Genomic DNA, 115,343 nt, shown 5'->3' with positions numbered 1-115,343 from the left:
CGCTCGTGTCGATGTTTTCTTCGATCTGCGAACGAATGGTCATAACTTGTTGTGTCGACAGCAATGCCACAGTCACAAGCAATAAAATTGAGGAGGCGGTGACAACTTTATGTCTGAATTTCATACTTTCCCTCTCGAGTCTCCCGGCTGGTTTACTCTGCTTGTACCTCTTATTTATTGGGTACATTCGGCAGAAGTGAACACATTATTGTGTTTGTAATTTTGTTATCGACAGATATGTCAGAAACCTGAAGGCGATTTGTTTAATTTCTTAACAATTGCCAGATCGTGTTCAAAAGTTGTGAGATTGATCTTCTTTGTAAGACTTCGTCATTAAACTGTTAAAAACATAAGAATAGTATCATTGAGCCTTATATAAACAAGTCTGACGAGATTGTTTTTCTCATTTAAATTAATGAATTTAAAGTGATATTTATAACTTTGTGTTGAAAGTTAGATATCTTTATATTGATTCTTGTCAGGAAGGGGGAGCGAAGTTGGAACGGAAATAACAAAGGTGAACGACAAATACAAAAAAGGCCCCGACAATGCGGAGCCTTTGTTAAAAAATGCGATTTTAGAAAATCAGATGAGCAACACCGGCAATAACAGGAAGCGTAATCAACGTACGTAGAATGAAGATAACGAACAGCTCCACGATGTTTACCGGAATCTTACTGCCTAGAAGCAGTGCACCTACTTCTGACATGTAGATAAGCTGAGTTACTGACATCGCTGCAATCACGAAGCGCGTCATTTCATTATCAATTGAAGCCGCTAGGATCGCTGGAATAAACATGTCTGCAAAACCCACTACAATCGTTTGAGACGCAGCCGCTGCTTCCGGAATGTGCAGTAGTTCTAGGTAAGGGATAAATGGCTGGCCTAGGATTTCGAATACCGATGTGTATTCAGCAATAATCAATGCCATTGTACCTAGACCCATAACGACAGGAAGTACGCCAAAGACCATGTCGATTGCGTTATGTACGCCTTCTTTAAATACCGACTGTACAGAAGTCACTTGGCCAGCGCGTTTTAGCGCAAGGTCCATACCCCAAGAGAAAGTTGTGTGACCTGCAGGTACTGCGTCTGCGTCTTTCTTAGGCTCGCTGCCATCCATGTAGCGGTCTTTCTTTAGACTCAATGGCGGTAGGCGAGGAATGATGATAGCCGCGATAACACCTGCTAAACAGATTGCGCCGTAGAAAGGCAGGAATAGATGTTCTAATTGAACCTGAGCAAGAACAACCAAACTGAACGTGATAGATACTGCAGAGAAAGTTGTACCTACAACTGCGGCTTCACGCTGGGTGTAGAAGTTGTTTTCGTACTGTTTGCTTGTCAGTAGGATACCCACACTGCCGTCGCCTAACCAAGAAGCCATACAGTCGATTGCACTGCGACCTGGAAGGTTAAATACCGGACGCATCACTTTACTTAGTAGCGCACCGAATAGCTCAAGCAGACCAAAGTTGAGCAGTAGAGGAAGCAGTAGACCTGCAAAAATGAATACTGCAAACAGTGTTGGTAGAAGACCAGTCAGAACTAAACCGCCAGTATTCTCTTCCCAGATCGCTTCAGGACCCACTTGGAAGAACGTCATCAGAACCGCTGCACCACCAAATAGTCGAACGATTAACCAAAGTGGGGAAGGGTTAAATAGACCGTTTAAGAAACCATTACGTAGGATTGCTGCTGGCTTAAAAATTTTGCAAAGAACAGAAGCTAGAGCCATGAAAGCGACAATTGCCGTTACGATAGCAATTAAGGTATCGCCAAGAACTGCAGGAATGACTTTTGCCATTACCGCGACAGGAATTGTCAGGCCACCATCGTAAGAAATTGGTGCCATGAAAAGTAGAAGACCGATTAGGGATGGGATGAAGAACATCCAAAAGTTGCCCTTAGGTGCTTCAGCAGCATTGGTGTTGTTATGCATGTTTTGTCTCGTGTTACTACTAGTCAATACTCGCCATATTCCATGACATAAATATTCACTAAACATCCGTATTTAATCACAGTGTGCGGAGGTTACCCGCAAACTGCATCCATTGCAATACTATTCATTAAATACATCTAGTTATTCAGCCGTTTTTATGGTCAAACTGTACTTAACTAGAATCTTGTATATGAATTTGTTGCCTGTGTTAGAAAATTGTAGCACGTGAGCCGCTGTTAACAGACTATGATGAAGCACAGTGTGACTCGAGCAATAAAAAGCCTAGCAAATGTGATTAGGATCTCAAGGCGATCACGATGTTTTCTGTTAGTAGTACTACTCAATTTATGGATTTGAAGGATAAAACACTGGTTACGATCAGCCAGTGGCGTCTTTCAAGTAAAAGATAAATATGAAGAAAAGAATAAGAGGAGACGGTTTAAGGCAAATGCTTAAACCGCCACAATCGCATTAAGCAGTTTGTTTACGACTAATAAGGAAAAGATAACTCCAGTAAGCGATAGCAATGATGAAAGCTAAAATCGCTGGGAACGCTAATGCATAAAGCTCAAACGAATTAAACAGCATTGCTCCGGCAGTGCCACCTAACAAAAAGCCGAAGAAGATAAAGATAAACAGCTTGGCTTTACGACGGTCAAATTGGCGACCACGCAAGCTTTCACCAATCATAATGCCGAGATCGGTAATAATTCCGGTCATGTGTGTTGTTCGAACCACTGCTCCACTGAAGGTGGTGATCATAGCGTTCTGCAAGCCGCACGCAGCAGAAGCAAGATACTGACCATAAACATTGCCTTGAACTAGGAAGCCTAAGCTGAGAAGTAACAGGCTGCCTTCAATACAGAGTGCAACGCCGTAGCGACGACCGAGTTTAAGTGCACTGCTTTCGATAAAGAACCCACTAAACGCTGAACCAATCAAAAAGCTAAATACGATGAAGAGCAGGTGAATAGTGCTGTCCGCATCGGTTAATAAGCTGTTCCCTAGCTGAGTTACGGTTCCGGAAAGATGTGTTATCGCTTGATGTTGAAAGCCTAGGAGACCCACGGCATTGACGCAGCCTGCGAGAAGAGCAAGCAAAAACGCGCCATATTCCACCCAACGAGGAAGTCTGGAAATCACAATAAAACCTCACCAAATGTTAGGGGCAGATTATAGCGCTCATAGCGCGGAACGAAAGTACTTCTGCGAAAACTCGGTTGATCATTCTCAATAAAATCTCAACTTTTGTTGAATGCTTTTCTTGAATTTAGATTGTTTAGTGCCATGTTTGTTGAAAGAGATGCTTAGCTAATGTGTTCCATAGTGCAATCAAAGCTCACCCAGCCGTGCTTTCGTTGCTCATAAATAGAGACAGTAGGCTCTGGAAACTCCTTATCGTTAAATAACCCCATAGGAATCACGGCGTACTCGGGAGCATCTGATAGCTTCAAACGCATTGTCGTGCCGCATGCTGGACAGAATTCGTATTGAACTTGATGACCTGAGTCAGCAACACGAGTATAGCTAGTGACATCACCATCGAGGATGACTTGGTCTCTGTTGAAGCGGGCTTGAACGCCGAATACACTTCCCGTGCGTTTTTGGCACTCAAAGCAATGACAGACGGAAGTACGAATAGGTTCTGCGGTGCAGCGCAGTTGAACTAGACCACAGGCGCATTCACAAGAGTGGGTGATTTTTGTCATCGTTGTCCCCAATTGGTTGCTCATCAAACAGTTTAGTTTAATTTTGAAACACTTGAGTCAAATCGAACGAGTAGGCGTTGAGGTCTTCATGGGTGAATTGGTATATACTTCGAGCATAATTAAGAGAACAAAAACACAAGGAAGTCTTCATGGCTCGTAAAAGAATCTTACCCATTCCTCTCATTCTTCTTATCCCGATTGTTTTGCTTGCTGTTGTGATCATCGCTGGTATATATCGCTTCAGTCTCTCAGATGATGAGATCATGGCGAAATTCCCCCAAGTGCAGACTCAATCCAACCCAATCGTTGAAGAGGTATTGGGCATTCAGTCACGAAACCCATGGACTGTCCAAGTCCCAGAGCAAGGGGCGGTCACTTTCTTGCAAGAGTGGGACAAAGAGCATAGCTACTTAAAAGGGGATTATGATGCTGGTGCGACGAAAGGCTCTGTGCTTGTACCGACTGATTTTATTGCTAAGCGAGAGATTGGTAAGACTACATGGGTTGCCGCACCAGTGATTGTGACGACACAAGGTTCAGGGGCATTTTATTACCTGGGCTTGTTTAAGTTCGACCCCGTACCAAGTCGTGTTGTACTGATCAATAGTGTGTTTGTTGGTGATCGAATTCAAATGTCGAAACTCGAATGGAAAGACGACAAACACATATCATTGTCTTACTTAGAACACGGTGAAGATCAAGCGATGGCAGAACAACCAGAACAATTGATATCGAAGACACTCAAGCGTGTAGGTAATGACCTACATATGCAACAGTAATGATTTTTTTTGTCTTCTGTAAAAAATAAGTGTTTTCTGCGCTAGATCTCGTAATTACCTAGTGATTTCTTATGCGGGAATGCATAAGCTATGAGCCTTGTTATAAAGGAGATAGTAATTCCCGTGTCTACAAATGAAATTACAACAAGACGGTTGCCGAATCTGACAAGTCGTAAAGCGCTACTGTTGTACTCCTTGCCAGTATTAGTTGCGATTGGTGTTTCCAACTCTCTCAAAGAGTCTTCCCTTACCAAAACCATCGCTTTAAACCTGCCAGAGTCGCAGGTTGTTGAAAAAATTCTTGATGCGAAGACAGCTGTTGTTGTCACGCCACCCAATTTTGAATATCAAATCCAAGCAGGTGATAACCTGAGTACCATCTTCAGTCAATTAGGCCTCGGCTACAGTTCGCTGATGAAAGTGATGGAAACGGATTTAAACTTCCTTGCCCTTGATACGTTAAAACCTGGTAACACACTGCGTTTTTGGCGTGATGAATCGACGGGTGAACTCGATAAAATGGAGCTGCAATTCTCTATTGCAGACAAAGTGGTTTATCAACGCAATAGCGATGGTAGCTACGACTTCTCTGATATTTCCATTCCAGGTGTATGGCACCAAGAGCCTCTTGTTGGTGTTATTCAAGGTAGCTTCTCTTCTTCTGCAAATCGTTTGGGTTTAAGCTCAGCTGAAATCAGCCAAGTGGTTAACCTGCTAAAAGAGCAAGTGAACTTCGGTAAAGATTTGCGTGCAGGCGATCGTTTTGAAGTTGTGCGTCGCTCTCAAAGTATTGATGGCGTATCGACGGGTAAAAACGAAATTGAAGCGATTAAGATCTACAACCGTGGCCGTGAAGTGACGGCTTACCTTCATACTGATGGACAGTTCTACAATGCGAAAGGTGAAAGCCTACAGCGTGCCTTCCAACGATACCCTGTTAGCCGCAGCTGGCGTATTAGTTCTGGCTTTAACCCGAACCGCCTACACCCAGTAACCGGCCGCGTTGCTCCTCACAATGGTACCGACTGGGCTGTGCCTATTGGTACTCCTGTAGAAGCGACAGGTGATGGTACGGTGATCATGACACGTAAACACCCTTATGCGGGTAACTATGTGGTGATTGAGCATGGCAGTAAATATAAAACGCGCTATCTGCACTTGAGCAAAATTCTGGTTAAGAAAGGCCAGAAAGTCTCACGTGGACAGCGTATCGGTCTATCCGGTAAAACGGGTCGTGTGACTGGTCCGCACCTTCATTACGAATTGATTGAATATGGTCGTCCGGTGAACGCAATGCGCGCTAATATCCCGATGGCAAGTTCGGTTCCGAAGAAAGAGATGGCAACGTTTGTAGCGAATCGGAATGAAATGGATAAGCTACTTAAAGACAAAGAGAAAGCCGTTCTCTAATTGAATAAAAAAGACCAAACATTGTTTGGTCTTTTTTATGCGCTTTTTACTTGTTTGTCATTGATGATCGAAACCAGTTCTTCGACGCTGTGTGGTCGGGAATAGAAGTATCCTTGAATATGATGACAGCCCATCTCAATCAGCTTCTGCAATGCTCGATCGTCTTCGACCCCTTCTGCAATCAAGTCGACGTCGAGTAATTGTGCCAATTGTGCAATCAGTAAAACCACTTGCTCTGATGTGGTATTAGCGAGCATGTTGCGAACAAACGTTGCATCGATTTTAATGCTATCAATCGGGTAGTTATGGATGTAGTTTAAACTCGAATAACCCGTGCCAAAATCGTCGAGTGCGACTTTGAATCCAAGGTATCTAAGTGAGTTTAAAACCATCTGTTCTCTGCCACTTTGTGATAACAGAACCGTCTCCGTGAGCTCTATAACAAAGTCTGAAGCTTGATGATTGTATTTCTCCAATACTCTAGTTAAGTAGTTTATATAGCGATTGGAATCGACCAGCTCATAAGCAGAACAATTAACCGACAGCTTTACGGTGTAACCCAACTCTCTTTCGAGCTTTTGTTTTGCTCGGCAGGCTAGCTCAACGATGCGTTCGCCTAGTTCAATGATCAAACCGGATTGTTCAGCAGCCTCGATAAATTCGACTGGGGAGACGCTGCCATAAGTACTGCTTTTCCAACGCGCCAATATTTCAAAGTAGTCCCAACGGTCACTGGTGATATCGACAATAGGTTGAACCACAACATAGAGTTCTTCGTTTTCATCGATGCTCAAGCGTAATTGGTCTCGCAATGCTTCTATCAATTGTGTTTGACGGTGGTACAACGCGCTTAAATGCGTGTCATAGTGCTGAATTCGCGTATCACGATGCTTTTTACAGTCTTTTAGCGCCAAACTCGCGTTAAGTATCAAGTCATCGCTATTGAGCATGTGGACAGGGGCACGAGCTATACCAATGCTAACTGTGAAAGATATGCGATTGGATTTGTCGACATAGCCTGATTCTATCTTGTCCAAAATTTCCTGACATACCGCAACGGGATCTTCATCGTAAGTAATGAAGGCAAACTCATCACCTGCAACACGAAAAGCATTATTCGGAGAGGTGAGACTTTGTTGTATGGCATTGGCTGTAAACTTGATGATCTGGTCACCGATGTAATTGCCGTTAATGTCATTGATGGATTTAAAGTTATCGATGTCTAGGTAGGCAAGACTAAAAGGACGGCTAGCGAGTTGCGTTAAGGTTTCAAGTGTATCCGCTAGGCAACTTCGGTTGAGTAGGCCGGTTAAGTTGTCGTGTGAAACCTCATAACTCAGCTGGTTTAGAAGTTTGTCTGACCGTTCACTTATCCATTTTTCACGTAGGCTATGGATAATGACGTTAGAAAAAAAGCGGTGATGCTCAATGATGTTTTTTGCTTCTGATTCTCCAACCGCTCGGGTAAAGGTTGAGAGCAAAATCCCTAGCACCTCTCCAGCATGGGTTTTTAAGGGCAGTCCAATATAAGCTTGGATACCAGCATCTTGAAACATTTGGTCTTCAGGAAAGAGGCGGTAGACCTCTTCTTGATAGAAGATGATTTCACCAATGTCTTGTGCCACTTTTTCACAAGGTGTACCGGCGAGCCCGTAACTGATGTTATCAGTAATGGTTCCGTCACTCGAATGAGAAAGCGTAACCGCGCAATGCTGGAGATGCGCTATCTCAACCACACATGTACAGTGGCTTTGAAATTGCTGATGAAGATCCAGCGTTACTCTATTGAGCAGAGCGCTGCCGTTCAAATTCAGAATTTCATCAATTACTTGGATACTAATTTGTTCATGATCCATTGAAGGCTTCACCCGACGTTGTCATTAACCGTATCGTGTTTCTTTTGGTTTTGTTACACGATCATTTCTCATTTAATCGATATGCATCACGTTAACTATTGTTTACTTCGTGTGATTTTTCAAATTCTGATGGCTCAAGAAAGGTATTTTTCAACTATTGGGTTAGGAGGAATTGAATCAAGCTCTCACAAAAGTGGTAGTCTTTTTGGTTGCGATTGCGTTTCTGCATTATATGACGAGTCTGAATGCAGAGTGATTTTTGAAGGAACACTCATTTTTGAAGGAACACTCATCTCGAATGAATACAGAGATTCAATATCGAGATTAGCCTGCAGAGTTAGATCGAGTGCGTTTGTCTACAGGCATTTTGATTTTTCAGTAGATTAGCTCAATAAACTGAGCTATTCGCAGACGACCGCTACCTTCTCACTTGCGGCAGTGTTGGCTGGAACCGGGTGGTCGATCAGTCGAATCGGGGACTCATACAGTGCAGACAGTGCTTGTTCATCGAGTAACTTATCGGCGCTGCCTTCAAATGCTATCTGACCTTTCTTCAGAGCAACGATGTGTGTCGCGTAACGTAGAGCAAGGTTTAAGTCGTGCAGAATCACGACCACGCCAACGTTTTCTTTTTTATTCAGCTCTGACAGTAAACCCATCAGTTGGAATTGGTGATGAACATCCAGTGCTGATGTTGGCTCATCGAGGATCAATACGGGAGACTGCTGCGCAAGCAACATCGATACCCAAGCACGCTGGCGTTCACCGCCGGATAAATCGTCTGCTAATGCCTGTGAAAACTCGGCGACGCCCGTTCTCTCCATTGCTTGTTGGATGATGGATTGGTCTTCAGAGTTCCAACGACCTAACGCTCCCCGCCAAGGAAAGCGCCCTAAACGAACCAGCTCCGCTACCGTTAAGCCCGCAGAAGCAGGGAGCTTTTGCGGCAAATAAGCAATCTTCTTGGCTAGGTCTTTGCTTTTGAAGGCAGAAAGAGAGGTATCGTCTAACTTCACTGTGCCGTGGTCTGGGGCCATTTGCCCTGAGATCAAGTTAACCAGCGTAGATTTACCAGAACCATTGTGACCAAGAACTACGGTGAGCTCATTCGTCGGAATAGAAAGTTCGTCGATTGCGAGAATGGTTCGCTCATCACGAACGATTTTGATATTTGAAAGCTGAAACATGTCAGTCCTGTCTCCGACCAATAAAGCCGCTGATAAAAGCAAATGCTCTCTGCTGCTCTTTAATAATAGATGGTGATATTAAGCGATTTTTTTGTTTTCTGGGAGCCTTGGGCAATCGTCGCAATACTTTCCAGAGTCGCATTTGTAAACTAGACAACAGCTGACTCTTATCAGCCTAAGCATCCCTGAATTAGCATCGACCTTGAGGCTGTCTAAATGACTGTCCGGTAATTGGCATGCTTCTAACCAAAGCTTGGCTTGCTCGGTGATGTAATCATTGGTTAAGCTTGGCTCATGCTGCTGCAATTTGATCAAACTGCTTAGCAGTAGATCCGCTAACAAATGGTTGGTGAACCCTGGTCGGATACGTGTCCATTCATTTATCTGACTGCGGTAAAACTCGGTGAGTGCAAGTATGGCTGCACCAGCCTGAGGTATCAGTTCCTCGGGTGAACCGTGTTGATGGTCACCGTTAAAGAAGCGATAACCTGTGACGAACTCTTTGTACCTAAATTGACCAATATTCTTGATATCAGGTAGAGAGTGGAGGCCGTAAATAGAAACGAAAGTGACATAGATGGGCTGCCAACACACTAGATCCCAAGTTCGAGTTAACCAATAAGCTTTACCAGCTTCAGAGTGATTTTCCGCTAGACCATCGTAAACGCGTTTGATTTCGATATGACTCTTATCATTGGTCATCGCGATACTTCTGCTGCTCAGAGAACCATAGCTTCCACTTAGATAAGGTGTGACCTGCTTAGAGTAAGCGAAGATTTTCTGGTGTAGAGAAGGGGCTCTCCGACGAGTAATAATATTGTGCAACTGGGAAAGCATCTTAAACCAATGAATGAGAATTAGTTGCGTTATCATAGCTAACCTTATCGAGGATAACCATACAATATGGAGCATCTCCTCGGAGTTCTTGCACGCTAAGGGAGCTATCAATTGATTATGCATTACTCATTTTTAAGTGATAAAAGGCTCTTTAAATGATAAAAAGTATTTCTGTATCTACTATATTGTTGCCACTACCGAGATTATTAACGCGTGACTATGAACACACCTGCATTTGATCGTATCAGCCGTGTCTTGGCTTATATTCATGCGAACCTAAGCTCGGCACTATCGCTAGAAGATATTGCGAAACAGAGCTGTTGGTCTCGCTGGCAGCTGCAAAGAGTGTTTCAAGCCGAGACTGGGCTTACCGTCGCAAACTACGTCAGAGAGCTTAAGTTAAGCCAAGCGGCAGAAGAACTGTTGGATAGCAAGAAGCGAGTCATTGATATCGCTCTTGCTCTCGGGTTTAATTCAGAAATTAGCTTTAGCCGCTCGTTCAAGCAGATGTTTGGCTTAAGTCCTAGTCAATATAGAAAAGCGGGCAAAAGAACTGGGCTTCGTAAACCAATACAAGTATCGGATATGATGAGCGCAGCTGATAATGGCCCACTCAGTTTTGTCGAGGTACGCATTGATGAAAGAGAGTCATTCCTTGTTAAAGGCATCACTTCTGAAATCAGTGGTTTGTTTTCGTTGACCCAAGATTTTGCACAGAAAGTTCCTCAATTGTGGTCACGTTTAGAAGGGGAAGTAACGCTTCCAGACGCGGGTGCCTTTCAATTTATTGGCGTTGTCGATCTCACCCAGTCTTGCTTTGATGGTACCAACATTTACTACTGGGCTGGCATTGAGCTCCACGACGAGATTTCGATTCCGCAATTGCCGAGCATTATCTCTGATAAATTAGAGGTATTAACTATTCCAAAGCAAACCTACGCTGTAGTGAAACATTGCGGTCCTATTGAGAATCTTCGACATACTCTAAGCTGGTTTGTTCTTAACTGGTTGCCAAGTTCTGGTTATCGAGCCATCGATGGCTATGAGCTTGAAGTGTATCCCTTGGGTTATCGAGCTCATTCGACTGATGCGGTAATGGAATACTGGGTTCCTATTATTAAATCGTAGTCATATCCCACCTAACGCACTCTCTACAGAGCCTCTCGTTTAATAGGGCTAATTGTGCTTTTAATGAGCAACTGTTTTAGTTTTACTCAAAATAGGCCAAGTTCTTTTTGAACTTGCACCAAATTGTTAATTATCCCTTTTATAGATACATACAATGCAAATGAGATTTATTACTATTTAAGTTAAGCATTGGTACCGAGGGAATCATGACCACTCACGTTCGTTTTAAGTATTCATCATTGGCAGTCGCTTTGTTGACTGCATTTTCAGCGCAAGCTTTGGCGGAAGAAGCCGTTTCAGCGACAGATTCGAATATCGAAACTATCACTGTTTTAGGAAAAGCTTACCGTAATACCGCAACTAAGTCGGCTCTTGAGCCAGAGGAAACGCCTCAAGGTATTACCGTTATTGATGAAGAACAGTTAGAGCAACGAGGTGTTCAATCTTTGAATCAAGCCCTTCGTTATGCACCGGGTGTTGTAACCGAACAGAAGGGCGCATCAGTAACCATGTACGATACGTTCTCTATTCGTGGTTTTAGTAACAACCAAAGCTATTATGATGGTTTGGTGCTTCCATTCCTAACCGGTTGGAATCTACAACCTCAGATAGATCCTATTGCGATTCAGCAAGTTGAAGTATTTAAGGGGCCTACATCTGTGTTGTATGGAGCGATGCCACCAGGTGGTATGGTCAACATGATTGCGAAGACACCGCAAGAAGATGGGTCGACGAAAGTTGGTGTATCTACAGGTTCAAGGAACCTTATGGAAGCGTCAATTGATACTACAGGTCAATTAGGTGACAGTGACTTTTCTTATCGCTTGTTAGCACTTGCCCGTAAACAAGACAGCCAAGTAGATCACGCAGAAGAAGAGCGCTATGTGATTGCTCCTTCACTAGATTGGCAGTTGTCTGATAGAACACTTATCAACTTCAACCTTTACTATCAGAACGATCCATCGATGGGTACTAACTCTGCTATGCCATTAGAAGTGCTGAAGGCGAGTGATCCATCTGTGTCCATGGGTGACAAGAATTGGAGTACCTTTGAACGTGAAGTCTTGATGCTAGGCTATAAGATCAATCACCAAATTAACGATGATTGGACTTTCCTTCAGAATGCTCGCTATACCGATGCGTCTCTGTACCAAGAGAATACTTACCACACCGCTACTAACTTCAATCCTGCGACGGGCAGTTTAATCCGAAATGTTTACAGTACAGATGAGGATTCACAGAGCTTTGTTATCGATAACCAAGTTTCAGGTCGTGTCGAAATTGGTGGTTTAGAACACAATTTATTATTCGGTGTCGACTACCTAAAGCTAACAGGTGATTCTCTGTACAAAGAATTTACTGCGAATGCGAGTTTCTATGGGTTTGATGCTTATAATCCGAACAATGACCTTTTGGATAGAAGTCAGCTTCAAGAAAACTACCGTGAATCTCATGATATTACGACCGAACAGTTAGGTTTGTACTTCCAAGATCAAGTTCGTTATGACGCGTTGGTTTTATTAGCTGGTGGACGTTATGACATGTTTAAGGCAAGCGATGACAAAATTAGTTCTTACCCAACTTATGATGGAAAAGATGAAGCTGATCACAACCAGTTCTCGTACCGTGTAGGTGCTTTGTATGAGCTAGATAATGGTATTTCTCCTTTTGTAAGTTACGCGACGAGCTTTGAGCCAGCTGCTGGTACTGATATTAACGGCAACTCTTTAAAACCTCAGCTAGGTGAACAGATCGAGTTGGGTATTAAATACTTGTCTCCAGATATGTCACAGCAGGTTACTGCTTCTTACTTCCATATCACTAAGAAAGACTCAATTGCTGCTGATCCATCAGATCCTACATACCGTTCTAAGATTCAGCTAGGTGAGGTGCGCTCGCAAGGTATGGAGCTTGAAGGCAGATGGTTTGTTACTGAAGATTGGGATGTTAATGCGAGCTACACGTATATCGACATGGAAGTTACGGAAGATGCGAATCCAGATCTAGAAGGCACTACACCAATCTATGTACCGACACATGCCGCTAACCTATGGAGCAATTACTATGTCTATGGTGGTGCTTTATCAGGAACCCGCTTCAGTGTAGGTGCTCGTTACATGGGTGAAATGGAGATGGATGCAACGAATACTCAAGGCAAAGTGCCTTCTTACACGGTCGTCGATCTTTCAGTAGGCTATGACTTAGGTGAGGCAAGCGACACACTATCTGGTGCAACAGCTAACTTGCTAGTGAACAACTTATTCAATGAAGAGTACTACACCTGTTATGACCAATCGAACTGCTGGTTTGGTGCCGAGCAGTCAGTTGAGTTAAGCGTAAACTATGAATTCTAACTAAGTTAGCGTTCCCAATTTTAAAGCAGCCTTTTCTGGGCTGCTTTTGTCGTTTGTAGAAATCTCGAATTTAGATGAAGTAGGCAAATATATGAGCTTAAAATCAATCGCTTCCCATTTTTCTAAAGTAAAAAATTTGAATACAAAACTCGTTCTAACGATGTTAGCGAGTGCTTTATCGTTTAATGCGATGGCGGATTTCAAAGTAGAAGACAGTGAGGGGATTAAAACACTTGAAGCTCAACCTGTCAGAGTAGCAGCGCTTAACTGGGATGTCGCTGAGCAAGTGATTGAACTCGGTGTAACACCAGTAGCAGTACCTGATATTGCAGGGTATAGCGATTGGGTTGTTCAACCTGCGATTCCAGAAGGCGTGGCGGACATTGGCACTAGAACTGAGCCTAACTTTTCTGCTTTGAAGAAGCTAAACCCAGATGTAATTCTTATCGCTTCACCTCAGAAAGATCTTCAGGAGCGACTTTCAGAAATCGCGCCAGTACTTTACTACCAAACGTACAGTGAAGAGCACAGTAATGCGGCGGCGGCTATCGATAACTTCAAGAAGATAGGCCAATTGCTTGGTAAAGAAGAGCAAGCGAACAAGAAACTGGCTGCGATGGAGCAGCGTCTTGAGGTTCTTAAGGCTGAATTAGATAAAGCTTACCCGGGAGACAAGCCAAAAGTCACTTCTTTCCGTTTTGCGAGCACCACGTCAGTTTACATTTACGGTGATAACTCGATTCCGCAATACGCGCTTGAGCAGCTAGGTTTTGAAAATGCGTTGGATCTTCCGGCTAGTCAGTGGGGGATCAGTCAAAAGCGTATGACTGAACTTAAGAAGGTGAAGAACGGCATTGCACTTTACTTTGAACCTTTCCCGTATCAAGACAAGTTAGAGCGTTCTCCGGTTTGGAAGAGCATGCCTTTCGTTCGCAATGGTCAATTTAGCCCAGTAGCAGCGAGTTGGAGCTACGGCGGTGCTATGTCTATTTTGTATAACGCTGAAGCCATGGCGCAATCGTTGTTGATGCTAGCGGAGCAGTAATGAGATCCAGTGGTTTCATGATGGGGGCGGTGCTATTGCTCACCGCTCTTGTTCATTTATGGTTAGGCCAGTCAGAATTTGGTCCTGTTGGAGAGTTGTTCCAACAAGTCTCACAGATCAGTGACATCGCTACATTCAATAAAATGGTCGATGATTCATTTGAGTTGATGGCGTTAGTCTATGTTAACTTGCCTCGTTTGGTGATGGCGATTTTGGTTGGTGGAACACTCGGTACCATAGGTAGCTTGTTTCAACAATTAACGCAAAATCACATGATGTCTCCGCTTACCTTAGGTACATCGTCAGGTGCATGGCTTGGTCTGGTCATTCTAAATGTGGCCGCGCCGATGTTGGTGGCTCAGTATTCAGTTTGGTTTGCGCTGATAGGCGCGCTGCTTGCAATGGGTCTGATTGTTTCCATAGTTGGCATCAAAAACATGAGCGGCTTGCCAATTGTTTTGGCAGGTATGGCGGTAAACTTACTGCTAGGCGCATTTGCAACTGCAATTATTTTGCTCAACGACCAATATGCTCAGAACTTGTTCGTATGGGGAGCGGGTGATCTCGGGCAAAATGGTTGGGAGCAAGTGCTTTGGTTGATGCCTAAGTTACTGCCAATCTTTGCTATTTTCCTGTTGGCTCCGAGGGTTTTGACTCTTCTTTCGATTGGTACAGAAGGGGCTGCTGCGCGTGGTCTCAACATCGGTACGACTTTCTTTGTCCTAATGGTGATTGGCGTTTGGCTGGTTTCCGTGTCGATTACCTCGGTGGGTGTAATCAGCTTTATTGGTTTGATTGCTCCAAACATCGCGAGACATTTGGGCTTTTTAAAGGCGAAATCTGAGCTCATCGCTAGCTGCGTATTAGGTGCGCTATTGCTTTGTATGACCGACAGCTTGGCGATTTTCTTAGCGCAATGGTCTTTGGATATGATTCCTACAGGAACAGCAACCGCGGTGATTGGCGCTCCAGCTTTGATCATTATTGCTCGCAAGCAGATGTCGGCCCAAGATCAGCTATTTTTCTCAATGCCTAAAGGGCCAAAGTTTATTTCACCTTTGGCTTATTTCTTGTTGGGTGCAATGATTTCCGGTTTACTGGCGTTAAGTACATTGTCACAACCTTCTTCAGATATGAGTTATTTCATTATCCCAGATGCGTTTGAGTGGTCTATTCGCTGGCCTAGAATGTTAACCGCAATATTTGCTGGTGGCGGTTTGGCAGTGGCAGGTGTGATTTTACAAAGGCTCGTTTACAACCCACTTGCGAGCCCAGACATTCTTGGCGTATCGGCAGGTGCGGTGTTAGCGCTGATTTTCAGTAGCCTGTTTATGGGATACTCGATTCACTCGCTAAGCCCTTGGGTTGCGTTTTTGGGCAGTGCGATTGCACTTTGTTTGTTGCTGTTCCTTGGTAAGAAGCATCAGTTCGCTCCGTCTATCCTAATTCTGACCGGTATCTCGCTGACCGCGGTGTTAGAGGCTCTAGTGCAATTCTCTTTAACACGAGTGGGTGAGGGGAAATACACCTTATTGGCTTGGTTGGCAGGCTCTACGTATCGTGTTGAACCTGATGCAGCAATGATCATGGCTATCGTGATCACCGTTTGTATTGGCGTAGCTTTACTGTTGAGTCGTTGGGTGACATTAATTGCTACTGGTCGTCAGTTTGCAAGTGCAAGAGGGCTGAACATCAACATCGCCTATGTGGCTCTATTGTGTATCGTCGCGATTTTATGTTCGATGGTCACAACCACCATGGGGCCGGTCGCTTTTGTTGGCCTACTGGCTCCACATATTGCAGCTATGGTTGGTGCTCGCTTGGTTCGAGAGCAGATCTTATTGTCTTTCTTAATCGGTGCAGCCCTAATGTTGTTTGCTGATTGGCTAGGGCAAGTCGTGGTGTTCCCCGCTCAACTTGCTGCAGGTACGTTAGTTTCGATTATCGGAGGCAGCTACTTTATCTTTCTTTTGTTGAAATCTCGGAGTGCTTAGGATTGTATATTAGCAGATGGTTTTTGCATGATTAGACGTTGTGATTTGTTTTTAATAAGCAACGTTATAACGTCTTATCATATCACTCAAAACATTCACGACAGACCAACGCGCCCCTTGTGACTCTCCAATATCTTTGTTCTCAAAGAGTGAGTAGATTAGGCGCGCTTTTCTTCATCTAAGCGTGATTTAAGGTAGTCGAGAAACAGCTGAGTTCGGGTGTGTTGATAATCCAGTTTTGGATAGTAAGCGTAGACCGTCGCCTCATCAGCAGTGACATCGGGAAGTATCGGTATTAATGCTCCGGACTTAAGCTCTTCTTTGATCATCACATTATTGGACAGTAAAATTCCCATTCCGCGTTTAGCGCCATGGAAAAGAGCTTCAGGGTTCGTGGTCGCGAAATTTCCTGAAAGGCTAATACGCTTTCCACGGTTGGTTTTGAGCTCTCTTGTTGGCTTTTCACCCCAAATCAACATGTTATGTTGTGATAGTTCTTCAACCGTTTGTGGGGTTCCGTGTTTTTCAAGGTAACTAGGCGCTGCATAAAACTGGGCTTTGTGTTCGAACAATGGCGTTGCTTTAAAACTTAAAGAATTGAGATGTTCCAACTCCCTGCTGATGAATAAATCTAAGCTCAGTTCGGGGATTTGACCTGGTAGCGTTGTGATAAGTTGAAGTTTAATGTAGGGGTATTTTTCAAGAAAATCGTCCAGATAATGAACAAGGAACTTAGAGCCAACGGCCAGCGTTGCTCCAATCTTAAGTAAGCCTGCTGGAGATTGATTCACTGAGCGTGTTTCGTCTAGCACAGATTGCCAAGAGTCTAGCTGTACTTTGGCTCGTTCGTAGAATAGGGCGCCAGCTTCTGTTTGGCTGATGGAGCGTGTTGTTCGCTTGAGCAGTTGTACACCAATCTTATCTTCTAGCCACTGGATACGCTTACTAATGGCTGAGCTGGTGGTATTGAGCTTTCTGGCTGCCGCATTGAAGCTTCCTTCTTCTACTACACGAATATAGCTATTGACACTTTGAATCCAATCCATTTTATTCTATCCCCATAGGAAATAATTCTTTTCCATTTTGGTTTATTATCATCTTAGAGTAACAAATATACACTGTCTGTCGTGAAACTGTCATGATGTAAGGAGGGTATATTGCGTAAAACACCATTATTATTGGCGATGATGATCATCGCGACCGGTCAAGTTGGCGTCAGCATTTATCTTCCATCTTTGCCAATGATCGGACATGACCTTGAGCTTCCGCAGCATGCGATTCAAAACCTTGTCACGTTATTCCTTGTTGGCTTTGGTGTCTCTCAGCTTTTTTATGGCCCGCTATCCGACTCAATAGGGCGTAGGCCAGTATTCATTCTTGGTCAAAGCGTTTATCTCGTAGGTACGGTCATATGTATTGCGTTTGCAGACCATATTGTCGCTTTGGAAGCTGGAAGGCTATTACAAGGTTTAGGTGCGGGAAGCGCCTCTGTTCTTGGGCGCTCAGTATTACGAGACAGTTACGATGGCTCACAATTGACCAAGGCCCTTTCCTATATTTCGGTCACAGCATCAGTGATGCCGATAGTTGCGCCTTTGTTTGGTGGTTGGATCGCTTATCATTTAAGTTGGCATGCGGTGTTTGTCTTCGTATTGTTTTACTTAATCGCGATTTTTACGCTGGGCTTAATCGTTCTTCCAGAAACATTGCCTTATCCCAAGCGCCGTTTTGAACCTAAACGAGTCATATTGAATTACTTAACGCTGTTGACTAATAAACAAGTGATTGGCAGTGCGAGCTACAACTGGCTCAGTTATCTTTCTGCTCTGGTGACGTTGTCCTTATATCCATTTTTGATGCAGCAAGAGCTTGGATTAACTGCTGCAGACTATGGCTCGTTGATGATTGTCCCTTCAGCAGGGTTGTTAATGGGTAGTTTGGTGCTTAACTTAGTCAATTCGCGCTACAAAGAGCAGCAGATCCTATTGATGAGTTTTGTTGTCGTTGCTGCATCAGGAGTGATGCTACTGATTTTACCATTTACGGTTACGTCACTATTAGTTGCCTTCACTTGCTTGAGTTTTGCGCAAGGAATGTCGTTCCCGGTTTCAATCAGTTTGTTGTTATCCCCACACAAACAACAAGCAGGCGCGGTTTCTGCATTATCTGGGTCTATACAAATGTGTCTCGCAGGTTTGTTTGGCGGATATTTGGTGGAGTATTGGGTAACGAGCCAATATCAATTAGGTGTCTTCTATGTGTTGATTGCAGGGTTAAGCTGTGTTGTTTTGGCACTGAGTCAAATTCAGACGCCTACCAGTGGTTTGGCTCAACCAGAAAGCTCGCGTTGAATCTGCTTGCAAGCTTACGTGCTCCTTTCTAAAATGCGCAGCAAATTAGGCTCGCAGATGCTGACTCAAAAGCGTTGTGCGAGGAAAACGCCCGTTAATCGTTAGGTGAACCCATGCAACAAAACGAATTTGAAGCGCTATTAAAAGAAATTGGCGAAAAAGAGAACTTGCCTCAGGCTCTTGAACTACTAAAAGCATCTGAAGAAGAAGAGGTCGCTCAAGCAGCGGAATCACTAAGTGGTCAATTTGGCCTTGCGGAGGTCGATGGTGAAAAACGTATTTACCATATTACCTTCCAAGCTGACGAGTCTGGTGAAGAGAAAGAATTTGTTGAGCATGTCATGAATGAAGGCGATCACCTGATCAAATTTGCGGCTTGGTTCTTTGAAACTTTCTTTGAAATTAAACAAAAAGATACTTACAAAGCAGCAGGCAAAACGTACCAACAGCCCAAGCGTTAATCACTTTTTTGATTCGCTAGGATTAAATTTCTTGTAATTAAATTACAATTATTTTGTGATCTTTATCTTGTTTTTGGTGGTTTGTGGTGTAAAATTACAACATAAACCAGTCAATTACTTCTTAGGAGAAGGTCATGGGTTACGAACTTGGTGGCGTTTACATTGGTCAAATGATCGCAAAAGACGCGATGCACAAAGCGCTTTACGGTAAAACAAAGAAGAAGAAACCTTCAATGTTTGCTCGAGTAATGAAAAAGCTAGCGAATTAATAGGAAAAGCCCTGATTTGATATCAGGGCTTTTTGCTTTGTTAGAGATGTCGTGTTTCTGCTAGGTGATAATTATGCGCTTTGACTTGGGATCTCAACAACGTTGTTAGGCACTTTATCTAATCCCTTTTCCGCTAACCACTTTTCCAAGTTGTCTGCGCCTCCTATGTACTCTCCATCTAACCAAATTTGCGGCACCGTTACAGGTGTTTTCTCGCCAATGATGGCTTTCACTTCAGGTATCATTCGGTAAAGGGCTGCACTGTCTTTGACGACGTCATAGTATGTGTATTCTATACCCGTCTCATCCAGCAACTTTTTGGCTTTAACGCAGTAAGGACACGTCGCTTTGCCGTAGACAATATTGCCTTTAAGTTGATCGCGTTTAGTCCACTCAGCAATAACTGATTGAACAAGCACGCCTCGGTTTAGCGCTTCCCCTTGGCTGACGACTTTTCCTTCAACAACTAGGATAGGGGCGTGCCAAGCACCAAGTTTTAGTGGTTCCCACCAATGGGACAACCAATCTTTAACTTCTAGCTCTACGGAGACACCCGCTAATTCGTTTTCAAAAGTATCGGCAAGAATGTCTTTAGTTAGGGTGCATTCGCCACATGGAATATTAACCTTGAATGGTCCCCAGCTGCCTGCCCAACGATAAAGTGTCATTTTGATTGGCTGTGTCATACGATAATCCTCATTTCCTTTCCTGAAAATATAGAACTCAAAACCAAAGAAATTCTTTCAATTTACTTTCTTTTTTTTGCTTCCCAATGAGTGATGAAAGCAATTGAGCCAACGATAATCGCGGCACCCAACCATAATCGACCTGGTGGAACCCAGCTGAACACTAACCAACCGGCAAAGACATTAAGTGGTAATTTCGCGTGGTCAAAAGGTTGAACGAAAGACGCATCTGCTACGGCATAAGCTTTTACGACCGCCCATTGCGCTAAGGCGGTTAACACGCCAGCCGCAATGAGAATACCCCAAACATCCCACCCTTCTGGCATCACGAATGTTGGCACCGCAAGTATGATATTAAATGGTGTGATCAATAACAGTAGATAAACCACCATTGTTGACGGTGGATCATTGACTGATAATTTTTTCACCATCAGAGAGTAAGAAGCCCAGAAAAAAGCAGCGCCAACTGGCAACAGTGTCGCCCAGGTAAAAGAGTCAGACCAAGGCTCAAGGATGATCATTGCGCCAATAAAGCCAGTTAAGGTAGCGATCCAACGCGCTACCCCAACTTTCTCTTTAAGTATCAGACCTGAGCCTATAGTAGCAAACAAAGGCGAGGTCATTAACAACGCAATACCTTGCCAAATTGGCACTGGATACGCGAGTGCCCACAGCCATAGTTGGATCCCGATAACGGCAAGGAAAATACGTAGAGCGTGCCAACCAAAGTGGTTTGTGCGCAGTGATTGACGAATGCCTAGGGTGCGTAAATAAGGCAATATCGCAAAAAAGGCGATCGCGTATTGGAATAACGCAAAGGTCGTGGACGACACTCCAAAGTGTATACTCGCAACTTGAGCAAAACTATTAACGACGGCGAATGCTAAACCCGCGGTGAGCATCCAAGATGCACCTTGGACAGGATGATGATTCAATTGGATATTTCCGTTTTTAAAGAATGGCCAGAATCATACGTTCTATTCATAGGGTAGCCAATAAAAAAATGCCTCCCAGAGGGAGGCGACATTACCAATTTAAAGGACGTGCCTACCGAAGTAGGTACAAAGAACGAGAAGCACAAACGCTGCCATGCATTTGCTCGATTTAGTTATTGCAGCTAGTGTGCCAACTTTTAATTGGTTGATTTTAAAGGCCTAGATGAACATAGCTTGAGAAAGCCTAGAGGGAATGCACTAACTTCGGGATTAGGTGCATTAAAAGAAGGCAGGTTAGTGAGTACGATCAAAAAAGCCGACACAAGAGTGCCGGCCAAAAGACTCGCTATTAGGACAAGTTTTTATTAGAAGTCGTAACGTACGCCTAGACGTAGTGTGTCTTCACCTTCAGTTACCTTGCCTTCTCCATTCTTTTCTTCATCCAGCTGGTTCATGTAGTAAGAAAGGTAAGTACGGAAGTTGCTGTTAAGTTTGTAGTAACCAACCAGCTCAAAACCATCAACCGCGTCATATTTTGCTGCGCCATTTGGATCGTTCTCTTGGAAAGTGTATAGGCCAGCAACAGTAAACTTACTTGCTAATTTGTAGCTTGCTACAAGCTCGTAAGCGGTAAAGTCTTCAGAGTCATCAATGGCACCTTGAGAGTAAGTTCCTGCAAGGTATAAGTTTTCAAGAGAGTAGGCGATACCACCAAGAATTTGGTCTTCTGAGTTATCTTTATCTACATCGCCACCAGAGTAAGCAAGACCTAGGTCTAGGCCCATTGGTAGAGAATAAAGGCCAGAGATGCCGTATTTGTCTTGGCTGTCACCAGAGTTGGCTTGGTAAGTTGCTTGAACTTGTAGAGCATCAAATTCGCCACGGTAAGCGAATACGCTGTCTTGCTTATCAGAGGATGAATCAATAACTTGTTGAACACCTGAGAACTCAGTGATATCCGTCATATCAGAGATGATAACAGCAGCCATGTCTTGGCGACCTACCGAAAAATCACCTGCATCAGCACTTACACCAGCGTACATGTAACGGTTTTTAAACTCGCTTTTACCTGTTTTTTGTTCAGCTTCGTAAACACCAAAAGCAGATAGGCCATTACCGATATCTGTTTTACCTTTTAGATTTAGACGTGCACGAGATGCATCTTCCATAGTACCGTCAACTTCTGCACCGTCAGAACCGATGAAGTCGCCACGAAACTCCACGCGACCGCCAACTTTCAATTCAGTCCCGTCGTCTTTATACACGGTTGCTGCAAATGATGGTGCTGATACCAATGCTGTTAGAATCGCGGTAGTTAGTGCTGCCTTTTTCATTTTCTTATTACCCTAGTTGTAATCGATGAGCTTTCTTGCTCGATTTGTGTCGATGACGCTTAAGGTAAACCGCGAAAATGAAAGATAGATTTCTGTTACGTGATGATTCTATTGCATTTTTATTTCAAATGAGTGACAGGGGAGATATTGATGAAACCTTATAGAAAACAGGTTTTAGGTTTTTTTATGTTTCTGCTCCTTTAAGTGGACAGCCTAATTTTAAAAAAGTTCCTAATCATAATTTTCTTTTTGAAATGTAACAAAAATCCTCGTTAAACTCTGCGTTAATCACACAATTACAATAGCTTAGATAGTGATTTAGGCTTAAATGTAACAAAGTGTTTCTATTTTTGGGTGTTGTTTTCTTAAATTGTTGTCTGCTTATGGGTAAACGTTTGCCATTTTTCTTTTTTATTACATCTTTTCACTCTGCTCTTGGGAACTTCTGAAATACAGTGAGCAACAGTTGTTAAGCAAAAGTGACGCGACATTGGTGGAAGAGATGCCCCGGTCCACTTTTGTATAAGACTGACTTATAAACTAATGAATAAATACATGGATTTTATAATGAACAAAAAATTCCTAGCAGCAGCGATTGTTGCAGCAACATTCGGTACACAAGCAGTAGCAGTGGAACTTTACAACAACGACGGCACTACTTTCGCTATCGGTGGTCACGTATCTGTTAACCTAAACGGTTCAGAGCAAGGCGACACAGATGTAGGTACTAACTCTCCACGTATCAACTTCACAGCAACTCAAGACCTAGGCAACGGCTTCACAGCTGACGCTCGCGGTGAGTGGGCTCTTAACTACCTAGATGGCGGTGAAGAGTCATTCACTACTCGTCTTGGCTACCTAGGTCTAACTCACGACGTATACGGCCGTGCAGTTGGTGGTACTCAATGGGCACCTTACTACGATGTAGCTGGCGTTGCTGATATGCCAATCGCATTTGCGAACGACTTTATCTACGATGACCACGGTGCTCTAGGTACTGGTCGTGCGGACAAGATGCTTTCTTACCGCAACGCAATCGAGCTAGGTGAAGCTGGTGCAATCAACTTCGGTCTAGGTTGGCAAGGTGCTAAGACTGACGGTGCAGAATACGATGACCGTATGCAAGTTGCACTTTCTTACGCAATCATGGGCGCGAAAATTGGTTACACTTACAACGGTGGTGATATCCAACAAGCTAACTTTGTAGGCAAGCAATCTGCTGAATCTCACCTAGTATCTGCATCTTACGGTTCATACGGTCAAGGCCTATACGTAGCAGCAGTATACGGTTCAAACGAGAACATGAACTTCGGCACAAACGGCGCTCGCCTTGTAGACAGTGATGCGTACGAAGCGCTACTAGCATACGCTCTACCAAGCAGTCTAAACCTAAGCATCAACTACGAAATGGTTGAAGGTAAAGAGTTTAACCGCAGCAAAACTGAAACTGCACGTGAAGAGATGGCTGTTCAAGCAGAATACAACTTCACTTCTAAGTTTGTTGGTTACGCTGGTTACCAGTTCGACCTAAACGATGCTAACGATCGTAAAACAGACGACAAATGGGCACTTGGTGCTCGTTACTACCTATAATAGTAACCTGTCCTAGTTACTATAAAAGCCAGCCTCGTGCTGGCTTTTTTCATCTCTAATGTTTGATAAATGAGAGAGTTTCGCCTTGAAGGCGAGAGAGCAAAACGGGCTGAATGTCTTGTTTTTAACATTCAAGAGTGGGAACTAGTGTGGGCAACTCAATCAGTTAGATTATCATGTGCGTTTTGTTTTGCAGGGAAGAGCAATGAGCGTCATTCAGGTTGAAGAGAAGAAAGTCAAAGTTGGTAAAGTTCTGTGTGTTGGGCGTAACTATGTTGAGCATATTCAAGAGCTCAATAATGCCATGCCAGAACAAATGGTCGTGTTTAATAAACCGGCGACTTCCGTTTCAACCAAACTCACCTCATTTCATCAAGAGCCTTTGCATTACGAAGCAGAAATCTGTTTTCTGATCAAAAATGGTCAATACAATGCGGTTGGGCTTGGCCTAGATCTGACCAAACGCGGCTTACAATCGACCCTCAAAGAAAAAGGATTACCTTGGGAACGTGCTAAAGCGTTTGACGGTTCAGCAGTATTCAGTCGATTCCACTCTCTTAACGGTGTCGATATAGACGATCTCAACTTAGAGCTTTTGATTAACTGTGTTCATGTTCAAAAAGGGCACGTTAAACAGATGCTTTACCCACCAGTTAGTATTCTCGATGAGCTGAAGAGCTATACAACTCTAGAAGATGGCGATGTCGTGATGACAGGCACACCAAAGGGCGTGGGAGAAGTGCATCAAGGCGATGTCTTCCTTGGGCGTTTGAAGTGTGGAGACTTCACCTTGTTAGAGATTGAGTGGGTAGCTACTTAGTCGTGAGCTTACAACCAAATTCGAAGCAATAAGAACGCGACCATACTTACTATGGTGGTGAGCAAGACATTCTTGGTGAGGTACGCAATCGCAGCGGCTAATAGAGCAGCCAATAGAAATGGATTTTGCCATGTGACGCTCAGTTCACCCTCTGGCATAAATACAATTGGAGCCCAAATTGCGGTGAGTACTGCAGGGCTTGCGTAGCTCAACACTTTCTGAGTTCTTACGCCTAACCTAAGCGGTAACTTAGGTTCTAAGAACAGATAACGGCTGGTGAACACCAAGGCTGTCATGGCTAAGATAGACAAAAAGATCATTGGCGTTCCTCCTGTGTACTCTCAAGGTTTGGTGCTTTCGTCGTAAATTGTTCCACAAAATAGCCCGTCAACATGGCGAGAATGCTCGCGAACATCAAGCTTCCTTCTACTTGGTAGTAGTTCAGCGCCACTGAGCTAACTAATGCCACCAAGACACTGCATAACACGGGAATGCTTTTTATCGTTGGCACCACAATCGCGATAAAAGTGGCAGCAACGGCAAATTCCAATCCGAGCTCATTCAATTCAGGTATCAAACTGCCGGCAACGATGCCGGCAAGCGTTGCGAAGTTCCAGAAGAGATAAAAGCTTAACCCAGCGCCAAGGGCGTACCATCGATCAAATTGTTTATCGGATTGGTGCCCGACGATGGCAAATAGCTCGTCAGTGAGTAAGAAGCCAAGTGAAAGACGCCACTTTGCTGGCAAAGGCGAAATCTTACTGCGCATTGAAACGCTATAGAGAAAATGGCGAGAGGTAATGAAAAAAGTAGTCAGCAGCATCGTAGTCAAGCCAGCGCCTGCTTTAATCATCCCCATGGCTACAAGTTGGGCGGAGCCTGCAAACAGAATAGCGGAAAGCGCCTGACCTTCCAGAGGGTGTAAGCCAGTATCAATGGCAAATGAGCCGGCTAATAACCCCCAGGGCAACACAGCGATGCTCAATGGCATCATAGCGATGGTGCCTTGTAAAAAGAGCGAGGATTTTGAATTTTGATGAGTTGGCAAAGTAGTATCCATAACTTCAACTTAAATAGAAAAACATGCTGTTAAGGTAGACTGACCTCAGCACGCTGCCTTGTACAAAATTGCTAACAATGCTTGATGTACTGCCCAGGCGTTACGCCCATGGCTTTTTTAAAGTGACGATGCAAATGGCTTTGATCGTGAAAGCCACACTCTTGAGCAACATCAGAAGTCTTTTGTCCTAACTTGAGCAGTTTTTTCGCCATTCGGAGTCTCTGCTGAATTTGAAACGCGTGCGGCGGAAAGCCGAATTGTTTTTGAAACTCGCGCAACAAATGAAAAGGGCTTAATCCCGCCAATTTCGCAAGTTCTTCTAAAGAGACATCGGCTTGAGGGAAGTCTTCAAGAAACTCTTTGACCAGATGTACTTGCTTTTGCGCTTTGGTCGCATCTTGAAGAGAGGCTCGATGTGTACTGTGCTTGCTGGCAAGTTTGACCAACGTACCGTAGACAAGTGTCTCTCTTAGTAAGCGGTTATCGGATTTCTCTAGCGTATCGAATACCAACCGCAGTTGATTAGCGAGTTCTGGATCATAAACAACGGGTTGGGGGAAGTAGGGCTGTGCGACATTGGGTGCGCCGAGTTCTTCCCCGAGCGTTTGAAACTGCTCAGGTACGGGATACATGGCTTTGTATTCCCAACCGCCTTCTGACGCTGAGTGACCGTTATGCACCTCGTCGGCGTTGACAAGAATGATGCTGTCTTGCGGTGCAATATGATTTCCGCCAGTACGAAAGAACTGTTGCGCACCTTTTTCAATCACGCCAATGGTGTAGCCTTCATGGCTATGGCGAGAGAAATTTTGTTTTTCGTACTTTGCGTCGAGCAGCTCCAAGCCGCCCAGTTCTTGAGCAATCTTAAAAGTCGCGATTTCCTTATTCTTTTCTTTCATTTTCGTTCTGAATTGCTCAAGCGTAAATGGAGGGACAACGTCAACAGGAGTCTACCGGAACCATCCTGAGTATTTTTGTACAAAATTGCTATCAGTATTAAAAATAAATTCCAAAAAGGTTAATTGTTTTTAAAGTGAGCATTAAACCTTCTTTATTTTCTGATTTTAATATTCAATGGAGGTATTTGGTCTGGTCGTTGTTCAATCATTGGTATAAGATTCGCCGCCTGTTTTAAAAATCTAGTCCCAATCATGATCGATTTATCTGTACTCCCCGTTTATCTCACTGCTGTTGTTGCTCTCCTTTTATTACCCGGCCCAGACATGCTGCTGATTGCCAGTTCTAGTATGAGCTATGGCAAAAAAGTTGGTCTGTTTGCGAGCTTAGGCAACGCGACGTCCGGCGTGATCTTAACGCTGTTAGCGGCAATGGGCGTGTCGACCTTGATTGCAATGAGTCCAATCGCATTAAAAGTGCTCCATCTACTGGGGGGCGCGTACTTGCTCAAAATGGGCTGGGATTGTCTACGAGCGGACGTATCTGCTGCACCGGAGCTTGACCAGAAAAACAAAATGGCATCGACTTACTATCAGCGTGCCTTAATGAGCAATTTACTGAACCCCAAGGCGTTGGTGTTTTTCGTGATGTTTTTGCCACAGTTTGTATCTAGTAATATCACGGCATCTTCTGGTGAACAGATGTTGGCGCTAGGCTTAGTGCTGAATGTATTAGGCCTATTATTCAACATTTTACTGGTTGCTCTTGCTGGAACATTGGGGAAAGGTTTGGTTGAAAACGCTAAGTTCCGTATGTACCAAGGCAAGCTGATGGGATTAGTGTTTATTATTTTGGCAGTTTGGATGCTTAGTAGCTTCGCGATGTAAGAACAATCAGATTTTTATACAAAAGCCAGCACTCGCTGGCTTTTTGTTTTAGTATCACTCTGATTTCCAAGGAGTGGCAGTATGAAACTTGAATTTAAACTCAACCCAGAACAAAGCGATCTCGATTTTATCCGTGATGGCATCCGAGCGTATAACCGCATGCATTTACCGGATGGTGATGTAAATGCCATTGGCTGTTTTGCCCGTAATGACGAGGGTAAAGTGATTGGTGGACTCACGGGAGAGATATTCAATAACAACGTGTTCGTTGAATATCTTTGGGTAGATGCAGAGGCACGCACTTCGGGATTGGGAAGCAAACTGATTTCTCTACTGGAAGAACAAGCGAAATCACATGGGGTGACGCACTTGTATCTCGATACTTATAGCTTTCAAGCACTCGATTTTTACTTGAAATTGGGTTTTGAAAAAGTAGGGCAGTATTCAGGTTACCCAGCAGCAGGCATTGATAAACATTTCCTGCAAAAACAGATTGCTTGATTTGGTTTGAATTGAACAAAAAAAGAGGCGCTCGATGCGCCTCTTTTACTATTTACTATTTGCTGTTGTCACAGAGTCAATGTTTCAAACCTGAATTACAAGCTTTGTTGATGTGCTTCGATCAATGCGTTCATCTTCGCTTCCGCTGCTTGGTTAGCTTGCGCGTAATTCATCTCTGCTGGGAAGTCGCTGATCACTTCGTAATAACACTTCAACTTCGGTTCAGTACCTGAAGGGCGAACAATCACGCGTGATTTGTCTTCTAGGTGGTAAACCAATACGTCACTTGCAGGCAAGTCAATCGCTTCTGTTGGACAATCGGTCACAAATCGAAGTGATGACTTCAGATCTTCAATGACTTCAATGCGTTTACCCGCGATCTCTTTCGGTGGGTTCGCGCGAAGTTTGTCACCGATTGGTGGTGATTTAGGGTCAAGCGCAATGCTGCGTTGCGCGTTGAAGTAGAAACCGTGTTGGCGGTATAACTCTTCTAACTTATCCCACAGCGTTTTGCCTTGTGCTTTCAACTTACCTGTTAATTGAGAGAAAGCGACCAGTGCTGACAAGCCATCTTTATCCCAAACCTTGTTGCCTACCGTGTAGCCTAGTGCTTCTTCGTAAGCGAATAGGAACGGATTTGCATCTGTCTCTTGTGTCATTGCTACGTTGGTTAGCCATTTAAAGCCAGTTAACGTTTGGTAGTATTCTGCGCCATGTGCTTTCGCAATACTGCTCAATAGACGAGAAGACACAATGGTATTCCCAACAAGCGCGTTTGGTTGATCTTGCAGTAAGTAGTCACCAAACAATGAACCCACTTGGTCACCCGTTAGCATTTGGTATTCGCCATCTGGGCGTTTTACTGCCACGGCAAAGCGGTCTGCGTCAGGATCGTTCGCGCAAGCTATGTCGGCATTAACAGATTTACCCAGTGCCATCACCATGTCCATTGCACCTGCTTCTTCAGGGTTTGGGAAGTTTACGGTAGGGAACGTGCCGTCCGGTTCGCGCTGCTCTGGAACACTTGCCACTTTTTTAAAGCCAGCGTCTGCGAGCAACGTTTCTGCCATGTCCGCACCGACACCGTGCATTGCCGTGTAAACAATCGAGATGTCTGTGTTGCTGTTTGGTGTAAGCAGCGCGTTGTCGTTCATTGTCTTACGGTACGTTTGGTAGTACTCGTCTTCAAGCCAAACTAATAGACCTTTTTGCTTCGCGTCGTCGAGTGACATTAGAGGAAGCGGTTTTGTTGTCGCATCATCAATCTTGGCTGCAATACCAGAATCGTGTGGTGGAATGATTTGCGCGCCATTTTCCCAGTAGACTTTAAATCCATTGTACTCAGGTGGGTTATGGCTTGCGGTAACGACGACAGCCGCTGCTGCATTCAATTCACGCACACCAAAAGCAACAATTGGTGTTGCCGCTACTTTATAGGTTAGATAAACCTTGATACCTAAAGCAGTAAGAACGGAGGCTGTATCGTGTGCGAACTGCTTGGAATCTGGACGACCATCATAGCCAATCACGACTCCGCGAGAAGCGGCGTCTTTTACTTGTTCAATCAGGTAGTGACCGAGACCAGTTGCCGTTTCTTGAATCACTAAGCGGTTCATGCGGTTTGGACCAGCACCAACTTTACCGCGCAGACCTGCCGTACCAAATGCTAAGCGTGAGCCAAATCGATCTGTCAGTTCTTGTTCATTATTTGTATCGACTAGGTGCTGGAGCTCTTCGCGGGTTTTAGGGTCAGGGTCTCGTGCTAGCCACTGAGTAATTTGTGTTGTCATATTCATCTTTCCTTAGCAGGGGGAACCTACTTGTTTAGACACTTTAATTCGGAAAGTGTCCCAATGTTTTCTTTTTACTAATGTAAATGGTTCTCAATTACATTTCAAAGAGGGCAATCGATAAACCGAATTTATTTTTCTCTCTACACGAAATTTATTCACGGTTAATTTCTTGAAGAACTATTGAACTATAACTAGCCTTTTAACATAAATATAACAAAGAGTGCTGAAATCGTAGTTTTTATGATTTTTTGTAAATTTGTTCGATATTTGCATCGGGAAGCAAGGAAGCTCGCGCAAGCGCAGCGGCTGAGCAGAGGAGAGATCTTTTGAAAAGATTAGCAACTACTCTAGCCTTATTAGCGAATGTGATTTTTATCACATTTTCTTCGTCCAGTTGGTCAGAGCAAAATGATTACAACATGACACGGGGTGTTACGGGGATCAGTGAGCAAGTGTATGAATTACATATGCTGATCTTCTACATTTGCTGTGCCATCGCCTTCGTTGTGTTTGGCGTAATGTTCTACTCCATCTTCCGGCACCGAAAGTCAAAAGGAGCAGTTGCGGCAAATTTCCATGAAAGCACCAAAGTGGAGATTATCTGGACCATCATCCCCGTCATCATACTCATTGCGATGGCAATTCCGGCGACCAAAACGCTGGTGGCCATGGAAGACACCAGCCAATCTGACCTCACGATTAAGATAACCGGCTCACAATGGAAATGGCACTACAGCTACTTCGGCGAGGACGTCGAATTCTTCAGCCTTCTTGCTACCAGTCAGAAAGAAATTGATGGCATCGAAGCGAAAGGTGCACACTACTTACTCGAAGTGGATAACCCGCTCGTTTTACCAATCAACCGTAAAGTTCGTTTCTTAATGACGTCTGATGACGTAATCCACTCCTGGTGGGTGCCTGATTTCGCAGTTAAGAAAGATACGATTCCAGGCTTTATCAATGAAGCGTGGACCAAGATTGATGAGCCGGGTGTTTATCGTGGTCAGTGCGCAGAACTTTGTGGCCGAGCACATGGGTTTATGCCAGTTGTCGTACACGCGATGGCGGAAGATGATTTCGAACAGTGGATGACAGACAAGAAACAAGAAATTGCTCTGCAGAAAGCTGTTGCACAAGAGGCATTGACGCAAGACCTTTCAATAGAAGATTTGATGGGACAAGGTGAGTCGATTTACACCGCGCGCTGTGCCGTATGTCATCAAGCTAACGGTGAAGGTATTCCGGGGGCGTTCCCTGCGATTAAAGGCAGCGAGATCGCCAAAGGTCCGGTCATTGCTCACATCGACGTACTGGTAAATGGTCGCGCAGGGACAGCGATGCAAGCTTTTGCTAACCAACTTAGCGACCAAGAAATTGCTGCTGTTATTACCTATCAACGGAATGCTTGGGGAAATGATACCGGCGATACCGTTCAAGCATCCGATGTTAACGCCTTTAAGGCACAAGAAAGTGCCAAGGAGGAAATATGAGTAAGCCAATTGAAAAAGCGGTGAAGTCTGCTCCTGCAGAAGCGCAAACTACTGCAAACACCACCATTGCGATTGAAGACGACCACGATCATCATCACGCACCAAAAGGGCTAGCGCGTTGGCTTTATTCCACCAGTCATAAAGACATCGGTACGCTTTATTTATGGTTTAGTTTTGCCATGTTCCTCACTGGCGGTGCGATGGCGATGGTCATTCGCGCTGAGTTGTTCCAACCGGGTTTGCAATTGGTTGACCCTCAGTTCTTTAACCAAATGACGACGGTGCATGGTTTGGTGATGGTATTTGGTGCCGTCATGCCTGCGTTTACCGGCTTAGCTAACTGGATGATCCCAATGATGATTGGCGCTCCAGATATGGCGTTACCGCGAATGAACAACTTGAGCTTTTGGATCTTACCTTTTGCTTTCCTCATTTTGATCGGCTCTTTGTTCTTACCGGGTGGTGGTCCTGATTTCGGGTGGACTTTCTACGCGCCACTTTCTACAACCTACGGCCCTGACAGTACGGCGTTGTTTGTTTTCTCAGTCCATATCATGGGTATCAGTTCCATCATGGGTGCCATCAACGTCATCGTGACCATTGTAAATATGCGAGCACCGGGCATGACATGGTTCAAGTTGCCAATGTTCGTCTGGACTTGGCTGATCACGGCGTTCTTGTTGATCGCGGTGATGCCCGTACTAGCCGGTGCGGTGACCATGGTACTGACCGACAAATACTTCGGTACCAGCTTCTTTGATGCCGCTGGTGGCGGTGACCCAGTGATGTTCCAGCACATCTTTTGGTTCTTCGGTCACCCAGAGGTGTACATCATGATCTTGCCTTCGTTTGGTATTGTTTCGGCAATCATCCCTGCGTTTAGTGGCAAGAAGTTGTTCGGTTACCATTCGATGGTTTACGCAACTTGTAGTATCGCGCTGCTTTCATTCCTAGTGTGGGCGCATCATATGTTTACCACAGGGATGCCAGTATTCGCCGAACTTTTCTTCATGTACTGCACCATGTTAATAGCCGTGCCAACCGGGGTGAAAGTGTTTAACTGGGTAGCGACCATGTGGAGAGGTGCAATGACGTTCGAGACACCGATGTTATTTGCCATCGCCTTTATTGTTCTTTTCACAATAGGTGGTTTCTCAGGCTTGATGCTGGCAATTGTGCCTGCGGACTTCCAATACCACGATACGTACTTTGTCGTAGCACACTTCCACTATGTATTGGTGTCAGGTGCGGTGTTCTCGATTATGGCGGCAGCGTATTACTGGCTACCGAAGTGGACGGGCAATATGTATGACCACAAGCTGAGTCTGTGGCATTTCTGGTGCTCAATTATCTCGGTTAACGTACTGTTCTTCCCAATGCATTTCTTGGGCTTAGCTGGGATGCCACGACGTATTCCCGATTACGCCATCCAGTTTGCTGACATAAACCAAATCGTGTCGATAGGTGGCTTTGCCTTTGGTCTTTCCCAACTGATCTTCCTCTGGCTAGTGATTAAATGCATCCGTGGCGGTGAAAAAGCGCCAGCCAAGCCATGGGAGAGGGCGGAAGGTCTAGAGTGGACAGTACCAAGTCCAGCGCCACACCACACGTTCACAACGCCGCCAAACGTCGATTAAGAAAAGAGTGAGGTGAGCGAGATGCAAGCTAATTCATCCAATAAGAAACTCACTATCAAGTTGCTGTTAGCGACAGCAATGATGTTCGGCTTCGGTTTTGCCCTCGTACCGCTCTACGACATTATGTGCGATGCATTGGGTATTAACGGTAAAACCAGTGAGGTCGCAGCGATTCAACCCACAGGAATGCAAGCGGATATCAGTAGAACGATTCGTGTGGAATTTATGGCGCACGTCAGTCCAGACATGCCTTGGGAGTTCAAACCAAAAGTTGTATCCATGGATGTTCATCCTGGTGAAGTGATTCAAACTGAATATCTTGCTTTTAATCAAAGCGGTGAAGATTTAGTAGGACAAGCTGTGCCCTCCGTATCGCCGGGTACTGGTGCGGCTTACTTCAATAAGATCGAGTGTTTTTGCTTTAATCAACAACCATTGGAAGGTAAGCAACAAGCGAGTATGCCTTTGATTTTCTACATCGAGCCGGACGTGCCGGATTCAATTCATACATTGACCTTGTCTTACACACTCTACAAATTTCCTCCTCAATCGGGCGAGTCTTCGACAGCTAGCCTCTCAGGGAGTGAGAAACAGACCTTAACGCCTCAAACCAAAGCGCGTCTGTAAGGAGAGAACTCATGAGTAACAAGCCTGATACCTATTATGTTCCCGCACAAAGCAGTTGGCCTATTGTAGGTGCATTTGCGTTATTCCTTGTCGCTGTCGGTGCTGGAATGACCGTTCAAGGCACTCAAAGTGACGGTGCGGTTGGGACGCTAGGCGGCATTATTCTTGCGGTTGGTATGCTGTTTTTGCTTTACATGTTGGCCGGGTGGTTCAGTAACGTCATCACCGAATCCCTTACCGGAAAGTACAGCGCGCAAATTACACGTTCATTTCGACAAGGGATGAGCTGGTTCATCTTTTCAGAAATCATGTTCTTTGGTGCGTTCTTTGGTGCTCTGTTCTACGCAAGAATGATTTCCGTGCCTTGGTTAGGTGGCGCAGATAACAATGCCATGACTCATGAAGTGCTGTGGCCAGCTTTCGAGGCGATATGGCCGCTCACTACCACGCCGGGTGGTGATACGACTCAAGCAATGCCGTGGCAAGGCATTCCATTAACCAATACGATTTTGCTGCTATTGTCTTCGATTACGTTACATATGGCACACATCAGCTTAGAACAAGATAAGCGAACGGCGCTGATTGTCTGGTTGGAGATCACCATCGTCTTAGCGGGTTTCTTCCTCTATTACCAAGCGGTCGAGTATGCCCACGCCTATCAAGATATTGGTCTGACACTGCAATCGGGCGTTTATGGCAATACCTTCTTTATGCTCACGGGCTTCCATGGTTTGCACGTGTGCCTCGGTACCATTTTCCTCATCGTATTGCTGTTTCGCATCGCCAAGGACCACTTTTCACCTAAAAACCATTTTGCGTTCCAAGCGGGCAGCTGGTATTGGCACTTTGTAGATGTGGTTTGGCTGTGTTTATTTGTTTTTGTTTATGTCCTGTAAAACTAGTAAGGACGAGGGTTAGGGGCGATCCAGCCTGCCCCTAGAGCAATCAGAAGGAGTATCACGACTAACGCAGAAAACATGACACGACGACCGAGATAATGGCTCATTGGTTTGCCTTTTTTCGATGAATCCTCTGGGTCTTCGCGAACCATTTCGATAAGCGCTTTTGCGAGGTTAAAGATGATGAAAAGCAGCAAAAGGACAAGCGTTAATTTGAACAGAAATACGGTGGACATGGCACCTCCGGTTTCGTTTTTGATGTTATCGAAATGGGTTTGGATTGCTGTTTGTTTAACTGTGGTCGTGTTTTCTCTATTGGTCAAACTGGGCTTCTGGCAGCTCGAACGTGGTAACGAAAAGCAGCTTTTAGAGCAAGCTATTTTGGCAAGAGCGAATGCACCTTATCAGGATATGCGCACTGTACTGGAGAACAATGATTGGCGTGAGGAGAGTGTGATTGGCATTAAGGTGAAAGCCAATGTGACTCCGGAGGCACTTCCGGTCATCCTTTTAGATAACCAGACGTATGAAGGGGCAGTGGGGTATTTAGCGTTTCAAGTCGTTTCCTTGACCCAAGACCCAACCACATTGACCCTCCTAGAGTTAGGGTTTGTCAAAGGGGAAGCTTCACGCTCTGTGCTACCTAAAGTGGAAACTTTACAAGCCCCTTACGAGGTTACTGGACGTTTATATCGCAAATCGATGAACCCTTTGAGTTCCGACTTAATGGCAGAAGTTGGCGATACGATACGCGTCCAAAATCTCAACATCAATCAACTGAGCCAGTTGCTCAATGTCGAATTAATGCCAACCGTCGTACAGCCAAACAATTTAGTCCGATGGTCGTATTCTTTCCCATGGAATCCTTTGCCATTAACCAGTGCTAAGCATTTTGGTTACTCCTTTCAATGGTTTGTTATGGCGGGTGTATTTCTGCTTATCACTGTAATGATCTTCATTCGATGGTTCAAAAGTTCACGCTCACAAGGAGGTGAGGTATGACATCAGCGGTCACGAGAGGAAGAATTGTACTGTTGTCGCTAATTGTCCTTTTTGCTCTCCCGGCAATTATTGCCAAAGTAGTGCTTAGTCAAGGCTGGTATGAAACGGGTGTGACTAATAGAGGTGAGCTGGTGGAGCCCTATACCACATTTGAACAATTGGGGCAGACATCGCCTCTGAGTGAAAAAGGGTGGCAATTGGCTTATGTGTTGCCTTCTGATTGCCAAGAACAGTGTCAGCAACAACTTCACCTCATGCAGCAGAGTCATATTGCGTTGGGCAAGTACCAAGAGCGAGTCGTCCCAGTTATCTGGACATCAAAGCAGTCAGCAAGTGCGAGCGAAACGATGATAGTGATGCAAATGAATGATTCGTTGTCGGAAAAAGTCCAAGCAGGGCAAATGTTGATCGTTGATCCATTAGGGCAACTTGTGATGGCTTATACACCTGAGGCCAATGAGGATTTGGTGCGGTTAAGTAAGGACGTCTTGGCGGACTTACGAAAACTATTGAAGTTGTCACGTGTAGGCTAGGGAGGGGCAATATGACGTTAAATGGTTTGGTTAGGTTCAGCCTGTGTCTTACTCTTGTGGTCATCATGTTAGGCGCATATACGCGACTGGCTGATGCAGGTTTGGGGTGCCCAGATTGGCCGGGATGTTACGGTCAACTACTCGTTCCTCAAACCGATGCTGAAGTTTCTCGAGCGAATGCGTTATTTCCAGAACGTGCAGTGGAGCACGGAAAGGCTTGGCTGGAGATGATTCATCGTTATTTTGCGGGCACCTTAGGGCTCGTAATTTTGATGATGGCGATTGTTGCCGTTAGGGCTGAACGTGTTGATGCGACGATTCCGATTCTACTCTGCGTCTTAGTTATTGGTCAGGCAGCATTGGGAATGTGGACCGTAACTTTAAAACTCATGCCAGTGATTGTTATGTTGCACCTACTGGGCGGATTTACATTGCTTGCTCTCCAAGCGGTGTTCTATTGTCAGATTAAATCTCAGAACAGCCTCTACTTTTCGCCATCTTCAAAAAACGTGAGAACCTTTTCCTTGATCGCTTTTGGCGTAGTGTTAACACAGGTCCTGCTTGGTGGTTGGACATCATCCAACTACGCTGCTCTTATGTGCACCGCTTTACCGATTTGTGAGGGGAACTGGACCAGTTACTTATCTTGGAAAGAGGCGTTTTCTTTCTGGCAAACAGGGTTTGATAACTATGAGTTTGGTGTTCTAGATTACCCAGCACGAATGACAATTCATGTCAGCCATCGTATTGGTGCCATCATTACCGCATGTGTTGTGCTGATTTACTGCGTATTACTATTAAAACAAGACTCACACCATTCTCAACGCTTGGGTGTATGGATTGGCTTAGCTTTGTTTTGCCAAATCCTATTGGGCGTAAGCAATGTTGTGTTCCAACTTCCTATCTATGTGGCAGTAGCACACAACCTAGGAGCGGCTATTATGCTAACGCTTATTTGTGTCAGTCAGTTCTATCTATGGCAAGGGAAATCTCGTTGGAGTCATCAAGCGAAAGGAGTTCGCTATGAGTAAAGAAATCACATTACCTCTTGAAAGCGGTAAGAAGATTGGTTCAACCTACCTAAAGCTTACTAAACCTAAGGTTGTCGCACTAATGTTAATCACTGCGATAGTCGGAATGATCCTCGCGCCAGTGGTTAACTTCCCATGGATGCAAGCGATGGTTGGGTTGATAGGAATTGGTTTGATGGCAGGTTCTGCAGCGGCGTTTAATCACCTCATTGATCGACGTATCGATGCTCGTATGGCGAGAACACATAAGCGTCCATTGCCCTCTGGTGACACGAATCCTTTGTCCGTTGCCATGTTTGCTAGCGCTTTAGGTTTGATTGGGTTTGTTCTTTTATATGCGTTAATTAATCCGCTCACTGCTTGGATGACGTTTTTAAGTTTGTTGGGTTATGCGGTGGTTTACACCATGTATCTCAAACGCGCTACTCCACAGAACATAGTGATTGCGGGGATTGCGGGCGCAATGCCGCCTTTGTTAGGGTGGACAGCGGTTACTGGCGAATTACATGCCAACGCGTGGCTGCTTGTGATGATCATTTTTATATGGACTCCACCCCATTTTTGGGCATTGGCAATACATCGGGTAGAAGATTATCGAAAAGTGGATATCCCGATGTTGCCTGTCACTCATGGTATTGAATACACCAAAACTTCGATCCTTCTGTATACTGTGTTGTTGACGTTAGTTTGTATATTACCGGTCCTAGTCGGCATGGCCGGCTTTGTCTATCTATTCTCCTCTTTATTACTCAATGCGGGCTTTGTGTACCACGCGTGGAAGCTGAAGTTTTCTCCACAGCCTAATAGTGCGATGGAAACGTTCAAATTCTCTATCTACCATTTGCTTGCTCTGTTCGTTGCACTATTAGCTGACCATTACTTAGGCTCATTGTTCTCTGTGTAAAACTCTTCTTCTAACGACTGACTGACCGCACCAATCTTCGGTGCGGCGGTACTTCTACTACGTTGTTGACTTCTTATGTAGGCCAGCTACATAAGAAGTCTCTGTCTTGTATAAACAGCAAACCATTCTCTGCAAAAAATTAGCTCGAAAGGTCAATAGAACCTAAAAAAAGAATATCGAAAAGAGAGCTCTAGGCCATCTTGACAGTATAAGTTCGTTTGGAATCGAGGTGAGAGATAAAGAGTGTTGAGGGTTGTTTAAGTCTTGAGTTGTTCAGACGACAAAGCTGTTCAAGAAGAAGGTTTTAAAATGGTTTGAGTGTGTCGATTGGATAAGATCTAAGCGTTAAGTTGTGGAAATGGTTAAGGCTAGAGAGCTATGTGGTGCCTGATTAGCGTCGTTAACATGAGACGCATAAAGCGAGGAATTGAAGCAAGTAAAAAGGGATGCCGAAGCATCCCTTAGACTAAATCAGAGTAGGAACTCTTATTCAGGTTGAGACAGTTCTTCGTATTGGAACTCAGGTACATGTACCACAACACGACGGTTCTGTTCGCGACCTTCATGAGTACTGTTGTCAGCTACTGGATCTTCTTCACCCATACCAGTTACTGTGAAGCGATCTGCATCGATACCTGCTGCGATTAGGTAATCAGCAACCGCTTGAGCACGACGCTCAGACAGTTTTTGGTTGTAAGCTGCTGGACCAGAGCTATCTGTGTAACCAGTAATTTCAACTTGAGCTTGTGGGTATTCGTTCAAGAAATTAACGAAGTTATCTAGACGCTCAGACACTGAATCAGTCAGTGTTGCACTGTCGAATTCAAACGTACCTGTACCGTACTCTTCTTGGTGCGTCTTCGTCATCATTACTGGTTCTTCTTCCATCACCTCTTCTGTTACTACTGCCGCTACAACTGGTGCTGCTGCGAATTTGTAGTTAACACCGATGCCGAAGAAGTTAGCATCCATATCATCTAGAACGTCGTCTGAGATGTCTTGGTAGCGTTGGTATTCCGCACGAACGCTCCAGTTACGGTCAATGGTGTATTCCGCACCAAGTGAACCTGTAGGCACGATGTCTTTTTCGTCACCAGAAATCATGTAAGCACCACCAACTTTCGCGAATAGGTTCCACGTGTCGTTTAGATGCCAGTTGAATTTAGGTGCAAGTGTTAGTGCCCATAGATCGCCGTCGATAGTATCTACAGCATTAGCCCCTGACTTGAAGTTAGCTTTGTAGTCACCCAAGTAATCAACGCCATACTCAAGTGCAATGATATCGGTGAAATCGTAACCGATGTGCATTCCGGCGCCGAAAGCATCATCATCACAAGGGCTGTTTAGATAACAAGCATCATCTAAAGTAGTCATGCCTACTTTGCCCCCGATATACATCTCAGCATGAGCAGAGCTCATTAAACCACCAGCTACCACTGCTGCTACTGCAATTGCTACTTTGTTCATAATGTTTCCTTGTATTGATTGCATATTAACTTCTACTTTGTTTTAACAATTTGAGTAAAACTAGGTAGTTATAAGAAATTAGTTTAATAGTCATTTAATTTAACATCAAGCAACAATATCTTAGATCTTGCTACACTTTTAGTCGCGAACTCCCTCACAAACTTCTGATATTTCTTACATTGTAGACAAGATTTTTAAATTTTTAAGAAAATAACTAATTTTATTGAACTTTTTTCGTAAACTTAAATGTACGCTGTGTTTTGAAATGAACGTTAGGTGTTAATTTGCATTTTTTTAGAAAAAGTGATTGCAAGTCTACTGTGAAGTCGATAAGTTACTTCCATCGACACAATTAAATGAGCCTACAGCCCTTGTTATTGCTTGCTTTGTGAACAATGTTGCACTGAGTAAAGTTGGGTCAAAATAGTGGGTCAGGGATAGTAACTAGGAAGTAGAAGTAATGTTTCAAACTGATGATGTAAGAATTAATAAAGTAAAAGAGCTATTGCCACCCGTTGCAGTATTAGAAAAATTTCCGGCAACTGAAACTGCTTCTTCGACTACTTTTGAATGCCGAAATGCCATTCACAACATTCTGGAAGGCAAAGACGACCGTTTACTTGTCATTGTTGGCCCTTGTTCAATTCATGACCCAGAAGCGGCGGTAGAGTACGGTAAAAAGTTAAAAGTGTTGCGTGATGAACTCGGCGACCAACTAGAAATCGTGATGCGTGTTTACTTTGAGAAACCACGTACAACGGTAGGTTGGAAAGGACTTATTAACGACCCGTACTTAGACGACACATTTAAGTTAAATGACGGATTACGCATTGGCCGTAAGCTTCTTCTTGATCTGACCGATATGGGCTTACCGACCGCGAGCGAATTCCTTGATATGATCACGCCACAATACGTTGCGGATCTTATCAGCTGGGGTGCGATTGGTGCGCGAACGACAGAGTCTCAGGTTCACCGCGAACTTGCTTCTGGCCTGTCTTGCCCTGTTGGCTTTAAGAATGGTACAGATGGCAACATTAAGATCGCGAGCGATGCGATTCGCTCAGCAAGCGCTTCTCACCACTTCTTATCTGTTACTAAATACGGCCATTCTGCAATCGTAGAAACAGCAGGTAACCCAGACTGTCATATCATCCTCCGTGGTGGTAAAGAGCCGAATTATAGCGCGGCGCACGTTGCTCAAATTAAGGATGAACTGGATGCTGCGGGTCTACCTAAGAAAGTGATGATTGATTTTAGCCACGCCAACAGCTCTAAGCAGTTCAAACGTCAGATGTTGGTTTCTGATGATGTATCAGAACAGATCGCTGGTGGTGAAGACGCGATCTTCGGTGTGATGATTGAATCGCATCTTGTTGAAGGTCGTCAGGATCTTGTGGATGGTAAGGTCGCAAATTATGGCCAATCGCTTACCGATGCTTGTATTGGTTGGGAAGATACTGAGACGGTTCTACGCCAGCTATCAGACTCTATTAAAGCTCGTCGAGCAAAATAAGCCAATAAGCTTGAAATGAATGAAAGCCAGCACAGCGCTGGCTTTTTTCATTTCTGAGCGCTTTGGAGTTATTGGTTGTCATAATTGCGCGTTCATTGTACTTAACCGTATGCAACTATCTCATGTATTTATGGACCAAATCCGCTAATGTATTTGCATAGATTAGAATTACTCAAGGAATGAGATGAACAGAAACGTCTGGTTGCTGTCACTTTGCCAAGCTTTGCTCATGACAGGAAACATCTTACTGATTTCAGTTATTGCCCTGATCGGTAAACAAATTGCCCCGTCATCAAGCATGATTACTCTACCTGTCGCGTTGCAATTTTTAGGGTTAATGTCAGCAACGATTCCCGCTTCTTTAATTATGGGGAAACTGGGACGACGACTGGGCTTTAGCCTCGGTAACGTCATTGGTATTCTTGGTGCTTCGTTGGCGACTTACGCATTGTCACAACAAAACTTCACTCTTTTTTGTACTGCTACCTTTTTGTTGGGTATTGGCATCGGTTTTGGCACTTTATATCGGTTCGCTGCCATTGAAGTATGTGATGAATCTGCAAGGCATAGAGCAATTTCTATATCTATGGCTGGTGGCGTATTGGCGGCTGTATTAGGACCAAACTTAGCGGTTTATTCACAACAATGGTCGGATGGCGGGCTCTATATCAGTGCTTTTGCTGTTTTGATTGTGCTCTATGTTACGGCCTTAATATTGCTACAAACTATTCAGTTCCCTCCGGCTCACGCACAGTCAATTGATACTAAGCCAGATTCGATTACTGCGATCATTAGAAAGCCAAACTTCATGATTGCCGTGATGGCAGCCATGGTGGCTTATGCAGTAATGAACATTCTTATGACCGCGACACCACTTGCGATGATTGGTTGTGGTTTCGATTTCACGAGAGCGGCAGGTGTTATTGAATGGCACGTATTAGGCATGTTTGTGCCGGCTTTCTTCACCGGAAGTTTGATTGAGAAGTTTGGGGCTAAGAAGTTGATATTAGCTGGTGGCGTTTTGTTTATTGCGTGTATTGCGATCAACATGCATGGCCTTTCAATCTGGCACTTCAGCACGGCGTTGATTTTACTTGGGGTTGGCTGGAATTTTATGTTTATCGCCGCAACAAGCTTATTTAGCCAAAGTTATGAGGCTAAGAACAAAAGCAAAGCTCAGGCATTCAATGAGTTCTTTGTATTCAGTTGCGTGACGATTACTGCATTGCTCTCTGGTTGGTTGGAGTCGACGGTGGGATGGCAAAATCTAAACCTATATGTACTTCCGTTTGTTATTTTCGTGATGGTGGTGTTCGTGCTTAAAGCGAATAACGATACTCAGTCTCAAGCTGCGTAACCGTTAATAGAAATTTATAAGACCCGGTCATTATAACCGGGTCTTTTTTGTCTAGAAGTTCACATTGTTTAGATTTGCTGGTTAATTATTGTTATCTAAGTAAGTTTTTTAGGCTTGAAATGTCGCATCGGTAAGATTTTTTCTCTAGCATTTTGTAATAAAAACAACATTCGTGTATACAACCTGTCGCAATTAATAATAATTATAGAAGTCTATCTATGTCAGCCCAATCTTCTCTCAAAGCTCAAGAAACGCTCTTCTCAGAAACCGATGAATTGGTTTCTACCACAAACTTAAAAGGTGTGATCACTTATTGCAACGATGCGTTTTGCCGAATTGCTGAATACACCTCTGAAGAATTACTCGGTCAAAACCATAACATTGTACGCCATAGTGATATGCCTAAAGCGGCATTCGGCGATATGTGGACACGTTTGAAACAAGGAAAAGCTTGGCGAGGTATTGTGAAAAACAAAACTAAGTCAGGCGGTTATTATTGGGTGGATGCCTATGTAACGCCAATCTATGAAGGACACGAAGTTGTAGGTTACCAATCGGTTCGAGTGAAACCTAAGCGAGAATGGGTAGATATTGCGGCTAAAGCGTATCAGGGACTGTTGAAAGCAGAGAAGTCTGGCAGAACTTGGTCGTTAAAGCTCAATGAAACATTGCGTTATGGCATTCTTTTAGGTGCACTTGTTGCGCCAATGACGAGCTTCGCTTTAGCTCTAGATGGTCCTCTAGCTTGGCTGGCGTCATTACTGCCTGCAGGGGTTCTGGCATTGCTTTTCCGTCAAGAACTCATTGATACGCCACAACAGTTTAAGAAACTTCAGTTGCAATATGACAGTGTAAGTCGTTTAGTGTATTCAGGTAATAAGCCGTTTTCTATCGCTGATTTTCATATCAAAATGCTGTCGGCTCGTATTCGTACGGTACTTGGTCGAATGACCGATTCAGCAATGCCATTACAAAATTGCGCAGAAGAGCTTAGTCATACTACGGCAGAAGTACTCACAGCATTGACACAGCAAAATAAAGACATTCATGAAGTTCGCGATGCGGCGGATTCGATGGAAGCGTCTGCCAATTCAGTGTCATCGAGCACCCATGACGCGCATCTATTGATCGATGACACACTGAAGTCTTGTCTAATGGCGAAAGAAACCATCGATCAAACTCATATCAATTTGTCACAGTTGAGCTTACAAGCAGAAAAAGCCACGGAGACCACTTATCAGTTGAGTGACCAAGCTCAGAAGGTAAGCCAATTGATGGAAGAGATTGGCGGGATTGCTGACCAAACTAACTTACTTGCGTTGAATGCTGCCATTGAAGCAGCAAGAGCGGGTGAGCAAGGACGTGGATTTGCCGTCGTTGCTGACGAGGTGAGAGCCCTTTCCGGACGGACTTCCAATGCGACGGATCAAATTCAAGCTTCCATTGAAGCGATGCTGGCAACGATTCAAAGCTGGCAAAAAGACATTATCGCCAATAAAGATCAAACGGACACGTGCTCACAGGTCGCTGAACAGAGCGCATTACGCCTGTCTGAAGTTGAGCAAATGATGCAGAGCATGAGCGGATTAATGGTCAACGTTGCTGATTCCGCGAATAAGCAGCTCCAGTTATCTAGCGATGTGAATCAGCACATTCATTCGATTGCTTCTACCGCAGAGCAGAACTTAGCAGCGACGCACTCCGTTGAGCAAAACAGCCAACAATTGAAAGAGCAAGTACAAGACTTCTATCGAATTGCGATTCAGTTTGAAGAGAAGTAACTTGGATTAGATGCTTTAGGATTCGTTATCGATAGATAATCGATAGATAAAATAAAGCCCCGCTGCAGAGAGCGGGGCTTTTCAGTTTTCACATTCGCAATAGAGAAAACTGATAATACTAAGCGATTAAGCTAGCAGTTCTTTTGCTGTGTTTACTGCGTTTTCTACAGTAAAGCCAAACATTTCGAACAGCTGGTCAGCTGGTGCAGATTCACCGAAGCTTGTCATACCGATGATACGACCATCGAAGCCAACGTACTTGTACCAGAAGTCAGCAATGCCCGCTTCAATAGCGATACGTGCTGTTACGTCTGATGGCAATACTGATTCACGGTAAGCCGCGTCTTGCTTGTCGAAGGTGTCTGTCGCAGGCATTGATACAACACGTACTTTCTTACCTTCAGCCGTTAGTTGCTCAGCTGCTTTCACTGCTAGTTCAACTTCAGAACCTGTCGCAATAAGAATCAGCTCAGGTTTGCCATCGCTGTCTTTCAGGATGTAACCACCTTTCGCGATATCTGCAACTTGCTCAGCTGTACGTTCTTGTTGCGCTAGGTTTTGACGAGAGAAAATAAGAGCCGACGGACCATCTTTACGTTCAATCGCAAGTTTCCAAGCTACCGCAGACTCAACTTGGTCACATGGACGCCATGTGCTCATGTTTGGCGTTAGGCGTAGAGATGCAATTTGTTCAACTGGTTGGTGAGTTGGACCATCTTCGCCAAGACCGATAGAGTCGTGCGTGTAAACTTGGATGTTCTGAATTTTCATCAGAGCAGCCATACGCATTGCGTTACGAGCGTATTCCATAAACATTAGGAACGTTGCGCCGTAAGGAACAAAACCGCCGTGTAGTGCGATACCGTTCATGATCGCTGTCATACCGAATTCACGTACACCGTAGTGAATGTAGTTACCAGAGAAGTCGCTTGCTTCTAGAGATTTAGAACCTGACCACATGGTTAGGTTAGAAGGCGCTAGGTCAGCTGAGCCACCCATGAATTCTGGAAGCATTTGACCAAACGCTTCTAGTGCGTTTTGAGATGCTTTACGTGATGCGATGTTCGCTGGGTTAGCTTGAAGATCAGCAATGATTGCGTTTGCTTTCTCTTCCCATTCCGCTGGTAGGTCGCCGTTTACTCGTCTCTTAAACTCAGCCGCCAACTCGGGGTATGCTGCTTCATAAGCAGAAAGTTTCTCGTTCCACGCTGCTTCCTTAGCTGCGCCTGCTTCTTTCGCATCCCACTCTGCGTAGACTTCCGACGGAATTTCAAAAGGACCGTGCTCCCAACCAAGTTGTTTACGTGTCGCTGCAATTTCTTCAGCGCCTAGTGGTGCACCATGACAGTCGTGCGAACCAGATTTATTTGGTGAACCAAAACCGATGATGGTTTTAGTACAGATCAGCGTAGGGCGTGGGTCCGCTTTAGCAGCTTCAATAGAAGCATTGATTGCTTCAGCATCGTGACCATCTACTGCTGGGATAACGTGCCAGCCGTAAGATTCAAAACGCTTAGGCGTGTCGTCAGAGAACCAACCTTCAACGTGACCGTCGATAGAGATGCCGTTGTCATCCCAGAATGCGATCAGTTTACCTAGGCCTAGCGTACCAGCAAGAGAACATGCCTCATGCGAGATACCTTCCATTAGACAGCCGTCGCCCATGAACACGTAAGTGAAGTGATCAACGATGTCGTGGCCTTCTTTATTAAACTGTGCCGCTAGCGCTTTCTCAGCCATCGCCATACCAACTGCGTTAGTGATGCCTTGACCTAGAGGACCAGTTGTTGTCTCGATACCTGGTGCGTAGCCGTACTCTGGGTGACCAGGAGTTTTAGAGTGAAGCTGACGGAAGTTCTTAAGATCATCGATAGACAACTCGTAGCCTGCGAGGTGCAGTAGAGAGTAGATCAGCATAGAGCCGTGACCGTTAGATAGCACGAAACGGTCACGATCAGCCCACTCTGGGTTCGATGGGTTGTGGTTCAGGTGAGAGCGCCAAAGTACTTCAGCGATGTCAGCCATACCCATAGGTGCGCCTGGGTGGCCAGAGTTTGCTTGTTGTACACCATCCATGCTTAGTGCACGAATAGCATTAGCTAGATTTTTACGGTCCATAATAACTACCAGTCTTTCAATATTGGAATTGGAAATTGAAAGGGGAACGCAAACGTTCCCCTTTTTTAATTCTGTGTGATTACAGCTTAGCTGCGATCATGTCTTCTAGTTTGCCTTGGTCAACGGCGAAGTTGCGGATACCTTCTGCTACTTTCTCAACTGCCATAGCGTCTAGGTTGTGCTCCCATAGGAACTCGGCATGAGTCATTGGCGCTGGGCGCTCTTTCGAGCCCTTAGAGTCAACCAACTTCTCAACTACTTCACCTTCAGCCGCTTCTAGTTCAGCTAGAAGAGCAGGAGCGATAGTTAGACGGTCACAACCAGCAAGTTCTAGGATCTCGCCGATGTTACGGAAACTTGCGCCCATAACAACCGTGTTGTAGCCGTGCTCTTTGTAGTAGTTGTAGATGTCAGTTACTGAAATTACGCCTGGATCTTCAGATGCTTCGAAGTCACGACCTTCTTTCGCTTTGTACCAGTCCATGATACGACCAACGAATGGAGAGATTAGGAATACGCCAGCTTCAGCACATGCGCGAGCTTGTGCGAATGAGAATAGAAGTGTTAGGTTACAGTTGATGCCTTCTTTCTCTAGGATTTCAGCAGCACGGATACCTTCCCAAGTAGAAGCTAGTTTGATTAGGATGCGATCGTTAGTGATGCCAGCATCGTTGTACATTTTCACAAGCTGGCGAGCTTTAGCCACGCTGCCTTCTGTATCGTAAGAAAGACGAGCGTCTACTTCTGTTGAGATTCGACCTGGAATCGTTGTCAGAATTTCTTTACCGATGTTTACAGCAAGCATGTCACAAGTGTCTTGAACTTGTTGTGCTTTATCATTGCTTTGCGCTTTTGCGTACTCGATAGAAGCATCGATCAGAGGCGCGTACTCTTCGATTTGAGCCGCTTTTAGGATAAGAGATGGGTTAGTTGTCGCATCTTCTGGTTGGTACTTTTTGATTGCGTCAATTTCACCAGTGTCCGCTACTACAGTCGTTAGTTTACGAAGTTGCTCTAACTTGTTGCTCATAATCGATCATCCTATATAAATGGGCTTAAGTGTGGTTATCTGAACCACAGCTTGTGCATTTGCAAGCGAGTCGGCCAATCGTCTCATCATAATTAACGAGACATCTGCTCAACCAACTACGGAAAATTTCGGTACCGAACATTTGCCCTGAACATATGATCGGTAGCTGAGTAAATGATGTGTCCATATTTATCCTATCCATGCCGAAAGTCAATTGGGGAAGCTGACTTATAGTGAACTTCATCAACGTTTTTTTCTTGGATGTTTAGTCGTTGAACGAATTAAACGTTTGCCCTTATTGTTCAAGGCTTGAACAGTCATCTAAAAGTGATAAATCGCCACTGAGAAAATGTTATTGCAGTGAGCAAATGTAACGTTAAAATTGCTAGGTAACATATGATAAGTCAATGAGCAGATGCTCACTACCGCATACAATGTCGATCCTCTAAAAGGGCGAGAAAAACCATGAGCAGTTCTAACCAAGATATTTCTATTGAAAGCACAGACTTGTTGACGGAGATCTCCGTTGCTTATTATCAGGATGGTGCGACGCAAGAAGAAATATCAAAAAAATTCGCGATTTCACGTGCCAAAGTTGGCCGAATGCTAAAACAGGCACGTGATGAAGGCATTGTCGAAATTACCGTAAAGTATCACCCAGTATTTAGCGCCAAAATTGAACAACGTCTAATTGAACGATTTGGTGTTAAGCGAGCATTGGTTGCGCTCGACCAGCCGAATGAAGAAGCACAGCGGTTGCAGGTTTCGGGCTTGGTTTCTAACTATTTAACCAGCACGCTCAAAAATGGCATGGTGGTGTCTGTAGGGCAGGGGCGAAACGTATCTTCTGTCGCACATCACGTTGGTGTAATTACCCCGCGAGATTGTAAATTCGTGTGTGGCATCGGTGGTATTCACCCGCGTGGTGGTATGTTTAACGCCGACCATATTTGCCGACAGTTTGCGAAGAAATACGGTGGCACTTCTGAAACCTTGTACGCCCCAGCTTATGCAGAAAACCGAGAGCAAAAAGTTGCATTTATGCAAAACGCGACGGTCAAACAAACGCTAGATCTTGCACGTAAAGCTGATGTCGCTTTGGTAGGCATCGGCGATATGAGTGAAAACAGTTACATGGTTGACCTTGGTTGGTTTACTCCAGATGAAGTCGTGCAATCACGATTGATGCAAGGTGTTGTCGGAGACTTTGCTGGATATGATTTCTTTGATATTCATGGGAACGTAGCAAACACTGTCATGAGCGATCGAGTGATAGGTTTAGGGATTGATGAATTCCGCCCCATTGCTGAAGTCATCGCCATTGCCGCAGAAAACAGTAAACCTCTTGCGCTACTAGGAGCATTGAGAACTGGAGTTATTGATGTTATCGCGACGAGTGTGAGTAACGCACTTACCGTTTTGAACTTAGATGAGCAAATGCACGATAGCGAAGCATCAGAGGTTTAGCACAAATAATATGCAACTTATGTAATCAGGCTGCGAGGATTTATAGATCACTCGCAGCCTGATTTCGTTTGCAAGTTAAAAATATTCCTCAGGAGTAATTTGGAATTGATTACTCTGGAGGAAACCATGAAAAAAACACTTCTCGCAGCTGCACTATTTACGGGGTTAACTGGGGTTGCTCAAGCTGAGCAAAAGGTCGTTGCAGGCTACTTCGCTGATTGGCAATACGCGAATGCTGAAAACCCATACACAGTGAAAGACATCCCAGCGGACAACCTTACCCATATTATTTACGCATTTTTAAGCATGTGTGGTCCTCATACTGGTGCGTCGGAAACGGTTCAAAAGCTCGTTGCCAAACAATGCGAAGGCAAAGAACCTTACACCGCGATTCTTGTTGATACCGAAGCCGCGCTTGAGAAAGATTTTGGCCCAGTTTCTGTCAAAGTGCCTTACAAGGGGCATTTTGCTCAACTCGCCGAGCTTAAGAAGCAATATCCTGATTTAACAATTCTGCCTTCTTTTGGTGGCTGGACCATGTCTGAACCGTTTCACGCAATGGCGAAGAACAAGCAAGCGATGGATCAGTTCTCAAAAACGGCCGTCGAGTTAATTGCTCAATACGATTTCTTCGATGGGATCGATCTTGACTGGGAATACCCAGGTGGCGGCGGTTTAACCACATCGCCTTGGAACCCTGATACCAAACTGACCGATGAGCAGAAAGCGTTAGAACGTGATGCATTCACTTATCTTGTAAAAACCATGCGTGGTGACTTAGATGCATTAGCGAAACAAACAAAACGCGAATATGAGCTTTCTACGGCAGTGGGCGTTGGTTCAAAAGCGGCAGGCATTGATTGGAAAGCGGCACAACCTTACCTAACGAATATGTTCGCAATGACTTACGACTTCCTAGGTGGTTGGGGTCAGCAAACTGGACATACGACTAACTTGCACGCTACCGAACGCAGCTGGTGGGGCATGGGCGCAGATGTTTTCATTAACCAGATGATTGAACTGGGTATCCCTAGTGAGAAGTTGGTGATTGGCGCTGCTTTCTATGGACGCGGCTGGCAAGGGACTAAAGACTTCTCAGGTGATTTGCCGACACAGGATTTGGTTTCAGAACAAGGTGCGCAGTTTGGTACTGGTGAGAATGGCTATTTCATGTTCTGGGATTTGATGAAGAACTACAGTGCTAAGCAAGGTTACGAATACAAATATGACGAGCAATCACAAGCTCCTTATTTGTGGAATCCAGATAAGAAAGTTTTTATTTCGTTTGAAGATCAGCGTTCAATTAAAGCCAAAGCAGATTGGGCTAAACAAGCAAAACTCGGCGGTATTTTTACTTGGGAGCTGTCTGGCGATCCGAAAGGTGAGCTCGTCGAAGTGATGTATAAAGAAATGCAGAAGTAAGCATTCGAAGGCATCTTTTTCGCTGGTTTACGATGACACTAGGGGAATAATGAAAACAAGCCGTTGTTATTCTGCGACGGCTTTTTCATTGCTGCTTTGTTGTGCAAATTCTATCAACGCCTCAAAAAGCAGTGGTTTGGAATAGAAGTAGCCTTGGATTAGGTCGCAACCACAAACAGCAAGCTGATCACGTTGTTGCTTTGTTTCTACACCTTCCGCTAAGACCTTCATACCAAAATTCTTACCAATGGCGATGATGTTTTGCACCATGTTGAGGGCTTTTTCATCCTCTTCGATGTTATCGACAAAGCTTTTATCAATCTTTACCTCATCAATTGGAAGGGCTTTCAGCATACTCAAAGAAGAGTAACCTGTACCGAAGTCATCCAGTGAAATTTTAAAGCCTAATTGGTGTAAGCGTTCGCAAATCGGTGCGAACTTGTCTAAATCCTCAATGAACAAGTTTTCGGTTATCTCCAACGTAATTCGATTTTGGTCAACACCATGTTTTTCAATCGATGCAAGGAGATTGTCGACGAAGTTCACCTGAATAAATTGCTTGACCGATATGTTGATCGACATTTGAATCGGTTGGTGTGAAGTTGCCATCAACCTTGCCATATCAATAAGGCTTTTTTCTATTATCAACTCTCCCAGACGAACCATTAAACCAGAGCTTTCGGCCAAAGGAATAAATTCATTGGGTGGTACAAAACCAAGCTCTTCGTCTTGCCAGCGAATCAACGCTTCCACGCCATAAACCTGCCCATTTACGTTCAGTTGAGGCTGATAAACCATAAACAGGCTTTGTCTCTCGATGGCTAGCCTTAAACGCTGTTCGATGCGCATTTTGTGCAAGTGCTTTACATGCATCTGTTGGTCAAACAAGCTGTAGGTGTTTCGCTCTTTTTTCGCTTGGTACATCGCAATATCGGCTGAGCGAAGCAGTGCATCTAGGTTGTTGCCATGGGATGGGTAAAGTGCAATACCAATGCTGCAACTGAGTAAGAATTGGTTGTCTTTAACAATGTAAGGTTCGGATAAATAAGCGATGAGATCGCTAGCAAGCGTATTGATGCTGGCTTTATCTACGAGATTGACAAGAAGGATGAACTCATCACTGGCTTCTCGGATAATCAATCGTCCTTCCGCTTCAAACGTTTTTAGGCGCTGAGCGATTTGTTTTAACACTTCGTCGCCAAATTCATGGCCGTGTGTGTCGTTGACCGATTTAAAGTTATCGACATCAATAAACATCAGAGTAAAAGGGTTGGAAGCCCCTCCTAGCCAGCGACCGATGTGGGTTCGCAAATATTCACGATTGGGCAGGAGAGTGAGGTGGTCATGGTGCGCTTGATATAAGAGTTTCTCTCGCGTCGCCAATTCGTTGTTCGCAATGGAGCGGACGAGCGCATAAAAACCAGCTTGAATGAAAATGAATACGATGGAATAAAGAGCGAATTGCTCAAAGAATCCACTTTGGATATATCTGAGATCAGTAGATGAAGAAGCCCAAAGTTTATAGTCAGGCAAATACTTTAACGTCACGAGTTGATTGATTCTAGGGTCATCTGCAACAATATTTACCGCGCTCGCTAGTGACTTGACAGTATCTCGGCTCCAGCCATATTTTTTGTCTACTTGCTCAAAAACGATTGATTTTTTATGGCCATCAGCAGGATGGTTATAACTGTAAACCGTCGCCTGCTCTGCGGATGTAAACGTTAAGTAGCCATCTTCACGTACTAGGGAAACGCGATTGTGCTCGTTGGCATGAATATCATTTCTAAAGACCAAGGAAGAATTCATTTTGAAGCCTGCCGTCATTACAGCAGTGACTCGTCCCTGTTTATCACGAATTGCTTTTCTAATTGGGATCACCAATGAATCGAGAGCAGGCATAAAATACGTGCGTCCAACGACCATATGATTAGATTCAAGTGCGGCAATGAATGTGTCTTTGGTTTGCGGATTTTGATTGAGGTTCTTTAGTTTTTGCAAATCTAAGTTGGAGCTTATTGCAAGATAATCTCCTTGAGGGTTTGTTAAACCAAATGCAGCGATTGCTGGGTGGATACTCATAAGATTGTCTAGCAGCGGACGCATCTGAAGAGAGGCGGTGCGCGTGAAGTCATTTTGCTCAATAAGCTGATGACCGACAACTTCAAGAAGGGTTTCTTGTGCTTTAAAGAGTGAATCGACCGATGAAGCAAACAGCTCCAATTGTAAGAGCTGCTTGTCTTTGTATTTATCGAGGGTGGATTCGTAGTGATAATGACCAAATAAAGAAAACAAACCGACGCTAATTGCGAAAAGCGTTATGTACAGCGTCCAAATGTTCTTCTTTAATCCGATCATATTATTTTGATAGCTCCTAAATTAGCACTCGATAGGTAGGGATTGGTCTGCGCCCCATTCTGTCCATGACCCGTCATAAACCGATAGTTTTTGCATGCCTAGTTGATACGCTGCTAGTAACAAAATGCACGCAGTGACACCAGAACCACAACTGAAAATGATTGATTTATCATTATTTATTGTTAGTTCGCTAAATATCTGTTGCAACTCTGAATTTGGCTTAATGTGACCGTCCGTTAATAGTTCTTGAAACGGCAAGCAAACCGCATGCGGAATGTGCCCACTGCGTAGACCTTCTCGAGGTTCTGGCACTTCACCTAAAAAACGAGCCTTGGAACGAGCATCAATAATATTTGCACTTTGGTGATTTGAGTGGCCAAGAACCGCTTGGGCATCCAAAAATGCCTTTTCATCCAATTTGCCAGAAAAATCACCTAGCTCTTTGGGTTGTACAAGTGTGTCTACGACGGGGAAACCCGCGTCAATCCAAGCGGGTAAACCGCCATTCAAAACACGAACATTGTTATGCCCCATTGCTTTTAACATCCACCATGCTCTTGGTGCTGCTAGCGTACCTGAGTTGTCATAGATCACGATGAGATCATCGTTATTCAGCCCCAACTGTTGTGCGCGGTTATTGAAGTCAGCTTCCGTTGGCATCATGTGGGGAAGGGGGGAATTCGGTAAACAAAAGTTATTGTCATAATCAAAACGCTGCGTACCAGAAATCCATTGGTTCTGAATTTTCTTTGTTTCGGATGGAATTTGAAAAGCAATGCTCGCATCTAAGAGCTTAAGGTTTGGTTTACCTAAGAGTGGTTGTAATTCATTGACAGTAATCAGTGCTTGCATGTTTTGTGCTTCCTTACCATGGCATGAAGCCGTTGTATAAATGAGCAGAATAGGCTTATTCGCATTTCAAAAATGTGAGCGGCTGCTCGAAGAGAGAACCTGTGGTTTGGTTGAATGTCACCGTTGAACCTACTGGGCAATTTACCGTTACAGGGACCGAGATAGGTGCTTGACCTTGTTCAGGTAAATCGATGGTTAAGTATCGGCGTTGTCCGTCAAGCGATTGAGTTAATGTATTACTTATCACCGTTGTAGTGACGGTTTGGTTTTTCTCTGATGATGTTAACCAAAGCGCAAAAACTAACAGCAGTATGGTACCTGAAAAGACAAAAATGTAGGTTTTGGGGTTGTCCAACGTGTTTTCCCGCATCTTCAGTAATCCTTCTGTTTTACAATAAAAAAATCGCATGTTCAAAAGAACGATGCGATTTTTAAGTTAAAGTATGGACAATTTTGCGGTAAAGCTTGTTGTTCGTACCGTTATTACCTTTCGGTTTGGTCAGAGACTACAACGTTAAGCTCGTATCACTGGTGGAAATAACTCGTCGAATTGGGTCAGTGCCATCGTAAAACCAAATCTCGACCAGTAAATCACCTTGGCTGTCAGAGATATTGAAATCAAAATCTGCTTGGCCATTGCTCAAGGGTATAGAAGCCACTTTGCTGGGGTAATTGGCTTTGTAGTTACCTGCGCCGTCTTCTTGGAAGTCCTTATACAAGCTTAAATGCGCACGTTGAGAAGAGAAACCACTGATATCGACACTAAGTGTGCCTTCTTTCACTGGGTTGTAGTTGAAGCCTTCTGGTACCACTAAATCCTGCATGGTGGTCTCTTCTTCCGGAACCGTCACTGTTGTTGGAGGTGGTGCTGGTGGTGGTGTTGAACTATCATCGTCGCTGCTACTGCCGCCTCCACCACCGCCGCCACCGCCACATGCCGTTAGTGCTAATCCCATAATGATTGTGGTTAAGTATTTCATAATATTATCTCCCTATGGACGGTTGTAGCACTTGTCGGCTGTTGGTGATTGGTGCCAGGTTTCGCTCTCTGTACCTCCAGACTCAGCCCAAGTTTGGAATGCAGGGTAGGCTTCAACCATGTCAATTCGTTCTAAAGGCCACTCCCAGTCTTCTACAATAAGTAGAGCCCAAGGAAGGTAAGTGGCTGTTTTGAAGTAGTTGTTTGAGCCATTCAAACTTGCATCGACACCTCGGCCATATAAGGATGTATCGAATTGCTCAGTTGGTGCTTGTCCGGGTAAGTGCACTTCCCATTTACGACCTGGTTGGAAAGTGATGCCGTCGCCATGGTAAGTATTTGGTGTTGCAAAGATGAACGGGTCGTATGGCATATCGGTTATCGCAGAGCGATCAGAACCTTCTGTAAAGTAGATGTTGAGGGTAAAATCCAACAGTGCAGTATTGGTATCACAGTCAGATTCGGTTCTAAAGAAAGTACATCCACCGCTGCTGGCGGCGTGAACACTCATGTCTTCACCAATGATAAATATTGCTTCATCAGAGATGCTTTCCAGTCCGTTTGACGCTTGCTCAACACCATCAAATGTCAGTGTTGTCAATGAGGTTTCGATACTGCTTCGTGATACACCAGGTAATCGAATAGCAAAGCCATTTTTATAGGTGGCACCGTAAGCGACCAATTTGCCCGAGATTTTGATGTTTTCGACATGACCAGCCAACGTGGTTTCTGTGATTTGTAGGTCAACAACGACATCATTCATGTCATAGTCCGCTGTATATGGCCAGTTGTCTTCATAAGCAACGGATGCGTAATCGTCTACTGCTGGGAAGTGCTCCACAGCGTAACCATTAGCCGTTATTGTGATTGGGTGATCTTCCACCTCGCCTGATGTTGAACCACCATCATAGTTAAGGTCAGTTTGTTGACTAAAACGGAAACGACTCCAGCTTGAACCGGCGGTCGCAGCGGTAGAAACAACAAATGGAAGGGAGTTGCTACCCGCAGCGAGAAGCTCATTGGTGAAGACTTGCTCGCCATCATCATCAAAGTCACCATCGCGGTTCCAGTCAAACCAAGCGGATAGATAGCCTGTTGTTGATGCAGTTACTTCGACAACGGAGCTCAAACCAGGATCGAGTGCAGCAACAAAACCAACGCCATCTTCATCGGCAGCACCAACTGCGTTGTCGTCTGCTTGCCCATCAGAATCACCGTCTGGACCAACAGACCCCAGCCAAGTAACGTCATCGACTTCGTGACGCGGACCATTTGAAGCAAGCGTTGTGCTGTAAGTGTCCGGTGCGTCACCAAAATCGATCGGATCGTCTTCGTCAATCACAGGCGCATTGGCACATCGAGCACCGTCATTTTGGCTTGAACTTGGGCCGTTAGAAACAAACTCGACCGCAGGAACAATGCCCGCTGCGATATTGGCTGCGTTGCCTTCCGAAAGGTCAACACGATAGATTTTGCCATCTTGGTTACGTGACACGTAGTAGTTGCCGTTTACATCAAAGTAGCCAGCACCAAATGTGCCTAACTCGCCTGTATCACCTATCGCAGTCGTATTACCATTCGATGGGTTGAACTGGTACAGCACTCCAGAATTATTGTCGATGCCGTAAAGGGAACCGTCGCTTGGATGGAATGCAAAGTCGGTTAGGTTCACCGTCGCTGTTGAACTAATTTTCACGATGCTCAATGTCGCATTTGGATCAGAATCGAGTGGAGAAAGGTCAATGGAGAAAAGTCCTTTGCCTTTGCGGTACAAGTAGTAGACGTGGTTGTAAACGTCACCTACGTAAAACGTGTGGTCGGCAGGAAGACCAGAAACATCAAGCGTCTCTGCTTGGAAGTCTTGACCAAGACGAACAATCTCTTTATTTGTGGTGTCGTAGCCGTAGATATAACGGTCAGTGAAGTTAAAGCCTACGCCGTTAATGCCCGAAGCCAAACCTGTGTCGTCCTCTAAAAGAGTCGTAGAACCTGTAACCAAATTGACGCCATAGATTTGAACCGGGGTTGATTGGAATAGGTACGCTTTGCTTGGGCATGTGTCAAATGGCGCCGCTTGTGCATAAGCGCTCGCTATTAGAGACCCAAGTAGTAGTGATGTCCTTTTCATAATTCGCCCTCTCATTGGTTCGTGATATATGCAATGAAAGGAATGTGCCAACTTTTAAGTTGTTGATACATAAGAATTAAGTTTTCCTCTTTCTGCAATTTCTAATCTGAAAGTCAAAATGAAAATTTAATTGATGTCGATTTCTGAAAATTTAAAACCACTCTAGGGCAATCGTTAAATGTAGCGATGCTTAAGTTTAGGTTTTAATGCGGGGCGGGGTAATTTTGAACAAACTTACCACCTAAACCCCCTTTTTAATACATGGTCTTTGTGGTGTATATGGTGTGACTAATTTTATAGATTATGCATTGTTTTGCATATTTTCCATATGTGCTTTTGTTTAAGCGCCTGAGCTAACTTGGCTTAGATTGCCTTACAAGAAAAGGTTCTAATTAAAGTATGTTGTATTTATGCATAAGTTAATGGTTATCACTATCAAACATTTGATGAGTCTAACAATAGAAATAACTGAAATTTATAACCTATTTAAATGTTATGAATAACTATAATCAATATAAACTATAATGCCATCAGTTTATATAAAACCTAATTAGTTTGATTGATGTAATATTATTTGTATTTTGACATGAAATTTCTTTCAATCTCAAATTCTAAGAACTAATGTTTTTCCAAATTAGAAGGAGAGCTTTTGATATGGAAAAACACTTGCCATTGATTATAAATGGTCAAATAGTTTCTACTGAAGGAAAAGGTTATGAGATCACTTTTGAAGAAAAAAAAGTAAAGATAGATTCTCTGAACCATGAAATTTTGTCACAAATACTTCATTATGACTTTTTGAGTGATCTAAATGTAAATAATATTATCAATTTTCTTTATACAGTAGGTCAACGTTGGAAGAATGAAGAATATTCAAGAAGAAGGGCATATATTAGGACTCTAATTACTTATTTAGGTTACTCACCACAAATGGCGAAGTTAGAGGCAAATTGGATCGCGATGATTCTCTGCTCTAAAAGTGCCTTGTACGACATTATTAATACAGAACTTGGGTCTGCTCATATTCAGGATGAATGGTTGCCTCAAGGAGAGTGCTATGTAAAAGCCTTTCCGAAAGGACGAGTCATGCATTTGCTTGCGGGTAATGTCCCTCTCTCTGGTGTGACATCGATATTGCGCGGCATCTTGACCAAGAATCAATGTATCGTTCGAATGTCGGCTTCTGATCCGTTTACTGCCCATGCGCTAGCAATGAGCTTCATTGATGTGAACCCAGAACACCCGATTTCCAAGTCACTCTCCGTCGTCTATTGGCCCCATAAGGCAGATACGACAATTGCGGAAGAGCTAATTAGTCATATGGATGCAGTTGTTGCTTGGGGCGGGCAGGATGCAATTGATTGGGCCGTTAAGCATTCGCCTTCACACATTGATGTTTTGAAGTTTGGTCCTAAAAAAAGTTTTACCATTTTAGATGAGCCGACCAACTTAGATGAGGCCGCTTCCGGCGTCGCTCATGATATTTGCTTTTATGACCAAAATGCTTGCTTCTCTACTCAAAATATATATTTTTGTGGGAATAACTACGAAGCTTTTAAAGATAAGTTAGTAGAAAAACTATGTCTTTATGAAAATATACTCCCTAAGTCCAAGCAAAGCTTTGATGAAGAGGCTTTATTTTCCTTTACTCGGCTAGAGTGTCAATTCTCAGGTCTCAATGTTATATCAGAACCAGATAATAAGTGGATGATTATAGAATCAGAAGCTGGTGTTGAATATAACCATCCTTTAAGTCGTTGTGTTTATATTCACAAAATAAACAAGGTTGAAGATGTTGTTGATTATATCGCTAAGCATAAAACTCAAACAATTTCTTTTTACCCTTGGGATGCATCAATTAAATACCGAGATATATTTGCTCAAAAAGGTGTTGAGCGAATAGTTGAATCCGGAATGAACAATATATTTAGAGCAGGCGGCGCACATGATGCGATGCGACCACTACAACGTTTAGTTCGATTTGTGTCTCATGAAAGGCCATATAGTTTCACCACCAAGGATGTATCTGTAGAAATAGAGCAAACCCGATTTCTTGAAGAAGATAAGTTCTTGGTTTTCGTCCCTTAAATAAGGAAATTTATAATGAAAAACCAATGCAAGACTATTTCTCACGGGCTTTGTTGCGTAATTCGATGGAACTAAATCAAGAAGCTACGATCTGATCGGCTACACCAATCAAACGTCGTAGCCTCATGCCAAAGCCCCGTTACAAAACAACTAACTGGAAGCAGTACAATAAAGCCTTAATCAACCGTGGTTCTCTGACCTTTTGGGTTGATGAGGAAGCGATAGCCGAATGGAAGCAAAACAAACAAGGCAAGCGTGGTAGACCTCGCCGATTCAGTGACTTAGCCATTACTACCGCACTGATGGTGAAACGTGTTTTTTCTATGCCATTGAGAGCGCTGCAAGGTTTTCTAGACTCAGTATTTAGGCTGGCTAACATCCCGCTTGTTTGTCCGCACTACACCTGTATAAGCCGCCGAGCCAAGGAAGTTGAGGTTTCATTTAAAACCAAAACCAGAGGTGCAATACAACATCTGGCCATTGATGCCATTGGCCTCAAGGTTTATGGCGAAGGTGAATGGAAGGTCAAGAAGCATGGTACTGATGGGAAGCGCAGAGTCTGGCGTAAGCTACATATCGCAGTAGATACAAGCACCCACGAAATAGTCGCAGCAGAGTTGAGTTTATCTAACGTAACCGATGCCGAAGTGTTCCCCAACTTACTCAAGCAGACACGCCGTAAAATCATTGAGATATCAGGTGATGGCGCTTATGACACAAGGAATTGCCATGATGCTATACGGAGCAAGCGAGCGGTTCCGCTAATCCCGCCACGAGAAGGTGCTGCCTTCTGGGAGCGAGAACACCCTCGCAATTTAGCAGTAGGTTGTCAGAAGCTCTACGGCTCGAACAAGAAATGGAAAAAGCGGTATGGCTATCATAAGCGCTCGCTATCAGAGACAGCAATGTATCGGGTGAAACAGTTGTTAGGTGGAAGTTTAAGCCTGAGAAACTACAACGCTCAGGTTGGCGAGACTTACGCCATGATCAAAGCACTGAACAAACTTACAGGGCTTGGTATGCCTGAAACTCAGTATGTTGTATAAAAGTCGCTCAACTTTAGGAGGTTTGGTTTCTCGTCTGAATTACGCAACAAAGCCTTTCTCACGTGCTGAGCGTGAATTGTGGTCAGGAAATTCATGTCTGGGAAACACTACCGAATGAAAGTGTGCCCCAAAAAAATAATACCATTCTTATTGCTTCTGGGTTTGCCAGAAGAATGGATCATTTCGCAGGTCTCGCTGAATACTTGTCTGAAAATGGGTTCCATGTTTTCCGTTATGACTCACTTCACCATGTCGGTTTGAGTTCAGGTACCATCGATGAGTTTACGATGACCACCGGAAAAAACAGTTTATGCACGGTCTATCACTGGCTGCAACAAAAGGGCATGTCGAACATCGGCCTCATTGCGGCAAGTTTGTCAGCTCGTGTGGCGTATGAGGTCATTGCTGATCTTGAACTGTCTTTCCTCATTACTGCTGTTGGTGTCGTTAATCTGCGTGACACGCTGGAAAAAGCACTTGGGTTTGATTATCTCAGCTTACCTATCGATGAGCTGCCAAACGATCTTGATTTCGAAGGGCACAAACTTGGCTCTGAAGTGTTTGTTCGAGATTGTTTTGAACATCACTGGGATACATTGGAATCTACGCTTGCCAAGGTGGCCAATACGTCCGTTCCGTTAATTGCTTTTACTGCCAACAACGATGATTGGGTAGAGCAAGAGGAAGTGTACGGTATGCTCGGAAAGATCAGTAGTGGCAATTGCAAACTGTACTCCCTGCTTGGGAGCTCCCACGACTTAGGTGAGAACTTAGTCGTCCTCCGCAACTTTTATCAATCCGTGACGAAAGCCGCGATCGCGATGGATGGCGGTCGTTTAGAAATCGATGTTGATTTTGTCGAGCCTGACTTCGAGCAGCTCACCATCGCGACGGTCAATGAGCGCCGTCTAAAAGCAGAAATCGAAAGTCGCTCGCCAGAAATGGCTTAACGCTTACCCGTAACACCAATAAATAAGGAAACGTTATGAAATTTGGAAATTTCCTTCTCACTTACCAACCACCTGAGTTAGATCAGACAGAAGTGATGAAGCGATTGGTTAATCTTGGCAAAGCCTCTGAAGGTTGTGGTTTCGATACCGTTTGGCTACTAGAGCATCATTTTACCGAGTTCGGGTTATTAGGTAACCCATATGTGGCTGCCGCGCACTTACTTGGTGCGACTCAAAACCTTAATGTTGGTACCGCTGCGATTGTATTACCAACGGCACATCCTGTTCGACAAGCTGAAGACGTGAACTTGCTTGATCAAATGTCGAAAGGGCGATTCCGCTTTGGTATTTGTCGCGGGTTGTACGATAAAGACTTTCGTGTATTTGGTACTGACATGGATAACAGCCGTGCGTTGATGGATTGTTGGTATGACTTGATGAAGGAAGGTTTTAACGAAGGCTACATGGCGGCAGACAACGAGCATATCAAGTTTCCCAGAGTCCAACTGAATCCAGCAGCACATACTAAAGGCGGAGCTCCAGTTTATGTGGTAGCAGAGTCAGCATCGACAACGGAATGGGCAGCACAACGCGGTCTACCGATGATTTTAAGTTGGATCATCAACACGCATGAAAAGAAAGCCCAGCTCGATCTTTACAATGAAATCGCGGCGGAGCATGGCTACGATGTTACCCAAATTGACCACTGCCTGTCTTACATTACTTCGGTTGATCATGACTCAGAGAAAGCCAAAGACATTTGCCGAAACTTCCTTGGCCATTGGTATGACTCTTATGTGAATGCCACCACCATTTTTGACGACTCCAATCAGACCAAAGGGTACGACTTTAACAAAGGCCAATGGCGCGATTTTGTTTTGAAAGGTCATAAAGACACGAATCGTCGTATTGATTACAGCTACGAAATCAATCCAGTAGGCACACCTGAAGAATGCATCGCAATTATCCAGCAGGATATTGATGCTACGGGCATCAACAACATTTGCTGCGGCTTTGAAGCTAACGGTTCAGAAGAAGAAATCATCGCATCTATGAAGCTCTTTCAATCTGATGTGATGCCATACCTCAAAGAGAAACAGTAATAATTATTTTCGATAAGGAAAGGGACATGAAATTTGGATTATTCTTCCTCAATTTTTTGAACTCAAAACGCTCTTCAGACCAAGTCATTGAAGAGATGTTAGATACCGCTCATTACGCCGACCAACTTAGCTTTGATACTGTTGCTGTGTATGAAAATCATTTTTCGAACTATGGAGCCGTTGGGGCACCGTTGACGGTTGCGGGTTTTTTACTTGGTATGACTCAACATCTCAAAGTCGCTTCTTTGAATCATGTCATCACCACTCATCATCCTGTTCGCGTTGCCGAAGAGGCTTGCTTGCTTGATCAAATGAGTGAAGGGCGCTTTGTTTTTGGATTTAGTGATTGCGAAAAAAGTACTGATATGCGTTTCTTCAATCGTCCGACCGATGCGCAATTTAAGGTGTTTGAAGCATGTTATGAAATCATCAATGATGCTTTTTCAACGGGTTATTGCCACCCAGACAACGATTTTTTCAGTTTTCCAAAAATTTCTGTAAATCCGCATGCTTATACCGAAGGCGGTCCCGCTCAGTTTGTGAATGCCACAAGTAAAGAAGTGGTTGAATGGGCAGCGAAGCGAGGTCTCGCCCTTGTGTTTAAGTGGGATGACTCCAATGCACTACGCCAAGAATACGCGATGCTTTACAACGATATTGCAAACGAACACGGTGTAGATATTGCGAGCGTACGTCATAAGCTGACTCTTTTAGTCAACCAGAATCCTGATGGTGACAAAGCAAGAGCAGAAACGCATGAGTACTTAGCAGAGTATGTTCGCGAATCTTACCCAAATAGTGACTTCTCCACAAAAATGTCCGAATTGTTGTCTGAAAATGCAATTGGTACTTATGAAGAAAGTACACAAGCAGCACGTATCGCAATCGAATGCTGTGGTGCTTCTGATGTATTGATGTCATTTGAGTCAATCGCAGATAAGACGCAGCAAAGAGCGGTCATCGATGTTGTGAATGCCAATATAGTGAAATACCACGCTTAAGATCATACCAACGCATAAAGGGGCTACATTGACGCCCCTTTCTCCATCTCTATGCGCAATCGCGCTTATTTATATAGGCATTTATATGGACGTACTTTTAGCGGTCAAGCAGGAAAATATCGCGGCAAGCACAGAAATCGATGACTTGATTTTTATGGGTACACCGCAGCAGTGGTCTTTGCAGCAACAAAAGCAATTGACTTCTCGCCTCGTCACAGAGGCGTACCGACATCATTACCAGAATAACGAGGAATATCGCCATTTTTGTCAATCATTAGGCGTGACAAGCGATATCTCTGACCTTAATGATATTCCCGTTTTCCCAACTTCAATTTTTAAACTAAGAACGTTGCTTACGATTGATGACACTGACGTTGAAAATCGATTCACAAGCAGTGGTACCAGTGGAATAAAAAGTGTGGTTGCTAGAGACCGACTGAGCATAGAGCGCCTGCTTGGTTCGGTCAATTTCGGTATGAACTATGTCGGTGACTGGTTCGATCATCAAATGGAACTGGTCAACTTAGGCCCTGACCGTTTTAACGCCAATAATATTTGGTTTAAATACGTGATGAGCTTGGTGGAGCTGCTCTATCCGACGGCTTTTACGATGAGCGAAGATGAAATCGATTTCGAAGCCACGTTAGCAAATATGGCGCGGATTAAAGAAAAGGGTAAGACAATCTGTCTTATTGGTCCTCCTTATTTTATCTACTTGCTTTGCCACTTCATGCGTGAACAAGGGCAGGATTTCAATGGTGGCAGTGAGCTCTATATTATTACCGGTGGGGGCTGGAAGAAGCACCAAGACCAATCACTCGACCGAGAGGCCTTTAATCAGCTTCTGCTAGACACTTTTGGCTTAGATAGCGCGCAGCAGATCCGAGATACCTTCAACCAAGTGGAGCTAAATACCTGCTTTTTTGAAGACAACGAACATAAAAAGAGAGTGCCTCCTTGGGTGTTCGCTAGAGCGTTGAACCCTATTACGCTCAAACCCGTGCCTAATGGAGAGCCGGGCCTAATGAGTTATATGGATGCATCAGCGGTGAGCTACCCTTGTTTTTTGGTCACTGATGATATCGGAATTGTGAGAGAAGAGCAGGGTGACAGGCCTGGCACAACGGTTGAGATCGTCAGACGAGTTAATACGAGAGGGCTAAAGGGATGCGCACTTAGCCTGTCTCAAGCCATTACAGTGAAGGACGGGAAGGAATAAATGTCATGTTATGTACGATAGAAAAGATAGAACCACTGACTAGCTGTATCTTCCGTGTGGTTTTAAAACCAGACCAACCTTTTGATTTTAAAGCAGGCCAATACATTAACGTCAGCTTAAGCTTCGGCAGCCTACCGTTTTCTATCGCCTCTTGCCCGTCTGAAGGTGGGTTTCTGGAACTTCATATTGGAGGCTCAGAACTGCGCAATAAAAATATTCTCGTGATGGAAGAGCTGACTAATGCTTGGTTCAGCGGTAAAAAGTTAGAAGTGAGTGAAGCAAGAGGCGAAGCTTGGCTGCGAAGCCAAAGTGTAAAACCACTGTTACTTGTGGCTGGTGGGACGGGCATGTCATACACGCTGAGCATTTTAAGAAACAGTCTGCAGCGCGGGTTTACCCAACCGATCTATGTCTATTGGGGAGCAAAGGACATGGACAATCTCTACGTGCATGATGAGCTCGTTGATATTGCGCTAGAAAACAAAAATGTCAGCTATGTCCCTATTACTGAAGTTTCAAATTCACCTCAATATGCAAAGCATGGACAAGTGCTCGATTGCGTGATGAATGATTTTCGCAATCTATCTGAGTTCGATATCTACTTATGTGGTCCTGGGAAGATGGTGGAAGTCGCTCGAAATTGGTTTTGTAAGGAAAGAGGCGCGGAACTCGACCAACTTTACGCTGACGCATTCGCTTACTTATAACAAGTTTCAAGGAGAAGAAATCATGAGTTCTACATCACTTTTAGAAGAGTTTGGTAATCCGCTGCAAAGAGTCGAAAGGGCGATTGAGGCATTGAAAAATGGAAACGGTGTTTTGTTAATGGATGATGAGAACCGAGAAAACGAAGGTGACCTGATTTTTTCAGCGCAGCACCTTACTGATCAACAAATGGCGTTAATGATAAGAGAGTGCAGTGGTATTGTGTGTCTATGCTTAACTCAAGAACGAGCGAACTGGCTGGAATTGCCTCCTATGGTCGAAGATAACCGAAGTAAAAACCAAACAGCTTTTACGGTGTCTATTGAGGCGAAACAAGGTGTGACAACCGGTGTATCAGCAAAAGACCGTGTGACAACGGTAAAAACAGCGATCTACTTTGACGCTCAACCAGATGATCTTGCAAGGCCAGGGCACGTGTTTCCTTTGGTTGCCAAAACCAATGGTGTATTGACTCGTCGAGGCCATACTGAAGGGACGATTGACTTAATGTATCTTGCTAACCTTGTTCCATCCGGTGTGCTATGCGAACTGACCAACTCAGACGGCACTATGGCAAAGCTTCCTGAAACCATTGCTTTTGCAAAACGTCATGAGATGCCAGTTTTGACAATAGAAGACATTGTTGAATATCGGACTGGGATAGACCTACGAAATGAATATGAAAGCAGCCCAATGAATGAGGTGAGCTTAACGTAGTCAAATTTAATCCTTAACGCTCCTTTTGTTCAGTGCCTACGCTGACTTTTCCGCCCTTCCTCGGGCGGCTTTTTCGTTTTAGGGCGATAAAAATTAACCCGCAATGAGCGGGCTAATCAATGTTGTATTGAATGGTTTAGCTACATACAGGGCAGCTCGGCATTTTCATCAGATTCATTTCTCGCCAAGACATGCTGAGCGCGTCCAAAATCAGAATTTTGCCTTTCTTTGGTTGGCCGTAATCAGCAATCACTTTGAGCGCCTCCATCGCTTGTACTGCGCCAACAATACCAACAACAGGAGCCATGACTCCGGCTTCGACACAACTTAACGCACCGCTGCCGAAGAGGGCACTTAAGCACTGGTAACATGGTTGTGCTGGATCATCGTAAGTAAACACACTCACTTGGCCTTCCATACGAATGGCCGCGCCTGAAATTAGCGGTGTTTTGGTAGCAAAACATAGGCGATTAAGTTGATTACGCGTCTCGACGTTATCTGATGCATCGACAACAATAGTGTGCTGCTTAATCCGGCTCTTTAACGCTTTATCATCAAGACGTTTTGCAATGGTATCTACGATAATGTGCGGGTTAAGCTCACGTAGTGCATCGGCCGCTGAGTCTACCTTCTTACGACCAATATCCGAATCGTGGTGCAGAACTTGGCGCTGAAGGTTAGACAGCTCGACGATGTCATCATCAATCAGCGTGATTTTACCGACACCAGCAGTCGCCAAATATTGGCTTGATGCGCAACCTAAACCCCCAGCACCAAGCATCAGTACCGATGCTTGTTTGAGTGCTTCTTGTCCATCAAAGTCAAACTGACGAAGAATGATTTGGCGGTTGTAACGTAGCATTTCCTGATCGGAAAGAATATCCACAACGACTTCCTAGTAAAGGGTTGAGTTGAATAGTTGAATCTGAACCGTTTCGCCCACTTCAACTCGGCCGCGTTCACGTTCCAACACAACAAAACAGTTGGCTAGGCTCATTGAGCGGAATGCGCCAGAGCTTTGGTTGCCCGTTGTTTCAACCACAAACTTGCCATCTTCCAGCGTGTAGATACCGCGTTGGTAATCGGTGCGACCAGGCGCTTTCTTAAAGGCGGTTTTGGTTGTTGCCGGAATAGACTCGGGTGCTTTCCATTCTGTATGGCCTGCAAGTTTTGCCAGCATTGGTTGAACAAGCACATACATGGTGAGTACGGCAGAAACCGGGTTGCCCGGCAGACCACAGAACCAAGCTGTACTTAGCTTACCAAATGCGAAAGGTTTACCCGGCTTGATTGCTAGCTTCCAGAAACCAATTTCCCCAAGTTCTTCAAGAATGTCTTTGGTGTAATCCGCTTCGCCCACACTTACACCGCCTGAGGTCACGACCACATCTGCCAATGTTTGCGCTTGTTCAAAGGTCGCTTTTAGAGTCTCTGGGCAGTCTGGAATGATACCAAGATCAACGGCTTCACAACCGAAGTTCTCGATAAGCGGTTTAATACCGTAGCGGTTGCTGTCGTAGATTTGACCTTCGTCTAGCGGTTCGCCCAGTGGTTTAAGTTCATCACCAGTAGAGAAGAAAGCAACTTTTGGCTTACGTACTACTGTTATATGGCTAACACCAAGAGACGCAATCATCGGAATATCGCGAGGTGTTAAACGCGCACCTTTTGCCAATACGATGTCGCCTTGCTTGATGTCGTCACCTGTTGGGCGGATGTTGTTTTGTGGCTTCACGTCAGTTTGGTTGAACTGAATGCCTGCATCCGTTATTTCTGTGTTTTCTTGCATGATAACGGCATCACAACCCTGTGGGATTTTTGCGCCAGTCATGATGCGAACACAGGTACCTTGAGGCCATTCACCTTCAAAAGGTTGTCCTGCAAATGATTTACCTGCCAGAGGCAATACGGAAGACGACTCAAGATCTTGAATGCGAATAGCGTAGCCATCCATTGCTGAGTTATCGAATGGCGGTACGTGAATAGGTGACAAGATGTCTTCTGCCAGTACAAAACCGAGTGCTTCAGCAAGTGGAAGAGAAAGCGTTGTTTGGATAGGTTTGATTCGCGATAGCATTTTGTCCATCGCGTCTTCAATTGGCATCAAGCCAGGTGCGTCGCAGCAGCCCATTGAGAAAATCCTGTGTTCTTTTGTTTTGTGGCAACTTTACCATAAAAAGGGGACTGAGTAAGAATGTCCACCTATAAAATATGGGTGTAATTATTCAAAAATCCGAGTATCCTTGTCAGCCATCCAAAAGGGGTAAAATCCTTGTGGAGGTCAATAAAATCAGCTCAGTAACTTCATTTGATGTGCCTTAGTGTAAAGACACGAACTGAGCAGCTCAAAGCGAAAAATATGAATGCAATTTTGATTGGGTTTGTATGAAAGCGGAAGTAACAAAAGAGGAAGTGGAATGTCAGGTCTTAGCGAGTCAGCGAAGTTAGTAAAAGAAGCGCTAGAGCAACGCGGTTTGGAAACGCCAATGCGTCCAAACAACGTAAGTCGTGAAGAGAAGAAAGAGAAGATCGAACACCACATGCGTGAGATCTTAGGTCTGCTTCAACTTGACCTTACCGACGATAGCCTAGAAGAAACCCCACACCGCATTGCTAAGATGTACGTTGACGAAATCTTCTCCGGTCTGGATTACTCCAACTTTCCTAAAATCACGGTGATTGAGAACAAGATGAACGTGAGCGAGATGGTTCGCGTGAAGGACATCACAGTGACCAGTACTTGTGAACACCACCTTGTGACCATTGATGGCAAGGCTGCAGTGGCTTACATTCCACGTGGCAAGATCATTGGCCTATCAAAGATCAACCGTATCGTTCGCTTCTTTGCGCAGCGTCCACAAGTACAAGAGCGTATGACACAGCAGATTCTTGTTGCACTTCAAACGTTGCTTGAGTCTGATGATGTGGCAGTGACGATTGACGCAACACACTACTGTGTGAAATCTCGCGGTGTGATGGATGCAACCAGCGAAACGACGACAACAGCATTGGGTGGCATCTTCAAAAGCAACCCAGCAACGCGTGCCGAGTTTCTGCACGGTTTACGCTAAGTAACTAAGCACTATTCTAAGAGGATGGCAAACGCCATCCTTTTTTGTATCTGTCTGAAATGAATAATGATTTGAGAATGAAAACGACAAAAATCATTTATCGATTTCTGTGTTGACAGTCACATGCGATAGACTTAATATCCGCGCCCAGCAAACGGTTGCGAAGGCTTCACTTCTCTTTTCGTTCTGCCCAATTTGATTCTTCAAGCTCAGCTGATCTCGGTCAGTTGTCTTTCTGTTTTCTAATAATAGAAAGGCAACAAAATTGAGATTTGGCATGACCACACAAACCACCATCAACTCGACTGCTCCAGCTTCTATTCAAGCATCGGAGAACAGTTGGCAAAAGAAAGCAATTCTTAGTGTCGCGTTTTTAATGGCGACCACGTCTGTTGGACCTGGCTTTTTAACCCAAACAGCGGTCTTCACCAATATCTACAAAATCGACATGGCATTCCCTGTGTTTGCATCCATGTTTATCACTTTTGGTATTGTGATGAACCTGTGGCGTATCGTAGGTGTGTCTGGTATGCGCATTCAAGATATTGCCAACAAAGTCGCACCGGGGATGGGCTACGTGGTGGGTATTCTGCTGGCACTTGGTGCGGTTGCATTTAACTTCGGTAACGTAAGTGGTTCTGCGCTCGGTATTAATGTACTAACGGGTGTAGATACGACTTGGGGCGCTCTCTTTACAGGTGTAGTAGGTTGTTTGCTGTTTGTGGTGCACAACGCGTCTAAACGCATGGATCAAATGGCACGCTATCTCGGCTTGTTTATGATCATTTTAATTGCGTATGTTGCGATGACCAGTTTGCCTCCAAGGGGGGAGACCTTGAGCGCAGCAGTAATGCCTACTGATATTGGCAGCCTGCTATTACCGACGCTGACTATCGTTGGTGGCGCAGTAGGTGGCTATTACACAGGCGCACAGCGATTGGTTGATATCGGCTTACAAGGTAAAGAGAACGTCCCCGCTATTAAAACAGCAGCTTGGGCAGGTATTTCCATTGCTGTGGTGATTCGCATCCTGTTGTTTATGGCAGTGTTCGGTGTGATTGCAACAGGCGCGACTTTGGATTCTGCAAACCCAGCCGCAGACGCGTTCCGTCAAGGTGCAGGTGAGGTAGGTTATTTTATCTTTGGTTTGGTGCTGTTTGTTGCTTCGATTACCTCGGTTGTGGGTAACTCCTACATGGCGATTTCCCTTATCAAAACGCTGTTCCCAGTTGTGGCTCGCAACGAGAAAGCATGGTGTGTTGGTTTTATTATTATCACATCGCTTGGCACTGTGACGATGAACATGCCGATTCTGCTGCTAATGCTGGCTGGCCTTGTTAACAGTATTATTCTGCCAATCGTATTGGGTATGGTGCTGGTGGCGACACGTAGAAAAGACATCGTAGGTGACTACAAACACCCAGCCTATTTAACGCTGACGGGCGTTGCAATTGTCGTGGTTATGGCGGCATCAAGCATGACCAATATCAGCAACTTTATGGCCAAGTTTATCGGCTAACTCAATGCATCGGCCAATGTGAATTGAGTAATGTTTATCGAGCATGAGCTTGCAAAGAACAAAAGAAAACGACCTCGCAATGAGGTCGTTTTTTTATGTCTGTTTTGAGGGTGTTCTTACCAGTTCTGGCCAGTACATTTTTACATAACCAGCAGAAACCCAAACGACAAGTACCGTGGCAATGCTTAACTCTAGGAATCCAAAATCGTGCAGCCAATGCCAATGGGGGTGAGACTCTGCAAAAAAAGTGGTGAGGCGATGCATCGCAATAGCACTAATAACGGAAGGGAAGGTCACGGCCGCAATAGATGGCTGGAATTTAAGACGCAATAAACGGAAGTAACACAGATAAATCAGCAAGGTCATGGTGATCGCGATGCCTGCCAATGCGCCTGTGAGAATCGGGTCTGGCTCGCCAAAGTTGACCAAATACGCCGCTAAAGACAAGTTCACCGGAGCTGCCATGATCGCAAGGGTTGGACGTGCTCTACGGGGGAGAGAGCCAAAGAAAACGAGGCGATACAACACTAATGGCAGCATAAAGAAGTAAATGCCAATGCACATCATTGCCAAGGTTTCAGAAAAGACATTGTGACCAAACTGAGACCCAGCAAGTGAAGAACTGATCAACCCCACCGGATATAAGAACCAACTCGGGACGATATTCGACATTTTGAAGTTCATTATCTGAAAACCGAAGAACATTACCATCATGGTAAAATGCAACGCAACGGCCATGAACCACAGTGGGTAAGCAATAATCGGTTCGACGGCAGCGAGATAGTCGCACAGCATCAATAATGCCATGCTCATTGGCGCCATCAAACTGCCGCTAAGAGGATGCTTGATGTCTGCCATAAACAAACGTGGGCTGGTTGCGTATTTCAATAGAACCGGAGTGAGAAGAAGCGCGCCTAGTGCAGCGAGGAAAGGGCGTATAGGTTCACCTATATCTGGTACATAGAGCGCCCAAGCTTGGCCAAGTCCGATCATGCCCAGTGCTAATGCCGCTTGTGAGGGCGGAACACTGTAAAACTGCACAAGTCTTTTCCAGTTCAAATCTACTCCGAATTGATATTGTATGAATCCAGTGAATGGATGTTGCCCTAGGACTATCCGATATTTGGATGAATTGCTCTATTTCTGTTCGAAGATAGTATCAAGTTTCACGCATCGATACCCTTAAATGTGCTGGGTAAATATCAACGAATGGGAGTTTTGTGAGTTTGGTAGCGAAATGAGTTCGAGAGTTGCAAAAACGCAAAATTACTGACTCCAAATGAATCTTCTATATGAAAGATTATTTGGAGCCTTTATACCCAAGCACCTTGCCGTCAATTGGGGGATGTAACGTTAGCCCTGATTTTCAGGTAGGTCCTGTTGGCGTAACTTGTCATTTTTAAGCGTACGATGTAGTAACTGGCTGTAAATTGGTTGTCCGCCAAGTAATTGAGCCACAATTACGGCACCTAAACTTGTAATAATGAGAGGTAGGATCAAATAGTAGTTATTAGTCATCTCGATAACGAGCAAGATACCAGTGATTGGCGCACGTACAGTTGCTGCAAACAACGCACCCATACCAGCAATAGCAAACACCCCCGGCTCGATAGTGAGAGACGGCAACAACATATCTGCACTTGCCCCAAACGCATAGCCGAATAAAGTACCCAACGCCAACATCGGTGCGAAGATACCACCAGGCGCGCCAGAACCAAAACAAAGTAGGGTGGTGATGACACGGCCAACAAACAACATCACTAAAATAGAGATAGAGTAGTTGCCATTCGTGATATCAGGGATTAACCCAATACCGCCGCCGGTTAATTGAGGTACGTAAAGCAGTAATAAGCCAAATACGCCGCCGAGGATGGTCCCCGTGATTAAGTAGCGTTTACGGTCATTCTTGTGAAGTGCAACAAAGCTGTCTTGTGCAATGGTGATCAGTTTATTGAAGACCACTCCGAACACGCCAAAGAGCGAACCCAGTAATAAGAACAACCATAATGATTGCAGCTCTGGTGATTGATACTGCGGCATGGTAATCACCGCTTCTTGGCCATTAATCGCCCGGAAGACAATGTTCGCCATGATCGCAGAGATGATCACTGCGCGAATAGAAATTAATGAGTAGCGAAATTGAGGACGCATTTCCTCAACCACAAACATAATACCAGCCAACGGTGCGTTGAACGCTGCGGCCAAGCCGCCTGCCGCTCCGGATGCTAAAAGCGAGTGTCGAGTATCGTCATCCTTAATTCTGAAAATGTCAGTGACCATACGGCCAACCGCACCGCCCATCTGCACGGTAGGACCTTCGCGGCCTAATACCATACCTGAGCCTAAAGCACCCATGCCGCCAAAGAATTTTACGGGAATGACTCGCCACCAACGCACGGGGCGAATATTGTCCATCGCGCCTTCGATCTCAGGGATGCCTGAGCCGGAGGCTTCTGGGGCAAAGCGGTGTACAAGGTAGTAACCAATGAAGGCGAGCGTTGCACTGATCAAAATAGCGGCAAGCCAAAGCGGTAACACGCTGCCAATTTCACTTTTAAGCCACTCGGTACGAGTCTCTGATACAAAGTGAACGGCGATTTCAAAATAAGTACCAACAAGGCCGGCTAACGTGCCAACGACTGCAGCCATAACGAGAACGGAGAATGATGTTGGCGTTGACCCTCGAGAGACAAACTGGTTAATCGCATCTTTCGGTACGTGCGCTAACACAGATTTAACAATTCTCTCGCGTTTGGTCATTAACAGATTCTCCTGAAAATAAAGTTGGAAGGGACGAAAGAAATTATACGCTGACGAGAGTCTAGACCTAATCAATAAAGATGCAATTTAGCTTTCCACTATTGAGCGGTTCAAGTCTCCTTTGTCCAAATATTGATAAATATTGTGCTATTGATCCCATATATGACGACATTTTTTTATTGGGTCGCCTTGTTTTCTGAGCAAAATGAACCATGCTTTAAGTGTAAAGCAACATGACTGCTTCAGAAGGAGGGATGTGAGGTTTTACACACAATTTGGATGGATTCAAACCCTACAGAAATTCCTCGTTATTTGTTCGGGATGCATCAATAGACTTCCCGATTCGCATACTCACGATTGAGTCACGAGGCAGAGGCGCACGCAAAAGTGCGCCTTTTTAATGCCTGCGACTAAATTTCTGTATTGTCTAAAATACAGTATGGGGTGTTGATTAATGTGAAAGGTGTGATATCTTGTATTTTGTAATGGTTCTCAGCGTGAGGGATTACGCTATTCAGGCTTTATACAAGATTGATGCGGGCTAGAAGGTCCGCTTTTTTGTTGCCAAACTTCGACCTCTGACCTTGTCATTTTTCTTTCAAACCGTAATGATCTTCGAGTCTCAACCTCACTGAAGAACAGAAAACTCAATCATGTCGCGTCTTTCCTTATCTGCTGTCACTTGCTTTTCACTCATTGTTTTTTTCCACACTCATGTTTCATTTGCGAACGGCTTTTGGTGGCAGGCATTGTTGTCCGATAAGCCGTTGACAGAGGTAAGAGAAGTGATAAAGCAAGGTGGTGAATGGTATGAATGTGATGCCTTCAATCAAATGACGGTCATGTGTTTAGATGAGTTTTATTATTACAATATAGCGCTTTATGGTGAGCTAACCTTAAGAAATCAGAGCATGACTTTATCGTTTTTAGCGGCATATGACGCGCAAACGTTGAGTGATCTTATTCTGAATTTGAGAAAAGACGGTTTTGTGGTAAGTGCGCTTGGTATAGGGGACGAGCATTATGATGTACGTGAAGCACTGCAACAGCAATCGCCTGAATCGGTAGATAGGGACGTCGTATTGCTTATGAATCAATATCCTCAAGACGCACCTAGAACACTCGATTGGCTACGGGCTCAAGAATTTGAAGCATCGTTGCCAAAAGTTAAGGCTAATTTAACGAGTGATGGTGAGATGCTAGAGTTAACCATCACTCGCCTTTAGATTCATTATGTAGGGCAAGAAACGTCGCCATCGCGGATTCATCCAAAAATCCATCTGACTTTTTGTGTGCGCGTAGGTACTGATAACCCGCTACCAGCTTGCGGTGCTTGGCTTCTTCCTCTTCTGATATCGTTCCATTCATCACGTGCTGGAAGGCCAGTTTATAGGCCCCCATGTCCACGACTTCCGCTTGACGGTAAAAATAGCCGCAACCAGTGGCTAACCATTCCAATGAACAGTTGGCTCGCATGGCGATTTGATTCGCTTTGGCTAAGCTGGGTTCGCTGCCTTTGAGGTATTTGCGAATCAAAGCTTCAGAAACGTCCACGCGTCGCGCAAAACCACTGATGCTTTCTTCGCCAATTAATGTCGCGAGTCGTTGGGCAAAAGACATATTTCGTACTCCAGTTCGAATTGCGAAAGTTTACCCGTTGAGCGAGCGGTAAAACAAGACTAGGATGAAAGCAGATTAAGAAAAGGAGATAAACCCATGGTTGCAAAAGTAGTGACTGCACCAAACGGTCCAGAGTTTTCTGAACTGGTACAAGGTTATTGGCGTGCGGTAGATTGGGGCATGACAGCGCAAGAGCGTTTGTCGTTCCTAAAGCAACATATTGAGTTAGGCATTACCACCGTCGATCACGCTGATATCTACGGTAACTACGAATGTGAAGCGCTGTTTGGTGAAGCACTCGCACTGGACAAAAGCGTTCGTGAGCAAATTCAGATCGTGACGAAGTGCGACATCAATTTGTGTGGTGATAAAACGCCAGAACGTAAGATCAACCACTACGACACCAGCGCTGCACACATCTATCAATCCGTGAACAACTCGCTTGAGCGACTAAAAGTCGATGAGATTGATGTTCTTCTTATCCATCGTCCAGACGTGTTAATGGATGCTGACGAGGTAGCAGAAGCGTTCTCTGAGCTACATAAAGTGGGTAAAGTTAAGCACTTTGGTGTTTCTAACTTCACGCCTCGTCAATTCGAGCTTCTTCAATCTCGTTTAAGCAAACCTCTTGTGACTAACCAAGTGGAAATCAACCCTCTGAACTTTGAAGTGGCACACGATGGTACGCTAGATCTACTCCAAACGCATCGTGTTCGTCCAATGGCATGGTCATGTTTAGGTGGCGGTTCAATTTTCACTGGGGATACGGAGCAAGCGGTTCGTGTTCGTAACGAGCTAGAAGCTATCCGAGAAGAAGTGGGTGCAAACAGCATCGACGAAGTGATTTACGCTTGGGTACGTCGCTTGCCTTCTAAGCCGATGCCAATTATTGGTTCTGGTAAAATCGAGCGTGTGCATAGTGCAGTTAACGCGCTAAGCATTGAGCTAACTCGTGAGCAATGGTACCGAGTTTGGGTTGCATCAAAAGGTCACGGTGTGCCATAGAAAGCGATCAGTGAGCAAAAGACTGAGGCACTCCAAAGAGGGTGCCTTTTTTATTTCTGTTTATCTTAAATGGCAGCAACTTTATAAACGCAACCCCTTGCGTATCAAGCCTTGTAGAACTTTTAATCATTCCTGACTGATGTCACTAAATGTACAGGGAATCGAACTTTTTCTTAGTTCATTGGTTCACTCAACTATTCATATTGCGTATGCTTACCCAGTAAACAAAAAACGAAGACTCTTAGTCTGTGTAGCAGTAACAATCTGGTAGAATCCCGCGCAGATTGTTGAATATTTAAAGGTGGTAGCATGTCTTTTCCTGTACTCATCTGTGATGATTCTGCGTTAGCACGCAAACAGATGGCAAGATCACTGCCAGCAACATTGAATGCAGACGTGACATTTGCCATCCATGGTAAAAATGCGCTTGAAGAGTTAGCGCAAAAAGAATTTAAACTGATGTTTCTCGACCTCACCATGCCAGAGATGGACGGTTTTGAAACATTAGAAAACATGAAACGCTTGGGCATTCAAACGCCCGTCGTGGTTGTGTCTGGCGATATTCAGCCAAAAGCAAAAGAGCGCGTGTTTGCTCTCGGTGCGAAAGCATTTATTCAAAAGCCGATTGGTAAGGACGAGCTTAAAGCGACGTTAAAAGAGCTTGTCGAACCTGATCAACGCCCTCAGGTGATCACTCCTATCACGCTTGAGCTGCCGATTTTACGTCGCCGCGATATTTATATGGAAGTGGCGAACGTTTCTATTGGCCGGGCAGCGGATGCCCTAGCACGTCATTTCGATGTGTTTGTTCAACTTCCATTACCGAACGTAAACATCTTCGAAGTCAGCGAGCTTCACATGGCTTTACGTGATTTGGCATCACAAGACAACGTCTCTGGTGTGTGCCAAGGTTTTTGTGGTGAAGGGATCGCGGGTGAAGCTCTCGTACTCTTGAGTGACTCCAGTGTTTCTGATCTTAAGAAACTGATGAAGGTGCCAGCAGACAGTGAAGAGTTAGAAGAGCTCGAGCTGTTGATGGATATCTCCAACATTCTGGTTGGTTCTTTCTTGAATGGTTTAGGCGAGCAATCTGAAGTCCGATTTTTCCAAAGTCCTCCAGTTTTGCTCGGCCAGCATATCTCGATTGACTCTATTATCGAATCAACCACGGGCGCGTTCAGTCGTACCATGACCTTTGAAGTGAGCTACAACATCGAAGGCACTTCAATTCGTTGTGATCTTCTGTTTATGTTCGTGGATGAGTCATTACCGTTGCTGGATAACAAACTGTCGTACTTGATGGAGGACTTCTAATGCTGAATCTACCTGCAGAATTTGAACAATTCCATTGGATGGTCGACATGGTGCAGAATGTCGATATGGGCTTGGTCGTTATAGATAAAGAATATAACGTGCAAGTGTGGAACGGGTTTATGACTCATCACAGTGGTTTACAATCACATGAGGCGATTGGCCGCTCTATCTTCGATATTTTCCCTGAAATCCCACAAGAGTGGTTTAAGCTTAAGACGAAACCTGTCTACGATTTGGGTTGTCGCAGTTTTATTACTTGGCGTCAGCGTCCGTATTTGTTCCGATGTCGCAACGTTCGTCCTGTCACTCAACAGGCCGAGTTTATGTACCAAAACGTGACGCTAAATCCAATGCGTACCCCAACAGGGAAAATCAATTCGTTGTTCCTGTCGATTCAAGATGCGACCGCAGAAGCCTTGATGGTGAAAGACCAAAAGTAAGCTTGAAAAAATAAGCATGGTAAAAGCCGAGGTTCGCTTCGGCTTTTTTGTATACTTAAATCGTGTTCCCCCAATACGTAGAAGATCAAAATGGACTTTAATCTCGCTCTTAAACTCTACACTGCAGAACAAGTCAGAAAAGGAGAGGTCATCGCAGCTCAAATGGTGGGCGTCTCTATGTATAGCCTGATGCAACGCGCAGGTATGGCAGTATATGAACGATTTCTTCATTTGTACCCCAGAGCAAGAACAGTCTTGGTTGTTTGTGGTAAAGGCAACAACGGGGGCGATGGCTATGTCTTTGCTACATTGGCAAAACAAGCACAGCTCAAAGTACGAGTATTTCAATTCGATAATGTTACAGCCTTAAAAGGCGATGCCTTAAGAGCGTTTGAAGACTGGCAGACGGTTGATGGTGAAATCAGCAGTTGGGATGATTGGCACACCGCGTTATTGGAAGCCGATGTGATTATAGACGCCATGTTAGGAACGGGGTTAAATGGAGAAGTGAGACACGAATATCGTCGTTATATCGATCAGATAAACCAAATCCACTGTCCAGTCATCTCCATCGATATTCCTTCTGGTTTAAGTGCGGACACCGGTGCTGTGCTCGGAGATGCCATACAAGCGGATCATACGGTGACCTTTATTGGTGTGAAGCAAGGTTTATGCTCCGGGCAGGCAAGAGACTACGTCGGTGAGCTGCATTTTTCTGGCTTGGGTGTAAACGTTGAGTTTGAGTCGATTGAAGAAGAAAGTGCGTTGGGCATTGACCATCAAATCATCAAAAGGCTATTACCAAAAAGAAAAGCCACAGCCCACAAAGGGAATAATGGCAAGCTCTTATGTATAGGCGGCAATCAAGGGATGTCCGGTGCTATTCGTTTATGTGCCTCCGCCGCGGTAAGAATAGGGGCTGGGTTAACCGCCTCTGTCACACATCCAAGCTCATTGTTGCCACTGCAAGTTGGTGTGCCAGAAGTCATGAGTCAGGCTATTACTTTTGATGAGTTAAAAGAGGCAGATAACGAACTGATTAAACGGACACGTTGGGCGGATGTCTTGGCTTTCGGTCCTGGTTTCGGTGAGGATGAATGGGCGCATCAAGCCTATCAATACTTATCTCAGCAGCACAAACTGAAAGTCGTTGATGCAGACGGACTCAATATTCTCGCGATGCTGAATCAGCGTAACGACGTAGTGGTTTTACGAGATGAGCAACGCGTTATGACGCCACACCCCGGAGAGGCAGCACGTTTACTTAATGTCTCTACAAAGGGCATAGAGCAAGACCGTTTTGCCGCCGCAAGACAACTTCATGAACGTTATGGTGGTGTTGTTGTTCTTAAAGGGGCGGGTACGCTTATCTATGATGGTGTGAGAATGTACATTTGTCTTGCCGGAAATCCGGGAATGGCCAGTGGCGGTATGGGGGATGTGTTATCCGGTGTAATTGCCGCACTGCTTGCCAAAGGGTTACCTATTGCTGTTGCTGCACGTTTGGGAGTGATACTCCATAGTTACGCTGCGGACATTAATGTTCAACAAAAAGGCGAAATTGGGTTATTAGCAAGTGATGTTATTGAATCACTTCGATGCGCTATAAACGTCACAGAGAGCTAGTGCGTGCGTGATACACTCAAAAAAGTGGCAGAAAAGTGATGTGAAACGTGAAAAAAATCAGAAAATTATTCTTGTACGAACCGACTAATAAGTATCGTTTGGTGTAATTTTGACCGTTTATGAGAGGTTGAACGGTAAAATTCCCGTTGTTTAACGCAAAGGTTTGCGCAAAGGATTAAATGAAGGGTGGTTTTAACTGTTTGATATTGTTAACAAAGTTATGATTTTGGAGTGTGGTGGGGTGTTTTTGATATGCGATTTCCAAAATGGTATCACAAAAAAAATTCAAATATCAGACTTGTAGGAAATAAATCACGACCTATAATGCTGAAAACCGGAGCGTCTGCCAACGCTCCGGTTTTTTTGTGTCCGAAGAACAGTGAACTCGTCTGCCAACGACTTCACTACGCACTCTGAGATGACACATATACTTATGAATCAAGGAATTACACAATGCGTATCGAACAAGAACTTAAGTTAGGTTTCAAAGATGTACTGTTTCGCCCGAAACGTTCAACCCTTAAGAGCCGTTCTCAAGTAAATTTAACCCGCGATTTTACATTCAAGCACAGTGGCCGTCAATGGTCTGGTGTACCTGTAATTGCGGCGAACATGGATTCGGTTGGTAGCTTCGCAATGGCGAAAGCGCTAGCAGAGCATGGTGTAATGACTGCTGTTCACAAACACTACACAGTAGAAGACTGGGCTGAGTTTGCGAAAACAGCAGATAAAGCAACACTAAACAACGTTATGGTTTCTACGGGTACGTCTGAAGCTGACTTCCAAAAAACCAAAGACATCATGGCGATCTCTGATGAGTTTATCTTCATCTGTATCGATATCGCGAACGGTTACTCGGAGCACCTAGTCGAGTACGTACAACGTGTACGTGCTGCATTCCCAGACAAAGTTATCTCTGCAGGTAACGTAGTGACTGGCGACATGTGTGAAGAGCTAATCCTAGCGGGCGCAGACATCGTTAAAGTGGGTATCGGCCCAGGTTCAGTATGTACTACTCGTGTTAAAACAGGTGTTGGTTACCCTCAACTTTCTGCAATCATCGAATGTGGTGACGCTGCACACGGCCTTGGTGGCATGATCATCGGTGACGGTGGTTGTTCATGTGCGGGTGACGTTGCAAAAGCATTCGGCGGCGGCGCTGACTTCGTCATGCTAGGCGGTATGCTAGCAGGTCACGAAGAGTCAGGCGGCGAGGTGATCGAGCAAGACGGCAAGCAGTTCATGAAATTCTATGGAATGTCGTCGAAGAGCGCGATGGACAAACACTCTGGTGGTGTTGCAGGCTACCGAGCAGCTGAAGGTAAAACCGTACTTCTACCATTCCGTGGCAGCGTTCACGGTACTATCCAAGACATCCTTGGCGGTGTTCGCTCAACATGTACTTACGTAGGTGCAGCTAAGCTTAAAGAGTTAACCAAGCGTACTACGTTCATCCGCGTACAAGAGCAAGAAAACAACGTATTCGGTAAAGAATAAGTTTTTGCTTAAATAGAAATAGATAGATTAAGAGCCGCAGTTTGCGGCTCTTTTTTTTGCTCTAGAAAACGAAATACCTAATACGTGTACTGATACGGTGAATAGTCGTTAATTAAGTAAAGGTTGGAAAATGCACTGATGATATTCAGCACAATTATCGGAATATCTCACAAAGCGCTCTCTTTATAATGAATTATGTTATTACTGTGAGGTATTTATTGGGCTAGGGAATGCATTTTTACTGATTTAGTCAATTTAAAGCCTCTATTAGTGAAACTGACAAAAGTGCTTTTTATATGATCGAGATTCATTTTATAAGACACGGATATCTTAATCATGAAGTTACGTTCGATTATTTCCGCCTGCGCGCTACTAAGTTGTAGCCAAACCTTTGCCAGTGAACCAGAAACGGTGACTTGCGAATCAAACAAACCAGGAACCGTGATGGTTCAAGAAGACGAATTGTTTGTGGTCGTAAATGACACGCTAATCCGCAATTCAGACTACTGGCAAAACTTTCTGGATGGCAACATCCTACTCTGCACCAGCCATGTGACGGACATGAGCGACCTGTTCGCTAAAGACCAATACTTCAATCAAGACATCAGCCGCTGGGATACTTCCCATGTTACCAACATGGATCGCATGTTCTCCGGCGCCAAGCGCTTTGACCAAGACTTAACCTACTGGAACGTCAAGCGCGTCTCTCGTCATAACGACTTCGCTAAAGGCAGTGGCCTGTCTGAAGATAACCTTCCAACCTTTACGCAATAACGTCTATTCAACCCTAGGAAAATACAATGAAAAGAACCATTACTTCTCTTCTAGTAGGCGCAGCTGCGCTTGCCAGCCAAACTGCATTTGCTGCAGATATCTCAGTAAAATGCCCAGACCAAGCCGTTAACTCCGTGATGATTGAAAACGGACAAGTCTATGTAGTTGTGGACAATGCTCTAATCAAAGACAAGACGATGCTAGATACACTAGAGCAAGGGAAAATTCGATTTTGTACCACGCAAGTGACTGACATGAATAAAGTATTTTATCTGCGAAAATCGTTTAATGCAGACATCAGTGATTGGGATACATCGAATGTAACTAATATGAGAGACATGTTTTTCCTTGCAAATATATTTAATCAAGACATAGGACATTGGAATACATCAAAAGTGACGGATATGAACGGTATGTTCGCTGGCCAAAAGAGTTACAATATATTTAACCAAGATATTAGTAACTGGGATACTTCGAATGTAACGGATATGGCTTACATGTTCTATTTTACAGACGCATTTAACCAAGATATAGGTAATTGGGATACATCGAATGTGACGGATATGACACACATGTTCTATCATGCAGATGCATTTAACCAAGATATAGGTGGTTGGGATGTATCCAAGGTGAGAAATATGAGAGATATGTTCTCATATTCAAAGGTATTTAACCAGGATATAGGTAGTTGGGATACATCAAATGTGACGAATATGATGGAGATGTTTAATTCTGCAAAAGCATTTGATCAAGATATAAGTCATTGGAATGTATCTAATGTGACGAGTATGTCGGGCATGTTTTCCAGTGCAATAGTATTCAATCAAAATATAAGCCGTTGGGATGTATCTAATGTCATGAATATGAATCAGATGTTTGCCGGTACAAAATTGTTTAACCAAGATATAAGTCGTTGGGATACATCTACTGTGACGAATATGGGTGGGATGTTTAATGGCGCAGAAGTATTTAACCAAGATATAAGTCGTTGGGACACATCTAATGTGACACAGATGGGACTCATGTTCCATAGCGCAGAATTATTTAACCAAAATATAGGTTATTGGGATACATCTAATGTTGTATATATGAATAAAATGTTTAAAGAGGCAGCTGCGTTTAATCAAGATATAAGTTATTGGAATACATCGAATGTAACGGATATGACCGAGATGTTTTCAGGCGCTTATTCGTTTAATCAAGATATTAGCTATTGGGATACGTCGAACGTAATAACTATGTGGCGGATGTTTTATGCTGCCGTTAAAATGAGCCGTGATTTAACCAGCTGGAATGTAAGCAATGTAACTGAGCATACTGACTTTGCGAAAGCCAGTGGTCTGACTGAAGAACAACTGCCGTATTTTGTAGACTAGTTTTCTCATCGGTTTAGCTAAACAAAGGCCAGTGTTGATTGATTCAACGCTGGCTTTTTTGTTTAGAAGTGACGCTAGCGAGAGGATACCGGTTAGTTCAACCCAGAGCACATAAAGTCGAATAAAAAACGGCGGAAGGCTATAGCTAGCAAAAATTGTCATGCTTTAAACTATCTCTCCAAGTAATTAAGTCATACCTTACTTACGGATATCTGTGACTATTTCTATAAATGTATCTTTTTAATTGTTGTTTAATAGCAACAGTGAATTGATTTGAGTGCTATATATCAACACTTATGGTTTTCATAACATATATCTGTTGCAGCGGGGAACGTTGCAAACCTCAGAAATCTATGGAGTAAGATATGAAAACTACTAAATTAATCCCCCTTTCGTTAGTTGCTAGTGCCGTTTTAGGAACAACATCTGTTGCTGCGGAAACCTTCTTGGGTGCTGACTATCACGATGGCAAAAATAAAGTTGCTTTTCTTAGTGAGAATGTTCGTATTGCTGGCAATGTGTTCTTGCCACCCAATTATGACGAAAGCAAAAACTATCCAGCGCTTGTAGTGATTACGCCAGCCAGTGGTGTTAAAGAGCAAACCGCAGGTATTTACGCCGAGAAAATGGCAAAAAAAGGCTATATTACCCTAGCTTTTGACCATCGTACTTACGGTGAAAGTGGTGGTTATCCTCGCGGTATGGAAAATGCGCCAATGAAGGTTGAAGATATTAAGAATGCCATTACATTCTTGAGTCATTTTCCAGGCGTTGACCCTCAGCGCATCGGTGAGCTAGGCATTTGCTCTGGTGCTGGTTACAGCTTACAAGTTGCAATGCAGGATACCCGTTTAGACTCTGTAGCAACAGTCAGTGGCTTTGTTGACTTTACTGACTATGGTATGGGTGGGGCAACTCAGTATATGGACCAACTTACGGGCGATCCGGTTGAGCAATATCGTCAGCAGATCCAAATGGCGAGCGAGGCACGTCAAAAGTATTACGAAACAGGTGAGGTCGTGCTTGTTGATGGCATTCCATCTGCAGAAAAAGCCAAATCCATGAATGAGTTTTGGGTTCGCGCTGCTGATTACTATCGTAACCCTGAGCGTGGTGGCGGTGCCGAAAACTATTCACCAATGCGCGCTGCTATGTCTCTAGATACACGCTACGCTTATAACCCATCAGAAAACATGGCGTTACTTGGCGACACTCCTTTCTTGGCTGTCGTTGGGACTGAAGCGCTATCGGCGTATTTTAGCGAAGTGGCGGTAAAACGTGGTAAAGATGCTGGTATTGACGCTGAGTTGTTTGAGATTAAAGGGGCGCAACACTTCGACCTCTACGATCAAAACAAGTATGTTGATCAAGCCGTAACTAAACTTGATAAGTTCTTCTCAGCAACGTTGTTATAGCTTTTGGAGAGGGGTGGATAAGCACTGAGTCGTGTCAAACGTACTTCGCTCATCCGTGTGCAATAACAAGAAAGCAACGTCTTTGGTAAAGAATTAGTTTTTGCCTGAATACTAAATAAACTAAGAGCCGCAGTTTGCGGCTCTTTTTTATTCGAAAGAGAGTTTCGTTAAAAGCTCAACGGAGCGTTATTGTGTCAGGTCTGCAACGAACGTTTGTTGGTTTCTTAAGCTACTTTGCAACTCCCCTTTGATCCACTGATTAAACAAACTAAAGTCAGAATGTAGCGGCCAGAAAAGGGAGGCAATGACTCTTTTGCCAAAAAAATCGGGGTGGTCGTTAATCAGCTTTAGCTTATTTTCTTTTATGTTCCCCTCTATAAGAAACTCCGGCAAAAATGCGATGCCTTTTTGGGCTTTACATAGGTCTAGGATGGTCCCTAAATCATCAAGCCTCCACAAATTATAGGCGGCGATGTTTGATAAATTGAGTAACTCTTCGCACCCATCCATTAAAAGAACGCGTTGTGATGGACTACCACCAATGTGCGTTAAGTCTTCGTGAGCTACCCACCAACAATTGACGTGAAACAATTCATCAATGTTAAAGTCGTTTCCCGTTTTGTGGTACGGGTTTCCTAAGGCAAGATCTATTTTTCCTTCGTTAATGTAATTTCCTAATACAAAACTTGGTTTAGTGACAACCAGCAGATCCACATTAGGAAATGCTTCTGAGAAATCCAACAGTGTTTTTTTTACTTCCTGATTGAATACCAATGGATCTATTCCAACGCGGTAAACAATTTGTTCCGAGATATTCATTTGTTGAGCTGTTGTCATCAATTCGCGGTACTTTGAAACAACAGGGGCTGATAAATGAAATAGGCGTTTCCCTTTTTCATTCAACCAGACTTTAGAATACTGCCTATTAAATAAATTGAAGCCTAAGTCTGATTCAAGATTTTGAACAGCAGTACTAACGGTAGATTGGGATTTACCAAGCTTACGAGCAGCAGAACTAAATGAACCCTCTTCAACTACAGCTACAAACGAAACAATATTTTCGAAATGCAGTTTCATGATTCGACCAACCTTTTAAAAGCAAGCAAATTTTAGTTTTTTGAATTGTAATTTGTATATTTGCAACACAATAGCGTGATGATGCTCGTATTTCAACACGTTTTATAAAGCATAGTTATTTAAGAGTGCAGCTTTCATTCTTGCCATATTACTATCTTGCATAAGGATTCATTACAAAAATCTATCATTTTGATAGAATCAATTATCATGTAGATAGTTTATTACTCTATAAATGATCTACCTCTCATCATTTGCATTGTTTTAATTTAAGTGATTTTTGTTATTCTTCTCAGCTTTACTAAGGTAACTATTTGTAAAATATGGTTTTGTGTGTTTTTTGTTCGGCTTCTTTTGCTTTTTGTTTGGTTGTTTTTTCGATTGCCTATCGATTTTATCAATAAGGGCTATTTTCTGTTGAATGGAAGTATTAATTAATATGGGGCTGCATTTGTAAATTCACTTCATAGGAACAAAACATGATTACTAAATTGTACGTGAAAACAGGCCTGTTTTTGTCGCAATTCAAAAACGATGAGCGTGGTGTAACGGCGATTGAATATGGTCTAATTGGTGTTGCAATGGCAGTGCTAGTTAGCGTAGCGGTAGGTGATAACGGCTTCATTAAGGAGTTGGGTAATGCGTTTGATACGATTGCTGATACGATCAAAACTGCTGGTACTAAACCAACGCCATAATTAAACATATTACCCTTTGGTTTTATGTAGATAATATCGATAGATATTTATGCCAGACCTATGGTTTTCATTGGTCTGGCATCGTTAATTCAGATTATCTAATAAATGTTTTTTGAAAATAAACCAGAAAAGTTAACCTGAGAGTCTTATTTTTGAGTCATGAATGGTATTTGTTAGTATTGGCAATTGCGTGTGTTTATGTTTCATTTGTCGATTTTATTTGTCGAAGAATACATAATTACACCTTGCTCATACTCCTCTTGTTGCAAAGTTTTTTTTCACCATTAGATATTCAAATAACAACCTTTTTGCTGGTGTTAGGGGTAGGGTTAATACTTTACGCTCTGATTTCGATTGGAGCGGGTGATATTAAGTATGCCGCTGTCTTATCTCTTTCAATCCCTTTACATGATTTGCCGTGGGCCTATATTTTGACGGCTTTTGCTGGTGGTTTTTTAGCTGTTATTTATTTGATAGGTCAAAAGCTAATAAGCAACACGTCGAATAATAAAGAGGGAATCCCATATGGAATAGCAATTAGCGTTGGATTTTACTTAGTAATTTTAACTCAAAATACGCCACATATATAAACCTCCAAAAATAGGCACGTTATGAGATCTCGACTGGTATTACTTGTTGCTATTGTTGCTTTGATAGTTGGCGCGCTAGGCGTTGTCGATTTGTTCAAAAGCGAACCTCAGTCAGCAACTACCGCTGAATTGGCAGATAACAAAGAAGAAGAGCATGTTGCTGTCTGGACGACCACAGAAGCGTATGAAAAAGGGCATGCGATCAGTGCTCAAGGCGTCATAAAACGACAGCTCCCACTAAGCGAAGCATTGACGCTTGGTGTGAGAGAAGACGCTGAAATCAGTTTTTCCCCTTCCGTTTTATTGAATCGAGATTTGAATCCTGGCGAAGTTGTGTTGCCAGAATACCAAGTCGCGTCTGGTCAGCCTGGGTATATCGATCTTCTCGTCACGGAGGGAATGACGTTGTATCCACTCGAAGTGAGCAACAAGAATCTAATCAATGATTATATCCGACCAGGTTCATACATTGATGTCCTTACGGTGAGCTCTCCAAATGATAACTTAGCGGGAAATATTGATAAGCCAAAGCGCTTCAAAGGCGTAAAAGCATCAATGTTCCTCAAGCATATTAAAGTGCTCAACATCGGTGATGGAGAAGGGGAAAACAGTTCTGTTACTGCACGAGCCCCGAGTAAAGAAGACGGTTTAACGACTGTTGTCATTGAAGTTAGACCTGATGACCTAGCCAAACTTGCGTTAGCCCAAAGAACTATGCACATCGAAATATACCGAAGCCAAACCTACAAGCAGCCTGAGTACGCAGAAGTGCGCAATATTATTGATAATTACACTGGTATTGACGAGTTGCGCGGTAACGTCAACAACCCAAGAGAGGCTCTGTAATGACAATACAACCTCAAATGAAGCAATCAGTTTACCGTTCTATTGTGCTCTTTTTTATGGGCTTACTGTGCGTAACGAATGTTTATGCGGCGAATCGCTCCATTACGCTCAATGATGGACAACATATTCAGCTTAAGACACCAATTAGAAAGGTCTTCATCAGTAATCCTGATATTGCGGATTATAAAATCATTAATGACAACACATTGGTGGTATTCGCTAATGGAATAGGGCAGTCACGATTGATTGTGTACGGGATTGATGATGATGTGCTGCTCTCTGATCGCATTATTGTTGATTTGGACTTAAGCGAAGTCAGACGCCAGCTTAAATTCCATTTTCCAGACGCTAAGGTCAAGGTTCAGTCTGTTGGTGAGCAAGTTGCCGTCAGTGGTGTTGTTGATTCCGAAGCAACGCGTGATGACATCTATCGATTGGTTGCAACACTACTTGGCCGAGAAAAGACAGAGCGATGGGACAAAGCCGAGAAGTTGGAGTTCAGCTCTGAAAGTGCCGACTATGAAGAGCCGGAGGGGATGGTTTTCGCGCGAAATATGACATGGGAAGGGATCGTCGAACGCATTGAAGTCGCGACGACTCAACAAGTGAACGTCAAAATTTCCGTTGCTCAAGTCACCGAATCATTTGGAAAAACAGTAGGCGTTGACTGGAGCTCTGTGGGTTCTAGTGTCGGTGAGTTTGTTTTTGATCAGTTTGACGCCGCAAATTTAAGCACGTTGATTACAGCATTAGGTAATGACCAAATTGCTGAAGTTTTAGCTGAACCTAATTTAACTGTACTCTCCGGCGAATCGGCAAGTTTCCTCGTTGGTGGAGAGGTGCCGGTCATCGTATCGACGGACAGCAATGTCAATATCACTTTTAAAGAGTTCGGCATTAAGTTGGACCTTACTGCGAAGGTACTTAGCCAAGATAAGATCCGAATGCAATTAGCCCCAGAAGTCAGTGAAGTAGAAAGCTATGTAGAGGCGGCTGGTATAAAAGTGCCACAGCTGGCTTCGCGTCGAGCGTTAACGACGGTCGAGTTAGCAGACGGAGATAGCTTCATTCTAGGTGGGCTAATGAGCAGCACCGATTTAGAAAAAATGCAGAAGATTCCTTTTGTCGGCGATATCCCTGTACTTGGCGCGGCATTCCGTAAGGCAACGACAGACAGAAAACGCACTGAGTTGATCATCGTGGCGACGGTAAATCTGGTTGAGCCAATGAAGCCAAAAGACATTCAACTCCCATATATCAAAAAAACATCAACATTGGCGCGTTGGTTGAATATTGAATCCGAGGGTAATTCCCCAGTGACATCGGATGCAACGATTCGCTTATTGTCTGAAGGAGGTTTCATTCAATGAAGAAACTCGTACTCATTACTTTATTGACTTCATCCCTCTTTGGTTGCGCTTCAGAGCGTTATTTTGGTGGTAACGGTGCTGAAGCTTTGGTGTACAAAGAACACCACAATTTCGAATTTGCGATCAAAAAACAAGCGGAAACCACCAAGCAGATTAAGCAACTGATTCACGATATTGAGTCGATGGATAAAGAAGCGACTTACGTGGTGGATTACAGATCAACGCGTAGCAAGACGATGTTAGAGCAGATATTTAGCCAATATCCGTCACACATTGTCGCGACGCAAAGAGTGACGTTCCGCAATGCACCTCATTTACCGAATGATCTCAGCATTCAAGTAACGTTAACGCGCATGAAGACTCAGCAATGTGCGCCTGCACAAATTCACGTCCAACTAGGTCAACCTGACTGCTTTGTAGAGTCGATGCGTCTAAAACAAGTGTCCTACAAGTCTAGATTGGTGGGAGAGTAACATGTTTGATCTGACCAAAGCGTTAAGCACTAAGGCTAAGCCCACTCAGTCCACCGCGACTGGCGTTGCTGGTTGTACTTTGTTTTATCAATCACAAGAGTGTTTGAACCTAGTTCAGGAAGTGTTTCGATTTGAAGGTTGGAATGACCCTGAATGTGTCAAAGCCAATGCTGGATTAACTAAGTTAACGGAACAGCAGAGTAGTCACATTGTTATCCTTGAGCTTAATGAATCCAATAACGTTGTTGAAGACGCCAAATCTTTTGCCAGCAAATTGCCTACGCATAAAGGCGTGGTCGTAATTGGCAAAGAGGATGCTATTTCGACGCTGCGTTCGCTGAAAGATATGGGCTTCTATTATGTTTTTTGGCCAGTGAACAAACAGGAATTTGCTGACTTCTTAAATCATGTTAGCAAGAACCTAAAGACGTTTTCGGGTGTCAGCCAAAAACGCAAAGCAAAACGTGTTGCAGTTGTGGGAGCAAAAGGTGGTGTTGGTGCCTCATTTATCACAACAGAGTTGAGTTCACTACTGTCTACTCAGGGCACGGATACCATCCTTGTTGATCACCAATACACTGATACCAATATTGATGTCTTATTGGGCTTAAAAGACTTTAAACCCCGCGGTATCGATGAGTTTACCGCGCCATTGCATGAAATGGATGAAGAAGGTGCATTGAGCTATCTGTTTAATGCACGAAAAAACCTTCGTTTGTTAGCGATTGATGGGGATATGAGTCAGACCGATATCCTTAACTATAACCAAACGCTTTGTGACCTTTTGGCAAGAAATACCAATTTCATTATCGAAGATTTCTCTGGTGGCGTGGATTTCAAAGTTGAACCTCAACTCTTGGTAGAAAACTTCGACGTGGTTGTTTTGGTATTAGACGCATCGGTGTCTTCGGTAAGAAGCGCAAAGCGGTTATTTGAAAAAATGTCGAATTTGCAGCTCACACTCGCATCTCGCACTCGTGTTATTACGGTCGTGAACTACCATCGACCAGAAAATGCTTATGTATTGCAGAAGCCTGACTTAACCAAATACTTAGGGGCGGATGTTGACTTAGAAGTGGCTTACTGCAAATCGCTTTCACACATCATCATTGATGGTAAGCGAGGCCATAAACATGATCGCCACGTCAGTCGCTCTATGGAGTTACTGGTGAAGCTGATCAATGGCCAACCTGTTGATCAAAAAGGCATGGGATCGTGGTTAAAGAAGGTGCGTGCTAAATGAGTTCTAACAAAGACTTATATCTCGCTTTTCGTGGCCAAATATTTGAAGCGTTAGATGCTGAAGCGGTTCAGAAAATGAGCCGTCGAGATCTTGAGGCCCAGATACAAGCTGCGGTAGACCTCCTTGCGAACAGCTACCAACGACCGATCACTTCCATGATGAAGTCTGGGTTGGTGAAAAGCTTAATTGATGAGCTTTTTGGCTTAGGGCCTTTGCAACCTTTGGTCGAAGACCAGTCTATCTCCGATATTATGGTGAATGGACCAAACCATATTTTCTTTGAGCGACACGGGAAAGTTCAAAAGTCAGAAGTCACATTTGTAAATGAAGAACAACTCTTAGCCATTGCGAAGCGTATTGCTTCACGTGTTGGTCGCCGTGTTGATGAGCTGTCTCCAACGGTTGATGCCCGACTCGATGACGGTAGCCGTGTCAACATTGTTATCCCACCTATTGCGTTGGATGGGACGTCAATCTCGATACGTAAATTCAGGGAGCAGAACATTGGTTTCGAAGACTTGATTGGCTTTGGAACCATGTCACCAGATATGGCAAGAGTGCTCATGATTGCGTCTCGCTGTCGAATGAATGTGCTAATTTCAGGTGGTACAGGCTCAGGCAAGACTACGCTGCTCAATGCATTGTCTCAATACATTGCAGAAGATGAACGCATCGTCACGATTGAAGACGCTGCGGAACTACGTTTGCAACAGCCGAACTTGGTCCGATTAGAAACTCGAACGTCCAGCGTGGAACAAACCGGTGCGGTAACGCAACGAGATTTGGTGATCAACGCACTTCGTATGCGCCCAGACCGAATCATATTGGGTGAGTGTCGTGGGTCTGAAGCCTTTGAAATGTTGCAAGCAATGAATACTGGCCATGATGGTTCGATGTCTACGTTGCACGCTAACACTCCGAGAGATGCGATTGCTCGTGTTGAATCCATGGTGATGATGGCGAATTTGAACCAACCTCTTGACGCGATTCGAAGAACAATCGTCAGTGCCGTTCAAATGGTCGTTCAAGTTAATAGGTTACGTGATGGCTCCCGTAAAATTACCAGTATCTCTGAAATTGTTGGCCTAGAAGGCGATAGCGTTGTGATGGAAGAGATCTATCGTTTCCGTTACGACGATGCGCATTTCGGGGAAACGGTGAAAGGCGACTTTGTGACCAGTGGTATCATGCAACGATCTGAGCTTGTGAAAAAATCCCAATTCTTCGGCTTATATGACGAGCTGATGGCTGCATTTAAGGGGATATAGCATGCTCTGGATCTCGCTCATCCTCTTTGCGGTTGTACTGCTTTTGATCAGGGATTCGAAGGTCAAAAAGGTTAACCAGTTTTTCAATATTGAAGAAGCTGAAGCGGAAAACTTCAATGCTATCAACGTTAAATCATTGGTACGAAAGCAAAGCTGGCAAAAGTTCAAAGAGTCCATTTCACCAACATTAACTGTATTGGGGCCGAGATCTTCGCTGTACATAGCGCTGTATATCACGGGCAGTCTGATTGCATCTTGGTACGTCGTCGTTAAGTTATTGTTGATGACGAATACAGTGTTGGTTTTCGGTTTATCTTTGTTGCTTACCATTTTTGGTTATCGCTACCTAGTCACAAGAAGACGTCGAGATTTTGAAAACACATTCCCGGATGCGCTGAATATTCTGATGAGCGCGGTAACGGCTGGCGACAGTCTAATGCAAGCCATTAGTTACGTCGGCGAGGTGATGGACAACTCAATTGGCCGTGAATTCAAGTTAATGGGTGACCGGTTGAAGTTAGGTGAATCTCCTGAAGTGGTACTTCAACGTTCTTGCAAGAACTACCCGTATCCGGAGTTTCTCTTTTTTACCGTAACGCTTAGAGCAAACATTGCGCGTGGTGGTCAGCTTAAAGGGGTGTTAGCAAGACTAATTCGAGTCTTGGTGGATGCTAGGACGTTAGAGAAAAAGAAAATGGCGATGACCTCTGAAGCGAGGATTTCGGCCAAGATTGTGGCAGCAATCCCTCTGATTTTTATGGTTATTCTTAACTATGTAAACCCTGGCAATGTGGATTATGTCCTGTATGACCCTTCTGGCCGAATCGTGCTCTTTTATGTACTTGGCAGTGAGTTGTTCGGGTTATTCATTGTTTGGCTGTTAGTCAAAGGAGTGCGCGCATGATGTTATTGGTTTCTCTTGTTGTGCTGTTTGTTTCGTTACTCTTTTTAATCGTTGATTCACTACGTACTGAGCAGCGACGCAAGAAAGTGGCATTTTACATCGGGGGAGATGCAGTGCGTGCCCCCTCTCGCGTTAACCGTTTTTTTGTCCGTTTCGGTAAAGAGTATCGACACGAATTAGAACAAAAAATGATTAAAGCTGGGTATTACAACACAGAGTGGGCCAAGTTCTATTTTCCTGCCAAGTTGTTGGTACTTGCTTTGGTTGCTGGTGGGGTTTTACTGTCGGATATGACAACGACCAGTCAGCTTATTGTGGTCATTTTTGCTCTTATTGGCGTGATAGTTGTACCTGATACCTTGCTGCAGCTTCGACGTAAAGTTTTGATTAGTAAGACGTCATCTCAGTTACCGTATTTATTAGACATGATGTCGGTGTGTGTTCAAACCGGTATGACCATAGAAGCGGCTTTGGTGTACTTAGGGAAGGAGTTGGCAGAGTTTGATTCAGACCTTTGCTATCAAATTAAACGCACTTCCGATTCAGCCAAAATACACGGTGTAGAAAAGGCGCTTAATGATCTCAGTGACCGGATACCAACACCAGCAGTTCGAAGCTTTGTCCTGACTATTATTCAAAATTTGCAATACGGAACCTCCGTCGCTCAAGTATTAAGTGATCTCGCAGAGGACATGCGAAAAGTTCAAATTCTTACGGTCGAGGAAAAGGTTGGCAAACTCTCGGCGAAGATGAGTGTGCCTTTGATCTTATTCATTATGTTTCCGATCGTCATTCTGATACTCGCTCCGAGTGTCATGCAAATGTCGATCAATATTGGGGGTAACTAATGGTTGCAAAACGTATTTCTGTCGTTTTGTTCGCGTTAAGCGTATTAGCAGGCTGTCAATCGACACCTTCACATCAGAGCCAGCAACTAGATGATGTCACTAGCATGGAAAAAGTGAAGAATTACGACGGCTTAATCACGCATTATAAATCCAAGCTGGAGCAAGGTTCGCAAGATCCTGCGGTAAAAGAAAACCTCGCGTGGGCTTACTTCCATAAAGGGGATCTTGAATCAGCTAACTTCTACGTTCAACACCTCAGAAAAGAGGGTATTGAGAATCCTAGTCTGTATCAACTAGAAGGGCAGGTGTTTGATGCAAAAAACGACACTGAAAATGCCATTGCCGCTTATCTATCTTCAGTCAGTGCTGGTAATCAGGCAGGGCAAATTCATGTCTTGCTCGGCGTATCCTACACCAAAGCGGGTAAGTATGAAGATGCTTATCAAGAGCTGAATAACGCCCGCTTACGTGGATACGACGATGTCGTGATCAAGAACAATATTGCGATGATACATATGGCAAACGGTGAGTACCATCAGGCAATTGAGACGCTCACTCCCGTGTTAAAAGACAATCCAGCAAATAAAGTGGTCAAAGCGAACCTTGCTATTGCACTTATGAAAGCACAACAAATGGGCGCAGCGAAGAAATTGCTTAAAGGTGATTTTTCAGCTCAAGAGATCCACAGTATCGCGATTGAATTGACTCAGGCTAGGAGTTAGTGATGAGAAGTCTTTGCAAGCAGAAGGGGGTGACGGCGATAGAGTTTGCTTTGGGTGCGCTCGTTTTGTTCTTTGCCACTTTTGCTATTTTCGAGTCCAGCTATCAAATCTATGTCGTAAACATGACGGAGTACTCTCTCAGAGAAACCATAAGAAACACAAAGATCTATGAGGGAAAAGGTATTAACCAACAGTATGAAGATAAATTTCGAACGTTGATAGAAGCCGATAATAACCTGTGGCATTTCTTAATTGATAGTACCCGATTCTCTATTCAAGGTCGGTACTACAAAACCTATGACGATTTTATTGCTAATAGAGGGCATTCTGATCAAGGTCTGAACTTCAATTATGACCTAGCCGAAATCACGGTTACGTATCACTACTCTCCAATGATAAAGCTAACTGGTGCTGCTGATAAAGACATTGCTCGAACCATGGTTTTGAACTTAGAGCATGAAGGGTGGAAAGATGACACTCCGTAACCGATTTTTACCTTCTACCAAGCACCAAAAAGGCGCATTTACTATTGAGCTTGTGTTTGTTCTTGTCGCATTGTGGGGTGTTTACCTTTTTGCGGCGGATCTCAGTTATCAGCTACTTGTGCGCGCAAAGCTCGATCGTTCCAGCTTTGCCTTGGTCAATGTGATCAAAGAACGTACTCGTTACTTTGATGCTGATGTGTTGGCAGGGAAAAACTTATCCGTCACCAATACAGATTTAGAAGACCTGACTCAAGTGGCGAGCCGGATGTTAGATACAACGCCAGATAATGTGGCGATTAAAATCGAGTCGTTGACGAATAAGGCGAATGTGGCTGCTTTTACCAGTAGCAAATTCAATAAATTAGGTTGCGAAACGGACTCAATTCTTGCTCATGCAGATTTGGCTCCGGTTGAAAAAGGCATCGTATACCCACTGTATCGAGTCAGTGTATGCGAAGAGCAAAGCTCTTGGTTCAAACCTTTTTTCAATGGCGGCATAGGGACAACGGTCAAGATTGGCTCTTCTTCAATCATGCCAGGGAGATAATGAAATGAAAATGCAGCGATACCAGCATCAAAGTCTCCAACAACAAAAAGGCGTCGCCGCGATATGGATGGGTTTATTGCTTGTTCCTATCATGGGGTTCACTTTTTGGGCTGTTGAGGGAACACGTTATGTTCAAGAGTCCAGCCGATTAAGAGACTCAGCAGAGGCTGCTGCGATGGCGGTGACCATTGAAGACCAGCCCGATGCAGCTCGTGAACTGGCAACGAAATATGTCGAAAACTATGTGCGAGATATTAAATCAGCCAGCCTTTCTGCCCAGCGATTTCATCAGGCGGAAGATGAAGGGGCAGGGGTGCTCGAATACATTCAATATACGGTGAACGCAAGGACGACACACGACTCATGGTTTGCGAGTAGTTTTGTTCCTTCTTTTAATGAGCAACAGGATTTAGCGGGCCGTTCGTTAGCCAGAAAATACCCCGTTTACCTAGGAGATAACAACATCGATATTGTCTTCGTATCTGATTTTTCAGGCTCGATGGACGAAAGGTGGGGATCAAGTCGACATAAAAAAATTGATGATTTGAAAACCGCAATCGATCAAATATCAAACAAGATTCTTTGTACATCTACTCGTAAAGAGTATGTCGATGGAGAGTGGAAAGATGTTTGTGACGAGCCGGGAGAAGATACAACCGGAGACAAGCTGCTTAATCGAGTAGGTTTTGTTCCATTTAACGTTCGAACCAGAGAAATTGTCGGGGGCAATCAAGCTCGCGCGACTAGCCAATTAAGTTACAGAGATGATTATAACGCTTATCTATCGCCGTATACCTATAACGATGTTAATTGGGATTATTGGCGTACGTATTCGCAAAGTCAGGTACTCAACTGTGCGAGCAGGCAATCAAGATGTTCAAACCCCAAATCGGATAATCAAAAGTATGCGAAGCGTATTCGTGATGTCATCAATTTGGACCGTTATGCCGTTGCGGATGTTTACAACTATGTGGATTTTCCGGCGTCAGTTTCAACCATGTTTACTGATAAATCGGGATTAAAGCCCAATTTCTATAGTGTGAGTGGAACACGTCTATTTAACGCACATGGTTCCTCCAATTCATCGCAGTTTTACAACATTCGATTATCGAACAAGCTTTCCGATTTGCACGCAATTAAGTCGATGTGGGCAGATGGTGGTACTGCTGCGTTTCAAGGCATATTAAGAGGATCTCAGGTTCTTCATGATGGAGACCCAAACAGTACAGATGATGAAGAGCAGCAAGCGTACAACAAGAAAATCAAGATGCTGCTGATTTTGAGTGATGGGCAGGAAAGTCCTAACAACGGCATTCTGAAAGGGCTAGTAGACAACGGTATGTGCGACAAAGCCAGAGCAGAGATTCCGGGCTTATACATCGGTGTTATTGGTATCGATTTTCGTGCTTCTCAACAAAGTGGTTTTCAAGACTGTGTTGTCAATCCAAGTGAAGACATCATCGATGTATCTGACTTAGATGAATTGATTGAAAAGATAGAAGAACTCATCCGCAAAGGCTCAAAAACAAGCGGAATAACTAAGTTGTACTAGAGGAAAATATGAAAAAGTTAGTGATTGGCGCAATCGCGTTATCAATGATGCCGTTAAGCTTTACAGTAAAGGCTGGAGAAGGGCTTAGTGTTTATTGCGACAATACCTTCAGCGAGTACCAACATAGTGTCACTGTGGATGATGTTATCGGAATTGGTCAACATCGACAGGGCTTTTTGCAGATAGAGCAGAAATCCGACAGTCACGAGCTAAAACAAGTGTTGGCGGGTAAATCAAAGTTGGGGTTGGAACAATCTAGATGTTCGACTTGGATTGGCAATCAAAACAACTATCTACAAGGCAAGGGCTTAGTTGCGCGTCTGCATTTTGGCTTTGACCAATCCAACTTAACTCCGATGGGCAGTAAGGCTCTGAATCAACTCGCAGGTTCGCTTAAAAATAGCGATAGTGCTATTGCGGTAGATGGTCACACCGACAGCAAGGGTTCTGAAGGCTACAACCAATCGTTGGGCTTGCAGCGTGCGTTGACAACGTCTAACGGTTTGATTGCGCAAGGCGTGGATAAAAGCCGTATCGTCGTTCGTTCATTTGGTGAAACTCAGCCGATTGCGTCGAATTCAACCGCTGAGGGACGATCACAAAACAGACGCTCAGAAATATGGGCTTCTAAGAATGATCAGGCAAAACCAGATCAAATAAAACCAGACGAAGTAAAGCCAACGGAATAGGTTTTAATCGCAGAGTGTTCACCTTGCCTAAAACGCAAGGTGAAGCATTAACAACAATGGTGTCGTGGTGGGTCAATTTGGAGTGGCAGTGGGTAAATCTAAAACAGTATTAGTCATATGGGTGGGTCTAGCATGGAGTGGTGTTACTGCTGCCTCAGAGCTAATTAACTTTAATGAGCAAGATAAGCTAAACAACATCAAGTCGGCTTATCAGCAAGAATATAGCGCGCTCAATATTGATGAAAATATTGCGCATTACAATAAATTGAATGCTGAAATTGAGTCCACCAAGATCAAGTTGGTCAACAACGTTGAGATGATCAAATCTGATTCAAACCGTTTAACAGACAAGTTGGTCGATGGCGTCTACGATGAATCCTTGATGCTCACCTTACGTAACATGTCATCCAAAGTGAACTCAATGAAGAAAGAGATTGAGACCGCCGGCAAGTTGCTTGCAGAAACAAAACAGCAGCTGTCGCAAGACCAACGAGAAGCCAGTCAGATTGAGCGAAAAAAAAACGATGCGTTGCTGGCTTTGTATGAGAAGATCAAAGCTCGACATTTGGACGATTCGAAACGCGTTATTAACGATACTTATCAAGGCCAATTACAGTGTAATGTATCGGAAAGCTTATCAACGTGCGTGAACCGCAATCTTCCTTCTATCAAAAATGCATTTGTGTTGAGTAAAGGTGGCTTGTCGCGCATTCAACTTACGCGTTTTAGAGTGGTAGATGCAAACCAAAGACTAAATGGCGATCTCTCCTTTACCGCGGAAGCGAGTTACAAACATGCCTACAGTGCAAATACAGAAGTGGAGCTTAGACAGGCGTTAAACCTAGATAGAGTGCGGTTTGTGTTCCGTTCGAACTCAGAAAATACGGTGTTCTACATCAACGATCAAGAAGTCGGGTCGGGTGATAGAGTAGATGTGACGGGTAATTACGTGGGGGTTTACAGTGTTCGCGCCGTAAATAGCAATCAGACACAATCGCTTAAATTGAATCTCAAAAATGACGGTGATTACTTCTTTCCATTTCCAAATAAGGCCAACGCAACCGACCTCCATTCAACTCGTTCAGTAATGGAAGAGGCGAGTAAGGTTGATGATGAAGCAACTAGAGACAAGCATTCTGGCAAATTCTCTGAGAGCCTTTTACCAAAAAACGCCGTTGCCGGAATGGAGCCTGCTGTGAAGCAAGATGTGAAACGCTATACCAATAAAGTGCTGTATAAAGACGATGCGTTTACTTACCTTTTGCCCCAGTTTAAAGGCAACCAAAAGTCTCACGATATCTTCCTGAATAGAGATCAGGCTACCCAGTATTGTGAACGTCTATCCTCCCGTTTACCTAGCACTACTGCCTATCAATACCTTGAAAAGTACGCCAACCTTTCTTCTGGAGATTATTGGACTAATAAAGGCAGCGTCTATTCATCAGATAAGCATAAAGAGCTTGATAAAGCGTTTGATACGAACAAGTTTATTTGCATGGTGAGTATGAGCTAACAACGACAACGATGCTATTCTGCCTCGCAAAAAACTTCTATAAGAGCCGTATTTACGGCTCTTTTTTTGTCTTCTTTTGGTGAATATTAGTTTGCTTAAAGGGGGATAGCTTAGACAGTTGCCTTGCTGTGTTTAAATCCTTTCTCAATGCTATCCCATTATAGTTATTACCTCATAACATGTTCTTTTTAAAAATAAAACGTGAGTGGGCATATGGCGAACAGAATGTATTTAGAGTTGGCAAAGCAAGCTTGTCAGAGTGAAAGAGAATACGAATGGGGGTTGGCGTGCGAGCTTTGGTCGGAAGCTGCCACAAAAGCACCTGAGGGCAGCACGAATAAGTATTGGGCATTACTTCGGTCTGATTTTTGCCGATGTCGTGGTAGAGAGCATGGCATGTGTTTTCTAACAGAGACGGCCTATCAGCGAGAGGAAACGAGAGAGGCAGTACGAGGGTTGAATCGACTTAACTATCTGAAAGGTAAATAAATACCACTTCAATGCTTCTTTTTTATGCAATAAGCGATATTGAGGACCCGATATTCGATTGAGCCTTCAGAGGTTCTCTATGTCACGTCAGAAAAATCTGATACTCACCTGCATGTATTTCTAATTTAGGTAAATTTAAATAATCTCAAGTTATGGTTGGCAGCGTTATTTGATAGAGAATACCTATAGAAGTATTCAAAGATTTAAATGCGATATCTAACTGATACCCGAGTAACTTCAAGATACCGGTTTCTGGGGTATGAATGTCCATTTTTTACAATGGGCATTTTGAGTTTTACAGGGAGGGGAGTTATATGACTTATTGTTTTAAAGATGAGTTGAGTCGGTGGGTCGATACTCGAGATATTTCTCGAAAGGACCTTATCGCGCTGTTACAAAATAACTACTATGAGGAGTTTAAAGGCCTTGATTCTATTACCTTAAGCCGATGGTTTACCGGTAAAAGTATCCCGCCAATATATAAACAGTTCTATATTGCCAAGTGTTTGGATATAGATTTAATAGAGGTTCTGTTACGAATGGATCTGTCTAAGGTTCGTTACTCGAACAAACATGATCTTGTCATCAGCACCTTAGTTCGAGCTCTAGATTTTTCGATTTCTAACCTTTCTTATCGCAAGGTGTCTGGGCCTCCTAAAAGCGAAATAAAAAGTCTGACGATCAATGAATACTCTGACATGTTCAAAGAGTTTAACCATAACATTTCACCTCTCAAAAGGTTCTATCAGGACCTTCAAGAGAAAGCGAGTGATGTGAAGTATCAATGCGTTTTAATTAAAAATGACCAAGAGGCAACGGTAGGCCATTGGTACGGCATGGTGAACATTGAAGGTATTAATGGGCTACCTTCATTTATTACGCTCCCACAGGAAGAAGCTGAGCGTAGCTGTTTGATTGGTGTGGGGTACTTTACAAGTTCGGCGCACTATTTTGAATTGATTGTTCAAGCTCTTTGCTATTACTTGATTAGATATTCCAGTAAGAAAGATTACGCGTACTTTTTCATCGTCGATTTTCAACCATTAATTGCATTCAGCAAGCTGGTCTTTAACGCAGAAGAAGTAAAGTACTATCCGCCAAAAGAGAAGGGTAGCATGGGTGTTTACCTATTCAGACACAATATAATCAAATCGATTTCTAACCCCGTTCTATTGAAGAAGGTGAAAGAAAAGCTCGAATGTCTGGTGGATTGCGATCCAAGTTGTAACTTGTGTAATCTGCCTGATTTTAGAAAAGATGAAATGATAATAGGTAATGGTATTCCTTTTTTAGACGTGACTGAATCTAGAACTCATGTTTGACACTGTTGTAAGACAGAGCCGCGTATGGCGGCTCTTCGATCACTCGCTTGTGAGTGATTCCAACTCTTCATCGTTGAGATAACGGTGGCCTTGCCCAAGCCCCGATATCTTTTTGAACATCAATTCGCATCGTTCTGTTGCATGGGTATCATTTTCGTTGACGCAGATACCATTTAAGAATGCATAACGTCCCTCACAGCCTATATCGTGGTTTGGGTTGATCATTGGAGTGGATAGCTGAGCTGTCACTCCATCGATTACGCAAGCGACTTTACCTTTTACGACACCGATTACACGTTTTACCCGATGTGCTTTATCTCCGCATTTCCATGCTTGGCGTGTTCCCCATTCATAACCATGTTTTTCTTTGCCTTTCTGAATATGCACAATGAGGTTCAAGTTCTTTTCCGTTGCATCAATAGGAGCTTGTACTATTTTTTGTGGCGGCGTAGTTCTGACAACAGATAAAGGCACATTACAGTTTAGGTATTTAATCGGGTTTGCAGCGCCTTGTGGGAAATGCGAAGAAATGGCCTTGTAACGAAGCTGTTCTCGAACGGTTTCATTGGCTAATTCTCCAATAAAGCCCCAACGTTCTTTTCCATCAATATCGACTGGATACCAAGATTTGATCTTGTAAACTTCGCGAGTTAACCCACGATAGGTTGTTACTGCGTAAGTTGCTCTATCTCGTTTGCTGCCAATGACCCAAGCTTCTCTTGTTGCATCGTAAAGCTCTTCTTGCGTAATTTCGCGATAGTACTTTTTATTGATGTTAATTAGTACGATGGGTAATGAGGTCTCGAGCGCTTCGGCACTATACATAGCGATAATCTCATCAGTCGTTTTAATGCCAAAATCGCTGGAGTAATGACCCCCTTGTAAATTAGACAGGTTGGTTAGTCCTATAAAATCGATGAGCGCTGCTTCAACCTCAAATGCCGTTACTTCGTCTAATCCATGCCTCAATACATAGTGTTCTACTTTGAATCCCGCATTTAAAATACTTCGAATTGTGTCAAGTTTGTCGCTAGAGCTATCACTTTCCAATACACATTCTGCATGATTAAAGATTCGATTGCCTCTGCCTTTTCCAACATAGAAGACGATGCCGTTGCGTGGGTCTCGTAGGAAGTAAACGTAATATTTAAGTTGTTCGATGACTGATTGAGAAAACATAACGTGGATTGTCCGCGCGATAGTTAATGAGGGTGGTAGTGCATATTTAAATGGCGACGGAATCTATCACGAAACCTAACTTAAGTCTTGAATGTTTTGCTTGTCGCGAAATGGCAATTCTATTTCCGGTCCACTCGATATGATGCATCTGTATTGAGACAACTGACTCGGAGATAGAAACCATGAGTATCGTAATTAAAAATGCAAACGTGTTTAACGGTGTAGATGAGCAACTTCTGAAGAACGTGGACCTTCTGATTGAAAATAACTTAATCACACAAATCGGGAAAGTGGATGACTCGAATGCTGAGCAAATCATCGATGCAGAAGGCAAAACGGTGATGCCAGGTTTAATTGATGCACACGTACACATTACGCTTTCAGCGGGCTTCAATGAGCTGGATGGCATGACTCGAGAAGAGATCGCGATTCGCTCAGCGAGAATCTCTGAAGAGATGTTGATGCGTGGCTTTACGACCATTCGTGATGTTGCAGGCAACACATTAGGTCTGAAGAACAGTATCGATAAAGGTTATGCGAAAGGTCCAAGAATTTTGCCTTGTATGGCCGCGATTTCGCAAACTTGTGGTCACTCAGACTACCGTCAAAACCAAGCACAAGAACGCCTAGCGAACGGTCATGAAGACTCACCACTAATGAAGTCGGGCGCATTTAAAGTCGCGGATGGTCGTGCAGAAGTATTGAAAGCGGTTCGAGAGCAGTTGTTTATGGGCGCTTCTCAAATCAAAGTGATGGCAGGTGGTGGTGCATCCTCTACGTTTGATCCTCTGGATACGTTGCAATACACGTTAGATGAAATGAAAGCGGCGGTGGAAGCGGCAAGCGATTATGGTACCTATGTAGCGGCTCATATTCACACTGCACCAGCGATGAAACGTGCCGCAGAGGCAGGTGTCATGTCCTTTGAGCACGCCACTATTATGGACGATGAAATCGCTCAAATTGTAAAAGAGAAAGGCATTTGGCTTGTTCCGTCATACTTCACGTCATCATTGATTGCAGAACGTAAGATCCCGTTGCCAAACGAAGAGACTTACCGCAAGACAGAACGCGTTGGTAAAGCAATGTTTAAGTCTGCTGAGCTTATCAAGAAATACGATATTCAAAACCTAGCGTTTGGTACTGACTGTGTTGGTAAAGCAAACGTTCATGAAAGTCAGATGCAAGAGCTGGGCGCTATTGAAACCACATTCGATACGATTACAGCACTTCGCATGGCTACCTCAAACTGTGGGCGTCTATTTGAATTGTCGACTTACAAACATCCGTATCAAGAAGGTAAGTTAGGTCAAATTGTGGAAGGTGCTTATGCAGACTTGCTTATCGTCGATGGCAATCCACTAGAAGGTGTAGATTGCGTGGTACAAGATGAAACTAAGAAAGTCATCATGAAAGACGGTGTTGTGTATAAGAACACACTATAGGCTAAATACCTCCTTACCAAAGGCGCTCACTGAGCGCCTTTTTTGCGTTTGGGGAAAGATTGGACGCCATTTAGTGAAAGCTTTCTGGGTTAATCCTATGACCCGTTCTAGCCCTTTACACCTTCCTACCAGTATCATCTTTCATTGAAACTAACGTCTCCTTTTAGGCTAATTTGTATTGTCCAGCGAGAGCGCCTCGATGCTCCCCTCGCGTTGAGTTTGGTTATGTTCTAGTACCCTATGCGTAAGGGGTAAGACCTTAAACATAGAGGCATAAGAGCGATGAATAGACACAATTTCACTTCTTATTTTTAGCCGTCAATGGCCTTGTCTTAGGTACTAAAGTTTAGAAAGAGAGAAGGGGCACAAGGTGATGATAGGGACGTGAATTCAGGGATATGACATACAAAAAACCGCACCTCAAAAAGGTGCGGTTTAGATAAAGGTAAAGTGACAGAATCTGATCGAGCTTACTTCATCACATAGCGGTAAGTTTTGATTGCCAACCAAGTAAAGGCTTTGAATAAAATTTTTACGGTCTTAAAGGCAACTTTACCTATGGACAGCATCAGTTCGCCGGCAACGGTTAGACAAGTGTGTAAATCAGTTTGTTTGAACTCTGCGTAAGTCATGTTGGTCTCTCATTTTTTAAGTAGGGACTCCTGTCGCTCAATGCATACCCTGTAGCGATATAGTAGAAATAAGCAGGGATGGGGACTTACCATTTGGCGCCACTTCGCACGTAAAGATAAAAAAGTAATATTGATTGTGGTGGTTATAAATAGCCGTGGTGAATTTTTGATAGGTGGATTACAGGTGCAAAAAAGCCACCACTAAAGAGTGATGGCTTCAACAAAGGGGCTGGTGTGATTAGTATTTTACAAACAACATTTTTCTGAGGCTGTTACAGCGAGACTTATCTAGTGGGTCACCAAGGTATTCGCCATCTTCTGCCGCTTTCTTCATGACCAATGCTCTTGCCCGGTCACCACTGTCTAGGTCTTGATATTCTTCTAAGGTTTTCAGCTTCAATAAACGGTATTTCGATTTGTCTTTGCCAGAGGCGACACGATCGTAGCAGTAACTCATCGCGCCTGCATTTGCGCCAATCTTGCTGGCGTCGGTAATCGCATAAGCGTTAAAACCAATAGTGCTTGTAAGTAAAATCAAAAGGGCATTACGTGCTTTCATTTCTTTTTCCTAATTCAATCAAGTTGATGAATAAGATAAAGGGCGACGACGTTTAAAAATTGCCATTAAGCGACATTTACGAAGAAACGAATAGCGATGACGGTTTGTCAGCGGCATGTCAGTGATCAAGTTGTAGCGCAAAGTGGTAAATCTTAACAAACTGAATTTAATAACCTTTGCTCATCGAATCATTCGGAGCACGCATTATGAATGCGAGAAAATTTACTAACGATACCAAGCGCGAGTTACTTCCGTTTGTTTATCTATTGACGCTGACTGGCTGGGGGATTTACACGCTCACACATGATTACAGTTGGCAGGCATTGTTATTGTTTGTCATCGGGTTACTGATGGTATTGCGTAACTACCACTTAGAAAGCGAACGCATTGACGAAAAGATCGCGAGTATTGCCGCGCACTCAGTGATTGGTGTCGTCATCCTCAATCAAAATTTACGAGTCGACTTTGCGAACAAAAGCTTTTCCAAGTTAACAGGACATACGGCCAAACAATTGAATGGAGAAGATTTGAAGAAGTATGGTTTCAGTTGTTTGAACGACGCGATTGCGAAGTTAGGAGCAAAAGCAAACTGGAAAGGTGAAATCAAAGTGACGAACCGTTTTGGTGACCACTTAACGTTAGATACTCACATCACGCATTATGAAATGGGGATGGGAATGAGTGATCGATATGTACTTAGCTTCCGAGATATCAGCCATCGAGTTCGGTTGGAGAATAAGCTCAAGAATCTTGCAGAAAAAGACCCACTAACGGGCTGTTGGAATCGTCGTCGTTTTGACAAGGAGATAGCACGTCACGCCAGTATTGCTGACCGTTATGCGGTGTCGAATACCACACTGGCTATTATCGATATTGATCACTTTAAGCAGATCAATGACAAACATGGTCATGATGTGGGTGATGAGGTGATTAAAGAACTTGGGGAGTTGATGCGAGCGCAGTGTCGAGAGACAGACATTGTCGCTCGTGTTGGCGGAGAGGAGTTTGCGATTATCATGCCAGAGACTAATAAGCGTAGCGCGTTTGAAGCGATTTACCGTCTCAAAGAAATCATTCAATCAAAAAGCGTACTGGGCATCACGATAAGTGGTGGAATTACGACGATCAATCGTTCTGTTGAGCAGAGCTATCGCCGAGCAGACAAGGCTTTGTATCGTGCGAAAACACTGGGGCGAAATCGAGTGTGTAGCTCTGATGGATATTCTGAACACATAGTTCATACGAAAAGAGCAAAAGCGTTCATGTAAATGACGCAAACAGTAACAAGATAATCAGAAAGCGGTTTACATTTTATAACAACTTGACGAAGCAATGGTGTTTCTTTGTCCAATTGATAGTCATGAAATTAAAATGAGTCGTAATTATTTGATGTCGATGTATTTTTGTTTGTTTATGTTTTTGAGGTGTAAGTGCTCAACATGAAGTGTTTGCTCGTTAAATTCCAGTTTTCTTTTCTTAATGCCTGAAATTTAATGGTTTATTTCTTGTGCGTTAAGGTGTCAATCTCGATTTAAACTTCATTTTACAGATGTTTAATTAATGATTGTTGTCGAAATGATTCGCTTGTACCTACCATTTTTTCTAGATAATTAGTTTGAGTTCGAACTAAATTTAAGGCATTTTATATTTAACTAACCGTTCAATTAAAAATAACAAGGATGCAAAATGCCCAAGGTTGGGATGCCTGAAATCAGAAAACCGCAGCTAGTCAAAGCGACGATGTCGGTCATTGACAGAGTTGGTTTACACGCCGCGAGTATCTCGTTGATCAGCAAAGAAGCAGGGGTATCAACGGGGATCATTAATCACTATTTCGGTGGAAAGCACGGCCTGTTAGAAGAGACCATGCGTGAAATCCTGCGCCAGCTTTCTGCCACCATCAAAGAGAACCTAAGCCAGCTGCCGGCTGATGCGCATCATCAACGTATTAATGCCATCATCGACGGCAACTTTGTGGGTTTCCAAGCCGAGAACCAAGTGGCAAAAACTTGGTTGGCATTCTGGTCGTACTCCATGCATGACGCCCAGCTCAAACGTCTGCAACGAGTGAATGAACGACGCCTCCTTTCTCACCTAAAAAAAGAATTAAAAGCTTTGCTGGATAATGACCAAGCAGAGCTAGTAGCGCATGGTATTGCGTCACTGATTGATGGCATTTGGCTACGCGGAACGCTCAATCCGCAAGGTATCGATGCAGAGAAAGCGCGCGTCATCATCAACGACTATCTCGACAAACAACTCACGTTCTACTCAAAACAAAAATAAAGAGTCAAACCTTCAAATGGATATGAAAGCACACTACATCGATGGTGCCATGCACCTAGGATGCTCAGAAGAACACTTCACCACATACAATCCAGCCAATGGTGAGCCGCTTGCGAATGTGAAGCAGGCTAACCAGCAAGATATGCAAGCGGCAATTGAATCTGCCAAGCGCGGCTTTGCGATTTGGTCTGCCATGACGGCGACAGAACGCAGTCGTATTTTGCTTAAAGCGGTGGCGCTACTTCGTGAAAGAAACGACGAACTGGCAGCATTAGAAGTCGCGGATACGGGCAAACCAATCCAAGAAGCGAATTGCGTAGACATTGCAACGGGGGCGGATGTGATCGAGTACTACGCAGGTCTTGCGCCTAGCATGCATGGTGAACAACAACCGCTTAATGAATCCCAGTTTTTCTACACTCGCCGCGAGCCTCTAGGGATTTGTGCGGGCATTGGGGCGTGGAACTACCCAATTCAAATCGCGATGTGGAAATCTGCCCCTGCGCTTGCTGCGGGTAATGCGATGATCTTTAAACCATCAGAAGAAACCCCGTTAACCGTACTCAAACTGGCAGAAATCTACAGCGAAGCGGGATTGCCAGATGGCGTGTTCAACGTTATTCAAGGTGATTACCGAGTAGGGCAGATGCTCACCGCACATCCGGACATCGCTAAAGTCTCTTTCACTGGCGAATCCGGTACGGGCAAAGTGGTGATGGGTGACAGTGCCAATACGCTAAAGCAAGTCACAATGGAGCTTGGCGGTAAGTCTCCAATGATCATTTTTGATGATGCCAAGCTAGACGATGCGGTTTCTGCTGCAATGGTCGCGAACTTCTACACCCAAGGTGAGGTTTGTACGCACGGTACTCGCGTGTTCGTTCATGAAGGTATTTATGATGAGTTTGTCGCTCAACTTAAGAAGCGTACTGAACTGCTGGTGGTTGGCGATCCGCTTGATGAGCAGACTCAAATTGGCGCACTAATTTCCAAAGAACACGAATCAAAAGTCCTTTCCGCAATTGAACAAGCGAAAGCAAGCAAAGCAACGTTGCTGACTGGTGGCTATAAAGTCACAGAAAACGGTTTGGCGAGCGGTAATTTTGTTGTGCCAACGGTTTTCATTGATTGCGAAGACGACATGCCGCATGTGCAGCAAGAGATCTTTGGTCCCGTAATGTCAGTGCTTAAGTTCAGTGACGAAGACGAAGTGATTCCTCGCGCCAACAACACGGATTACGGACTTGCAGCTGGCGTGTTCACGCAAAACCTCTCTCGTGCACACCGCGTTATTCATCAAATCCAAGCTGGCATTTGTTGGATTAACACCTGGGGTGACTCTCCAGCTGAAATGCCCGTTGGCGGTTACAAACTGTCTGGCATTGGGCGTGAAAATGGTGTCGAGACCCTTAAGCATTACACCCAAACCAAGAGCGTGTTAGTGCATTTGGGTGATTTCGACAGCCCTTACGCGTAATCAGTCTGGAGGATTTGTAATGCAACAACACTACGATTACATCATCGTCGGTGCTGGCTCGGCAGGCTGTGTTTTGGCGGATCGCCTGAGTGAAAGCGGTCAGCACCAAGTCTTGCTGTTGGAAGCGGGTGGCTCAGACAAGAGCATCTTCATTCAAATGCCAACGGCGCTGTCTTACCCAATGAACACTGAAAAGTACGCATGGCAGTTTGAAACTGTAGCGGAAGAGGGGTTAGACGGACGCCAACTGCATTGTCCACGCGGCAAAGTGTTAGGCGGAAGCTCTTCGATCAACGGCATGGTTTACGTTCGTGGTCATGCATGTGACTTTGACGAATGGGAAGCAGAAGGCGCGAAAGGCTGGAACTACCAAGCGTGTTTGCCGTACTTCCGTAAAGCGGAAACGTGGACAGGCGGCGCAGACGAATACCGTGGCGACAGTGGTCCTGTTGGGACGTGTAACGGCAACGACATGAAGCTGAATCCACTTTACCAAGCGTTTATTGAAGCAGGCAAAGATGCGGGCTACCCAGAAACGCAAGATTACAACGGTTATCAGCAAGAGGGCTTCGGTCCGATGCATATGACGGTAGACAAAGGCGTGCGTGCCTCTACCTCTAACGCTTATTTAAGTCGTGCAAAAAAGCGCCATAATTTCAGTTTGCTGAAAGGCGTAACTGCTCATCGCGTTTTGCTTGAAGGCAAGAAAGCGGTCGGCATTGAGTTCGAACAATCCGGCAAGATCAAACAGTGCTTTGCTAACAAAGAAGTGGTGTCGAGTGCGGGTTCTATCGGCTCAGTACAACTGCTGCAACTCTCGGGTATTGGTCCTAAGACTGTGCTTGAAAAAGCGGGCATTGAAGTGAAACACGCACTAGAAGGCGTGGGTAAGAATTTGCAAGACCACCTTGAAGTCTACTTCCAGTATCACTGCAAACAGCCGATCACGCTTAACAGCAAGCTAGGTTTGATCAGCAAAGGTTTGATTGGTACCCAGTGGATTCTGACGCGCAAAGGTTTGGGCGCAACCAACCACTTTGAATCGTGCGCGTTCATCCGTTCTCGTGAAGGGTTGAAATCGCCAAATATTCAATATCACTTTCTACCAGCGGCAATGCGCTATGACGGACGCGCGGCATTTGATGGTCACGGCTTCCAAGTGCATGTTGGTCCAAACAAGCCAGAGAGTCGCGGCAGTGTCGAAGTGGTTTCTGCCAACCCAAATGACAAGCCAAAAATCGAGTTCAACTACATCTCGACGGAACAAGATAAGCAGGATTGGCGAGACTGTATTCGTTTAACGCGTGAAATCCTCAATCAACCTGCAATGGATGCGTTCCGTGGTGAAGAGATCCAACCGGGTCTTAACATCACCAGCGATGAAGCGATTGATGAATGGGTGAAGCAAAACGTGGAAAGTGCTTACCACCCATCGTGTAGCTGCAAAATGGGCGCAGACGATGACCCAATGGCAGTTCTTAATGAAGCTTGCCAAGTGCGCGGGATTGAAGGCTTGCGCGTGGTGGATTCATCCATCTTCCCCACCATTCCGAATGGCAACTTAAACGCCCCAACCATCATGGTTGCAGAGCGTGCCGCGGACATGATCTTGGGTAATCCCCTCGAACAATCGAATAACACACCGGTTTGGATTGCTCCGAACTGGCAAGAGACGCAAAGAATGCGTCCGCCGAAAAGAGACTTAAGCTCGATCTCTTCTATCGCTTAATAACTCAAAGAAAAGTCAGTAATCATTACAAGGAATTTAAACATGTCTACGATGACAAAAATCTTTTCATCTATCGCGCTGAGTGTAGTGGCGACAGGTGCTTACGCTAACCAATGTGAAACCGTTCGATTTGCCGATGTAGGCTGGACGGACATCACTGCGACCACAGCTGTTACTTCTGAACTGCTCAAAGGCTTGGGCTATAAAACCAAGACCGATCTGCTGTCTGTACCTGTAACGTACTCTTCAATGGCAAACGGCGACATTGACGTATTCCTAGGCAACTGGATGCCAACCATGGAAGGCGATATCGCCAAGTACCGTGAAGCTGGCACAGTGGAAACCGTTCGTGCAAACCTAGAAGGCGCAAAATACACCCTAGCCGTGCCAAAGTATGTATATGACGCAGGCGTGAAAAGCTTTGCTGACTTGGCAAAACATGCCGACAAATTCAAAGACCGCATCTACGGTATTGAGCCGGGTAACGATGGCAACCGCCTTATCCAAGATATGATCGACAGCGATGCATTCGGCTTGAAAGACTTCAGCCTAGTGGAATCAAGCGAAGCGGGCATGGTGTCTCAAGTGTCTCGTGCCGTGCGTCGTAACCAATGGATCGTTTACCTAGGTTGGGCTCCACACCCAATGAACAGCAATGTTGAGATGGAATATCTATCTGGCGGTGATGACTTCTTTGGCCCTAACTACGGCGGTGCAAATGTTTACACCAACGTGCGCCAAGACTACCTATCTGAGTGTCAAAACGTGGGTCAACTGCTTAAGAATCTAGAGTTCAGCCTAGAGATGGAAAACCAGTTGATGGAAGCGATTCTAAACCAAAAGCAGAAGCCAGCGAAAGCAGCACAAGAATGGTTGAATGCCAACCCACAACAATTTGAAGCATGGCTAGAAGGCGTGAAGACGCTAGACGGCAAAGATGCAAAACAAGCGATTACTTCTTACCTAAAAACAAACGCTTAATCATTCCTCTCTTTAGGAAAAGGTGGGTAGAGATGCCCGCCTTTTAACACAAAGGTTTTATTGTGAATTTTATTACGGACAACAAACTTCCGTTGGGTGAATGGATGGAAACAGGCGTGGATTGGTTAACCATGAACGCGTCGGGTTTATTTGATGCTATCTCTATTTTTCTCGAAACCATCATTCTATTCGTGGTGGATATTTTCAAATGGATGCCACCGGCAGCACCTATCATCATGACTGCAGCGATTGCGTGGTTCCTACACCGCAGCATTCCTTTAGTTGTGTTTATCGTGCTGGCGCTGCTGACCATCCTCAACCTCGGCTACTGGCAAGAAATGCTGGAAACCTTTGTTCTCGTCTTCGCTGCGACAACGATTTCCGTATTAATTGGCGTGCCGCTTGGCATCATGGCGGCGCATCGCCCGTGGTTGTATACCTTATTGCGCCCGATACTCGATTTAATGCAGACCGTACCAACGTTTGTGTACCTAATCCCAACATTGGTTCTGTTTGGTTTAGGCATCGTTCCGGGGCTGATTTCTACCATTATCTTTGCCATCGCCGCGCCGATTCGTCTGACTTACCTTGGTATCACCAAAGTGCCAGAAGAGCTGATTGAAGCGGGTAAAGCGTTTGGTGCAAGCCGCATGAAATTGCTATTTAAGGTTGAGCTACCAGCAGCTTTGCCAAGCATTATGGCAGGTGTTACCCAGTGCATTATGTTGTCACTTTCTATGGTGGTGATTGCGGCGCTAGTCGGTGCGGATGGTTTGGGTAAACCAGTCGTACGAGCATTGAACACTGTGAACATTTCCCAAGGCTTTGAAGCCGGTTTAGCGATTGTTTTGGTCGCGATTATTCTCGACCGCCTGTGCAAAGCACCAAACCAAAAGGAGGCATAACATGGACGCAATTACGATTGAAAACCTCGACGTTGTGTTTGGTCAGCAGCAAGAGCAAGCATTGGCGCTTTTAGACCAAGGCAAGTCTCGCCAAGAGATCATTGATGAAACCGGACAAGTAGTTGGCGTCGATAAGGTTTCAATGAGCGTCAAGCAAGGTGAGATCTGTGTATTGATGGGGCTTTCCGGTTCGGGTAAATCTAGTCTGCTTCGTGCCGTTAATGGTTTGAATGAGATCTCTCGTGGCTCACTCAAAATCAAAGATGGCGACGACATGGTAGAGCTTGCTAACTGTGACGAGCAGACTCTGCGTAACTTGCGTACTCACCGCGTTTCTATGGTGTTCCAAAAGTTTGCGCTGATGCCGTGGTTAACCGTATTGGATAACGTGGCGTTTGGTCTTGAGATGCAGGGTATTGGCAAAGCGGAACGCCGTAAAAAAGCACGCGAGCAACTAGAAATGGTTGGGCTAATCGAGTGGGAGAGTAAGTTCCCGCATGAGCTTTCAGGTGGTATGCAGCAGCGTGTAGGTTTGGCTCGCGCCTTTGCTATGGATACCGATATCTTACTAATGGATGAACCGTTCTCCGCGCTCGATCCTCTGATTCGTGCTCAGCTTCAAGATGAATTGATTCAACTGCAAGAGAAGCTCAATAAGACGATTTTGTTTGTGAGCCATGACCTAGATGAAGCGCTGAAAATCGGTAACAACATTGCCATTATGGAGTCAGGAAAACTGATTCAACACGGCAAGCCTGAGCAAATCATCCTTGCGCCAGAAAACGACTATGTAGCAGATTTTGTGGCTCACACTAATCCGCTCAATGTTTTGAAAGGTCGTTCATTGATGCAAGCCAGTACCGAGCTTAAGCAGCAGAATGACCGCGTATTGGTGTGTGCAGATAAGCAGATTTGGGTCGAGCAAGAGCCGAAAGGTGTCACGCTGGTGGATTCCGATAAGTCATTGGTGAATTGGGAAAGTGGTTCAACTACACTAGACGACATTGGTGAAAGCACGGTTGTTCAAGCTAACCCAGACATCAGCATGCGTGAGGCGATTGAACTGAAGCAACGCAGTAACCAACCTATCTTGCTAGTAGAAGAGAACAAGTTAGTGGGCGTATTGAGTGATAACGAGTTGTACGATGCGCTGCTTGGTAACTTTAGGTCCAAGCAAGTGGCGTAGTTGTCTCTTATATCAAAACGTTTGTAGATTCCCCCTTTGCAAAATAAAAAAGAGCCGTACTCTTAGACTGGAAACTAAGAAGTACGGCTCTTTCAATTTGAACAATGATTTAGATAGCTAGGTTCTAGGCTAGGAACCAAGGACCTAGGAGACGATACTCATTAAAGAGTAGTAATTACGTCATCCATGTGTAGACGTGCTTTTGGTAGACCGTGGTTGTAGTCTTCGCCGTCTTTGTGGTAACCGATTGCTAGTGCAACTTCACATACGTGACCGTCTAGTTCTGCTTTAAACTCTTCGCCGATCAGTGTTGGGTCAACACCTTCCATTGGAGTAGAGTCGATACCTAGACGCGCTAGTGTGTGCAGTAAGTTACCAAGTGCGATGTAAACTTGCGCTTTCGTCCAGCCGCCGTTGTAGCCGTTCTCATCTGTGTTTGCTTCAGCAAATGCGTAAGCACCCATGAACATGTCGTACATGTCTGCTGGTAGGTGACCAGAAGTTACTTCAGCATCAACACGCTTCGCAAATTTCTCTTTAGTGAATTTTGGATCGTACGCTAGCAGAATAGTGTGAGACGCTGCTTTAGCGTGCGGTTGGTTGAATTGGTGCATGTTAGCAAACGTGTCGTGGAAACGCTGTTTCGCTTCGTCGCTCTCAATTACGATGAATTTCCAAGGCTGAGAGTTGATAGAAGACGCAGATAGGCGGATTGCTTCTTTGATGATTGCCATATCTTCTTGAGAGATGCGTTTCTCTTCGTCGTATTTTTTAGCTGTGTAACGGTTGTTTAGGTCTGTAATGATTTGATGAGACACGTTTATATCCTCTTAATATTATTAGACAAATGAGGATGCGCTTAGCATCGACAACCATGCGTACCTCGAAAGTGAGTCCATAATATCGACTTTTATCGAATTGATAATACGTGTTTCGTTTAAATCACTTTCTATTTTTTATTGAAAATCGAATTTGAACGGCTATCAGGCAGGTTAGCATTCTCCGCACGCCGACGTTCAGAAACCGCAGAACCCACCAATGAGCTTGGTAGTATTATTAAATTACATTCATAATGAAAATAGATAAGTTGGTTGGAGGCTAGGGGATGAACGTAATCGAAGTTTTTAACGACAGCTATGAACGCTGTGTTACCCATGAGGACTTCTTTGATTTGTTCTACGAGAACTTTTGGTCGAAAGGCGAAAACTTCAGACAGAAGTTCGATGGGGTGGACATGAAGAAGCAAATCCGGATGCTTAAAGGGTCTATCGTGTTTGTGATGATGGCAGACACCTCTACAGACGCTCGTGACATGATGCGGAAATACGGGCACAAGCACGGGCATAATAATATTGGCGTCGCCCCTGAAGATATCGATGTCTGGTTTGAAAGCCTGTTAGAAACCGTCGCCCAATGTGATCCTGACTTTGATGAAAGGGTGGAGCACGCTTGGCGTCACTGCTTTGAAACAGGATTGGCAATTATGAAGAAAGAATGCACCGATGCTTAAGTTCAATCAATGTTGAATTCGTAAAGGGAGTAGAACACAGCTACTCCCTTTTTCCTTTTTCTACTTGCCTCTATAGAGGCTACTAGGCTTACTCTTTCCCCTCTTCCGATTCTCCCTGATTCTTCTTCACCGCCTTGGCGATATCGGAGACCGCTTCGACGAGATTAATCGGCATCGGGAAGATAATGGTCGATGTTTTGTCTGTGGTGATTTCAGTGAGCGTCTGCATGTAACGAAGCTGTAATGCGTTCGGTGCTTTATTTAGCATCTCTGCTGCTTCTCTGAGCTTGTTAGAGGCTTCTAATTCACCTGTCGCGTGTATGATCTTCGCGCGACGGTTACGTTCTGCCTCGGCTTGACGGGCGAGGGCGCGCACCATGCTGTCGTTCAGATCAACGTGTTTCACCTCAACCGTTGCTATCTTGATACCCCAATCGTCAGTTTGCTGGTCGAGGATGGATTGCAGGTCTTTGTTGAGGCGCTCACGTTCAGAAAGCAACTCATCCAGTTCATGCTGACCAAGCACCGAACGCAGCGTTGTCTGTGCTAACTGGCTGGTGGCATCGCTGTAGCTTTCAATGTTGTTGATCGCCATTTGTGGGTCGACAACTCGAAAGTAAACCACGGCGTTGACTCTGACTGATACGTTGTCACGGGTGATCAAATCTTGAGTCGGAACATCTAATACGATGGTACGTAAGTCGACACGAACCATTTGTTGAATGAAAGGGATTAAGATGATCAAGCCCGGTCCTTTTACTTCTTGGAAGCGACCGAGGAAGAACACCACGCCGCGCTCGTACTCACGCAGCACCTTGAACATTTGCGTTGCCAGTGCAACCAATAAAACAATGATAACGGCAACAGTGTAGAGCATCATAAGCGCCTCCTATTCCTTAGGGCGGTCACTGGGTTTCACGGTTAGGGTCAACCCTTTTATGGTTACCACGGTGACGTGGTCTCCTTGTTTGAGCTGTGCATCAGCTTTGGCTTGCCACAAAGCACCATCCAGTTGGACAAACCCAGTTCCATCAACAAAATCATCGCTCACAACAGCGAGTTTGCCCGGGTAGGTTTCGAGTCCAGTGGTGGCTTTTTTACTGCGAATTCTGAGCAACAAGCCAACGGTAATCACAATTAATCCGGCAGAGA

At 44.3% G+C, this 115,343-nt stretch carries 106 protein-coding genes (2 of these 106 running past the window's edge); 70 read left to right on the top strand and 36 right to left on the bottom strand.

Annotation, left to right across the window (positions count from 1 at the left end; translation table 11 throughout):
- The 4 genes from ITG12_RS21790 to ITG12_RS21775 form a co-directional block, all read right to left on the bottom strand.
- Positions 1–124 carry the start of a methyl-accepting chemotaxis protein gene (locus ITG12_RS21790; protein ID WP_038875452.1) on the bottom strand. Its footprint begins 1,748 nt before the window's first position, so only the first 124 of its 1,872 coding nucleotides appear in the window; it begins with the start codon at positions 122–124; the stop codon falls past the left edge of the window.
- Between the two features lie 453 nt (positions 125–577).
- Positions 578–1,942: a YjiH family protein gene (locus ITG12_RS21785; protein WP_038865286.1), complete on the bottom strand. Its 1,365-nt coding sequence runs from the start codon at positions 1,940–1,942 to the stop codon at positions 578–580.
- Positions 1,943–2,413: 471 nt separating this feature from the next.
- Positions 2,414–3,085 (bottom strand): YoaK family protein, encoded by a 672-nt coding sequence (locus ITG12_RS21780; protein WP_038865287.1) that lies wholly within the window; start codon positions 3,083–3,085, stop codon positions 2,414–2,416.
- A gap of 164 nt (positions 3,086–3,249) precedes the next feature.
- A complete protein-coding gene (locus ITG12_RS21775; RefSeq protein ID WP_038875449.1) occupies positions 3,250–3,651 on the bottom strand; it encodes a GFA family protein in 402 nt (133 codons plus the stop codon).
- A gap of 149 nt (positions 3,652–3,800) precedes the next feature.
- Between ITG12_RS21775 and ITG12_RS21770 the strand changes: the two genes are divergently transcribed.
- A complete protein-coding gene (locus tag ITG12_RS21770) occupies positions 3,801–4,430 on the top strand; it encodes a hypothetical protein (RefSeq protein WP_038875447.1) in 630 nt (209 codons plus the stop codon).
- Positions 4,431–4,553: 123 nt separating this feature from the next.
- On the top strand, positions 4,554–5,840 hold the full coding sequence (locus ITG12_RS21765) for a peptidoglycan DD-metalloendopeptidase family protein (protein WP_038865290.1): 1,287 nt from the start codon (positions 4,554–4,556) through the stop codon (positions 5,838–5,840).
- A 35-nt stretch (positions 5,841–5,875) separates the two neighbouring features.
- On the opposite strand, the gene ITG12_RS21760 is transcribed toward ITG12_RS21765, so the two are convergent.
- The 3 genes from ITG12_RS21760 to ITG12_RS21750 all read right to left on the bottom strand — a co-directional run bounded on the left by ITG12_RS21760 (position 5,876) and on the right by ITG12_RS21750 (position 9,720).
- Positions 5,876–7,696 (bottom strand): bifunctional diguanylate cyclase/phosphodiesterase, encoded by a 1,821-nt coding sequence (locus ITG12_RS21760; RefSeq protein ID WP_038875444.1) that lies wholly within the window; start codon positions 7,694–7,696, stop codon positions 5,876–5,878.
- A 401-nt stretch (positions 7,697–8,097) separates the two neighbouring features.
- A complete protein-coding gene (locus ITG12_RS21755) occupies positions 8,098–8,883 on the bottom strand; it encodes an ABC transporter ATP-binding protein (protein ID WP_038875442.1) in 786 nt (261 codons plus the stop codon).
- Positions 8,884–8,961: 78 nt separating this feature from the next.
- A complete protein-coding gene (locus ITG12_RS21750) occupies positions 8,962–9,720 on the bottom strand; it encodes a siderophore ferric iron reductase (RefSeq protein WP_038875514.1) in 759 nt (252 codons plus the stop codon).
- Positions 9,721–9,939: 219 nt separating this feature from the next.
- Here ITG12_RS21750 and ITG12_RS21745 point away from each other — a divergent pair, with 219 nt between their 5' ends.
- The 4 genes from ITG12_RS21745 to fhuB all read left to right on the top strand — a co-directional run bounded on the left by ITG12_RS21745 (position 9,940) and on the right by fhuB (position 16,241).
- Positions 9,940–10,848, top strand: coding sequence for an AraC family transcriptional regulator (locus ITG12_RS21745; RefSeq protein WP_248875055.1), 909 nt, complete (start codon positions 9,940–9,942; stop codon positions 10,846–10,848).
- A 206-nt stretch (positions 10,849–11,054) separates the two neighbouring features.
- Positions 11,055–13,202 (top strand): TonB-dependent siderophore receptor, encoded by a 2,148-nt coding sequence (locus ITG12_RS21740; RefSeq protein WP_038875440.1) that lies wholly within the window; start codon positions 11,055–11,057, stop codon positions 13,200–13,202.
- 91 nt (positions 13,203–13,293) lie between these two features.
- On the top strand, positions 13,294–14,247 hold the full coding sequence (locus ITG12_RS21735; protein WP_038875438.1) for an iron-siderophore ABC transporter substrate-binding protein: 954 nt from the start codon (positions 13,294–13,296) through the stop codon (positions 14,245–14,247).
- A complete protein-coding gene (fhuB, locus tag ITG12_RS21730; RefSeq protein ID WP_038875436.1) occupies positions 14,247–16,241 on the top strand; it encodes a Fe(3+)-hydroxamate ABC transporter permease FhuB in 1,995 nt (664 codons plus the stop codon). The genes ITG12_RS21735 and fhuB overlap by 1 nt, the downstream gene beginning before the upstream one ends.
- Positions 16,242–16,399: 158 nt before the next feature.
- Here fhuB and ITG12_RS21725 read toward each other — a convergent pair whose 3' ends face one another.
- Positions 16,400–17,287, bottom strand: coding sequence for a LysR family transcriptional regulator (locus ITG12_RS21725; RefSeq protein ID WP_038875433.1), 888 nt, complete (start codon positions 17,285–17,287; stop codon positions 16,400–16,402).
- Between the two features lie 111 nt (positions 17,288–17,398).
- Here ITG12_RS21725 and ITG12_RS21720 point away from each other — a divergent pair, with 111 nt between their 5' ends.
- The 3 genes from ITG12_RS21720 to ITG12_RS27730 all read left to right on the top strand — a co-directional run bounded on the left by ITG12_RS21720 (position 17,399) and on the right by ITG12_RS27730 (position 19,322).
- Complete coding sequence (locus tag ITG12_RS21720) at positions 17,399–18,592, top strand: multidrug effflux MFS transporter (RefSeq protein ID WP_038875432.1); 1,194 nt, start codon at positions 17,399–17,401, stop codon at positions 18,590–18,592.
- A gap of 113 nt (positions 18,593–18,705) precedes the next feature.
- Positions 18,706–19,053 (top strand): hypothetical protein, encoded by a 348-nt coding sequence (locus tag ITG12_RS21715; protein ID WP_038865307.1) that lies wholly within the window; start codon positions 18,706–18,708, stop codon positions 19,051–19,053.
- Positions 19,054–19,187: 134 nt separating this feature from the next.
- Positions 19,188–19,322, top strand: a complete 135-nt coding sequence (locus ITG12_RS27730; RefSeq protein WP_095760458.1) for a hypothetical protein — start codon at positions 19,188–19,190, stop codon at positions 19,320–19,322.
- A gap of 71 nt (positions 19,323–19,393) precedes the next feature.
- On the opposite strand, the gene ITG12_RS21710 is transcribed toward ITG12_RS27730, so the two are convergent.
- The 3 genes from ITG12_RS21710 to ITG12_RS21700 form a co-directional block, all read right to left on the bottom strand.
- Positions 19,394–20,008 (bottom strand): glutaredoxin, encoded by a 615-nt coding sequence (locus ITG12_RS21710; protein WP_038875429.1) that lies wholly within the window; start codon positions 20,006–20,008, stop codon positions 19,394–19,396.
- A 62-nt stretch (positions 20,009–20,070) separates the two neighbouring features.
- Positions 20,071–20,910 carry a DMT family transporter gene (locus ITG12_RS21705; protein ID WP_042600010.1) on the bottom strand — a complete coding sequence of 280 codons (840 nt, stop codon included), beginning with the start codon at positions 20,908–20,910 and terminating at the stop codon, positions 20,071–20,073.
- A 398-nt stretch (positions 20,911–21,308) separates the two neighbouring features.
- Positions 21,309–22,277, bottom strand: coding sequence for a porin (locus tag ITG12_RS21700; RefSeq protein ID WP_038875426.1), 969 nt, complete (start codon positions 22,275–22,277; stop codon positions 21,309–21,311).
- A gap of 567 nt (positions 22,278–22,844) precedes the next feature.
- On the opposite strand from ITG12_RS21700, the gene ITG12_RS21695 reads away from it, so the two are divergent.
- Together ITG12_RS21695 and ITG12_RS21690 are read left to right on the top strand one after the other, a co-directional pair.
- Positions 22,845–23,870, top strand: a complete 1,026-nt coding sequence (locus ITG12_RS21695) for a porin (protein ID WP_038865316.1) — start codon at positions 22,845–22,847, stop codon at positions 23,868–23,870.
- Between the two features lie 205 nt (positions 23,871–24,075).
- On the top strand, positions 24,076–24,690 hold the full coding sequence (locus ITG12_RS21690; RefSeq protein ID WP_038875423.1) for a fumarylacetoacetate hydrolase family protein: 615 nt from the start codon (positions 24,076–24,078) through the stop codon (positions 24,688–24,690).
- 8 nt (positions 24,691–24,698) lie between these two features.
- On the opposite strand, the gene ITG12_RS21685 is transcribed toward ITG12_RS21690, so the two are convergent.
- The 3 genes from ITG12_RS21685 to ITG12_RS21675 form a co-directional block, all read right to left on the bottom strand.
- The gene (locus tag ITG12_RS21685; RefSeq protein ID WP_005435565.1) at positions 24,699–25,010 is read right to left on the bottom strand and encodes an AzlD domain-containing protein; all 312 of its coding nucleotides are present in this window, start codon (positions 25,008–25,010) and stop codon (positions 24,699–24,701) included.
- Positions 25,007–25,750: an AzlC family ABC transporter permease gene (locus ITG12_RS21680; protein ID WP_038875421.1), complete on the bottom strand. Its 744-nt coding sequence runs from the start codon at positions 25,748–25,750 to the stop codon at positions 25,007–25,009. Before ITG12_RS21680 ends, ITG12_RS21685 begins: the two co-directional genes overlap by 4 nt.
- 71 nt (positions 25,751–25,821) lie before the next feature.
- Positions 25,822–26,649, bottom strand: coding sequence for an AraC family transcriptional regulator (locus ITG12_RS21675; protein WP_038875418.1), 828 nt, complete (start codon positions 26,647–26,649; stop codon positions 25,822–25,824).
- Positions 26,650–26,901: 252 nt separating this feature from the next.
- On the opposite strand from ITG12_RS21675, the gene ITG12_RS21670 reads away from it, so the two are divergent.
- Positions 26,902–27,534, top strand: a complete 633-nt coding sequence (locus ITG12_RS21670) for a LysE family translocator (RefSeq protein ID WP_038875415.1) — start codon at positions 26,902–26,904, stop codon at positions 27,532–27,534.
- A gap of 81 nt (positions 27,535–27,615) precedes the next feature.
- A complete protein-coding gene (locus ITG12_RS21665) occupies positions 27,616–28,035 on the top strand; it encodes a GNAT family N-acetyltransferase (RefSeq protein ID WP_038875413.1) in 420 nt (139 codons plus the stop codon).
- Between the two features lie 95 nt (positions 28,036–28,130).
- On the opposite strand, the gene ITG12_RS21660 is transcribed toward ITG12_RS21665, so the two are convergent.
- Complete coding sequence (locus ITG12_RS21660) at positions 28,131–29,825, bottom strand: phospho-sugar mutase (protein ID WP_038875411.1); 1,695 nt, start codon at positions 29,823–29,825, stop codon at positions 28,131–28,133.
- Between the two features lie 329 nt (positions 29,826–30,154).
- Here ITG12_RS21660 and coxB point away from each other — a divergent pair, with 329 nt between their 5' ends.
- Genes coxB through ITG12_RS21640 form a run of 4 tightly spaced genes read left to right on the top strand, consistent with a single transcriptional unit; the run spans position 30,155 to position 34,478 of the window.
- Positions 30,155–31,318, top strand: coding sequence for a cytochrome c oxidase subunit II (coxB, locus tag ITG12_RS21655; protein ID WP_080869674.1), 1,164 nt, complete (start codon positions 30,155–30,157; stop codon positions 31,316–31,318).
- On the top strand, positions 31,315–32,955 hold the full coding sequence (ctaD, locus tag ITG12_RS21650; protein WP_038875408.1) for a cytochrome c oxidase subunit I: 1,641 nt from the start codon (positions 31,315–31,317) through the stop codon (positions 32,953–32,955). The genes coxB and ctaD overlap by 4 nt, the downstream gene beginning before the upstream one ends.
- A 21-nt stretch (positions 32,956–32,976) precedes the next feature.
- Positions 32,977–33,582 (top strand): cytochrome c oxidase assembly protein, encoded by a 606-nt coding sequence (locus tag ITG12_RS21645; RefSeq protein ID WP_038875406.1) that lies wholly within the window; start codon positions 32,977–32,979, stop codon positions 33,580–33,582.
- 11 nt (positions 33,583–33,593) lie between these two features.
- The gene (locus tag ITG12_RS21640; RefSeq protein WP_009706156.1) at positions 33,594–34,478 is read left to right on the top strand and encodes a cytochrome c oxidase subunit 3; all 885 of its coding nucleotides are present in this window, start codon (positions 33,594–33,596) and stop codon (positions 34,476–34,478) included.
- A gap of 2 nt (positions 34,479–34,480) precedes the next feature.
- On the opposite strand, the gene ITG12_RS21635 is transcribed toward ITG12_RS21640, so the two are convergent.
- A complete protein-coding gene (locus tag ITG12_RS21635; protein ID WP_005425979.1) occupies positions 34,481–34,717 on the bottom strand; it encodes a DUF2909 family protein in 237 nt (78 codons plus the stop codon).
- Between ITG12_RS21635 and ITG12_RS21630 the strand changes: the two genes are divergently transcribed.
- Genes ITG12_RS21630 through cyoE form a run of 4 tightly spaced genes read left to right on the top strand, consistent with a single transcriptional unit; the run spans position 34,716 to position 37,951 of the window.
- Complete coding sequence (locus ITG12_RS21630; RefSeq protein ID WP_038875403.1) at positions 34,716–35,483, top strand: SURF1 family protein; 768 nt, start codon at positions 34,716–34,718, stop codon at positions 35,481–35,483. The genes ITG12_RS21635 and ITG12_RS21630 overlap by 2 nt on opposite strands.
- Entirely contained in the window at positions 35,480–36,016 is a 537-nt protein-coding gene (locus tag ITG12_RS21625; RefSeq protein ID WP_038875401.1) for a hypothetical protein, read from the top strand. Before ITG12_RS21630 ends, ITG12_RS21625 begins: the two co-directional genes overlap by 4 nt.
- A gap of 11 nt (positions 36,017–36,027) precedes the next feature.
- Entirely contained in the window at positions 36,028–37,047 is a 1,020-nt protein-coding gene (locus tag ITG12_RS21620) for a COX15/CtaA family protein (protein WP_038875398.1), read from the top strand.
- Positions 37,040–37,951, top strand: a complete 912-nt coding sequence (gene cyoE, locus ITG12_RS21615) for a heme o synthase (RefSeq protein ID WP_038875395.1) — start codon at positions 37,040–37,042, stop codon at positions 37,949–37,951. Before ITG12_RS21620 ends, cyoE begins: the two co-directional genes overlap by 8 nt.
- A 486-nt stretch (positions 37,952–38,437) precedes the next feature.
- Here cyoE and ITG12_RS21610 read toward each other — a convergent pair whose 3' ends face one another.
- Positions 38,438–39,418 carry an OmpA family protein gene (locus ITG12_RS21610; protein WP_038865343.1) on the bottom strand — a complete coding sequence of 327 codons (981 nt, stop codon included), beginning with the start codon at positions 39,416–39,418 and terminating at the stop codon, positions 38,438–38,440.
- Between the two features lie 460 nt (positions 39,419–39,878).
- Here ITG12_RS21610 and aroG point away from each other — a divergent pair, with 460 nt between their 5' ends.
- The 3 genes from aroG to ITG12_RS21595 all read left to right on the top strand — a co-directional run bounded on the left by aroG (position 39,879) and on the right by ITG12_RS21595 (position 44,069).
- Complete coding sequence (aroG, locus tag ITG12_RS21605) at positions 39,879–40,931, top strand: 3-deoxy-7-phosphoheptulonate synthase AroG (RefSeq protein WP_038875393.1); 1,053 nt, start codon at positions 39,879–39,881, stop codon at positions 40,929–40,931.
- 184 nt (positions 40,932–41,115) lie between these two features.
- Positions 41,116–42,288, top strand: a complete 1,173-nt coding sequence (locus ITG12_RS21600; RefSeq protein WP_038875390.1) for an MFS transporter — start codon at positions 41,116–41,118, stop codon at positions 42,286–42,288.
- A gap of 218 nt (positions 42,289–42,506) precedes the next feature.
- Positions 42,507–44,069: a PAS domain-containing methyl-accepting chemotaxis protein gene (locus tag ITG12_RS21595; protein WP_038865349.1), complete on the top strand. Its 1,563-nt coding sequence runs from the start codon at positions 42,507–42,509 to the stop codon at positions 44,067–44,069.
- Positions 44,070–44,195: 126 nt separating this feature from the next.
- Here ITG12_RS21595 and tkt read toward each other — a convergent pair whose 3' ends face one another.
- Both tkt and tal read right to left on the bottom strand, forming a co-directional pair.
- Entirely contained in the window at positions 44,196–46,187 is a 1,992-nt protein-coding gene (gene tkt, locus ITG12_RS21590; protein ID WP_038875387.1) for a transketolase, read from the bottom strand.
- A gap of 79 nt (positions 46,188–46,266) precedes the next feature.
- Positions 46,267–47,217: a transaldolase gene (tal, locus tag ITG12_RS21585; RefSeq protein ID WP_038873776.1), complete on the bottom strand. Its 951-nt coding sequence runs from the start codon at positions 47,215–47,217 to the stop codon at positions 46,267–46,269.
- Positions 47,218–47,682: 465 nt separating this feature from the next.
- Here tal and ITG12_RS21580 point away from each other — a divergent pair, with 465 nt between their 5' ends.
- Both ITG12_RS21580 and ITG12_RS21575 read left to right on the top strand, forming a co-directional pair.
- A complete protein-coding gene (locus ITG12_RS21580) occupies positions 47,683–48,684 on the top strand; it encodes a sugar-binding transcriptional regulator (protein WP_038873779.1) in 1,002 nt (333 codons plus the stop codon).
- 126 nt (positions 48,685–48,810) lie between these two features.
- Positions 48,811–50,106 (top strand): glycoside hydrolase family 18 protein, encoded by a 1,296-nt coding sequence (locus tag ITG12_RS21575; RefSeq protein WP_038875383.1) that lies wholly within the window; start codon positions 48,811–48,813, stop codon positions 50,104–50,106.
- 66 nt (positions 50,107–50,172) lie between these two features.
- Here ITG12_RS21575 and ITG12_RS21570 read toward each other — a convergent pair whose 3' ends face one another.
- The 5 genes from ITG12_RS21570 to ITG12_RS21550 all read right to left on the bottom strand — a co-directional run bounded on the left by ITG12_RS21570 (position 50,173) and on the right by ITG12_RS21550 (position 56,423).
- Positions 50,173–52,464, bottom strand: a complete 2,292-nt coding sequence (locus ITG12_RS21570; RefSeq protein WP_038875379.1) for an EAL domain-containing protein — start codon at positions 52,462–52,464, stop codon at positions 50,173–50,175.
- A gap of 21 nt (positions 52,465–52,485) precedes the next feature.
- Positions 52,486–53,316 (bottom strand): sulfurtransferase, encoded by an 831-nt coding sequence (locus ITG12_RS21565; protein ID WP_038875377.1) that lies wholly within the window; start codon positions 53,314–53,316, stop codon positions 52,486–52,488.
- 55 nt (positions 53,317–53,371) lie between these two features.
- Complete coding sequence (locus tag ITG12_RS21560; protein ID WP_038875508.1) at positions 53,372–53,671, bottom strand: hypothetical protein; 300 nt, start codon at positions 53,669–53,671, stop codon at positions 53,372–53,374.
- 151 nt (positions 53,672–53,822) lie between these two features.
- On the bottom strand, positions 53,823–54,296 hold the full coding sequence (locus ITG12_RS21555) for a hypothetical protein (protein ID WP_038875374.1): 474 nt from the start codon (positions 54,294–54,296) through the stop codon (positions 53,823–53,825).
- A 12-nt stretch (positions 54,297–54,308) separates the two neighbouring features.
- Positions 54,309–56,423, bottom strand: coding sequence for an LruC domain-containing protein (locus ITG12_RS21550; protein WP_038875371.1), 2,115 nt, complete (start codon positions 56,421–56,423; stop codon positions 54,309–54,311).
- A gap of 654 nt (positions 56,424–57,077) precedes the next feature.
- Between ITG12_RS21550 and ITG12_RS21545 the strand changes: the two genes are divergently transcribed.
- From ITG12_RS21545 to ribB, 8 genes are all read left to right on the top strand, one after another.
- Positions 57,078–58,511 (top strand): aldehyde dehydrogenase family protein, encoded by a 1,434-nt coding sequence (locus ITG12_RS21545; protein ID WP_038875368.1) that lies wholly within the window; start codon positions 57,078–57,080, stop codon positions 58,509–58,511.
- Positions 58,512–58,636: 125 nt separating this feature from the next.
- Positions 58,637–59,557: an IS5 family transposase gene (locus tag ITG12_RS21540; RefSeq protein WP_248875053.1), complete on the top strand. Its 921-nt coding sequence runs from the start codon at positions 58,637–58,639 to the stop codon at positions 59,555–59,557.
- A gap of 38 nt (positions 59,558–59,595) precedes the next feature.
- Complete coding sequence (locus ITG12_RS21535; protein ID WP_248875070.1) at positions 59,596–60,507, top strand: acyl transferase; 912 nt, start codon at positions 59,596–59,598, stop codon at positions 60,505–60,507.
- Positions 60,508–60,542: 35 nt separating this feature from the next.
- Positions 60,543–61,610, top strand: a complete 1,068-nt coding sequence (locus ITG12_RS21530; RefSeq protein ID WP_038873080.1) for an alkanal monooxygenase — start codon at positions 60,543–60,545, stop codon at positions 61,608–61,610.
- A gap of 26 nt (positions 61,611–61,636) precedes the next feature.
- The gene (locus ITG12_RS21525; RefSeq protein WP_038875363.1) at positions 61,637–62,611 is read left to right on the top strand and encodes an alkanal monooxygenase; all 975 of its coding nucleotides are present in this window, start codon (positions 61,637–61,639) and stop codon (positions 62,609–62,611) included.
- Between the two features lie 85 nt (positions 62,612–62,696).
- Complete coding sequence (locus ITG12_RS21520; RefSeq protein WP_038875360.1) at positions 62,697–63,830, top strand: long-chain-fatty-acid--CoA ligase; 1,134 nt, start codon at positions 62,697–62,699, stop codon at positions 63,828–63,830.
- Between the two features lie 5 nt (positions 63,831–63,835).
- A complete protein-coding gene (gene fre, locus ITG12_RS21515; RefSeq protein ID WP_038873089.1) occupies positions 63,836–64,537 on the top strand; it encodes an NAD(P)H-flavin reductase in 702 nt (233 codons plus the stop codon).
- 22 nt (positions 64,538–64,559) lie between these two features.
- Positions 64,560–65,252, top strand: coding sequence for a 3,4-dihydroxy-2-butanone-4-phosphate synthase (gene ribB / locus ITG12_RS21510; protein WP_038875358.1), 693 nt, complete (start codon positions 64,560–64,562; stop codon positions 65,250–65,252).
- Between the two features lie 136 nt (positions 65,253–65,388).
- Here the strand turns inward: ribB and moeB are convergent, their stop codons facing one another.
- Both moeB and moeA read right to left on the bottom strand, forming a co-directional pair.
- Positions 65,389–66,138, bottom strand: coding sequence for a molybdopterin-synthase adenylyltransferase MoeB (moeB, locus tag ITG12_RS21505; RefSeq protein WP_038875355.1), 750 nt, complete (start codon positions 66,136–66,138; stop codon positions 65,389–65,391).
- Between the two features lie 9 nt (positions 66,139–66,147).
- On the bottom strand, positions 66,148–67,383 hold the full coding sequence (gene moeA / locus ITG12_RS21500; RefSeq protein ID WP_038875352.1) for a molybdopterin molybdotransferase MoeA: 1,236 nt from the start codon (positions 67,381–67,383) through the stop codon (positions 66,148–66,150).
- Between the two features lie 286 nt (positions 67,384–67,669).
- Between moeA and folE the strand changes: the two genes are divergently transcribed.
- Both folE and ITG12_RS21490 read left to right on the top strand, forming a co-directional pair.
- Positions 67,670–68,323: a GTP cyclohydrolase I FolE gene (gene folE / locus ITG12_RS21495; protein WP_005373478.1), complete on the top strand. Its 654-nt coding sequence runs from the start codon at positions 67,670–67,672 to the stop codon at positions 68,321–68,323.
- A 277-nt stretch (positions 68,324–68,600) separates the two neighbouring features.
- Positions 68,601–69,842, top strand: a complete 1,242-nt coding sequence (locus ITG12_RS21490; protein WP_248875051.1) for an NRAMP family divalent metal transporter — start codon at positions 68,601–68,603, stop codon at positions 69,840–69,842.
- 93 nt (positions 69,843–69,935) lie between these two features.
- Here ITG12_RS21490 and ITG12_RS21485 read toward each other — a convergent pair whose 3' ends face one another.
- Positions 69,936–70,883 carry a TDT family transporter gene (locus tag ITG12_RS21485; protein WP_038875345.1) on the bottom strand — a complete coding sequence of 316 codons (948 nt, stop codon included), beginning with the start codon at positions 70,881–70,883 and terminating at the stop codon, positions 69,936–69,938.
- 312 nt (positions 70,884–71,195) lie between these two features.
- Positions 71,196–72,602 carry a H(+)/Cl(-) exchange transporter ClcA gene (gene clcA, locus ITG12_RS21480; protein WP_038875343.1) on the bottom strand — a complete coding sequence of 469 codons (1,407 nt, stop codon included), beginning with the start codon at positions 72,600–72,602 and terminating at the stop codon, positions 71,196–71,198.
- 785 nt (positions 72,603–73,387) lie between these two features.
- On the opposite strand from clcA, the gene ITG12_RS21475 reads away from it, so the two are divergent.
- Complete coding sequence (locus tag ITG12_RS21475) at positions 73,388–73,828, top strand: hypothetical protein (RefSeq protein ID WP_146067534.1); 441 nt, start codon at positions 73,388–73,390, stop codon at positions 73,826–73,828.
- Here ITG12_RS21475 and ITG12_RS21470 read toward each other — a convergent pair.
- A complete protein-coding gene (locus ITG12_RS21470) occupies positions 73,815–74,222 on the bottom strand; it encodes a helix-turn-helix transcriptional regulator (protein ID WP_038875337.1) in 408 nt (135 codons plus the stop codon). The genes ITG12_RS21475 and ITG12_RS21470 overlap by 14 nt on opposite strands.
- A gap of 96 nt (positions 74,223–74,318) precedes the next feature.
- Here ITG12_RS21470 and ITG12_RS21465 point away from each other — a divergent pair, with 96 nt between their 5' ends.
- The 8 genes from ITG12_RS21465 to ITG12_RS21430 all read left to right on the top strand — a co-directional run bounded on the left by ITG12_RS21465 (position 74,319) and on the right by ITG12_RS21430 (position 83,669).
- Positions 74,319–75,227 carry an aldo/keto reductase family oxidoreductase gene (locus tag ITG12_RS21465; RefSeq protein WP_045412166.1) on the top strand — a complete coding sequence of 303 codons (909 nt, stop codon included), beginning with the start codon at positions 74,319–74,321 and terminating at the stop codon, positions 75,225–75,227.
- A gap of 309 nt (positions 75,228–75,536) precedes the next feature.
- A complete protein-coding gene (locus ITG12_RS21460; RefSeq protein WP_038875330.1) occupies positions 75,537–76,541 on the top strand; it encodes a response regulator in 1,005 nt (334 codons plus the stop codon).
- Positions 76,541–76,981, top strand: a complete 441-nt coding sequence (locus ITG12_RS21455) for a PAS domain-containing protein (protein ID WP_038875327.1) — start codon at positions 76,541–76,543, stop codon at positions 76,979–76,981. Before ITG12_RS21460 ends, ITG12_RS21455 begins: the two co-directional genes overlap by 1 nt.
- 90 nt (positions 76,982–77,071) lie before the next feature.
- Positions 77,072–78,607, top strand: a complete 1,536-nt coding sequence (locus ITG12_RS21450) for an NAD(P)H-hydrate dehydratase (RefSeq protein ID WP_104026468.1) — start codon at positions 77,072–77,074, stop codon at positions 78,605–78,607.
- Positions 78,608–79,060: 453 nt separating this feature from the next.
- The gene (locus ITG12_RS21445) at positions 79,061–80,104 is read left to right on the top strand and encodes a GMP reductase (protein WP_038868098.1); all 1,044 of its coding nucleotides are present in this window, start codon (positions 79,061–79,063) and stop codon (positions 80,102–80,104) included.
- A 336-nt stretch (positions 80,105–80,440) separates the two neighbouring features.
- A complete protein-coding gene (locus tag ITG12_RS21440) occupies positions 80,441–80,878 on the top strand; it encodes a BspA family leucine-rich repeat surface protein (protein WP_038880842.1) in 438 nt (145 codons plus the stop codon).
- Between the two features lie 26 nt (positions 80,879–80,904).
- Positions 80,905–82,254, top strand: a complete 1,350-nt coding sequence (locus ITG12_RS21435) for a BspA family leucine-rich repeat surface protein (protein ID WP_038880839.1) — start codon at positions 80,905–80,907, stop codon at positions 82,252–82,254.
- A 365-nt stretch (positions 82,255–82,619) separates the two neighbouring features.
- Positions 82,620–83,669, top strand: a complete 1,050-nt coding sequence (locus ITG12_RS21430) for an alpha/beta hydrolase (protein WP_104026469.1) — start codon at positions 82,620–82,622, stop codon at positions 83,667–83,669.
- Between the two features lie 186 nt (positions 83,670–83,855).
- Here ITG12_RS21430 and ITG12_RS21425 read toward each other — a convergent pair whose 3' ends face one another.
- Positions 83,856–84,746 (bottom strand): LysR family transcriptional regulator, encoded by an 891-nt coding sequence (locus ITG12_RS21425; protein WP_038880833.1) that lies wholly within the window; start codon positions 84,744–84,746, stop codon positions 83,856–83,858.
- Positions 84,747–85,222: 476 nt separating this feature from the next.
- Between ITG12_RS21425 and ITG12_RS21420 the strand changes: the two genes are divergently transcribed.
- The 16 genes from ITG12_RS21420 to ITG12_RS21345 all read left to right on the top strand — a co-directional run bounded on the left by ITG12_RS21420 (position 85,223) and on the right by ITG12_RS21345 (position 100,302).
- On the top strand, positions 85,223–85,441 hold the full coding sequence (locus ITG12_RS21420) for a Flp family type IVb pilin (protein ID WP_038868088.1): 219 nt from the start codon (positions 85,223–85,225) through the stop codon (positions 85,439–85,441).
- Between the two features lie 152 nt (positions 85,442–85,593).
- Entirely contained in the window at positions 85,594–86,031 is a 438-nt protein-coding gene (locus tag ITG12_RS21415; protein ID WP_038880831.1) for a prepilin peptidase, read from the top strand.
- A 21-nt stretch (positions 86,032–86,052) separates the two neighbouring features.
- A complete protein-coding gene (cpaB, locus tag ITG12_RS21410) occupies positions 86,053–86,877 on the top strand; it encodes a Flp pilus assembly protein CpaB (protein WP_038880829.1) in 825 nt (274 codons plus the stop codon).
- Positions 86,877–88,247, top strand: coding sequence for a pilus assembly protein N-terminal domain-containing protein (locus ITG12_RS21405; protein WP_038880828.1), 1,371 nt, complete (start codon positions 86,877–86,879; stop codon positions 88,245–88,247). Before cpaB ends, ITG12_RS21405 begins: the two co-directional genes overlap by 1 nt.
- Positions 88,244–88,720 carry a hypothetical protein gene (locus ITG12_RS21400; protein WP_248875049.1) on the top strand — a complete coding sequence of 159 codons (477 nt, stop codon included), beginning with the start codon at positions 88,244–88,246 and terminating at the stop codon, positions 88,718–88,720. The genes ITG12_RS21405 and ITG12_RS21400 overlap by 4 nt, the downstream gene beginning before the upstream one ends.
- 1 nt (position 88,721) lies before the next feature.
- The gene (locus ITG12_RS21395; RefSeq protein ID WP_042605640.1) at positions 88,722–89,963 is read left to right on the top strand and encodes a P-loop NTPase; all 1,242 of its coding nucleotides are present in this window, start codon (positions 88,722–88,724) and stop codon (positions 89,961–89,963) included.
- Positions 89,960–91,231 carry a CpaF family protein gene (locus ITG12_RS21390; RefSeq protein WP_038880823.1) on the top strand — a complete coding sequence of 424 codons (1,272 nt, stop codon included), beginning with the start codon at positions 89,960–89,962 and terminating at the stop codon, positions 91,229–91,231. The genes ITG12_RS21395 and ITG12_RS21390 overlap by 4 nt, the downstream gene beginning before the upstream one ends.
- A gap of 1 nt (position 91,232) precedes the next feature.
- Positions 91,233–92,135, top strand: a complete 903-nt coding sequence (locus ITG12_RS21385; RefSeq protein ID WP_248875047.1) for a type II secretion system F family protein — start codon at positions 91,233–91,235, stop codon at positions 92,133–92,135.
- Complete coding sequence (locus tag ITG12_RS21380) at positions 92,132–92,983, top strand: type II secretion system F family protein (RefSeq protein WP_248875045.1); 852 nt, start codon at positions 92,132–92,134, stop codon at positions 92,981–92,983. Before ITG12_RS21385 ends, ITG12_RS21380 begins: the two co-directional genes overlap by 4 nt.
- Complete coding sequence (locus tag ITG12_RS21375) at positions 92,983–93,705, top strand: tetratricopeptide repeat protein (RefSeq protein ID WP_248875043.1); 723 nt, start codon at positions 92,983–92,985, stop codon at positions 93,703–93,705. Before ITG12_RS21380 ends, ITG12_RS21375 begins: the two co-directional genes overlap by 1 nt.
- 2 nt (positions 93,706–93,707) lie before the next feature.
- A complete protein-coding gene (locus tag ITG12_RS21370) occupies positions 93,708–94,190 on the top strand; it encodes a TadE family protein (protein ID WP_038868073.1) in 483 nt (160 codons plus the stop codon).
- Positions 94,177–94,737, top strand: a complete 561-nt coding sequence (gene tadF / locus ITG12_RS21365; protein ID WP_248875041.1) for a tight adherence pilus pseudopilin TadF — start codon at positions 94,177–94,179, stop codon at positions 94,735–94,737. The genes ITG12_RS21370 and tadF overlap by 14 nt, the downstream gene beginning before the upstream one ends.
- A 4-nt stretch (positions 94,738–94,741) precedes the next feature.
- The gene (locus ITG12_RS21360) at positions 94,742–96,289 is read left to right on the top strand and encodes a TadE/TadG family type IV pilus assembly protein (RefSeq protein ID WP_248875039.1); all 1,548 of its coding nucleotides are present in this window, start codon (positions 94,742–94,744) and stop codon (positions 96,287–96,289) included.
- Between the two features lie 8 nt (positions 96,290–96,297).
- Positions 96,298–96,978, top strand: coding sequence for an OmpA family protein (locus ITG12_RS21355; protein WP_248875036.1), 681 nt, complete (start codon positions 96,298–96,300; stop codon positions 96,976–96,978).
- 88 nt (positions 96,979–97,066) lie between these two features.
- A complete protein-coding gene (locus ITG12_RS21350; RefSeq protein WP_248875034.1) occupies positions 97,067–98,491 on the top strand; it encodes a hypothetical protein in 1,425 nt (474 codons plus the stop codon).
- An 803-nt stretch (positions 98,492–99,294) separates the two neighbouring features.
- The gene (locus tag ITG12_RS21345) at positions 99,295–100,302 is read left to right on the top strand and encodes a hypothetical protein (RefSeq protein WP_095760585.1); all 1,008 of its coding nucleotides are present in this window, start codon (positions 99,295–99,297) and stop codon (positions 100,300–100,302) included.
- A 39-nt stretch (positions 100,303–100,341) separates the two neighbouring features.
- Here ITG12_RS21345 and ITG12_RS21340 read toward each other — a convergent pair whose 3' ends face one another.
- Positions 100,342–101,481: a hypothetical protein gene (locus tag ITG12_RS21340; protein WP_248875032.1), complete on the bottom strand. Its 1,140-nt coding sequence runs from the start codon at positions 101,479–101,481 to the stop codon at positions 100,342–100,344.
- A gap of 182 nt (positions 101,482–101,663) precedes the next feature.
- Here ITG12_RS21340 and ITG12_RS21335 point away from each other — a divergent pair, with 182 nt between their 5' ends.
- On the top strand, positions 101,664–102,926 hold the full coding sequence (locus ITG12_RS21335; protein WP_061035490.1) for an amidohydrolase family protein: 1,263 nt from the start codon (positions 101,664–101,666) through the stop codon (positions 102,924–102,926).
- Positions 102,927–103,396: 470 nt separating this feature from the next.
- Here ITG12_RS21335 and ITG12_RS21330 read toward each other — a convergent pair whose 3' ends face one another.
- The gene (locus ITG12_RS21330) at positions 103,397–103,558 is read right to left on the bottom strand and encodes a hypothetical protein (RefSeq protein WP_179946836.1); all 162 of its coding nucleotides are present in this window, start codon (positions 103,556–103,558) and stop codon (positions 103,397–103,399) included.
- A gap of 238 nt (positions 103,559–103,796) precedes the next feature.
- Entirely contained in the window at positions 103,797–104,117 is a 321-nt protein-coding gene (locus tag ITG12_RS21325; RefSeq protein WP_009704082.1) for a hypothetical protein, read from the bottom strand.
- Positions 104,118–104,323: 206 nt separating this feature from the next.
- Here ITG12_RS21325 and ITG12_RS21320 point away from each other — a divergent pair, with 206 nt between their 5' ends.
- The 7 genes from ITG12_RS21320 (at position 104,324) to choV (ending at position 112,681) form a co-directional block, all read left to right on the top strand.
- Complete coding sequence (locus tag ITG12_RS21320; RefSeq protein WP_248875029.1) at positions 104,324–105,385, top strand: diguanylate cyclase; 1,062 nt, start codon at positions 104,324–104,326, stop codon at positions 105,383–105,385.
- Between the two features lie 418 nt (positions 105,386–105,803).
- Positions 105,804–106,403: a transcriptional regulator BetI gene (betI, locus tag ITG12_RS21315; protein WP_005425986.1), complete on the top strand. Its 600-nt coding sequence runs from the start codon at positions 105,804–105,806 to the stop codon at positions 106,401–106,403.
- 16 nt (positions 106,404–106,419) lie between these two features.
- A complete protein-coding gene (gene betB / locus ITG12_RS21310) occupies positions 106,420–107,880 on the top strand; it encodes a betaine-aldehyde dehydrogenase (RefSeq protein ID WP_248875027.1) in 1,461 nt (486 codons plus the stop codon).
- A gap of 19 nt (positions 107,881–107,899) precedes the next feature.
- Positions 107,900–109,609: a choline dehydrogenase gene (gene betA / locus ITG12_RS21305; protein ID WP_248875024.1), complete on the top strand. Its 1,710-nt coding sequence runs from the start codon at positions 107,900–107,902 to the stop codon at positions 109,607–109,609.
- A gap of 42 nt (positions 109,610–109,651) precedes the next feature.
- Positions 109,652–110,590, top strand: a complete 939-nt coding sequence (locus ITG12_RS21300; RefSeq protein ID WP_038880762.1) for a choline ABC transporter substrate-binding protein — start codon at positions 109,652–109,654, stop codon at positions 110,588–110,590.
- Positions 110,591–110,652: 62 nt separating this feature from the next.
- On the top strand, positions 110,653–111,495 hold the full coding sequence (choW, locus tag ITG12_RS21295) for a choline ABC transporter permease subunit (protein ID WP_038880759.1): 843 nt from the start codon (positions 110,653–110,655) through the stop codon (positions 111,493–111,495).
- 1 nt (position 111,496) lies between these two features.
- Positions 111,497–112,681: a choline ABC transporter ATP-binding protein gene (gene choV, locus ITG12_RS21290; RefSeq protein WP_038880756.1), complete on the top strand. Its 1,185-nt coding sequence runs from the start codon at positions 111,497–111,499 to the stop codon at positions 112,679–112,681.
- Positions 112,682–112,842: 161 nt separating this feature from the next.
- Here the strand turns inward: choV and ITG12_RS21285 are convergent, their stop codons facing one another.
- Complete coding sequence (locus ITG12_RS21285; protein WP_005452292.1) at positions 112,843–113,499, bottom strand: NAD(P)H-dependent oxidoreductase; 657 nt, start codon at positions 113,497–113,499, stop codon at positions 112,843–112,845.
- Positions 113,500–113,786: 287 nt separating this feature from the next.
- Between ITG12_RS21285 and ITG12_RS21280 the strand changes: the two genes are divergently transcribed.
- Positions 113,787–114,191, top strand: a complete 405-nt coding sequence (locus tag ITG12_RS21280; RefSeq protein WP_038880754.1) for a globin — start codon at positions 113,787–113,789, stop codon at positions 114,189–114,191.
- 88 nt (positions 114,192–114,279) lie between these two features.
- On the opposite strand, the gene ITG12_RS21275 is transcribed toward ITG12_RS21280, so the two are convergent.
- Entirely contained in the window at positions 114,280–115,071 is a 792-nt protein-coding gene (locus ITG12_RS21275; protein ID WP_038868031.1) for a slipin family protein, read from the bottom strand.
- A 9-nt stretch (positions 115,072–115,080) separates the two neighbouring features.
- Positions 115,081–115,343, bottom strand: partial view of a nodulation protein NfeD gene (locus ITG12_RS21270; protein ID WP_248875022.1) — the 3' portion only. The gene runs 1,105 nt beyond the window's last position; the window shows 263 of its 1,368 coding nt (coding positions 1,106–1,368); its start codon lies off the right edge, out of view; the stop codon is at positions 115,081–115,083.

This window comes from Vibrio sp. ED002 (assembly GCF_023277445.1).
In the GTDB taxonomy this organism is placed as follows: domain Bacteria; phylum Pseudomonadota; class Gammaproteobacteria; order Enterobacterales; family Vibrionaceae; genus Vibrio; species Vibrio jasicida.
Note: the sequence above shows the minus strand (reverse complement) of the source record. Positions and strands in the feature narration are given on the sequence as shown.

What these genes read in the sequence shown, in the direction of transcription:
- ITG12_RS21455 (WP_038875327.1), top strand. Translation starts at nt 76,541, where the DNA reads ATGCTGAATCTACCTGCAGAATTTGAACAATTCCATTGGATGGTCGAC.
- ITG12_RS21440 (WP_038880842.1), top strand. Translation starts at nt 80,441, where the DNA reads ATGAAGTTACGTTCGATTATTTCCGCCTGCGCGCTACTAAGTTGTAGC.
- ITG12_RS21660 (WP_038875411.1), bottom strand. Translation starts at nt 29,825, where the DNA reads ATGACAACACAAATTACTCAGTGGCTAGCACGAGACCCTGACCCTAAA.
- fhuB (WP_038875436.1), top strand. Translation starts at nt 14,247, where the DNA reads ATGAGATCCAGTGGTTTCATGATGGGGGCGGTGCTATTGCTCACCGCT.
- betI (WP_005425986.1), top strand. Translation starts at nt 105,804, where the DNA reads ATGCCCAAGGTTGGGATGCCTGAAATCAGAAAACCGCAGCTAGTCAAA.
- ITG12_RS21725 (WP_038875433.1), bottom strand. Translation starts at nt 17,287, where the DNA reads ATGGATTGGATTCAAAGTGTCAATAGCTATATTCGTGTAGTAGAAGAA.
- ITG12_RS21425 (WP_038880833.1), bottom strand. Translation starts at nt 84,746, where the DNA reads ATGAAACTGCATTTCGAAAATATTGTTTCGTTTGTAGCTGTAGTTGAA.
- betB (WP_248875027.1), top strand. Translation starts at nt 106,420, where the DNA reads ATGGATATGAAAGCACACTACATCGATGGTGCCATGCACCTAGGATGC.
- fre (WP_038873089.1), top strand. Translation starts at nt 63,836, where the DNA reads ATGTTATGTACGATAGAAAAGATAGAACCACTGACTAGCTGTATCTTC.
- cpaB (WP_038880829.1), top strand. Translation starts at nt 86,053, where the DNA reads ATGAGATCTCGACTGGTATTACTTGTTGCTATTGTTGCTTTGATAGTT.
- tal (WP_038873776.1), bottom strand. Translation starts at nt 47,217, where the DNA reads ATGAGCAACAAGTTAGAGCAACTTCGTAAACTAACGACTGTAGTAGCG.
- ITG12_RS21610 (WP_038865343.1), bottom strand. Translation starts at nt 39,418, where the DNA reads ATGAACAAAGTAGCAATTGCAGTAGCAGCAGTGGTAGCTGGTGGTTTA.
- folE (WP_005373478.1), top strand. Translation starts at nt 67,670, where the DNA reads ATGTCAGGTCTTAGCGAGTCAGCGAAGTTAGTAAAAGAAGCGCTAGAG.
- ITG12_RS21330 (WP_179946836.1), bottom strand. Translation starts at nt 103,558, where the DNA reads ATGACTTACGCAGAGTTCAAACAAACTGATTTACACACTTGTCTAACC.
- ITG12_RS21435 (WP_038880839.1), top strand. Translation starts at nt 80,905, where the DNA reads ATGAAAAGAACCATTACTTCTCTTCTAGTAGGCGCAGCTGCGCTTGCC.
- ITG12_RS21400 (WP_248875049.1), top strand. Translation starts at nt 88,244, where the DNA reads ATGAAGAAACTCGTACTCATTACTTTATTGACTTCATCCCTCTTTGGT.
- ITG12_RS21755 (WP_038875442.1), bottom strand. Translation starts at nt 8,883, where the DNA reads ATGTTTCAGCTTTCAAATATCAAAATCGTTCGTGATGAGCGAACCATT.
- ITG12_RS21405 (WP_038880828.1), top strand. Translation starts at nt 86,877, where the DNA reads ATGACAATACAACCTCAAATGAAGCAATCAGTTTACCGTTCTATTGTG.
- ITG12_RS21635 (WP_005425979.1), bottom strand. Translation starts at nt 34,717, where the DNA reads ATGTCCACCGTATTTCTGTTCAAATTAACGCTTGTCCTTTTGCTGCTT.
- ITG12_RS21565 (WP_038875377.1), bottom strand. Translation starts at nt 53,316, where the DNA reads ATGCAAGCACTGATTACTGTCAATGAATTACAACCACTCTTAGGTAAA.
- ITG12_RS21620 (WP_038875398.1), top strand. Translation starts at nt 36,028, where the DNA reads ATGACGTTAAATGGTTTGGTTAGGTTCAGCCTGTGTCTTACTCTTGTG.
- aroG (WP_038875393.1), top strand. Translation starts at nt 39,879, where the DNA reads ATGTTTCAAACTGATGATGTAAGAATTAATAAAGTAAAAGAGCTATTG.
- ITG12_RS21645 (WP_038875406.1), top strand. Translation starts at nt 32,977, where the DNA reads ATGCAAGCTAATTCATCCAATAAGAAACTCACTATCAAGTTGCTGTTA.
- ITG12_RS21545 (WP_038875368.1), top strand. Translation starts at nt 57,078, where the DNA reads ATGGAAAAACACTTGCCATTGATTATAAATGGTCAAATAGTTTCTACT.
- ITG12_RS21555 (WP_038875374.1), bottom strand. Translation starts at nt 54,296, where the DNA reads ATGAAATACTTAACCACAATCATTATGGGATTAGCACTAACGGCATGT.
- ITG12_RS21465 (WP_045412166.1), top strand. Translation starts at nt 74,319, where the DNA reads ATGGTTGCAAAAGTAGTGACTGCACCAAACGGTCCAGAGTTTTCTGAA.
- ITG12_RS21530 (WP_038873080.1), top strand. Translation starts at nt 60,543, where the DNA reads ATGAAATTTGGAAATTTCCTTCTCACTTACCAACCACCTGAGTTAGAT.
- ITG12_RS21525 (WP_038875363.1), top strand. Translation starts at nt 61,637, where the DNA reads ATGAAATTTGGATTATTCTTCCTCAATTTTTTGAACTCAAAACGCTCT.
- ITG12_RS21700 (WP_038875426.1), bottom strand. Translation starts at nt 22,277, where the DNA reads ATGAAAAAGGCAGCACTAACTACCGCGATTCTAACAGCATTGGTATCA.
- ITG12_RS21685 (WP_005435565.1), bottom strand. Translation starts at nt 25,010, where the DNA reads ATGATCTTTTTGTCTATCTTAGCCATGACAGCCTTGGTGTTCACCAGC.
- ITG12_RS21390 (WP_038880823.1), top strand. Translation starts at nt 89,960, where the DNA reads ATGAGTTCTAACAAAGACTTATATCTCGCTTTTCGTGGCCAAATATTT.
- betA (WP_248875024.1), top strand. Translation starts at nt 107,900, where the DNA reads ATGCAACAACACTACGATTACATCATCGTCGGTGCTGGCTCGGCAGGC.
- ITG12_RS21710 (WP_038875429.1), bottom strand. Translation starts at nt 20,008, where the DNA reads ATGACACAGCCAATCAAAATGACACTTTATCGTTGGGCAGGCAGCTGG.
- ITG12_RS21360 (WP_248875039.1), top strand. Translation starts at nt 94,742, where the DNA reads ATGAAAATGCAGCGATACCAGCATCAAAGTCTCCAACAACAAAAAGGC.
- ITG12_RS21705 (WP_042600010.1), bottom strand. Translation starts at nt 20,910, where the DNA reads ATGCTCACCGCGGGTTTAGCATTCGCCGTCGTTAATAGTTTTGCTCAA.
- ITG12_RS21325 (WP_009704082.1), bottom strand. Translation starts at nt 104,117, where the DNA reads ATGAAAGCACGTAATGCCCTTTTGATTTTACTTACAAGCACTATTGGT.
- ITG12_RS21570 (WP_038875379.1), bottom strand. Translation starts at nt 52,464, where the DNA reads ATGATCGGATTAAAGAAGAACATTTGGACGCTGTACATAACGCTTTTC.
- ITG12_RS21370 (WP_038868073.1), top strand. Translation starts at nt 93,708, where the DNA reads ATGAGAAGTCTTTGCAAGCAGAAGGGGGTGACGGCGATAGAGTTTGCT.
- clcA (WP_038875343.1), bottom strand. Translation starts at nt 72,602, where the DNA reads ATGACCAAACGCGAGAGAATTGTTAAATCTGTGTTAGCGCACGTACCG.
- ITG12_RS21640 (WP_009706156.1), top strand. Translation starts at nt 33,594, where the DNA reads ATGAGTAACAAGCCTGATACCTATTATGTTCCCGCACAAAGCAGTTGG.
- tkt (WP_038875387.1), bottom strand. Translation starts at nt 46,187, where the DNA reads ATGGACCGTAAAAATCTAGCTAATGCTATTCGTGCACTAAGCATGGAT.
- ITG12_RS21345 (WP_095760585.1), top strand. Translation starts at nt 99,295, where the DNA reads ATGACTTATTGTTTTAAAGATGAGTTGAGTCGGTGGGTCGATACTCGA.
- ITG12_RS21580 (WP_038873779.1), top strand. Translation starts at nt 47,683, where the DNA reads ATGAGCAGTTCTAACCAAGATATTTCTATTGAAAGCACAGACTTGTTG.
- ITG12_RS21625 (WP_038875401.1), top strand. Translation starts at nt 35,480, where the DNA reads ATGACATCAGCGGTCACGAGAGGAAGAATTGTACTGTTGTCGCTAATT.
- ITG12_RS21385 (WP_248875047.1), top strand. Translation starts at nt 91,233, where the DNA reads ATGCTCTGGATCTCGCTCATCCTCTTTGCGGTTGTACTGCTTTTGATC.
- ITG12_RS21340 (WP_248875032.1), bottom strand. Translation starts at nt 101,481, where the DNA reads ATGTTTTCTCAATCAGTCATCGAACAACTTAAATATTACGTTTACTTC.
- ribB (WP_038875358.1), top strand. Translation starts at nt 64,560, where the DNA reads ATGAGTTCTACATCACTTTTAGAAGAGTTTGGTAATCCGCTGCAAAGA.
- ITG12_RS21520 (WP_038875360.1), top strand. Translation starts at nt 62,697, where the DNA reads ATGGACGTACTTTTAGCGGTCAAGCAGGAAAATATCGCGGCAAGCACA.
- ITG12_RS21665 (WP_038875413.1), top strand. Translation starts at nt 27,616, where the DNA reads ATGAAACTTGAATTTAAACTCAACCCAGAACAAAGCGATCTCGATTTT.
- ITG12_RS21470 (WP_038875337.1), bottom strand. Translation starts at nt 74,222, where the DNA reads ATGTCTTTTGCCCAACGACTCGCGACATTAATTGGCGAAGAAAGCATC.
- ITG12_RS21680 (WP_038875421.1), bottom strand. Translation starts at nt 25,750, where the DNA reads ATGGATACTACTTTGCCAACTCATCAAAATTCAAAATCCTCGCTCTTT.
- tadF (WP_248875041.1), top strand. Translation starts at nt 94,177, where the DNA reads ATGACACTCCGTAACCGATTTTTACCTTCTACCAAGCACCAAAAAGGC.
- ITG12_RS21275 (WP_038868031.1), bottom strand. Translation starts at nt 115,071, where the DNA reads ATGATGCTCTACACTGTTGCCGTTATCATTGTTTTATTGGTTGCACTG.
- ITG12_RS21595 (WP_038865349.1), top strand. Translation starts at nt 42,507, where the DNA reads ATGTCAGCCCAATCTTCTCTCAAAGCTCAAGAAACGCTCTTCTCAGAA.
- ITG12_RS21785 (WP_038865286.1), bottom strand. Translation starts at nt 1,942, where the DNA reads ATGCATAACAACACCAATGCTGCTGAAGCACCTAAGGGCAACTTTTGG.
- ITG12_RS21775 (WP_038875449.1), bottom strand. Translation starts at nt 3,651, where the DNA reads ATGACAAAAATCACCCACTCTTGTGAATGCGCCTGTGGTCTAGTTCAA.
- ITG12_RS21740 (WP_038875440.1), top strand. Translation starts at nt 11,055, where the DNA reads ATGACCACTCACGTTCGTTTTAAGTATTCATCATTGGCAGTCGCTTTG.
- ITG12_RS21460 (WP_038875330.1), top strand. Translation starts at nt 75,537, where the DNA reads ATGTCTTTTCCTGTACTCATCTGTGATGATTCTGCGTTAGCACGCAAA.
- ITG12_RS21355 (WP_248875036.1), top strand. Translation starts at nt 96,298, where the DNA reads ATGAAAAAGTTAGTGATTGGCGCAATCGCGTTATCAATGATGCCGTTA.
- ITG12_RS21300 (WP_038880762.1), top strand. Translation starts at nt 109,652, where the DNA reads ATGTCTACGATGACAAAAATCTTTTCATCTATCGCGCTGAGTGTAGTG.
- ITG12_RS21675 (WP_038875418.1), bottom strand. Translation starts at nt 26,649, where the DNA reads ATGAAAGAAAAGAATAAGGAAATCGCGACTTTTAAGATTGCTCAAGAA.
- ITG12_RS21375 (WP_248875043.1), top strand. Translation starts at nt 92,983, where the DNA reads ATGGTTGCAAAACGTATTTCTGTCGTTTTGTTCGCGTTAAGCGTATTA.
- ITG12_RS21715 (WP_038865307.1), top strand. Translation starts at nt 18,706, where the DNA reads ATGCAACAAAACGAATTTGAAGCGCTATTAAAAGAAATTGGCGAAAAA.
- ITG12_RS27730 (WP_095760458.1), top strand. Translation starts at nt 19,188, where the DNA reads ATGGGTTACGAACTTGGTGGCGTTTACATTGGTCAAATGATCGCAAAA.
- choV (WP_038880756.1), top strand. Translation starts at nt 111,497, where the DNA reads ATGGACGCAATTACGATTGAAAACCTCGACGTTGTGTTTGGTCAGCAG.
- ITG12_RS21690 (WP_038875423.1), top strand. Translation starts at nt 24,076, where the DNA reads ATGAGCGTCATTCAGGTTGAAGAGAAGAAAGTCAAAGTTGGTAAAGTT.
- ITG12_RS21335 (WP_061035490.1), top strand. Translation starts at nt 101,664, where the DNA reads ATGAGTATCGTAATTAAAAATGCAAACGTGTTTAACGGTGTAGATGAG.
- ctaD (WP_038875408.1), top strand. Translation starts at nt 31,315, where the DNA reads ATGAGTAAGCCAATTGAAAAAGCGGTGAAGTCTGCTCCTGCAGAAGCG.
- ITG12_RS21630 (WP_038875403.1), top strand. Translation starts at nt 34,716, where the DNA reads ATGGCACCTCCGGTTTCGTTTTTGATGTTATCGAAATGGGTTTGGATT.
- ITG12_RS21600 (WP_038875390.1), top strand. Translation starts at nt 41,116, where the DNA reads ATGAACAGAAACGTCTGGTTGCTGTCACTTTGCCAAGCTTTGCTCATG.
- ITG12_RS21760 (WP_038875444.1), bottom strand. Translation starts at nt 7,696, where the DNA reads ATGGATCATGAACAAATTAGTATCCAAGTAATTGATGAAATTCTGAAT.
- ITG12_RS21540 (WP_248875053.1), top strand. Translation starts at nt 58,637, where the DNA reads ATGCCAAAGCCCCGTTACAAAACAACTAACTGGAAGCAGTACAATAAA.
- ITG12_RS21490 (WP_248875051.1), top strand. Translation starts at nt 68,601, where the DNA reads ATGACCACACAAACCACCATCAACTCGACTGCTCCAGCTTCTATTCAA.
- ITG12_RS21575 (WP_038875383.1), top strand. Translation starts at nt 48,811, where the DNA reads ATGAAAAAAACACTTCTCGCAGCTGCACTATTTACGGGGTTAACTGGG.
- ITG12_RS21770 (WP_038875447.1), top strand. Translation starts at nt 3,801, where the DNA reads ATGGCTCGTAAAAGAATCTTACCCATTCCTCTCATTCTTCTTATCCCG.
- ITG12_RS21735 (WP_038875438.1), top strand. Translation starts at nt 13,294, where the DNA reads ATGAGCTTAAAATCAATCGCTTCCCATTTTTCTAAAGTAAAAAATTTG.
- ITG12_RS21695 (WP_038865316.1), top strand. Translation starts at nt 22,845, where the DNA reads ATGAACAAAAAATTCCTAGCAGCAGCGATTGTTGCAGCAACATTCGGT.
- ITG12_RS21395 (WP_042605640.1), top strand. Translation starts at nt 88,722, where the DNA reads ATGTTTGATCTGACCAAAGCGTTAAGCACTAAGGCTAAGCCCACTCAG.
- moeA (WP_038875352.1), bottom strand. Translation starts at nt 67,383, where the DNA reads ATGGGCTGCTGCGACGCACCTGGCTTGATGCCAATTGAAGACGCGATG.
- ITG12_RS21380 (WP_248875045.1), top strand. Translation starts at nt 92,132, where the DNA reads ATGATGTTATTGGTTTCTCTTGTTGTGCTGTTTGTTTCGTTACTCTTT.
- cyoE (WP_038875395.1), top strand. Translation starts at nt 37,040, where the DNA reads ATGAGTAAAGAAATCACATTACCTCTTGAAAGCGGTAAGAAGATTGGT.
- ITG12_RS21420 (WP_038868088.1), top strand. Translation starts at nt 85,223, where the DNA reads ATGATTACTAAATTGTACGTGAAAACAGGCCTGTTTTTGTCGCAATTC.
- ITG12_RS21280 (WP_038880754.1), top strand. Translation starts at nt 113,787, where the DNA reads ATGAACGTAATCGAAGTTTTTAACGACAGCTATGAACGCTGTGTTACC.
- ITG12_RS21745 (WP_248875055.1), top strand. Translation starts at nt 9,940, where the DNA reads ATGAACACACCTGCATTTGATCGTATCAGCCGTGTCTTGGCTTATATT.
- ITG12_RS21430 (WP_104026469.1), top strand. Translation starts at nt 82,620, where the DNA reads ATGAAAACTACTAAATTAATCCCCCTTTCGTTAGTTGCTAGTGCCGTT.
- ITG12_RS21445 (WP_038868098.1), top strand. Translation starts at nt 79,061, where the DNA reads ATGCGTATCGAACAAGAACTTAAGTTAGGTTTCAAAGATGTACTGTTT.
- ITG12_RS21550 (WP_038875371.1), bottom strand. Translation starts at nt 56,423, where the DNA reads ATGAAAAGGACATCACTACTACTTGGGTCTCTAATAGCGAGCGCTTAT.
- ITG12_RS21670 (WP_038875415.1), top strand. Translation starts at nt 26,902, where the DNA reads ATGATCGATTTATCTGTACTCCCCGTTTATCTCACTGCTGTTGTTGCT.
- ITG12_RS21450 (WP_104026468.1), top strand. Translation starts at nt 77,072, where the DNA reads ATGGACTTTAATCTCGCTCTTAAACTCTACACTGCAGAACAAGTCAGA.
- ITG12_RS21750 (WP_038875514.1), bottom strand. Translation starts at nt 9,720, where the DNA reads ATGCTTTCCCAGTTGCACAATATTATTACTCGTCGGAGAGCCCCTTCT.
- ITG12_RS21320 (WP_248875029.1), top strand. Translation starts at nt 104,324, where the DNA reads ATGAATGCGAGAAAATTTACTAACGATACCAAGCGCGAGTTACTTCCG.